General features: G+C 46.7%; 101 protein-coding genes and 1 pseudogene (2 of these 102 running past the window's edge). 70 read left to right on the forward strand and 32 right to left on the reverse strand.

Going from position 1 to position 115,343, the window contains the following annotated elements; translation table 11 throughout:
• The 6 genes from ELR70_RS03720 to ELR70_RS25285 all read left to right on the forward strand — a co-directional run.
• On the forward strand, positions 1-1,958 hold the 3' portion of the coding sequence (locus ELR70_RS03720) for a TonB-dependent receptor (protein ID WP_054013604.1). The gene continues 1,015 nt to the left of window position 1, outside the view; the window shows 1,958 of its 2,973 coding nt (coding positions 1,016-2,973); its start codon lies beyond the left edge, outside the window; its stop codon occupies positions 1,956-1,958.
• Between the two features lie 575 nt (positions 1,959-2,533).
• The gene (locus ELR70_RS03725; protein WP_347232114.1) at positions 2,534-3,613 is read left to right on the forward strand and encodes an MFS transporter; all 1,080 of its coding nucleotides are present in this window, start codon (positions 2,534-2,536) and stop codon (positions 3,611-3,613) included.
• A 177-nt stretch (positions 3,614-3,790) separates the two neighbouring features.
• Complete coding sequence (locus tag ELR70_RS03730; protein ID WP_054013602.1) at positions 3,791-4,666, forward strand: ROK family protein; 876 nt, start codon at positions 3,791-3,793, stop codon at positions 4,664-4,666.
• A complete protein-coding gene (locus ELR70_RS25275) occupies positions 4,663-5,505 on the forward strand; it encodes a carbohydate-binding domain-containing protein (RefSeq protein ID WP_241566273.1) in 843 nt (280 codons plus the stop codon). Before ELR70_RS03730 ends, ELR70_RS25275 begins: the two co-directional genes overlap by 4 nt.
• Positions 5,475-6,605 carry a family 20 glycosylhydrolase gene (locus ELR70_RS25280; protein WP_277749856.1) on the forward strand — a complete coding sequence of 377 codons (1,131 nt, stop codon included), beginning with the start codon at positions 5,475-5,477 and terminating at the stop codon, positions 6,603-6,605. The genes ELR70_RS25275 and ELR70_RS25280 overlap by 31 nt, the downstream gene beginning before the upstream one ends.
• A gap of 23 nt (positions 6,606-6,628) precedes the next feature.
• Positions 6,629-7,240: a family 20 glycosylhydrolase gene (locus tag ELR70_RS25285; protein ID WP_277749857.1), complete on the forward strand. Its 612-nt coding sequence runs from the start codon at positions 6,629-6,631 to the stop codon at positions 7,238-7,240.
• Positions 7,241-7,270: 30 nt separating this feature from the next.
• On the opposite strand, the gene ELR70_RS03740 is transcribed toward ELR70_RS25285, so the two are convergent.
• Positions 7,271-9,007, reverse strand: coding sequence for an amidohydrolase (locus ELR70_RS03740; protein WP_054013600.1), 1,737 nt, complete (start codon positions 9,005-9,007; stop codon positions 7,271-7,273).
• A 71-nt stretch (positions 9,008-9,078) separates the two neighbouring features.
• Here ELR70_RS03740 and ELR70_RS03745 point away from each other — a divergent pair, with 71 nt between their 5' ends.
• Together ELR70_RS03745 and ELR70_RS03750 are read left to right on the forward strand one after the other, a co-directional pair.
• Entirely contained in the window at positions 9,079-9,759 is a 681-nt protein-coding gene (locus tag ELR70_RS03745) for a response regulator transcription factor (RefSeq protein ID WP_054013599.1), read from the forward strand.
• Positions 9,756-10,928 (forward strand): HAMP domain-containing histidine kinase, encoded by a 1,173-nt coding sequence (locus tag ELR70_RS03750; protein ID WP_054013598.1) that lies wholly within the window; start codon positions 9,756-9,758, stop codon positions 10,926-10,928. The genes ELR70_RS03745 and ELR70_RS03750 overlap by 4 nt, the downstream gene beginning before the upstream one ends.
• On the opposite strand, the gene ELR70_RS03755 is transcribed toward ELR70_RS03750, so the two are convergent.
• The gene (locus tag ELR70_RS03755; RefSeq protein WP_054013597.1) at positions 10,925-11,389 is read right to left on the reverse strand and encodes an OsmC family protein; all 465 of its coding nucleotides are present in this window, start codon (positions 11,387-11,389) and stop codon (positions 10,925-10,927) included. The two genes, ELR70_RS03750 and ELR70_RS03755, sit on opposite strands and share 4 nt — an antisense overlap.
• 99 nt (positions 11,390-11,488) lie before the next feature.
• On the opposite strand from ELR70_RS03755, the gene ELR70_RS03760 reads away from it, so the two are divergent.
• The 4 genes from ELR70_RS03760 (at position 11,489) to ELR70_RS03775 (ending at position 19,775) form a co-directional block, all read left to right on the forward strand.
• Positions 11,489-12,415 (forward strand): LysR substrate-binding domain-containing protein, encoded by a 927-nt coding sequence (locus ELR70_RS03760; RefSeq protein WP_054013596.1) that lies wholly within the window; start codon positions 11,489-11,491, stop codon positions 12,413-12,415.
• Positions 12,416-12,515: 100 nt separating this feature from the next.
• A complete protein-coding gene (locus ELR70_RS03765) occupies positions 12,516-16,679 on the forward strand; it encodes a response regulator (protein ID WP_054013595.1) in 4,164 nt (1,387 codons plus the stop codon).
• Positions 16,657-17,559, forward strand: coding sequence for a protein-glutamate O-methyltransferase CheR (locus ELR70_RS03770; RefSeq protein WP_054013594.1), 903 nt, complete (start codon positions 16,657-16,659; stop codon positions 17,557-17,559). The genes ELR70_RS03765 and ELR70_RS03770 overlap by 23 nt, the downstream gene beginning before the upstream one ends.
• Positions 17,560-17,642: 83 nt before the next feature.
• Positions 17,643-19,775, forward strand: a complete 2,133-nt coding sequence (locus tag ELR70_RS03775; protein WP_054013593.1) for an EAL domain-containing protein — start codon at positions 17,643-17,645, stop codon at positions 19,773-19,775.
• Here ELR70_RS03775 and ELR70_RS03780 read toward each other — a convergent pair.
• Positions 19,727-20,560, reverse strand: a complete 834-nt coding sequence (locus ELR70_RS03780) for a hypothetical protein (RefSeq protein WP_054013592.1) — start codon at positions 20,558-20,560, stop codon at positions 19,727-19,729. The genes ELR70_RS03775 and ELR70_RS03780 overlap by 49 nt on opposite strands.
• Positions 20,561-20,672: 112 nt before the next feature.
• Here ELR70_RS03780 and ELR70_RS03785 point away from each other — a divergent pair, with 112 nt between their 5' ends.
• On the forward strand, positions 20,673-21,599 hold the full coding sequence (locus tag ELR70_RS03785; RefSeq protein ID WP_054013591.1) for a hypothetical protein: 927 nt from the start codon (positions 20,673-20,675) through the stop codon (positions 21,597-21,599).
• A 163-nt stretch (positions 21,600-21,762) separates the two neighbouring features.
• Positions 21,763-23,790 carry a methyl-accepting chemotaxis protein gene (locus ELR70_RS03790; RefSeq protein ID WP_054013590.1) on the forward strand — a complete coding sequence of 676 codons (2,028 nt, stop codon included), beginning with the start codon at positions 21,763-21,765 and terminating at the stop codon, positions 23,788-23,790.
• 92 nt (positions 23,791-23,882) lie between these two features.
• Here the strand turns inward: ELR70_RS03790 and ELR70_RS03795 are convergent, their stop codons facing one another.
• Positions 23,883-24,164, reverse strand: coding sequence for a SelT/SelW/SelH family protein (locus ELR70_RS03795; protein ID WP_200908182.1), 282 nt, complete (start codon positions 24,162-24,164; stop codon positions 23,883-23,885).
• A complete protein-coding gene (nhaR, locus tag ELR70_RS03800) occupies positions 24,155-25,069 on the reverse strand; it encodes a transcriptional activator NhaR (protein WP_054013588.1) in 915 nt (304 codons plus the stop codon). The genes ELR70_RS03795 and nhaR overlap by 10 nt, the downstream gene beginning before the upstream one ends.
• A gap of 138 nt (positions 25,070-25,207) precedes the next feature.
• Between nhaR and ELR70_RS03805 the strand changes: the two genes are divergently transcribed.
• From ELR70_RS03805 to arfB, 5 genes are all read left to right on the forward strand, one after another.
• Positions 25,208-25,510: a hypothetical protein gene (locus tag ELR70_RS03805; RefSeq protein ID WP_054013587.1), complete on the forward strand. Its 303-nt coding sequence runs from the start codon at positions 25,208-25,210 to the stop codon at positions 25,508-25,510.
• Between the two features lie 357 nt (positions 25,511-25,867).
• Positions 25,868-27,136, forward strand: a complete 1,269-nt coding sequence (locus tag ELR70_RS03810; protein WP_054013586.1) for an HlyD family efflux transporter periplasmic adaptor subunit — start codon at positions 25,868-25,870, stop codon at positions 27,134-27,136.
• 90 nt (positions 27,137-27,226) lie between these two features.
• Positions 27,227-28,555 carry an ABC transporter permease gene (locus ELR70_RS03815; RefSeq protein WP_235577043.1) on the forward strand — a complete coding sequence of 443 codons (1,329 nt, stop codon included), beginning with the start codon at positions 27,227-27,229 and terminating at the stop codon, positions 28,553-28,555.
• A gap of 10 nt (positions 28,556-28,565) precedes the next feature.
• Positions 28,566-29,777: an FtsX-like permease family protein gene (locus ELR70_RS03820; protein ID WP_054013584.1), complete on the forward strand. Its 1,212-nt coding sequence runs from the start codon at positions 28,566-28,568 to the stop codon at positions 29,775-29,777.
• A gap of 56 nt (positions 29,778-29,833) precedes the next feature.
• Positions 29,834-30,247 carry an alternative ribosome rescue aminoacyl-tRNA hydrolase ArfB gene (arfB, locus tag ELR70_RS03825; RefSeq protein WP_054013583.1) on the forward strand — a complete coding sequence of 138 codons (414 nt, stop codon included), beginning with the start codon at positions 29,834-29,836 and terminating at the stop codon, positions 30,245-30,247.
• Positions 30,248-30,257: 10 nt separating this feature from the next.
• Here the strand turns inward: arfB and ELR70_RS03830 are convergent, their stop codons facing one another.
• From ELR70_RS03830 to ELR70_RS03845, 4 genes are read right to left on the reverse strand one after another with little or no spacing between them, the layout of a single operon-like run.
• Positions 30,258-31,508, reverse strand: a complete 1,251-nt coding sequence (locus ELR70_RS03830) for an ATP-binding protein (protein ID WP_054013582.1) — start codon at positions 31,506-31,508, stop codon at positions 30,258-30,260.
• A gap of 6 nt (positions 31,509-31,514) precedes the next feature.
• Positions 31,515-32,204, reverse strand: a complete 690-nt coding sequence (locus ELR70_RS03835) for a response regulator (protein WP_054013581.1) — start codon at positions 32,202-32,204, stop codon at positions 31,515-31,517.
• A complete protein-coding gene (locus ELR70_RS03840) occupies positions 32,204-32,602 on the reverse strand; it encodes a DUF3019 domain-containing protein (protein ID WP_054013580.1) in 399 nt (132 codons plus the stop codon). Before ELR70_RS03840 ends, ELR70_RS03835 begins: the two co-directional genes overlap by 1 nt.
• A complete protein-coding gene (locus ELR70_RS03845) occupies positions 32,592-33,575 on the reverse strand; it encodes a MipA/OmpV family protein (RefSeq protein WP_054013579.1) in 984 nt (327 codons plus the stop codon). The genes ELR70_RS03840 and ELR70_RS03845 overlap by 11 nt, the downstream gene beginning before the upstream one ends.
• 160 nt (positions 33,576-33,735) lie before the next feature.
• On the opposite strand from ELR70_RS03845, the gene ELR70_RS03850 reads away from it, so the two are divergent.
• A complete protein-coding gene (locus ELR70_RS03850) occupies positions 33,736-35,814 on the forward strand; it encodes a beta-propeller domain-containing protein (RefSeq protein WP_054013578.1) in 2,079 nt (692 codons plus the stop codon).
• Positions 35,815-35,869: 55 nt separating this feature from the next.
• Here ELR70_RS03850 and ELR70_RS03855 read toward each other — a convergent pair whose 3' ends face one another.
• From ELR70_RS03855 to ELR70_RS03870, 4 genes are all read right to left on the reverse strand, one after another.
• On the reverse strand, positions 35,870-36,391 hold the full coding sequence (locus ELR70_RS03855; protein WP_082353068.1) for a GNAT family N-acetyltransferase: 522 nt from the start codon (positions 36,389-36,391) through the stop codon (positions 35,870-35,872).
• A gap of 24 nt (positions 36,392-36,415) precedes the next feature.
• Positions 36,416-37,147, reverse strand: coding sequence for a 5-oxoprolinase subunit PxpA (locus tag ELR70_RS03860; protein ID WP_054013576.1), 732 nt, complete (start codon positions 37,145-37,147; stop codon positions 36,416-36,418).
• 95 nt (positions 37,148-37,242) lie between these two features.
• A complete protein-coding gene (locus ELR70_RS03865; protein ID WP_054013575.1) occupies positions 37,243-38,040 on the reverse strand; it encodes a DUF1445 domain-containing protein in 798 nt (265 codons plus the stop codon).
• A gap of 64 nt (positions 38,041-38,104) precedes the next feature.
• On the reverse strand, positions 38,105-39,889 hold the full coding sequence (locus ELR70_RS03870) for a glycoside hydrolase family 3 protein (protein WP_054013574.1): 1,785 nt from the start codon (positions 39,887-39,889) through the stop codon (positions 38,105-38,107).
• 182 nt (positions 39,890-40,071) lie between these two features.
• On the opposite strand from ELR70_RS03870, the gene ELR70_RS03875 reads away from it, so the two are divergent.
• Complete coding sequence (locus ELR70_RS03875) at positions 40,072-40,422, forward strand: VOC family protein (protein WP_054013573.1); 351 nt, start codon at positions 40,072-40,074, stop codon at positions 40,420-40,422.
• Positions 40,423-40,440: 18 nt separating this feature from the next.
• Here ELR70_RS03875 and ELR70_RS03880 read toward each other — a convergent pair whose 3' ends face one another.
• Positions 40,441-41,172, reverse strand: coding sequence for an MBL fold metallo-hydrolase (locus ELR70_RS03880; protein WP_054013572.1), 732 nt, complete (start codon positions 41,170-41,172; stop codon positions 40,441-40,443).
• A complete protein-coding gene (locus ELR70_RS03885) occupies positions 41,169-41,774 on the reverse strand; it encodes a hypothetical protein (RefSeq protein ID WP_054013719.1) in 606 nt (201 codons plus the stop codon). The genes ELR70_RS03880 and ELR70_RS03885 overlap by 4 nt, the downstream gene beginning before the upstream one ends.
• 216 nt (positions 41,775-41,990) lie before the next feature.
• Here ELR70_RS03885 and ELR70_RS03890 point away from each other — a divergent pair, with 216 nt between their 5' ends.
• The 12 genes from ELR70_RS03890 (at position 41,991) to ELR70_RS03945 (ending at position 53,646) form a co-directional block, all read left to right on the forward strand.
• Positions 41,991-44,225: an EAL domain-containing protein gene (locus tag ELR70_RS03890; RefSeq protein ID WP_128064474.1), complete on the forward strand. Its 2,235-nt coding sequence runs from the start codon at positions 41,991-41,993 to the stop codon at positions 44,223-44,225.
• A gap of 92 nt (positions 44,226-44,317) precedes the next feature.
• Complete coding sequence (locus ELR70_RS03895) at positions 44,318-44,992, forward strand: thermostable hemolysin (RefSeq protein ID WP_054013570.1); 675 nt, start codon at positions 44,318-44,320, stop codon at positions 44,990-44,992.
• The gene (locus ELR70_RS03900; protein ID WP_082353067.1) at positions 44,985-46,475 is read left to right on the forward strand and encodes an AMP-binding protein; all 1,491 of its coding nucleotides are present in this window, start codon (positions 44,985-44,987) and stop codon (positions 46,473-46,475) included. Before ELR70_RS03895 ends, ELR70_RS03900 begins: the two co-directional genes overlap by 8 nt.
• Positions 46,472-47,152, forward strand: a complete 681-nt coding sequence (locus ELR70_RS03905; protein ID WP_054013569.1) for an iron-containing redox enzyme family protein — start codon at positions 46,472-46,474, stop codon at positions 47,150-47,152. The genes ELR70_RS03900 and ELR70_RS03905 overlap by 4 nt, the downstream gene beginning before the upstream one ends.
• Positions 47,152-47,952 (forward strand): SDR family oxidoreductase, encoded by an 801-nt coding sequence (locus ELR70_RS03910; RefSeq protein WP_054013568.1) that lies wholly within the window; start codon positions 47,152-47,154, stop codon positions 47,950-47,952. Before ELR70_RS03905 ends, ELR70_RS03910 begins: the two co-directional genes overlap by 1 nt.
• A gap of 11 nt (positions 47,953-47,963) precedes the next feature.
• Positions 47,964-48,617: a hypothetical protein gene (locus ELR70_RS03915; protein WP_054013567.1), complete on the forward strand. Its 654-nt coding sequence runs from the start codon at positions 47,964-47,966 to the stop codon at positions 48,615-48,617.
• Positions 48,614-49,270 (forward strand): response regulator, encoded by a 657-nt coding sequence (locus tag ELR70_RS03920; protein WP_054013566.1) that lies wholly within the window; start codon positions 48,614-48,616, stop codon positions 49,268-49,270. Before ELR70_RS03915 ends, ELR70_RS03920 begins: the two co-directional genes overlap by 4 nt.
• 6 nt (positions 49,271-49,276) lie before the next feature.
• Positions 49,277-50,479, forward strand: coding sequence for an ATP-binding protein (locus ELR70_RS03925; RefSeq protein WP_241566274.1), 1,203 nt, complete (start codon positions 49,277-49,279; stop codon positions 50,477-50,479).
• 111 nt (positions 50,480-50,590) lie between these two features.
• Complete coding sequence (locus ELR70_RS03930) at positions 50,591-50,914, forward strand: cupredoxin domain-containing protein (RefSeq protein ID WP_054013718.1); 324 nt, start codon at positions 50,591-50,593, stop codon at positions 50,912-50,914.
• A complete protein-coding gene (locus ELR70_RS03935; protein ID WP_054013564.1) occupies positions 50,904-51,632 on the forward strand; it encodes a hypothetical protein in 729 nt (242 codons plus the stop codon). The genes ELR70_RS03930 and ELR70_RS03935 overlap by 11 nt, the downstream gene beginning before the upstream one ends.
• Positions 51,633-51,678: 46 nt before the next feature.
• Positions 51,679-52,341, forward strand: coding sequence for a hypothetical protein (locus ELR70_RS03940; protein WP_054013717.1), 663 nt, complete (start codon positions 51,679-51,681; stop codon positions 52,339-52,341).
• A gap of 78 nt (positions 52,342-52,419) precedes the next feature.
• Positions 52,420-53,646: an ATP-binding protein gene (locus ELR70_RS03945; RefSeq protein WP_054013563.1), complete on the forward strand. Its 1,227-nt coding sequence runs from the start codon at positions 52,420-52,422 to the stop codon at positions 53,644-53,646.
• Between the two features lie 19 nt (positions 53,647-53,665).
• On the opposite strand, the gene ELR70_RS03950 is transcribed toward ELR70_RS03945, so the two are convergent.
• The gene (locus ELR70_RS03950; protein WP_054013562.1) at positions 53,666-54,340 is read right to left on the reverse strand and encodes a hypothetical protein; all 675 of its coding nucleotides are present in this window, start codon (positions 54,338-54,340) and stop codon (positions 53,666-53,668) included.
• A gap of 468 nt (positions 54,341-54,808) precedes the next feature.
• On the opposite strand from ELR70_RS03950, the gene ELR70_RS03955 reads away from it, so the two are divergent.
• From ELR70_RS03955 to ELR70_RS04005, 12 genes are all read left to right on the forward strand, one after another.
• Entirely contained in the window at positions 54,809-55,018 is a 210-nt protein-coding gene (locus ELR70_RS03955) for a cold-shock protein (protein WP_010380108.1), read from the forward strand.
• A 135-nt stretch (positions 55,019-55,153) separates the two neighbouring features.
• Positions 55,154-55,657 (forward strand): DUF4240 domain-containing protein, encoded by a 504-nt coding sequence (locus tag ELR70_RS03960; protein ID WP_054013561.1) that lies wholly within the window; start codon positions 55,154-55,156, stop codon positions 55,655-55,657.
• 584 nt (positions 55,658-56,241) lie between these two features.
• The gene (locus tag ELR70_RS03965) at positions 56,242-59,073 is read left to right on the forward strand and encodes a M4 family metallopeptidase (RefSeq protein WP_054013560.1); all 2,832 of its coding nucleotides are present in this window, start codon (positions 56,242-56,244) and stop codon (positions 59,071-59,073) included.
• A 90-nt stretch (positions 59,074-59,163) separates the two neighbouring features.
• Positions 59,164-61,104, forward strand: a complete 1,941-nt coding sequence (locus ELR70_RS03970) for a Hint domain-containing protein (RefSeq protein WP_054013559.1) — start codon at positions 59,164-59,166, stop codon at positions 61,102-61,104.
• A gap of 53 nt (positions 61,105-61,157) precedes the next feature.
• Entirely contained in the window at positions 61,158-61,985 is an 828-nt protein-coding gene (locus ELR70_RS03975; RefSeq protein ID WP_241566275.1) for a hypothetical protein, read from the forward strand.
• Positions 61,973-62,404: a hypothetical protein gene (locus ELR70_RS25290; protein WP_241566276.1), complete on the forward strand. Its 432-nt coding sequence runs from the start codon at positions 61,973-61,975 to the stop codon at positions 62,402-62,404. The genes ELR70_RS03975 and ELR70_RS25290 overlap by 13 nt, the downstream gene beginning before the upstream one ends.
• Before the next feature lie 9 nt (positions 62,405-62,413).
• Complete coding sequence (locus ELR70_RS03980; RefSeq protein ID WP_054013557.1) at positions 62,414-63,283, forward strand: GEVED domain-containing protein; 870 nt, start codon at positions 62,414-62,416, stop codon at positions 63,281-63,283.
• Between the two features lie 10 nt (positions 63,284-63,293).
• Complete coding sequence (locus tag ELR70_RS03985) at positions 63,294-64,772, forward strand: hypothetical protein (RefSeq protein WP_054013556.1); 1,479 nt, start codon at positions 63,294-63,296, stop codon at positions 64,770-64,772.
• A gap of 243 nt (positions 64,773-65,015) precedes the next feature.
• Positions 65,016-65,678 carry a PKD domain-containing protein gene (locus ELR70_RS03990; RefSeq protein ID WP_054013555.1) on the forward strand — a complete coding sequence of 221 codons (663 nt, stop codon included), beginning with the start codon at positions 65,016-65,018 and terminating at the stop codon, positions 65,676-65,678.
• A gap of 553 nt (positions 65,679-66,231) precedes the next feature.
• Entirely contained in the window at positions 66,232-68,733 is a 2,502-nt protein-coding gene (locus ELR70_RS03995; RefSeq protein WP_128064476.1) for a hypothetical protein, read from the forward strand.
• A 15-nt stretch (positions 68,734-68,748) separates the two neighbouring features.
• Positions 68,749-72,492, forward strand: coding sequence for a DUF637 domain-containing protein (locus tag ELR70_RS04000; RefSeq protein ID WP_054013553.1), 3,744 nt, complete (start codon positions 68,749-68,751; stop codon positions 72,490-72,492).
• A 4-nt stretch (positions 72,493-72,496) separates the two neighbouring features.
• A complete protein-coding gene (locus ELR70_RS04005) occupies positions 72,497-73,006 on the forward strand; it encodes a hypothetical protein (protein WP_054013552.1) in 510 nt (169 codons plus the stop codon).
• A 321-nt stretch (positions 73,007-73,327) separates the two neighbouring features.
• Here ELR70_RS04005 and nfi read toward each other — a convergent pair whose 3' ends face one another.
• Both nfi and ELR70_RS04015 read right to left on the reverse strand, forming a co-directional pair.
• Complete coding sequence (gene nfi, locus ELR70_RS04010; RefSeq protein WP_054013551.1) at positions 73,328-74,002, reverse strand: deoxyribonuclease V; 675 nt, start codon at positions 74,000-74,002, stop codon at positions 73,328-73,330.
• Between the two features lie 53 nt (positions 74,003-74,055).
• Positions 74,056-74,586, reverse strand: a complete 531-nt coding sequence (locus ELR70_RS04015) for a transporter substrate-binding domain-containing protein (RefSeq protein WP_241566277.1) — start codon at positions 74,584-74,586, stop codon at positions 74,056-74,058.
• Between the two features lie 415 nt (positions 74,587-75,001).
• Between ELR70_RS04015 and ELR70_RS04020 the strand changes: the two genes are divergently transcribed.
• The 8 genes and pseudogenes from ELR70_RS04020 to ELR70_RS04055 all read left to right on the forward strand — a co-directional run bounded on the left by ELR70_RS04020 (position 75,002) and on the right by ELR70_RS04055 (position 83,555).
• Positions 75,002-75,673 carry a GntR family transcriptional regulator gene (locus ELR70_RS04020; RefSeq protein WP_054013549.1) on the forward strand — a complete coding sequence of 224 codons (672 nt, stop codon included), beginning with the start codon at positions 75,002-75,004 and terminating at the stop codon, positions 75,671-75,673.
• Between the two features lie 31 nt (positions 75,674-75,704).
• Positions 75,705-76,583: a methylisocitrate lyase gene (gene prpB / locus ELR70_RS04025; protein WP_054013716.1), complete on the forward strand. Its 879-nt coding sequence runs from the start codon at positions 75,705-75,707 to the stop codon at positions 76,581-76,583.
• Positions 76,584-76,671: 88 nt separating this feature from the next.
• Entirely contained in the window at positions 76,672-77,793 is a 1,122-nt protein-coding gene (gene prpC, locus ELR70_RS04030) for a 2-methylcitrate synthase (protein ID WP_054013548.1), read from the forward strand.
• A 97-nt stretch (positions 77,794-77,890) separates the two neighbouring features.
• A pseudogene (gene acnD / locus ELR70_RS04035) lies at positions 77,891-80,478 on the forward strand (Fe/S-dependent 2-methylisocitrate dehydratase AcnD).
• An 89-nt stretch (positions 80,479-80,567) separates the two neighbouring features.
• Positions 80,568-81,746, forward strand: coding sequence for a 2-methylaconitate cis-trans isomerase PrpF (prpF, locus tag ELR70_RS04040; RefSeq protein ID WP_054013546.1), 1,179 nt, complete (start codon positions 80,568-80,570; stop codon positions 81,744-81,746).
• Between the two features lie 54 nt (positions 81,747-81,800).
• On the forward strand, positions 81,801-82,406 hold the full coding sequence (locus ELR70_RS04045) for a LysE family translocator (RefSeq protein ID WP_054013545.1): 606 nt from the start codon (positions 81,801-81,803) through the stop codon (positions 82,404-82,406).
• Positions 82,407-82,413: 7 nt separating this feature from the next.
• Positions 82,414-82,791, forward strand: coding sequence for an STAS/SEC14 domain-containing protein (locus ELR70_RS04050; RefSeq protein WP_054013544.1), 378 nt, complete (start codon positions 82,414-82,416; stop codon positions 82,789-82,791).
• 71 nt (positions 82,792-82,862) lie between these two features.
• Positions 82,863-83,555, forward strand: a complete 693-nt coding sequence (locus ELR70_RS04055) for an SDR family oxidoreductase (protein WP_054013543.1) — start codon at positions 82,863-82,865, stop codon at positions 83,553-83,555.
• Positions 83,556-83,940: 385 nt separating this feature from the next.
• On the opposite strand, the gene ELR70_RS04060 is transcribed toward ELR70_RS04055, so the two are convergent.
• Together ELR70_RS04060 and ELR70_RS04065 are read right to left on the reverse strand one after the other, a co-directional pair.
• Entirely contained in the window at positions 83,941-85,275 is a 1,335-nt protein-coding gene (locus tag ELR70_RS04060) for an FAD-binding oxidoreductase (protein WP_054013542.1), read from the reverse strand.
• Positions 85,275-85,832 carry a GNAT family N-acetyltransferase gene (locus ELR70_RS04065; RefSeq protein WP_054013715.1) on the reverse strand — a complete coding sequence of 186 codons (558 nt, stop codon included), beginning with the start codon at positions 85,830-85,832 and terminating at the stop codon, positions 85,275-85,277. The genes ELR70_RS04060 and ELR70_RS04065 overlap by 1 nt, the downstream gene beginning before the upstream one ends.
• 300 nt (positions 85,833-86,132) lie before the next feature.
• Between ELR70_RS04065 and ELR70_RS04070 the strand changes: the two genes are divergently transcribed.
• Positions 86,133-87,575: a chitinase gene (locus ELR70_RS04070; protein WP_082353063.1), complete on the forward strand. Its 1,443-nt coding sequence runs from the start codon at positions 86,133-86,135 to the stop codon at positions 87,573-87,575.
• Positions 87,576-89,251: 1,676 nt separating this feature from the next.
• Here ELR70_RS04070 and ELR70_RS04075 read toward each other — a convergent pair.
• The 5 genes from ELR70_RS04075 to ELR70_RS04095 form a co-directional block, all read right to left on the reverse strand.
• On the reverse strand, positions 89,252-89,665 hold the full coding sequence (locus ELR70_RS04075) for a hypothetical protein (RefSeq protein WP_054013539.1): 414 nt from the start codon (positions 89,663-89,665) through the stop codon (positions 89,252-89,254).
• 148 nt (positions 89,666-89,813) lie between these two features.
• Positions 89,814-90,695 carry a bile acid:sodium symporter gene (locus tag ELR70_RS04080; protein WP_054013538.1) on the reverse strand — a complete coding sequence of 294 codons (882 nt, stop codon included), beginning with the start codon at positions 90,693-90,695 and terminating at the stop codon, positions 89,814-89,816.
• A 309-nt stretch (positions 90,696-91,004) separates the two neighbouring features.
• Positions 91,005-92,372 carry a hypothetical protein gene (locus ELR70_RS04085; RefSeq protein ID WP_054013537.1) on the reverse strand — a complete coding sequence of 456 codons (1,368 nt, stop codon included), beginning with the start codon at positions 92,370-92,372 and terminating at the stop codon, positions 91,005-91,007.
• Between the two features lie 394 nt (positions 92,373-92,766).
• A complete protein-coding gene (locus ELR70_RS04090) occupies positions 92,767-92,988 on the reverse strand; it encodes a hypothetical protein (protein WP_054013536.1) in 222 nt (73 codons plus the stop codon).
• A 174-nt stretch (positions 92,989-93,162) separates the two neighbouring features.
• On the reverse strand, positions 93,163-93,342 hold the full coding sequence (locus ELR70_RS04095) for a hypothetical protein (RefSeq protein WP_128064477.1): 180 nt from the start codon (positions 93,340-93,342) through the stop codon (positions 93,163-93,165).
• 251 nt (positions 93,343-93,593) lie between these two features.
• Between ELR70_RS04095 and ELR70_RS04100 the strand changes: the two genes are divergently transcribed.
• The 4 genes from ELR70_RS04100 to ELR70_RS04115 all read left to right on the forward strand — a co-directional run bounded on the left by ELR70_RS04100 (position 93,594) and on the right by ELR70_RS04115 (position 96,924).
• Positions 93,594-94,799: an RsmB/NOP family class I SAM-dependent RNA methyltransferase gene (locus ELR70_RS04100; protein ID WP_082353062.1), complete on the forward strand. Its 1,206-nt coding sequence runs from the start codon at positions 93,594-93,596 to the stop codon at positions 94,797-94,799.
• Positions 94,800-94,814: 15 nt separating this feature from the next.
• On the forward strand, positions 94,815-95,066 hold the full coding sequence (locus ELR70_RS04105) for a DUF2999 family protein (RefSeq protein ID WP_054013535.1): 252 nt from the start codon (positions 94,815-94,817) through the stop codon (positions 95,064-95,066).
• 149 nt (positions 95,067-95,215) lie between these two features.
• The gene (locus ELR70_RS04110; protein WP_054013534.1) at positions 95,216-96,010 is read left to right on the forward strand and encodes a glycoside hydrolase family 25 protein; all 795 of its coding nucleotides are present in this window, start codon (positions 95,216-95,218) and stop codon (positions 96,008-96,010) included.
• Positions 96,010-96,924 carry a hypothetical protein gene (locus ELR70_RS04115; protein WP_054013533.1) on the forward strand — a complete coding sequence of 305 codons (915 nt, stop codon included), beginning with the start codon at positions 96,010-96,012 and terminating at the stop codon, positions 96,922-96,924. The genes ELR70_RS04110 and ELR70_RS04115 overlap by 1 nt, the downstream gene beginning before the upstream one ends.
• A gap of 100 nt (positions 96,925-97,024) precedes the next feature.
• On the opposite strand, the gene ELR70_RS04120 is transcribed toward ELR70_RS04115, so the two are convergent.
• Both ELR70_RS04120 and udk read right to left on the reverse strand, forming a co-directional pair.
• Entirely contained in the window at positions 97,025-98,248 is a 1,224-nt protein-coding gene (locus ELR70_RS04120; protein WP_054013532.1) for a NupC/NupG family nucleoside CNT transporter, read from the reverse strand.
• A gap of 17 nt (positions 98,249-98,265) precedes the next feature.
• A complete protein-coding gene (gene udk / locus ELR70_RS04125; protein WP_049865267.1) occupies positions 98,266-98,895 on the reverse strand; it encodes a uridine kinase in 630 nt (209 codons plus the stop codon).
• Between the two features lie 316 nt (positions 98,896-99,211).
• Between udk and ELR70_RS04130 the strand changes: the two genes are divergently transcribed.
• The 5 genes from ELR70_RS04130 to ELR70_RS04150 all read left to right on the forward strand — a co-directional run bounded on the left by ELR70_RS04130 (position 99,212) and on the right by ELR70_RS04150 (position 103,099).
• Positions 99,212-100,426: a phosphopentomutase gene (locus ELR70_RS04130; protein ID WP_054013531.1), complete on the forward strand. Its 1,215-nt coding sequence runs from the start codon at positions 99,212-99,214 to the stop codon at positions 100,424-100,426.
• Positions 100,427-100,443: 17 nt separating this feature from the next.
• Positions 100,444-101,145, forward strand: coding sequence for a purine-nucleoside phosphorylase (gene deoD, locus ELR70_RS04135; protein ID WP_054013530.1), 702 nt, complete (start codon positions 100,444-100,446; stop codon positions 101,143-101,145).
• A 193-nt stretch (positions 101,146-101,338) separates the two neighbouring features.
• On the forward strand, positions 101,339-101,629 hold the full coding sequence (locus tag ELR70_RS04140) for a hypothetical protein (RefSeq protein ID WP_054013529.1): 291 nt from the start codon (positions 101,339-101,341) through the stop codon (positions 101,627-101,629).
• Positions 101,630-101,727: 98 nt separating this feature from the next.
• Positions 101,728-102,468 (forward strand): ferredoxin--NADP reductase, encoded by a 741-nt coding sequence (locus ELR70_RS04145; RefSeq protein ID WP_054013528.1) that lies wholly within the window; start codon positions 101,728-101,730, stop codon positions 102,466-102,468.
• Between the two features lie 127 nt (positions 102,469-102,595).
• Positions 102,596-103,099 (forward strand): nuclear transport factor 2 family protein, encoded by a 504-nt coding sequence (locus ELR70_RS04150; RefSeq protein ID WP_164881426.1) that lies wholly within the window; start codon positions 102,596-102,598, stop codon positions 103,097-103,099.
• A gap of 35 nt (positions 103,100-103,134) precedes the next feature.
• Here the strand turns inward: ELR70_RS04150 and ELR70_RS04155 are convergent, their stop codons facing one another.
• Positions 103,135-103,983, reverse strand: coding sequence for a tetratricopeptide repeat protein (locus ELR70_RS04155; protein WP_235577046.1), 849 nt, complete (start codon positions 103,981-103,983; stop codon positions 103,135-103,137).
• Between the two features lie 108 nt (positions 103,984-104,091).
• Between ELR70_RS04155 and ELR70_RS04160 the strand changes: the two genes are divergently transcribed.
• Together ELR70_RS04160 and ELR70_RS04165 are read left to right on the forward strand one after the other, a co-directional pair.
• Complete coding sequence (locus ELR70_RS04160) at positions 104,092-104,931, forward strand: transporter substrate-binding domain-containing protein (protein ID WP_241566278.1); 840 nt, start codon at positions 104,092-104,094, stop codon at positions 104,929-104,931.
• 125 nt (positions 104,932-105,056) lie between these two features.
• Positions 105,057-106,544: a hypothetical protein gene (locus ELR70_RS04165; RefSeq protein ID WP_054013526.1), complete on the forward strand. Its 1,488-nt coding sequence runs from the start codon at positions 105,057-105,059 to the stop codon at positions 106,542-106,544.
• Positions 106,545-106,593: 49 nt separating this feature from the next.
• On the opposite strand, the gene ELR70_RS04170 is transcribed toward ELR70_RS04165, so the two are convergent.
• The 3 genes from ELR70_RS04170 to ELR70_RS04180 all read right to left on the reverse strand — a co-directional run bounded on the left by ELR70_RS04170 (position 106,594) and on the right by ELR70_RS04180 (position 108,796).
• A complete protein-coding gene (locus ELR70_RS04170; protein WP_054013525.1) occupies positions 106,594-106,890 on the reverse strand; it encodes a hypothetical protein in 297 nt (98 codons plus the stop codon).
• Positions 106,891-107,043: 153 nt separating this feature from the next.
• Positions 107,044-107,679 (reverse strand): response regulator transcription factor, encoded by a 636-nt coding sequence (locus tag ELR70_RS04175; RefSeq protein ID WP_054013524.1) that lies wholly within the window; start codon positions 107,677-107,679, stop codon positions 107,044-107,046.
• Positions 107,672-108,796: a histidine kinase gene (locus tag ELR70_RS04180; protein WP_054013523.1), complete on the reverse strand. Its 1,125-nt coding sequence runs from the start codon at positions 108,794-108,796 to the stop codon at positions 107,672-107,674. The genes ELR70_RS04175 and ELR70_RS04180 overlap by 8 nt, the downstream gene beginning before the upstream one ends.
• A 158-nt stretch (positions 108,797-108,954) precedes the next feature.
• Here ELR70_RS04180 and ELR70_RS04185 point away from each other — a divergent pair, with 158 nt between their 5' ends.
• From ELR70_RS04185 to ELR70_RS04205, 5 genes are all read left to right on the forward strand, one after another.
• Positions 108,955-109,674 (forward strand): hypothetical protein, encoded by a 720-nt coding sequence (locus ELR70_RS04185; RefSeq protein ID WP_054013522.1) that lies wholly within the window; start codon positions 108,955-108,957, stop codon positions 109,672-109,674.
• A gap of 311 nt (positions 109,675-109,985) precedes the next feature.
• Positions 109,986-112,559 carry a reprolysin-like metallopeptidase gene (locus ELR70_RS04190; protein WP_164881427.1) on the forward strand — a complete coding sequence of 858 codons (2,574 nt, stop codon included), beginning with the start codon at positions 109,986-109,988 and terminating at the stop codon, positions 112,557-112,559.
• Positions 112,560-112,595: 36 nt separating this feature from the next.
• A complete protein-coding gene (locus ELR70_RS04195; RefSeq protein ID WP_054013520.1) occupies positions 112,596-112,949 on the forward strand; it encodes a hypothetical protein in 354 nt (117 codons plus the stop codon).
• A complete protein-coding gene (locus ELR70_RS04200; protein ID WP_054013519.1) occupies positions 112,950-113,648 on the forward strand; it encodes a response regulator in 699 nt (232 codons plus the stop codon).
• Complete coding sequence (locus ELR70_RS04205) at positions 113,638-114,957, forward strand: ATP-binding protein (RefSeq protein WP_054013518.1); 1,320 nt, start codon at positions 113,638-113,640, stop codon at positions 114,955-114,957. Before ELR70_RS04200 ends, ELR70_RS04205 begins: the two co-directional genes overlap by 11 nt.
• Here the strand turns inward: ELR70_RS04205 and ELR70_RS04210 are convergent.
• Positions 114,941-115,343 carry the 3' portion of a hypothetical protein gene (locus ELR70_RS04210; RefSeq protein ID WP_054013517.1) on the reverse strand. Its footprint extends 23 nt past the window's final position, so the window shows 403 of its 426 coding nt (coding positions 24-426); its start codon lies off the right edge, out of view; it ends in the stop codon at positions 114,941-114,943. The genes ELR70_RS04205 and ELR70_RS04210 overlap by 17 nt on opposite strands.

The raw sequence follows: 115,343 nt of genomic DNA on the forward strand, positions 1-115,343 counted from the left end.
ACGGTGGATACAATCTGTATACGGCCCAGGACATTACCCTGCATGCACCACGCGTGGTTGCGCATTCAGAAAGTCATACCAATGAGCGTGAATCTACCAACTACAATTTCGAGCTGACTTACAAAGGTGAAGGTAACTTTTCTGGTAAAATGCGTGTTATCACTGCTGATGCAGAGCGCATGCACACTGAAAACGTTGCTCAAGGCTATATGACCAGTGGTCTGGCGCATAACCTGCGTCGTAATGAAGGCAACGGCCCGATTGCCGTAAACCCGGGAGGTTATGGTCCGGGTACTGTACCTGTCAGGCTGAACTATCAGGGCGATCATCCGGTACTGGTTCCACCCAGTGAGCTGCAGGGGGAAGTATTTGGCTCTAATATGAATCGCTACTCTGTGGTATCGACTTACTCTGAAAACAATTTCAATGAAGATGCCAGTCTGGATATTGTTCGCCTGGATGGTGAGTACTTGTTCGATGATCTGGGTTCATTGACTAAAATGCGTTTCGGTGCTCGCTTGGGTAACCGGGATGTCACACGTGAGCAATATGTGCTACTGGCTCCATTCAGCAACCCTGTTGGTGAAGGCAGCGTAGATGTGATGTGGAAAGATCAGGGATTGGCGGCATTTGATACTGACGGTAGCGGTGGCGTACCAAGTGCATCTGATGGTGACCTGACCATGGGCTATGACACGCCGTACACGTTCGATAAACTGCCCGATGGCTGGATCCAGCAGGTTTCTGATTTTGGCCCAGTGAATGGTGGCAACTATTTCTTCATTGATCCCCGTCAGTTGGATGATCCGTTTGCATTTCAGAATCAACTTTATCCGGGTAACAAGAAAGGTGGCGTACCAGGGAGCACCTATGAAGTTGAAGAAGAGGCACAAACACTTTACTGGCGCGCGGATTTCTCCAGTGATCTTTATACCGCGAACGTGGGTTTCCAGTACATTAAAACGGATCTGGACATACTTCAAAACGTAATTGGAGACTCAATTTGTGTAAACTGTCCGGGCTCTGTGGCAGCAGATGCCGGTGATATTAATACCAGCAAGTCATTCAGCGACTTCCTGCCATCTTTAAACTTGGCGGTTAACTTGAGTGACGATGTGATCTTCCGCTCTGCCTGGGGCAAAACCATGACTCGCCTCGATCTAAGCGCAATTGCTGGTGGATTACAGGTTAGTCGCTCGCGTGCAGGTGATGATCTGGCTGCGCGTGAAGGCATCTCGCCAGATCTGCTGATTGCGACGAACGCGACCATGCAGGGTAACCCGGAGCTTGAACCCTGGCGTGCAACCAACACCGATGTGGCATTGGAGTGGTACTTCTCTCCAAGTGCTTTGGTAAGCGTTGGCATATTTAACATCCAACTGAAATCCTTCATTGAAACCAGCACCTGGACAATGCCACTGGCCGATGCGGATGGTGTGGTGCGTCGAGAAGTGAGTGTAACCGGTCAGGCGAATGGCCAGGGTGGTACGATGAATGGTGCTGAATTCACTTATCAGCAAGCATTTGACTTCCTGCCTGGATTCTGGAGCGGGTTCGGTGCGGCATTCAACTATACCTATTCTGACAGTGAAAGTGGCCGGGTGGATTTCTATGGTGAAGCATTACCATTAGAAGATAACTCTAAAGAATCGTCTAATGCGGTACTGTGGTATGAAAAAGATGGCTTCCAGTTCCGTTTAGCTGCTAACCATCGCTCCAAGCGTTTGGCTCAGGTCACCACCACAGGTGGTATGGGTGATACTGCCATCTGGACTGAGCCAACTACCTATATTGATGTTTCGGCCAGCTATGATGTGACTGATTATCTGACGGTTTACATGTCGGGCAGTAATCTGACAGAGGAATACGAATCCAACTATGCACAGTGGAAGGACAATCGTATTTCACAAAACGTCTACGAGCGTCGTCTGACACTAGGTGTACGCGGTCGCTGGTAATTCTCCCTCGGGCCTGAGTAGGTAGTTCAGGCCTTTTCTTTTTCTGGCTGTATAAATTCAACACGCTTCTACGGAGATACAGCTGTGATTTTTTCTCACTCAACATATTTTTAAAACTCAGAAACTTACCACACTCATTCGTTGTCCAATGAAAAAATAGCAAGTCTTGAACAGTATTAGTTATGGATTGGCGTCAATACTGCGTTTCACTCACATTAAAGAAATTTACGAATAGAATTTATTAACTTTTTCATACCGCAAGTTGAATAATATTTTAGTCTTTCTTTTCAATCTGACGAGTCGACACTGTTTGTCTGGTGAGGAAGCTAAGCTTACTGATAGTTATCCAGTTTTAGTATAATTGAAGGCCATCAACCGCACTAGAAAAGTATTAGCAATTGTTTGAATTGTGCCGCTATAGCGTTGGCAATGGCGGCACACTAGTCTTACCAACGAGTTAAGGCGGTGGCTATCCTTCACAGGATCCCCTTGGATCATTGAGTTTGTCTGCCCACAAACTGATTCCAAACTAGTCACCGCCTTTTTATCTCTTAGTTCATAACAAGGTAAGACACATGAAACCCAATTACGTCGTGGTTGCTCTGGTATTGGTGACCTTCTTTATGGTGTCCTTTTTCACCAATATTCTAGGCCCAATATTTCCCCAGCTGATAAGTAGCTTCAATATCGGCCTGACTTTGGCTGGTTTATTTCCCTTTGCTTTTTTCATTGCCTACGGAGTGATGTCCATTCCGGCAGGGTTACTGGTTCAGCGCTTTGGTGAAAAGCGCGTTATGCTTGGAGCATTTGTACTGGCAGGTTCCGGGGCGCTGTTGTTTGCTTTAGCGCCGATATTTTTGGTTGCTATGTTGGCGCTATTTCTGATTGGAACCGCGATGGCAATGTTGCAGGTTGCCATTAACCCTTTGCTCCGGCGCAGTGGTGGCAGCGCGCACTTTGCTGTGTTTTCTGTACTGGCCCAGTTGCTGTTTGGTGCCGCTGCGAGTTTGTCGCCTTGGGTGTACGTCACGCTCGCTACTCGAATACAGGCGTCTCCAGCTGACTTCAGTTGGATCCCAGCGGCCATGCCGTGGCTCAGTATGTACTGGTTGTTTGCATTGCTAAGTGTGGTGATGTTGATCTGGATTAGCCTGGTCAGATTGCAAGCGGTTGAAAGAGGTGATGATCAAAGGCTAAGTGTGAAGGCTTGTATGGTGTATTTCCGTGATCCTGTCGTGGTCCGGTTCTTTTTTGCCATTGTGGCGTATGTGGCATTGGAGCAGGGCATCGCCAATTCTATAGCGGTGTTTTTGCAAACCTATCATCAGATAGAGCCAGATCAGAGCGCGCAGGTGATCAGCCACTTCTGGATGATGTTGACGCTGGGATGTGTGCTGGGTTTACTGTTATTGAAACTACTTGACGCAAAATTAGTGCTTATGTTGTTCAGCCTGGGCGCCGCGATGAGTCTGATTGTGGCTTTGCTGGGTAGTGCGCAGACCGCGTTGCTCGCATTTCCGGTATCCGGGTTCTTTTTGTCTGTGATGTGGTCAGTGCTGTTCTCATTGGCATTAAACTCTGTGCCAAGTGGCCATGGTACTGTTTCGGGAGTGCTTTGCACGGGGATTGTGGAGGTGCACTGGCCTCGCCCTTGATTGGTATTCTGACTCAGTTGAGTGGCTCATTGCAGCTGGCATGCTTTGCCCTGTTATTGCCACTTGGATACATTGCCTGGATTGCATGGTGGGCGAAACCCATTGTGAAAACCACACCATTAAAACACTCTGGAAAAAGAAAGCCCTTTCAACCGAACAACAGGAAGTAACAAGCCAATGAGTACAATCGTCAGTGTTGATCTGGGAGGAACCAAAGCACAGGTTGCGCGGGTTGATGAGCAGGGAGTTTATGATGCTCGTCGCTATAGCGTGCCTGCTACCGCAACTAAGTCACAAGTTAATGAGTTTATAACAGGGATCGTTGCTGAGCAGCTAACTGAGCAATGTTGTGGTATAGCGATTGGTGTTCCCGGCATGGTTGATCTCAGTAGTGGTACTGTGCTGGAAACTGTCAATATACCGGCCTGGCAGGATGTCCCTCTGGCTGCTCAATTAAATGCATATTTTTCTCTCCCTGTAGTTGTTAACAATGATGTTAACTGTTTTACTATGGGTGAATATTGTTATGGTCATCATTATCTGTCGGGCACTGGCTTGCATACACCTGTTCCTAACCTGTTAGGCGTGTGCCTGGGAACCGGGCTGGGCGCCGGGCTAGTTTTTGATGGTCGCCTGTACAGCGGCAGACATTGCGCTGCAGGTGAGTTTGGCAGCTTTCCCTATCAAGACGGGATATTAGAGCATTATACCAGCGGGCAGTTTTTTCTGAAGCGCGGAACGAATGGCGCTGAACAGGCATTGCTGGCACAACAGGGGGATCGCTATGCGCAATCTCTGTTTGATGAATTTGGAAGCCACCTGGGCTATGCGATAGCGCAAACTTTGTTGGCCTTTGACCCAGATAAAATTGTACTGGGCGGCTCAGTTAGCCAGTCGTATGACTTATTTGAGCGAGCTATGTGGCAGAGCTTGGCCAGACAAACGCATCCGGCGCTGTTTAAACGTCTGGAAATAGCAGTCAGTAAATTAGAACACGCAGCGCTGCGTGGTGCATATAAGTTGTTTCAGCAACAGCTTTCGGAGGGAATATGAAGAAGTTTGCTTGCATGTTGATGGCGCTGTTGAGTGCCCCGGCGGCTCTGTCGATGACGCAAGGACAGTTGAATGAAATTGCGGATACACTCCAGGTCCGATACCACCTGATTGACTCTATACCAAAACACTGTCCGGAACCTGCTAAACAGTGTTATTTATCTGAGCTAAGATTGCGCTCACCGGTGCGTTATCCGGGGTCTGATTGGGCTATTTATTTCAGTCAGCTGATGCCCATCTACCAGGTTGAGTCTGCATCATTTAAGATTGAGCATTTAAATGGTGACTTACATCGTCTGACACCCACAGCAGCGTTTCGTGGATTTTCATCGGATGATGAGCACATAGTGCGTTTTTATACGCAAAACTCACAGATCACGCGCTCTGAGTTTATGCCCAACTATATTTTGGCGGGCCAATCGCACAATCTGACCCCCAGAGTGATTGCCAGTACGCGGCCGGTTCGTGATGAGCATACTTTGCTGGAACAGCAGCCTTACCTTGCGCCGTTCGACTCATATAATCAATTACGTGTGAGCGGTAAAGATCAGACTCCCTGGATGGGCGCGGCCTATCTTGCGCAGCACCAGTCGTCGCCTGAGTTCACCCATGCACCGCAGGGCGTCATCCCCATGCCCAGACAGCTGAAGGTGGTGTCTCAGGGGCGAATTATGCTAGACAAAGGCGTTCACTTTGAGCTGGCGGGTGTTAATCTGGCACAGCTGGAAATGGCCGGTAAACGACTTGCTCAACTGGGCGTTAAGCAGACCAAAGAGGGCTGCCGCTCAGAGTCACTGTCGATCCCTCATTGTCAATCGAACGAGAGGGATACCAACTGAACAGTTCCACTCACGCCATAGACATTAAGGCGTCCAGTGCCGCGGGAGCCTTCTACGGCGTGCAAACGTTAATAGGGTTAATGGATCTGAAAACACTGACTATCCCCAGTGTATCCATCGAGGATTCGCCCCGATATGCGTTTAGGGGGCTGCATATCGACAGCGCTCGTAATTTCCGCTCCAAGCAATTTATACTGGATACCATAGTGCAGATGGGTGCGTATAAACTGAATAAGCTGCACTTGCATCTGGCCGATGATGAGGGCTGGCGACTGGCTATTGCAGGCCTGCCTGAGTTGACAAAAGTTGGCGGATTACGGTGCCTTGAACTCAGTGAATCAAGTTGTTTGTTGCCACAGTTGGGCGCAGGAACGGGCACGGGGGCGCCGCGCAATGGGCATTACTCTCAGCAGGATTACAGCGATATTTTGCGCTTTGCACAGGCGCACCACATAGAGGTTATTCCTTCTTTGGATATGCCGGGCCATTCTCGGGCTGCCATCATTGCCATGGAAGCACGCTACCGCTCTCTGATGGCCAAGGGTAAAACGGAAGCGGCCAATAAATATCGTCTGGTGGAAGACGCCGATACCACGACGTACTCTTCTATCCAGCATTACCATGACAACACCCTAAATGTGTGTTTGCCTGCCACCTATCGATTTATTGACAAGGTACTGACAGAACTTCAGCGTATGCATGAGATGGCGGGAGTGCCGCTGAAAACCTACCATATCGGTGCCGACGAAACTGCCGGCGCCTGGCTGGACTCTCCAGCGTGCCAGACCTTGAACAAGCAACAAACCATTACCTCAATGAACGGCTATTTCATAGAGAAAATCGCAGCTATGGTGGCTGAAAAAGGGATCACAGTAGCAGGCTGGAGTGATGGTCTGAGCGATGTGGACCCCGAGAAGATGCCAAAGCGTGTGCAAAGTAATGTCTGGAGCACGCTTAGTGAGCAAGGCCACAAGGTTGCCCATCAGCAGGCTAACCTGGGTTGGGATGTTGTGTTGTCACTGCCGGATGTCACTTATTTTGATTTTCCATACCAGTCTCACCCCACGAGCGTGGCAATCATTGGGCGAGCCGAGCGTTAGATACTCGTAAAGTGTTTGAGTTTATGCCTGATAATTTGCCAATTCATGCAGAGTTCTGGCGTGACGTGCTCTTTCATACTTACAGCGCAGATGACACGGAGTCCGGCCTCGCAAAAGGCGCAAGGTATATTGGCATGCAAGGACATCTGTGGAGTGAGATGATCCGGGACGATTTACAGGCTGAATACATGTTGTACCCGCGCCTGCTGGCACTGGCCGAACGTGCCTGGCATAAGCCTGCCTGGGCCGTGCCTTATCAGGCTGGTCGGGTTTTTGATGATAAGAGTGGCTACTTCAAGGCTAAAAACCGGCAGTTGCGTGAACAGGACTGGCAACGTTTTGTGGCCTTGTTAGGCTATCGGGAACTCCCCAAGCTGACACGCCAGGGGCGCTTTTTCCGTATTCCTACCGTGGCTGCAAACCGGCGAGATGATGGCACACTTAACCTGTTCAGTGAAATACCGGGGTTTAAACTGGAGGCACTGATTAATGGCCGCTGGGTAAACTATCACCCGAAACTGGACTTTGATGCCGTAAATGCCGTGCGTGCGGTCTTGGCGGATGAGTCGCGAGCAGGCCGGGCATTGCCTTTACCAGCGCCCGTTGAGCCAACAGTTAGCCCTCTGGAAAATTAAAAAAGGGGCTAACTGTAGCCCCTCAATGACCTAACGCTGATAAACAATTTCGCCATCGAGTAGTGTCATGACTACCTGCGTATTGCGGATCTGTGTGGCACTGGCTTCAAATAAATCTCGGTCAATGACCACCAGATCTGCCAGTTTACCGGCTTCAATGCTACCAACACGTTGTTCCTGGCGCATGGCATAGGCGCTGTTGAGCGTGTAGGCTTCTATCGCCTGTGCCAGCGTAATAGCCTGCGGCTGGCGAGAAACTGCATTGCTTAATCCGATGAACGGATTAAACGGGCTGACATTCCAGTCGCTCGATAAGGTGAGCGTGGCTTTGTTGTCAACTAGGCTGCGAATAGGCACCAAATCCTGTGCCCGCTGTGCACCAATTAAGGGGATGGTGTCGGGCCAGTGTCTCGGATCTGTAAAGTCTCCGGCAACTTGTGCATCGGCAATCACCCCCAGCTTGTCAAAGCGTGGTAAATCTGCAGGGTCAATGACCTCCAGATGGGTAATTCTGTGGCGGGCTTGCCCATTTGAAGCTTTTTCGATGGCATTCAGTGCTTCATGAATGCCTCTGTCACCAATGCCGTGGATGTTAAAGTCAAAGCCAGTAGGCTCCAGTGCTTTGATGTACTTTTCAAGTCGTGCCTGAGAAAAGTAATTCAGCCCCCGGTTACCATCCAGTTCCAGCCAGTTTTCCAGATAGGGTTCATGCATTGCTGCTGTGGTATTGACTAAAATACCATCCATATAGAACTTGACCTGGTTAACCTGTAACAGCTCAGCCGGGTTACTCTGGTACAAAGATTTAAGTTTTGTCAGTTGGGTATTGTCGTTCATTTGTGGGTAAGCCCATAACCCCAGCGCGACACGCAGTGTCAATTTGTCTTCTTTCGCAACGCGCTGCCAGGTTTCCAAATGACCACGCTGCCAGTAGGTACGCGCATCACTGATGGAGGTGATGCCTGCTTTGTTGAGCTCAGGCATGGTGTATTCAATCAGGCCCAGGTAGTCACTCTGTGCAGCTTCCGGAAGTGACTGCATGGCCAGTTCCATGACCTGATTGCCCGCATTGTCGTACAAAATACCGTTGAGCGCCCCTTGCTCATCGCGCCCAAGCACCCCACCAATAGGGTCAATGCTTCTGGCTGACAGACCGGCAAGCGCCAGTGCTTTGCTGTTGACCCACATAGAATGAGAAGTTTGTTCCATAATGATCACCGGGCGATCAGGCACGGCTTCATCGAGTATTGCCAAAGGAGAATCAGACATCTCCAGCAATGTTGATATCTCATGGCCATAACCAATCAGCCAGGCAGCCGTGGGATGTTGGCTGGCTGCGTAAGCTATTGCGTCTACGTATTCTGAGGAAGTTGCTGCGGCTGGCACTGTAAACTGGGTCGCCTCCGAGGCTGACTCAAGCGGGTGCATATGCACATCATGGAAGCCGGGCAGCATCATCTTGCCCTGCAAGTCAATGTGCTGTGTGGTTTCGCCGATAAACTGCTGAGCTTGTTCATTGCTGCCAACCAGGACAATTTTGTTGTCTTGCAGCACCACGGCTTGTGCCCATGGTTGCTCAGTATTCACTGTGTATATTCGTCCATTGGTAAAGACCATAGTGGCGCTATTAATATCATTGGTTTGCGCTACATTCGGGGTGTTTGTCGGTGTCGTAGCTGGACTCGTTGTTTGATTGTCTGAGTTACAGCCACTGAGGGCTAAACCGGCTATCAGAAAACTGCTGGTGATCATCTTTGTTGCTCGCATTGTTGACTCCTCGTTGATGCCGATACACTATCAATAGCATGGTAACCACAAGGTAACAGTATAGAGGTTAAATGCTGATCTTATTGGTGGAAGACGACTCGGTTCTGGCTGCGCAAACCATCGACTTTCTTAACGCAGAAGGGATTGACGTGGATTATGCTGCAACGCTTGCCAGTGCAAAGGAGATTGCGGCCAAAAATGCCGCTTTTGATAAGTATGACGCCATTGTTCTGGACATGGCATTGCCTGATGGTAACGCATTGAGTTTGTTGCAACAAACACTGGCGGGGTTTGACGCTCCGGTATTATTCTGCACTGCCGCAACGGCACTAGATGATAAGCTGGCTGCATTTGAGGCTGGGGCACTCGATTACTTGACCAAACCTTTTGCGCTTCCGGAGCTGGCAGTGCGAGTCAAGTTACTTGCGGGTAAAGTAAGCAAACAAAATCAGGTGTTTGAGCTGGGTGATCTGCATATCGACTTTTCGGCAAAAATTGCCCGGCGAGGCAGTCGCACCATAGTGCTATCGCCTCAGCAATGGCAGTTGCTCGCTTTACTGGCTGAACAAGCCCCCGCTCCGGTCAGTAAAGTCCAGATCTTACGCCATATCTGGCCGGACAGTGAGGTCAACAACAATATGTATAAGTCATTGATAACCAGGCTGAGACATAATCTGAGCCAGAGGGATGAAGCGTCAGTGATACATACGCTCAAGGGACAGGGCGTAGCGTTGAGAGAAACCGCATCATGAAGCAAAAAACGCTCAGGTGGTATCTGGCCAGGCGATTGTTTTTGCTGTTTAGCATCTTTTCTTTGATCTGGGTTTGGGTAGCCAGTCAGGTTTATCACTATGCCTGGGATGGCACGTCAGAATATTATCTTTATCAGGATCTGGAGGTGGCGCTGTCGGGCCAGCTAAAATTACCTTATGAGGATACCGGCAAGTTCATGGGTCACTGGCAAGATCTGCCCACAGACTATCAGCGTACTTTTGCGCGTCATGGGCTGGGGCCTGACGAACAGACTCGGGAATTCACACAGTTGCTCACACTGGGTGAAGACTATGTGTATATTCTGCGCTATGCAGAGATGCCGCCCGAACCGCTGTACATTGTACATCGCATTGCCGGACAGGATTCGCCCAGTCTGCTGGTGGTGTTTATTGCGCTGACGCTGGCGCTGTTTGTGTTTGCCGCCCTGATATGGTGGCCCACTCATCAGCGTATTGTGCGCGAGTCTGAACAACTCACTGCGTCTTTGCAGTCACCGGATAGCGACCCAACACAGTTTGAAGAGTTTGCTTCTCAGTCTATTCTCGCCGCCACCGATGCCTATGCACAAGACTATGCTCAGCAGCAGGAGCGGCTGTATTCCGCCTTTTTAAGTCACGAACTTAATACGCCACTGGCACAGATCCAAAATACGCTGGCACGATTTGGGCAGCTGGATGAACTGCCTTTAGATGCTTTACCTTTATTAACTCAGCTTGAACAAGCCGGTCAGGATCTGGTTTCGCTGAGTGAGGCTATTTTGTTGCTGTGCAGAGCCGATCAGGCACGCCTGACAGTCACCGATTTGAATGGGGTTTTGATAAGCTGGCAACAGAGCTGGCAGCAACAAGGTCTGTGCATAGAGCTGAATCTGCCAACAGAGCCGGTCAGCCAGCCAGTGCAGCAGCGTCTGTTGACCTTACTCCTGACGCAGCTGGGCAAAAACGCGCTGCAACATGGTGAAGGCACATTCGTTGTAACACTGGATAATGGTGGCATGACCTTTTCCAATCGAGTTGGTACACAACAAGCACATCACGGTCAGGGGTTAGGCACCCAAATTGTTGCCCGTGTATGTGCGTGCTTTGGTTGGCGGGAACAGTATCACTCAGACCAGCAATTTACCTTGGTGATCCACTTTCCCAGCTAAATCGGTTGGACCAGTACCTCCGTTTTAACAGAGTTGGCAATAAAGCACAGCTCATGAGCTTGATGATGTAACGTGTTCAGGTTGATCTGTCCGTTGACATTATCTCCAGCCAGGATTACTTCGGGGCGAAGGGTAACTTGAGTCATGGCTTTTTTACCTAGACTGTCTTCACTGAGTATGCCGACCGCTTTGTCTTCGTAACTTTGTACCACAATGCCTGATTTTGCCGCCAGGTGGAGAAAAAATAGCATATGACAACTAGATAAAGAGGCAACAAACGCTTCTTCAGGATCTGCATATTCAGGAACTGAGTAAGGCTGCGGCACAATGTGTGGTGACGCAGAAGCAGCAAGCTTTGTTCCGCCACCCAATTGCCATTGGTGTACTCGGCTGTATTTTTGTTCAGTAAAACTTTCATTGTGGTTGAGCTGCCAACGAATAGTTGCATGGTATTGGGACATTTTATTACTCCAGATTGCGACGACTGGCATCAGTATGGAGTTGAATTGCTGTGAGCAAAAGCGATAATAACTCAATCTGTTGTTAATTATTTTCATATCATGATTGAGGCAAACATTTCGCTGACTGCACTGCAAAGCTTTGCTGTGGTTGCAGCTGAGCTGAGTTTCACCAAAGCTGGTCAGATCCTGCACAAAACCCCCAGCGCGATTAGCCATCAAATGAAACAACTGGAGCAGCAACTCAATGTACAGTTGTTTTACAGGAAGTCCAAAGGGGTATTACTGACACCCGCGGGCGAGTTGTTGAGGGCCGATGTCAATCACGGATTGGCACAAATCAACGCTGGGATCCGCCAGGCCAGACTTAAGGCGCAAACTGATAAGCAGACCCTCGTTCTTGCGGTGATCCCTTCATTACTGGAGCACTGGCTGTTACCCAGGCTCAGCCGCCTATACAAAGCGCTGCCTACAATTCAACTGGAGCTGATAGCAATGGACCAGCTGGCTGATTTCGCCAGCAATCGGGTTCATGGTCATCTGCACTTTGGTCGGGGAGCGTTTGCTGATTTGGACAGTCGTTGGCTGGCCGATGAGTATACGTATCCCGTGATATCACCGACGCTTCGCCAGCAATATCCTCATTTATCTTCGGTTAGCGACTGGATTGGGCATGTGCCTTTGCTGGCTTATCGCGGTGGGGTGGAGGATGCACCAGCAAATCTTGGTTGGGAGGCATGGTTGAGTCGCTTTGAACCATTGGGCGGTCAGGTGTCGCGTGTTAACACCTTCAGTCATGTGGGTCTGGCGATGGGGGCGGCCAAATATGGTCAGGGCATAGCCCTGGGTTGGCACCACATTGTGCAACATGCCCTGAATTGTCGAGAATTAGAGAAACTCCCGGTTGAACCACTTAGGTTGGCATTTTCTTACCATTTGGTGGCCCCCGAAAGTCACTGGCTACGACCTGAAATGGTGGCTTTATTCGAGTGGCTCAAATTAGAATTTTCTATCTCATCAATAGCGTGAATTTTAGGCAGAAAATTGCCCCAACTTTTGACTGCGTGACTATACTCTGAGTGGATATTTCCAGAATAAATGGACTGGCGCTTTACAGAGAGAAGGAATAATGGAGTTAAATACATTAAGCACGCGCATCAGTATGGGGTTTGTACTTGCCTTTTTGATCCCAGCTGCCATTGTCATTGCGGCGCTCTTTCAGTTAGCAGAGCTGGAGCGTCGCAGCACTCAGTTCAGCAGCAATGAACTGGCCAGTGTTAAGCATATGCAGGCACTGAGGTCCAACTTTGAGGATTCTAAACTCGAGCTAAAATCCTGGATGGCTGGAGGGGGGCAACAGCATTTGCAAGGGCGGCGTGAGGCTTGGCAAGGCATTGATGAGTCTCTTTTCAAGATCAAACGCTTGGCGTTGTCAGCACTGAGCCAAACACAAATCTCCAGACTTGAAAATAAGCTTAATGAAGCCAGGCTGATCCAGCAACAAATTGAAGAAATAGCACAATCTGAGAGCAATTTTCCGGGCTTGCAGGTTTTTTTCAATCAGGCCACGCCTCGTGCACAGCAAATTATCAGTGCCGTCACTTTAACAATTGAGTGGGAGAATGAACTGGCGGTGGAGCCATCGCGTAAGCAGTTACTTAAAAACCTGGCAGACTTTCGCGGCAGCTTTACCAGCGCACTGATGGCTGCTCAGGCATTTTTGCTCAGTAACCAGGAAGTATATTTCCTGGAATTTGAGCGGCATCGTTCCTGGCATGAAGATGCCTGGTTAAATGTGCAACAGCAGCAGGCTCTGCTAAGTCAGCAGCAAAATATTCAGATTCAGAAGGTGGCGCGATTAAGGCAAGAGTTCTGGCAATTATTACCGCAGATTTTTGAACTCAGGCGCAGCAATGCCTGGGATCAGGCTGAAAATAGCTGGCGCGAGCAATTAGGGCCGCTAACCAGAGCGCTTAAGAATCAGTTAGTAGAAATAGAGCTGGCTCAACAGGCGCTTGCAGATCAGAGCTTGGCGGCCGGTCAGGACGGCCTTGCTGATTTAACCGGTGTGGCATCGATTGCCCTATTTTTAGCGGCACTTATCACTATGTGTATTGCATATCTGCTCAACAGACAAATAGGCAGGTCGCTGAGCCAGTCTATTGCGGTGGCCGATCGGGTTGCTGGCGGGGACTTTAGTGCCAATGTGCAACTTCTGGGCATCACTGAGATCAGGCAGTTATCCAGATCGCTGGCAAAAATGACCCAAACACTGCGAGATATAACTCAGCACGCCAAGAAAATAGAAAAAGGGGATTACGCTCAGGACTTCACACCAAAAGGTGAAAAAGATTTACTCGGGATAGCATTGAACGCCATGACCAAAAACTTGCGTAAAGCCCACCAGCTATCGCAAGAGCAAACTTGGTTAAAGGCTGGGCAGGCAGATATCGCTGAGCGCCTCACAGGTACACGAACTGCGGGGCAAATTTATCAAATTGCGTGTGATTTTTGTAGCAGCTATCTGGGCGCTGAGGTGGGGGCGTTGTACGCACTGGAAGGCGAACAATATCAGTTACAAGCCAGTTATGCCTATAAATGTCGTAATACACAAAGTACGCAGTTCAAGCTGGGGGAAGGTCTGATTGGGCAAGCGGCATTAGAAGGCAAGTTGTTGTATTTTAGTGACTTGCCTGAAGAGCATGTGTCTATGTCGGTGGATTCAGGCCTTGGTCACTCATTTGCGCGACATATTGTGGCAGTACCTGTGAAAGACAAACAGCAAGGTGGTGCGGTGTTAGCGGTATTAGTGATAGCCAGTGTAAACTCGTTTTCTGGAGTCGGTATCGAGTTGTTGGAATTGTGTGCCGATAGCATTGCACAGGCGCTTGCATCGGCTCTGTCTCGGGAGCGATTGCAGGAGTTGCTTGAAGAGTCGCAACAACAAGCAGAAGAACTTGAATCACAGCAGCAAGACCTTAAAGCCGCCAATGAAGAGCTGGAGCAGCAAACGCAGGAGCTCAAGCGTTCGGAAGAAGAGCTCAGAGAGCAAAGAAGCCAGCTAACCCAAACCAATACTGAGCTTACAGAACGCACAGACACCTTGCAAAAGCAAAAAATTGAAATTGAAAACGCCCGAATTGAGTTGCAACATCGTGCCGAGCAACTGGCCGTATCAAGCAAATACAAATCTGAGTTTCTGGCCAACATGTCTCACGAATTGAGAACGCCGCTTAATAGCTTACTATTACTGTCACAGTCTTTAGCCCGCAATTCCGAAGGCAATTTAACCGAAGATCAGCTTGAAGACATAGAAGTGATTTACAACGGTGGCCAGTCTTTACTGACCTTAATTAATGAGATCCTGGATCTGTCGAAAGTTGAGGCGGGTAAACTTAAATTGATTTCGGACCGAGTTGATTTACACAGTTTTGTTGCCCGATTAAAAAGGCAGTTTGACCCGGTTGCAAAAGAAAAAAATCTTGAGTTTAAAATCACGGTCTCTGCGTTGGCGCCTAAGGATATAGAAACAGACGAGCTGAGACTGGAACAGGTACTTCGAAACCTACTCTCCAATGCCTTCAAGTTTACGGAACAAGGATATGTAGAACTATGTATAGAACCCGTTGCGGGCGACGTTCAGTTTAGCAATTCAACATTGACCCCGGATAACAGTTTGAGCTTTGTGGTGAGAGACACGGGCATTGGCATTGAGCAAGACATGCAAAAAGCGATTTTTGAAGCGTTCCAGCAAGCGGATGGGTCAACCAGTCGGGCTTTTGGAGGTACAGGTTTAGGGTTGACCATTTCGAGAGAGTTTAGCCTGTTAATGGGCGGAGAGATCCAATTGGTCAGCGAGGTGAATAAGGGCAGTACCTTTTCTTTGTATATTCCGCGCCACAAGCAAGCAGATAATGAAAAGCAGGATGAGCCACCGTCTCTGCCTGATGTGCAACCAAAGCAGGCGTTGCCGAAAAGTGACTTCGTCAAAGTGCATGGTGATGCTTTACTGGCTGAGCCGCAAGCTGACAAAGAAGCTGGCAACAACGCCATTGTTACAACAGACCCCTCGGAAAATTCGGCAGCAGGGCTTAGCAGCACGATTCTAATCGTTGAAGATGACAGCCAGTTTGCCAGCATTTTATCTGATATTGCCCGCAAGCATCAGTTTGATCCTGTAGTGTGTTCGCAAGCTAAACAGGCACTGAACATGGTTCAGCAAGCACACCCCAGCGCGGTGATATTGGATATTGGGCTGCCTGATATGGATGGTATGATGTTATTAGATACCTTAAAGTCGCAGCCTAAAACGCGCCAAATCCCGGTGCATATTGTTTCGGGCAAAAATAAAGATCCAAAAGCATTGCAAAAAGGCGCCATCGACTTTTTAACCAAGCCCGTGTCTTTAGAGCAAATGGAACAGGTTTTTGCAAAGTTCGAGGTCTTGCTGCAAAAACACATTAAGCATTTGCTCTTGGTAGAAGATGATAATGATGCCTGTAAAGTGATTAAGCAGGTTTTACAGCAAAAAGGATTAGAGCTACATGTTGCCAATGATGGTGGCACAGCCATGCAGGTGCTGAAACAACACCAGATAGACTGCTGTATTGTAGATTTGAATCTGCCGGATATATCGGGTTTTGAATTGCTTGAAAGAATGGATACCGAACCAGGTCTAACACTGCCGCCAATTATTGTTTATACCGCACAGGACTTAAGCCGGGATGAATACCATCAACTGTTGCGTTTTACCGATAAAATTGTACTGAAAACCGATCACGCTCCGGTGCGCTTGCAAGATGAAGTCGAGCTCTTTTTACACTCAGTAGAGCAGCAGTTACCACCGAGTGTGATGGCTGCTAAGCAAAGTGACATTATCAGCCAGCCCATTGACTTATCGGGCTTTCATGTACTCCTGGTTGATGATGATTTGCGGAACACCTATGCCTTATCTAAGTTGTTGAAAGAGCAAGGCCTGGCCGTGACTATGGCAGATAATGGTCAGCTGGCTCTGGAAAAACTGCAGCAAAGTGAGCAATTCGATTTGGTCCTGATGGATATTATGATGCCTGTAATGGATGGCTTTGAAGCCATGCGGCACATTCGTGCAGATATTTCCCAGAGCCTCCCTATTATCGCATTAACCGCCAAGGCGATGAGCGAGGATAAACAGAAATGCCTTGAGGCCGGAGCCAGTGATTACCTTGCTAAGCCGGTTGATATCAATGTTTTGATTTCTATGATGAAAATATGGCTATACGAAACACAAAATGCAACTGACAGACTCCATTAATCTAACCCAGGGCAAAGACCCTGAGAGAAAGCTAAGCCCTGAGCAAATGCTGGAGGTCGACATTTTACTGGATGTATTGTTTCAGCGCAGTGGTTATGATTTTTCACAGTATGCTCGCAGTACGCTGGTCCGGCGTTTGCAAAATTGTATGCTCATGGACGATCTGCCCCACTTTTCTCACTTGATCCCCAAAGTGTTATATGAAAAAGGGTACATGCACAAACTGATTCAGGAGCTGTCAGTCAGTGTGACGGAGTTTTTTCGAGACCCCGCCTTTTTTCAGTCTTTGGAGCAACACGTACTTCCTGTATTAGAGACTTTCCCCTACTTTAAAATTTGGCATGCTGGCTGTGCCACGGGGGAAGAGGTGTATTCTCTTGCCATATTGCTAAAGGCACATGGCTTATATGACAGGGCAAAAATCTATGCGACAGACTTTAATGATCGTATTTTAGAAAAAGCCAAAGTAGGTATTTTCACTGAAGAAACCATGCATCAGGGAGAGCAAAACTATAATCGGCTGACCATATCACACGATACCCCATTTCATGAGTACTTTTCGACTCAATATCACAGCAGCAAGGTTCGAATGGAACTGGCTCAAAATATCGTGTTTGCCAATCATAATCTGGTCTGTGATGGCGTGTTCGGCGAAATGCAACTGGTACTTTGCCGTAATGTGATGATTTATTTTGATAATAATTTAAAAAAGCGGGTTGTTGATTTGTTTGATCAAAGCCTGCATCACAGTGGCTTTTTAGGGCTGGGCAGGCTGGAAAATCTCGATTATCTGGACACCAGCGCTCGATGGCAGTTACTGGACAATGCTGCAACGCTTTATCGCAAAGTTCCGGGCCCAAAACTAGGACTAAAGACTTAGATGGGTTTCTTCAGTTCGGGCTGGAAGATGCGATTTTTGTACTAAGCTTGAAGGAGCTGGAAAGAAACAGACCAGGATGACTTATGGAAGCACTGAAGCGAAATCAGGTGCATGAAGACGATTGCACCAAACCAACGATTTTAATTGTTGATGATAGGCCCGAAAACCATCGAGTGGTCAAAAAGATCCTTGCAGATATGCGTGCCAATTTTCACTCTGCTGAGTCGGGTCATGAAGTATTGTCGCTGGTGTTACGGCACAAGTATGCGGTTATTCTACTGGATGTGATGATGCCAGGCATCGATGGCTTTGAGACGGCCTCTTTGCTGCGGATGAATGATGAAACTAAGCATACGCCAATCATTTTTATCACTGCCGCAGATCATACCGAAGCACTGGAATTTAAAGGATATGAGGTGGGTGCCGTCGATTACTTGTTCAAACCCATTAATGCGCACACGCTATACAGTAAAGTGCAGGTTTTTCTTGAGCTGGAACAGCAAAGAACGAAACTTTTGCAATCTTTTCATGATATTAAGGAGCTTGAAAACAAGAACCGCCTATTATTGAAGTCGATTGGTGAGGGGATCTTAGGAGTCGATACACAGGGTCGCATCACTTATACCAATCCGGCGACCGAGAAAATACTGGGCTTGAATGAAAATGTGTTGGTGGGCGCTGATATTTCGGAGTTCATTTGTTTGTCTACGTCGCTTGCGGGTATTGCAAATTGGCAAAACTGCAAAATATTTGAGCACTGTACAAAGGGGTATACCTATCGGGATTCATACGGGTTATTCAAGGATAACGAAAAACGCATGTTTCCTGCTGAGTTTATTGCCACGCCCATCTATGAAAACAGTACTTTGTTTGGGGTTGTTATCGCCTTTCAGGATATAAGTCAAAAGCGCAGCATTGAAGAGCAACTGAGTCGTTTATCTCAGTTTGATACTCTGACAGGACTGGTAAATCGCAGCACTTTCGAGAAGCACTTGCAGCAGGCGATTAAACGTAGCCTCAGGCATGGCCGAGAGTTTTCGCTCCTGCATCTCGATTTAGACCATTTCAAGCAGATCAATGACCAGTTTGGTCATGAGGTGGGTGATATTCTACTTCAGGAAGTCGGTCACCGGATTGTAAAAACGGTCAGTGATGGTGACATTGTTGCACGGATCGGCGGCGATGAGTTTGTGATATTGCTGGAGAATTTTATTGAGCAGCATGTCCGAAATGAGGCTGTGCTTGCTGAGCATTTGCTCAGTCACCTGTCGGGTGCTTATCATATTCGGGGAAACGAAATTTACATCGGCCCCAGTATTGGTATAGCACGTTTCCCTGGCGCAGGTGAAGACAGCGTCAGTGTATTAAGGGCCGTTGAACTGGCGATGTATCGGGCCAAAAAACAGGGGGGACAGAACTTTCAGTTTTTCACCGAAGAACTGCATTTGCAAGCTTTGGAATCTCTGGAGCTGGAACAAAAGCTGAGGGCGGCCATCGAACATCAGGAGTTTGAGCTGCACTATCAACCGCAGTGGGATGTCGCAAATAATAAAGTCAACAAGGTAGAAGCCCTGTTACGCTGGTTTCCTGCCGACGGCAGCAGAGTCGGCCCGGATATTTTTATTCCTAAACTGGAGGAAATCGGGCTGATCAATAAAGTGGGTGAGTGGGTTGTTGAACAGGCCTGCGTACAGGCAAAAAAATGGCGAGCGGAAATGTCTTGTGCGCCCTGCATAGCCGTTAATTTATCGATGGAGCAATTGCAGCGTGAGGAGTTGCCCGAAATGGTGTTTTATTTGCTGCAAAAGTATCAATTACCGGCTGATGCCATCGAAGTAGAGGTAACTGAAGGGATGATGATACAAAACCCCCAACAGGCAATTGAGATTCTTAATGCCTTTCAACGTTTAGGGATTGCCGTAGCGATAGATGATTTTGGCACGGGGTATTCATCATTTAGTTATCTGGTACACCTGCCGATCGACACACTTAAAATAGACCGTGAGTTTGTTCGCAAGCTGGGAGAAGATGAAAAGTGTGAAATGGTGGTTCGGGCCATTATCAGCCTGGCTCACAATATGCGCTTAAAAGTGGTGGCAGAAGGAGTCGAAACAGAGCAGCAGCTGGCCTTTCTTTTGGAGCAAAAATGTGACTATATTCAGGGTTATTATTTTGCAAAACCCGCATCTGCTGCGCAGGTACGGCTTGAACTGTGAGTTTGCGCCAGTGCAATGGTGGGCAAATGGATAACGATAGCCTGTGAAGTGATATAAAGTACCCAGTTAATTGCTCTGATCTGGGGGTAATAACCTTGCCCTTCGTTGCCAAAAATCCAAAATTGTCCGATGAGTGCGTCGGCCAAGGTGGCGAGTATCATGCCAAACGCCAGGATGAATCTGGGTACTTTTGGCAGGTTGGAACGGATTAACAGGCAAAAACCCAGCAGCGCAGCCTGAGCAATAAACACGGCGTAGCCGCCGGTTAGGAATGTAACGTACCAGCCACTGCCAGGCAGGTACATAGACAGGAAGCTGTACAAAGCCAATAGTGCGGTGAGTAGTACGGCAAGCATAAAGTAAATCACCTGAACACCTGAGTAGTTTAACAAACGCCAGCAAGCCAAAAATAAAAACATATACCCAGGCATAAAAAACCACACTGAATCCGCCAGATAATCGTGCTTTACTACTGTGCCGTGTTGAAAGTAACTTTGCGTCAGGTTGAAATTAACCAGGTCGCCGGCCAGACAAAACAAAATGGATAAAACGGCCATATTTGCAAATAGCCGACAACGGTGAGCGTATTGATGTTGATAGATTGATTGTCTTATTATGACGCTGTTGGACAGTAGCAAGGTCAAAGTCAGTGCTTCGAAACTCAAAACCCAGACGCGTGTCTCTCCTTCCACAGACCAAACGCCAAGCAGGGTCAAAAGCAAGTCGAGCATTGCCAATGAGATGATTAAGATACTTGTGTTGATCGTGTTCCAGCGGGCTACCATCCTGAATCCTTGTTACTTTGCAGACCTGTTTTGTGGAGGTACAACTTTTAACAGTATTCTCGATGCAAAAGCAATGCTTTTTGTGTAGATTGCCAGGCTTGAGAGGAAATATATGTCACAATTAAAAACCACACTGTCGTTTACTTTTTCAATCAGTGCGCTGTGTATCGCGCTCTACAGTCATTTTACTCAACCGCCAGAGCGAGATCTTACACACCTGACCTTATCAGCAGACCGGGAACACCTTGCGTCGCAAAGTGAGCGGTTTACAGTTAATCAAACGGAAGAGTCTGTGGAAGGTCAACAGCACATTCAGCAGTTAAAAGAACAAGTACGCTATTTGCAGGAGCGTGTACTAGAGCTGGAAAATCGCGCCTTTTCGGCGCCTGGGGCCGCTCAATCTCTTGAAGAGTCGGTATTAGCGATCCTGGAAGAAAAAGAACAACGAGAGAGAGCTGAACATCGCGAAAGCAATCCTGTATATGGTTTTTACGAAGATCTGCCTGATGATTATGAAATGCGCCTGAAGACCGACCCAGAGTATGCGGATAAGCTTTCTAAGCAGTTACAACAAAAGGTACTGGACGAGAGTTTGCCTGTGATTGATCGCCTGTCAGCGATGGGGCAGTTACAGATGAATATGTATGTTCTCAATCGTACCCAAATGGACACTATGAACTATGATACCGTAGACGCAGTTATCAAAATCAGTCGTGGCCAATACGATGATAAATTGCGCGTCCAGGCATTGGATGTGGTAGCCCAAACACCAGTCGTAGATGGGCGTATAGCGCGCTCTTTACTTGATATTGTCGAAAAGGAAAGTAACGATTACATGCGAGCTACGGCCGCGGAAGGCCTGATGGCGCAATACTATCAGGCTAATGATGAACAGTATCCGGGTTTGAAGCGGCAACTGGCCAGCGATATATTGAAGCTCTACAACAATGATATCGATAGTCAGGTATACAATCTGATGCAACGTATGATCGGCGATGAAGACTTGCTTGAGCAAATACGTAAAGATGCCAATAAGTAATCAGGTAACGCGAATTGCTGCTATTTTGCAATGAAAATCAGTTATTTTGTTTCTAAATACAACAATTTTGCCTATGTTTGTGTTATATATTTTATTAAACAACTCGATTATTTAGCGCTGCCGCCAGGTAATTTCTGAGACGGTAGCAGAGGAAGGTATAGCCATGTTGCCGTTGCGGCTTTCCATTAAACACAAAATTACTCTGGGCTTTGGTGGTATCGGTATGTTGCTGGTTATTGCCAGTGGACTTGCTTACTGGGCACTGCTGGAAATCCAACATGCCAATCACAAAGTAACTGACACCGCCCAGCCTATCTTGCGTGTTGCTGAACAATTTCAGCAACAACAGCTTCGAATTCGCAATCTGGTTTCAAAAACATACAGTGCTGACGATGAAAGCCGTGTCAGGCAAATAAAGCTGGCGTATAGCCAAGCGGAAGAGCGAGCTCAATCATTGCTGGCTGATTTAGAGGCACGTTCTAAAGATCACCAGCGAGTGGTGCAACCTTTACGTGAAGTAAATCGTATCCGCTCAGAATTACAGCAATTGTCAGGTGCTCTGTTTGCCGCTCGATTAAGCCAGTTTCAGGCAACAACTCATATTCAGCAAGGCGTTGCTGGTTTTTTTGAACAAAGAAACACTGCTGGCTCGGCAATGTTGGATATTGAACTGATAGAGACGGCCAACAGTCGTCTGAGAGATGAAGTGGCAGGAACAGGTATCAGGATAGATGACCTGTTGTTTACATTGGAGAATAATGTGCAGTCGCTTGCACAGGTTGGGCCTGACGGTTTTGCTACTCATCGAGAGGATGTTGGCTTTATAGTCGATAACATCAGTGACAATTTTACTTATCTAAAACGCCAGTCTGCCGGGTTGCCCGTAGAGCCTCTGTTACAGCAGTTTGAGCCTGCATGGGAGAAAATAACTCAGCAGCTAAAAGCACCGGGGACTTTGTATCAGGCACTGGCTCGTCGTCATGACGGACAGAAAATGGCTACACAGAGCTATCAGCAAGCAGAGCAAGCTTATCAGGCTCTCTTTTCCCAGATTGACACCATTCAAAGCCATGCGCAAAGCCAGTTTGATCTTTATCAGCAGGAGTCTGATCTGATTATTGAACAGGCTAAAAACGCAGCCTTATTGTTAGTACTGGTATTCGCGGTACTTGCAATCGGGATCGCGCTGTCTACCAGCCGCGCTATGTTGCTCCCGCTGGCTGCTGTAAACAAGATGCTTAAATACATTGCTAGTGGCGACTTTTCACAACAAATAGTTAAGCGTCAGGATGATGAGTTTGGTACGCTGACTGACAACATCAATCAGGTAAAACAAAATCTGAGTGGCTTACTAGAAGAGATTGACACCCAAGTATACGAATTAAAGAGTCTCGCTGGTACCTCACTGGAACGCAGCCAAACGCTCACCAGCCGAGCGACAGTTCAGGTAGAGCGCACCGACAACGCGCTTAGCATTGCATCGAATATTGCTCGCAGCGCAGTTGATGTGTCTGAACAGTCTGATCACGGAGTGGCCGGGCTCAAGCGCGCTCAGTCGTTGAACCATGAGACAGCGCAAAGTGTGATGCAAAATAAGCAGAAGATCATGTCGCTGAACGGTAGGATGGCTGAATCGGTCAGTGCGATGGACGGACTAAGAAGCCACAGTGAAAGCATTGGCCAAATCCTTGATACCATTGTCGCTATCGCAGAGCAAACGAATCTATTGGCACTCAATGCTGCCATCGAGGCCGCACGTGCCGGTGAGCAGGGCAGGGGGTTTGCGGTGGTGGCAGACGAAGTGAGACAGTTGGCCATTCGAACACAAAATGCGACGCAAGAGATCAACAAAATGATAGCAGCCTTGCAAGCAGATACCCATTCGACAGCGACTTTAATTCAAAGTGGTCAACAAGATGTGCAGGAATGCGCAGAGCAAAGTGAAATTCTGGCAAAGAATATGGCACAAGTCAGTGAGGCGATTGAACAGGCGACAGCATTGAGTGAGCAGATCCTGGGGGCTGCAAATCATCAGGCCGAACACTGTGAGAGTATCGCCGGGCTGATGAAAGAAGTGCAGGAAACAGCCTCTCGTAACTCGCAGGAAATGGAATTTATGGCCAAAGACAGCGAGTCACTGAGTGGATTTGCAGCCAAGTTAACTCAATTGGTTGAACGCTTTAAGCTTTAATATCAATCGGCATTGAAACATGACTACTCCATGAAATTAAATCTGCCTGTATCTGGGGAATTATCCGGTCAATTTGTCATGGATAGAGGGAGTTAAGTGTCAATGTGGCCCATTGAACGCTCAGGGTCAAGCTGATCTCGTACCCGGCGTTTTAGTATTTTCGCCTCGGGAAAGCCTCCATCGCGCTCGCGACACCAGATTAAGGTGTCATTGTAATAGATTTTAAAAACTCCCTTGCTGGCTGGAACCAGTGCGACTTCAGCCAGCTCGTCAGAGAAAGTAGACAACAACTCCTGAGCAAGCCAGCCACTGCGCAGTAACCACTGACACAGGACACAATATTGAATCGCTATTTTAGGTTTATTCACATTAATTCCTTGCTGTCATCAATCTCTCGGGCATGCTGAACAAACTCAGAGTAAATAGAATCTTTGATTAGCCTGTCCGGGGTAAAAGCATAATAGTTCTGGTAGACGTTGGCGATTGCACCGATAAAACTAACATCATAGTGACGCTCAATTTCGTCACGTACAGATAAAGGAGCAGGGAATACACCAAACCCTTGTTGACCAAGCGCCTTCATCAATGCACTGTCATCGACATGACCCGCGACCGAAATCTCGATTTTTTGTTCGTTAAGCCAGTACTGGATAGCACTTGTCACCGGGCTGTTCTTCGCTGGTAAAATAATCGGCGTTTCAGCGAGCGCGGCTGGAAAGTTATCGCTGGTTATGGCCTGAGAGTGTTTTGCGCCATAAAAACCGATCTGACTTTTCCCAATCTCATGGCAAAAGAGTTTAAACGGTGTATCACCGTCTAAAGGTTTGTCTGCCAACACAAGATCCAGCTTATGTGTGGCCATTTGCGCCAGTAATTCGGCTTGTTGCCCATCAATACAGTGGAGATTTGAAATGCGCTCATTATCAATCAAAGGGGCAAGCCACTTTGATACCAGTGACTTTGGCAAAGCGTCTGAAATGCCGACTTTGAGCGTGCGATTAATCGATGCGAGATCACCTTTGGTCGTTTCCAGCCACTCCTCGGCTATGGCGAACATGTCATCTGCATATTGTTGTGTCAGTTGTCCGTATTCGGTTAGTCTTAGTCCTCTTCCTTCTCTTAAAAACAGTTGTTTGCCAAGACGCTGCTCCAGACTGGTGATCTGAGCACTGATGGTCTGAGGTGTCAGGTGCAGTATCTTACTTGCTGCTGCAATACTACCGTGGCGGCTTACCTGCCAGAAGTAGTACAGGTGGTTATAATTTATGTTCGTAATCATTCGTAATATTCGACGTTTTGCTAAGAATTTATCAGCTTTTTTCTTTTTAAATACATTAGTAGATTAACCTCAACGACGCAACAATATGAGTTCAACTCCATTTTGTTGACTGGCTTTGTTCAAGAGGTTGATAGCATTATGAAACTGAATTTCAGAGCAACGGGAAAGCGCATTGCGGAGGCGACGAAGTCGCAACTCTCCAGATTAGCAACTAACAAATTTATGCGTTATGCGGCCCATATCCGCAAAGTGCGGATAGATGTGGATGAGCAGCCCTGTCAGCGCCACGGTATGTTGACGATCTGTAAGATTGAAGTTTTGTTGCCCGGGTTACCGAGTGTCTCAGTTCGGGCCAAGGGTAAGAACATGATGCAGGTGATCAAACGTGCCTTACGCGACAGTGAACTACTGTTGGCACGCCAGTTCAACAGAGCCGCATAGGGCTGAACAATATTTTTAACAAAGTAGATAAATTATTTGACCCTAACTGAGCAAAATAGGAGGTGGCGTCCAGGTTAGATTACGATTATGCAGTATTTACAGTTATTCCCAAGCACTTGCGGCGGCATGGAGGCCGCGCTTTATCCCCTTCTCTTAAGCTCTCAGCTAACACACCAAGCCTTTCGTTCCGACTCCTGGGATATAAATTAACCATATAAGGTAAATAATGTTCCCAAAACAATTTTATGCACCAGTGAAATATTAATAAAATGTTTATTGTTGGTGACATTTAGTTTGAATTTTGCTATTTTCAGACTCGGTATTGATCAACACTTTTTATTTTCAAGGACGTAGTAGATGCAGTATATCGATGATACCAGTGCTCAGGACAGCCAATTAGAGAAAAAACATAACTATAAACGCTATTTCCTGATCATCGCTGGTGTAATTATTTCATTATATTTTGTTGTTCCTCAAATGCTTGCGTGGGCAAGTGGTGAGAGCGCCGTCAGAATGGACAATATTCATGTTGCACAAGTGCGCCGTGGTGAATTTGTCAGAGATATTTCAGTCCAGGGGCGGGTCATTGCGGCGCGCAGGCCAACTCTATACAGCCCCGCCGAAGGGACAGTGACTTATCTTGTGACTGCCGGAGATTCTGTCGAAATTAACCAGCCACTGGCTCAGATAGACAGTCCTGAACTTAAGAGCTTGTTGGCACAAGAACAGGCTGAATTAACACGTTTGGGCACTCAGTTAGAGCGGGAAAAAATTCAGGCGAAGAAGCAAGACCTGGCACAAGAAAATTACCTGGGGAAAGCCATGGTGGCGTTAAACGCAGCAAAGCGAGAAATGCGCCGTAATGAAGAAGGTAAAAAGAACCAAGTTGTCAGCGACATTGACTATCAAAAAGCCAAAGATGAGCTGGAGAATGCGCAGCGAGAACACCGCCTTGCAGTCAAAGAAGTGGCTCTGTTAAAAGAAAGCCAGAAGTTTGAGATCCAGACGCGTGCCATTGAATTACAAGCGCAGCAGGTGCTTGTTGATGAGTTGCAGCGACGTGTTGCATCGTTGGAAATTCGCTCTCCGGTAAATGGTATTGTTGGTAACCTGAGTGTCGATCAGAAGAATTCGGTTGCGAAAAACCAGCCACTACTGAGCGTGGTGGATTTGTCTCACTATGAGGTTGAGGTCAATATTCCGGAAAACTATGCGGATGACTTAGCGCTGGGCATGCCAGCACAAATTACACTAAATGGCCGAGCATATGCTGGTGAATTGACTGCCATATCACCTGAAATCGTACGTGGACAGGTCGAAGGTAAGATACGCTTTAAAGAAACAGACATTACCGGACTCAGGCAAAACCAGCGTCTGACCAGTCGTATTGTCCTGGAAGAAAAGTCTGGTGTGACCTATTTACCCCGTGGCCAGTTTGTCGATGCGTACAGTGGCAAGTATGCCTATGTACTTGATGATGGTAGTGCCGTTAAAAAATCTATCAGCCTTGGCTCAAAAAGTCTGGGGCAGGTGGAGGTACTGTCCGGGTTGACGGTCGGTGAAACAGTCATTATCTCTGACACTCGCATGTTTAATAGTGCGGAGCGTGTGAGGGTCGTTCAGTAAAAACTTTATGGAACAGCGCGCGAACGAAACAGAGTTCGCGCCAGTCCTACGCGATTAATAAACGCAACAATATGTGGAGGAAGCATGCTGATGAGATACTATTTCAAACTGGCCTGGATAAGCTTCAAACAAACTCCACTATTAAGTTCCTTAATCGTGGTCACGATTGCGGTCGGGATTGCTGCAACCATGATAACTTACACTATCAGCTACATGATGAACAAAGAGCCAGTACCAGGTAAAGCTGACTCTCTTTATCTGGTTCAGCTAAATAGTTGGGACCCTCAAAAAGCCTATTACAGTCAGGGAGAAGATGAACGGGTTCCTCCCTATCTTACCTATCAGGACATGCAAAACTTATGGCGTGCGGATCAGGCAAGGCGCCATGTCCCCATCAGTGGTTACAGAGATCAACTTAAGTTGCCACAGCAGGCTGACTCTGATGCAAAAACAGCATTGGTACGTTCGACCAGTCGGGATTTTTTCAGTGCATTTAATGCTCCAATTCGGTTTGGCAGTCCCTGGTCAGTTGAAGCAGACAGGCAGGGGGAGTTAGTCGCAGTGATCAGTGCTGATGTAAATCAGCGACTATTTAATGGACAAAACTCAGTTGGACAATCTATTCGATTGGGAGCACTTGAGTACCGAATCGTTGCTGTTTTGGATAACTGGCCTATCCTGCCACGGTTTTACGGCGAGGCGATGCGTGCATTTCGCAAGCCCAGAGATGTATTTATTCCCTTTGAAACACAAGTACGTAACGAGCTATGGTCGTCTAATTTACAAGCTTTTGAGTGCTGGCGTGATCCGGAAGATAGTTCATTCGAAGCGTTCTTGTCTTCGGAGTGTGTCTGGGTTTACTTCTGGGTAGAGCTCAATGGGCCCTCTGAGCGCCTTGAATATGAAGAGTTTCTGTATTCCTATGTTCAGGAGCAGCGAGCGTCAGGGCGATTTCAACGTAAAATCATCAATAAGCTAAGCACCCCTGTGGAATACCTGACTCAGCGTGAAGCCATCTCGCAGGATAACCATATGGCACTGGGGCTGTCATTATGCTTTTTGATACTTTGCCTGCTCAATAGCACGAACCTGATGATGGCTAAGTTTCACACTAAGACCCTCGAAGTCAGCTTGCGGCGCGCCGTCGGGGCCAGCAAACGACAGGTATTTCACCAGTTCTGTATTGAAACTCTGTTGCTTGGCACATTTGGCGGGGCACTTGGGCTAATATTAGCGCTGCTGGGACTCAAGGTGTGCAGTCAGGTTTATCAGCACCTGAGTAGCGATCTGATGCAAATGGATATGTTTATTGTGGTGTTAACCCCCTTAATTGCGATATCTGCCAGTGTATTATTTGGCTTATTGCCCGTTATTCGTGCCAGTCGTATTGAGCCCGCCAGTCAGCTTAACAGTGTATAAAGGGGTGAGCATGAGAGACTTGATACCAATCCTTAAAGCGTTGAATTACAGCCGCACCGCTCCTTTGTTATTCGTGCTGCAAATAGCGTTGACCTTTATGATATTAGTGAATGCCGCCTACATGGCATTGCACAAGCACAGTTTATTATCGCGTCCAAGTGGGTTGGATGAACAACATACCTTTTACGTACTCACTAACTTGCCCTCAGAAGCTACTGCAAGAGGTGCGGATATTGACCAAGATTTGCAAGCAATAAGTAACTTGTCAGGCGTCACTTCTGCGTCAGTTACATCTGGGATACCTCTGACTGGTTGGGGGCGCTTTCTGGAAGTCGCGACTCAGGCTGATAGTGAGTATGATACTTTCAGTGGTTATTATGGAGGTGATAACTCGCTACTTGAAACTATGGGGTTAGAGTTGATTGCGGGGGAAGGCTTTTCACAGACACCGCTGTTTGCAGAAACAGATGGGTTTCGTATTGCAACAGAGATCATCATCACACAAGCGCTCGCACAAGCACTTTATCCCGACGACTGGCGCCAGGTTGTAGGACAGACTATTTATATTAACAAGCGACCACAACAGGTTCGGGGGGTCGTGAAAACCTTGCAGGCTGCCTGGAGCTTTTGGGCCGTAGTGGAACATAGTGTGCTTGCGCCGGTAATAGAGACCAGTGAGTACGTTTACTACTTGGTACGCACAGAGCCAGGCCAACAGGCAGAGGTTATGGCGCAAACGATTGACTATCTGATGCGTCGTCATGGAAGAAAAGTTGAAGAGTTGCAAACATTTGAACAAGTAAAGCAGCAGAGCTATCAGGCTGAATATTCGGCCAGTATGACACTGCTGTGGGTTGTAGTGTGTTTGTCTTTGGTTACGGCGTTAGGCGTGTTTGGTCAGGCGCGTTTTGCCGTTACCCGGCGTCGCAGGCAGATAGGGATCCGGCGAGCTCTGGGGGCGCAAAAAGAGCATATAGTTGGGTACTTTATGCTTGAGAATGCACTTTTGACGGTGCTGGGCATTGGTCTGGGATGCATTGCGGCTATGCTACTGAATGTGCAATTCAGTAATTGGTTTGAGCTCGCCGTTGTGCCTGTGGAATTCCTGGTTATCGGAGGAGCGTGTATGCTGCTGCTTGGTCAGGCTGCAACTTTGGCCCCCGCTTTTCGTGCCGCCAGCGTATCACCAGCCATTACGACTCGTCTTGGGGAGCTTAGATAGACTCATCTATACGTAACTTGTTATGATAGCGGCTATAGAAGTGAATCGTGGTAACTATGTTAAAGCTATCAAATAATGTTGAACTGGCTGCTTGGGAAATTGAATTGACAGCGATCCGAGCGCAGGGGGCCGGTGGGCAAAATGTTAACAAGGTGTCCTCTGCGATTCACTTGAGGTTTGATATCAAACGGTCAACCTTACCTGCTTTCTACAAAGAGCGATTACTGGCCTTGCAAGATAGCAGGATCAGTAAAGAGGGCGTGGTTGTCATTAAAGCACAGAATTTTCGCACTCAGGAACAGAATCGCGAAGATGCATTGGAGCGGTTAAAGACATTGATACTCGCGGCCATAAAAGTAGAAAAGAAGCGCAGGGCTACTAAACCAACGCGCAGTTCTCAGCGCAAGCGTTTGGACAGTAAAAGCAAACGTGCCCAGACTAAAGCGATGCGCGGGTCGGTTAAATTCTAATATCAATGAGCTAGTCACTCATCAGGGGCAACGCCAATCTAAACTTGGCTCCGCCGAGATCAGACTCCCCCACCTGACAAGTGGTGTCATGCCAGGACAGGATTTTACTGACAATGGCCAGCCCAAGGCCAAATCCGCCGGTTTCTTTACTTCGGCTTTTGTCTAGTCTGGAAAATGGCTGAAAAACTTGTTCTCGTTTGGACTCAGGAATGCCTGGGCCATCATCTTCCACTGTGAATTGAGCCATATTCTGTTGTATTGTCAGTGTGACTTTGATTGTACTGTGGCCATATTTGTCAGCATTTTGCAGCAGGTTTTGTACTACTCTGGATAACTGGTGTGGATCGCATTTTACTGGAATATCTGACTTGATATTGAGGACAAGGTGCTTGTCCGTTGTGCGTCTGAGCTTGTCAAGTTGATCCAGGATGAGAGGTGCCAGATCGCACCGTTGCATATGTAGTTGTTGATTTGCAAACTCCAGCCGCGCATAACTGAGCATCTCGTCAATCAGCACTTCCATTTCTGTTACATCCTCTTCCATGGCTGCGACTTGCTCAGGGTCCTTTGGGGCGAGCATGGCAAGCGCAAACTTTAACCTTGCAAGAGGCGTTCTGAGTTCGTGAGAGACAGCATTAACAAGCTGTTTTTGGTTACTCATCAGGCTGGCGGTTTTCAGCGCCATTTTTTCAATTTGCTGGGTCAAAGTATAAATAGCAGAGAACCGTGAGCGTGTTGGAGTGAGTTCAAGAGAGCCTGATGCAAGTTTTTCGGATGTGCGCTTTAGTTGCACCAGGTCTACCCACAGTGGTCTGAGCCAAAGCACCAATAGCAGTGCTAATAGGGAAAATGAGAGAAATTTAATTGTATATTGTTTTATCGTCGCGGATTGCGCTGGCGCAAAAGGACCAAGTTGTACAACCGATGTACCATTGATCACGAATAGGATCAGGGCGTTTCCAGTGTCATCAAATGAGGTGATAATTTCCCCGTTTTTGAGTGCTGCCAGTTGCTCAGGCAACCAGGCAACATCTTCGTACGGAAACACAGTTAGTTGTGTTTGGGTACTTAAAAACGACGCAAAATCTGCTTCGTTTAAATGCGTTAATGCCTGTTGGTAGTGTCTTGCCACAGCAGTGGCGTGACGTAAGTCGTCAGGTGCCTGCTCAACCCAATTGCGCCACACAGCCTCACTGCCCTGATTTATAGCAATAATACTGGCAAATACCACAATATATAGGCTAACAAGCAACCGCAACACAGTACATTATTCCCAGGCAGACTTTGAGCACAGGTAACCTTTGCCCCAAACGGTAATCAGCCGGTAGGGTTGTTCCAGGTTGTCGTTGAGCTTTTTGCGTAATCTGGAGATCCGCACATCGACACTTCGGTCTAAGCCATCGTATGGTCTGCCAACCACTTCAGTGTATATATGTTCGCGACTTAAGGTTTCTCCTGCGTGTCTGGCAAGCTCCCACAGAAGATCAAACTCATAGCTGGTCAGTTCGATCTCTTGCTCGCTCAGATAGGTTTTTCTTGCCGCTTTATCTATGTGAAGCTGTCCTAAGGTCAGTGTATCAGTGTTATCTGTTTGTTTGCCCTGGCGACGCAATAGCGCGTTCAGTCGAGCCAGCAGTACATATGGCTCAACGGGCTTGATTACATAGTCATCAGCACCAATTTCCAGGCCTCGAACATGGTCGAAGTCGCTGTCCTTTGCTGTTAAAAATAATACTGGTCCCGGGTAATCTGGTCGTACCCTGCGGCATATCTCAAAGCCATCCAGATTGGGCAGCATAATGTCGAGAATCACTATGTCAGGTTGTTCCTGAATGATTTTCTCCGGAGCCAGGGCGCCATCATGGATCAGGGTGACATCGTAATTATTACTTTGTAAAAACTGCCCGGTAAGTTGAGCGAGTCTTTCATCATCTTCTACCAGAATGACTTTGGTCATTAGAATAAACTCCAATCGGTTTTCAGTTTTCTGCGGTACTTAGTGCTAACCACTGCATTGACTTTCACGGTCTTCTTGGCAAGAGTATGCTGTTTGGTATCTCTCAGGCTAAACTCCATATTTTGTGCAAGTTTGACTGCTAGTTTGGCTGTTCCCTGGTTGCTGCTTTCCCAGCAGTGCAATTGCTTATTTTCCTGATACAGGCATAGGTTTTCTGGCACAGCGTGGTGCCAGTTTACCCGGATGGTCATTTGGCAGGTTTGTCCTTGTGTCTTGACCATACATACCAATGGCTTAATCTCAAATAACGGTGGTGGTTCTGTACTGGCCTGTAAAGAGCCTGAGCACCATAAAAGCACTCCGGCAGACAGGCCGTACGGAGGGCGGCTAGAACGCATAAAGGCCTCCGATGAAGACTGATGTGGTATAGCCTTCCTCTATAATTGGACTGTTTGCGATACTCGAACCAAGCCATTGATGTTTTGCCGTGAATTTAAACTGCCAGCTTTTTGTTAGTTTATGATTATAAGCAATACCGACATAGGGATTAACGGTACTATCTACCTGATAGTGGAAATGTGTGAGATCGGTATCTCTGTCTGTGATGCCATAGTAATAGCTACCTAATTTTGCATCTTTGTAATCTATACCTAGTTTAAACTGCAACTGTGCATATTTAGGCTGACCAAAAGGCAGTGTGTAACTATAGCCAAGAGAGCTATGAAACCCTTTATAAATCCCCCGAACGTCGTGCAGCAATCTTATTGTTAGTTTGTGTTGTTCAGAGATGTACCAGTGTGCCAGTATGCCACTGTCTATTGCCCACTTTCTCTTAGCCAGATCTTCAAAGGTTAAGGACGGTGGTTTTGTCTGTACTGGAGTTCGGTCATTGTTTATGACAGGAACGTAGCCACTGATTCCTTTTGGCTGGCTGATGTTTCCCTCGTTATCGGGAGTTGCGCCACCATTACTGGAAGGGATTTGGGGCTCAGGAAAGTCTACCCGTTCACTTATGTCTGGAGAAAGCGTGTTTGATCGTAACAGAGTACCGGGCCGGGAGCGGGAAAAAAATGCCTGCTCTGAGTTGAGTTCTGCAATCCAGCTGACGTCGAATGACTGCTGGTTGACAAATGTGTAACCGATCGCCGTGTTATCAAGAAAGAAACGATCACCATAATAACTGATATAAGGTAATACGATCAGTGGGGAGTGTTCCCCATCTTTCAGAGGGTTGGTTGCAACACCTGCTCCCACGGCCACTGAAACTTCCCATTGTGACACCTCAATACAGTTTTCTGGCTGTGTGTCACAGTTAGCAAAAGCCATACTACTCAACAACATTGAGCCAATCACACCTGACAGACGTTTCACTTTTCCACTGCTCCCTATTTTGCACAGTGGTACTTTACCAATTAAATTACCAATTACCAGAAAGAGTTACATTAAATAACATTTACTGTGACTGGAGTAACAGCAACTCTTTTGCAAACAGGTATGGTTATGCACATACTTAATCCCAAGGAGACAACCAATGTTAAATTCTAATCATTTAAAAGTCACAGCAGCTGCGCTGTCGTTGGCGTTGCTCAGTGCATGTGGTTCAGGGAGTGATGGTAATTCCGCAGGCCAGGGCCCTGGTAATGGGGGGGTCCAAACTCCACCTGATAAAGTGCCTGACTTATCTACTGGTGAGGCCAGCGCGAAAAAGCTACGCAAAGCCAGTGCAGAGGACTTTGCGACTTACCTTAAAAATGGTGTTTATCTGTCTCAGCACAGAACGTCAGACGTAGCAGACGGCTCCGAAGCAGGCACGTCTCCAACTTCTGGTGAACCTCCCGCTTTTTCCACCACCAATGTACAGGAATCAGCAGTAGATGAGAGTGACCGGATAAAGTATGACGGTGACTACTTATATATTGCAAACACGACGGATTTTCAGGCGGCAGAAGGGGAGCATCAGCAGTCTGTGCGCATTCTGAAACGTGGAGAAGCGGGAGAGCTTACGCCACTTTCCAGTTTGATAGCCAGTAGGGGTTACTATTCGAAACAACGTCTTTACCTGAAGGAGGATAACCTCGCCGTCGTACTCAGTAATGAGGGGGGCATATTCGGGATAGAGCCCGCCATTGATGGAGTCTTTTCCACCACAGTGGTACCTGAGCCGGTTGCTCAGGATTTTACGCTGGCACGTGTTGATATTCAAGATCCCGCACAGAGCAATATTACGCATCAGTTACGCTTTGATGGTGAGCTGGTGGACTCACGTGTTATAGGTGACTCGCTTTATTTGGTTAGTGAATTTACAGCGCGTTTTGATGGTTTTGAGCAACAAGGAGAAGATCTCAACCTGACTAACTACCAGAAAATATTGGCGACGGATATCTCCGAGTTGTTACCCAAAGTGACCGATATCAAGACCGGAACACAAAAACTAATGGTAGACCCCGCTACTTGCTATGTACCGGAACAAGCATCGGAGCTTAATGGTTATCATCAAATTACCTCAGTCACGCGTGTGTCACTAAGCGATCCCGACTCTCTGACTTCCACCTGTATTGCAAATCGAACGCGGGGGATCTATATGTCACAGAAAAACCTCTACCTCTACGGCTATTATTACGATCCAGAGGACGTGACTTTTGAGGACACAACCCAGACAGTTATGCACCAATTCAGTCTGACCGAAAATGCGGCGACTTACAGCGCATCCGGCAGAGTTGCCGGCCGATTAGGCAGTGGAAATACCAACCTTCGCTTTAGCGAACACAATGATTTGCTGCGTGTAGTAACGTCACGCTTCACCGAGGTAAATGGTATGGTGCACAAACTGTATATACTGGAGAAGCAAGGCGATAATCTGGCACTGCTCAGCCAGTTGCCCAACGATACTCGACCCACGCCAATCGGAAAAGTTTCTGACAATGGTTTGGTGGAGGAAGATATCTATGCGGTGCGTTTTTTTGGTGATAAAGCTTATATCGTGACATTCCGCCAGATTGATCCTCTGTATGTGCTCGATCTCAGCGAGCGAAATGACCCTAAAATAACCGGTGCATTGGAAATACCCGGGTACTCAGCATATCTTCACCCGGTTTCAGACACTTTGTTAGTAGGGATTGGTCAGAATGTGCAGGATTGGTTTATCGACCCTGTTGCGCAGAGTGATGACCAGATAGGCGCAAAGGTAAGCCTTTTTGATGTCAGCAACATAGGCGCGCCAACCTTACTGCAGGAAAAAGTATTTCCCGGCGGATATAGCCCAGTAGAGTTTGACTATCATGCATTTAGCTATATAAAGCACAGTGAAGAGGTATTCAGAATGACGTTACCTATAGAAAGCTGGCTCACTCAGGATGAGAGCGACAATAGTGTGACCTGGTATCGACGCAGTGAATTAGCTGCATTCGAAGTGCACAGTGGTGAAACGCCAAAGCTACAGTATATGGGCAGTAGTGTTATTGAACCGCAATCGGACTCAGAGCTTCAGGGTTATGTTTGGTCAGGAGATGATCGTAGCGTGATACATGACGATCATATCTACTACGTACATGGCAACTTTGTCTGGTCAAGCCTATGGCAAACACCCCAGAATACTACAGGACCATTCTGATGTGATTCAGCTCAACGACGCAACCGGGTTCTTGTTCCGGCTGCGTCATTGGTGTTTAATTTGGCGTGATCAAGCCAAGCTTCTGGTCATGACACCATTTACCACCGAGCTGGTAGTTGTCTTTAAGTGTACCCTCGTGCTCAAAGCCTAACTTGGTCAGTAAGTTAAAAGAGGGCTCATTGCCCTCGGTTACGGTTGCCGTTAGTTTGTGATAACCACACTCGTTGAAAGCAAAGTCAATCACCGCTTTAGTTGACTCTTTGGCGTACCCTTTGCCCTGATGTGAGGGATCAAGCATAAACCCGAGCTCTGCCTGTTGGAAGGGCACCCAGTTGCACAAAAAGCCATGCAATCCAACTGGAGCACCTGATTGGCGGTCTTCAATAAGCAATGTTAGCCAGTGGTTTTGCTGTTTTCGCCAGCGAGGCAGGCGGCGATTAAATTGACCACGAATAAAGTCATGGTCAGGCAGGTCTTTAATAAACCGCATCACCTGAGGCTGCTGGTGCAGGTAGAGGAAAAATGACCAGTCTTCATTGGTCAAAGGCCTGAGTAAGAGTCTTGGGGTTTCTATCACAACATTTTCCTTATGAGTTATTGTTTAGGTTTGAAAAAGTAGTGCTTTGATGGCGACAATTTGCGCAATGCTGTCTGGGTTATCACCGTGAACACACAGTGTATCTGCTTTGAGCGGCAGTAAACGCCCGCTGGAAGTCGTAACTGTGCCTTGGGTGACCAGCTGTTTAACCTGCGCCAGGAGTTGAGCTTCGTTATGTACTGCGTTGGGCTGCGCGCGAGGGCTTAGGAGTCCTTCGTCTGTGTATAGCCTGTCTGCAAAGGCCTCAAACAGCAATTCTACACCAAATTGTGACGCAAGACGTGCGTGATGGTCTTGCTTGGCCGTTGCCAGGATCATCAGTTTAAGCTGCGCAGGGTACAATGACATTGCTTTGAGTACCTGAACCAGTATACCTTCGTCGCGCATCATGTCATTGTACAGTGCGCCGTGTGGTTTAACGTACTGCAACGTCATTTCATGTACGCGTGCCATTCCCTCCAGTGCAGCTATTTGATAATGCAAAATATTGATAAGCTCACTTTCACTGAGGGTCATAGAGCGACGTCCAAACCCTTGCAGATCAGGGTAACTGGGGTGAGCGCCAATCCCGACCTTATGCGTTTTGGCAAGTGTCAAAGTAGATGCCATAACATTGGGGTCGCCTGCATGAAACCCGCACGCTATGTTGGCCAGATCAATATGGGGCATAACCTGATCGTCCAGGCCCATTTTCCAGGCGCCATAGCTTTCGCCTAAATCGCAATTTAACAGCATGAGTTGCTCTTTTGTTTGGTTTTTATTGAACCTTAACACGGATCATCGTTGAACGTTAGAGCATCAGCAGACAGAACAGAGACCTCTGGCTTAACTCAGCTGATCACAAGACTGAGATCTGCTTTATCCGTCACCAGCAGATGTTGTGGGCTGTTAATAATACACCACTCGGGTGCTGCCCGGGTGATGGCAAGATGCGCAGTTAAGCTGGTGGTCCAGAAGACGGGTATATCACCCGAATTAATACAAAGCGGCTCGCCAAAGTTTGGTTTACTCAGGTTGGTAATTCCTATTTCGCCCGAGTCACCGAAATGAACAGGGATGCCATGAGGTACCCGACTCACTGAACCGGCCTGAATTGCTCGGATCAATGTCAGCTTATTCATAGGGCGCATGCATACCACCTTTGGCCCACCAAACGGCTCGACCTGATGGCTTTCGATATTGCTGATATACATTGGTAAAGAGTGAGTCGGATTAGCAAGTGGACTGGCAATGCCAAAAGAGTGTAAAACAGTGTCAAATGCCAGATGACTGGCCAGTGCAAAAGCGACGAAATCATCCCGCCATAGATGCGAAATATCAGAGACTTCTTCGGTCAGCTGGCCTTGTTTAAGTATACGATAGCGTGGAATATCTGTGCGTATATCAATATCCTGACCCAGTTGATCCAGGTGATAATTGCCTGGCGAAATACTGCTTGCCAACAACGGGCAGCAGTCAGCATTGTGCTGACAGTAGGTCTGGAATTCAAACGCATTGGCTTCTGGTAAGATTAAGATATTGCATTGGGCAAAACCGGGTACAAAGCCATTGGTTGGACCGGAGTAATCTCCGGCCCGGATCATGGCGCGAATAGCGTTAGGTGCAGTGAGTGATGCCTTGGGGTCCATACTTGTCCTCATCAGATAACAGGCTGATTTAACAACATCTCCCCAATATTATAGGCCGATACGATTAATCTGCCTGTTTGTCTATGCTGACGGGGAGCGTACCATTGGCTTTGGCCTTACCCATTATCACTTGTGCAAGGGCGGTGTACGCAGGGCCGCTCACCTGGTGCTCGGTTTCAACATCTACGTTATACGCGTAGCTTGCCAGTACAGCATGGCTGTATGGCGCAAAGCGAGTAATTTCATATGGTGCGCGTAAACTGATGAAAACCGTAGGGGTATTCTGCGCTTGGGCGAATATCATTAACTCTTGTAGGGCCTCTGGCTGGGCTTTTGTGTTTACTGCAAATTTGGCTAATGTGGCCAGGTCGTCCATTCCTCCAATTTCAGCGGCACTTTGAGCTGGGGAAGCGTGACCGGCAATCACCCAATCAGCACGCTGGATATCTGACTTTGCTTGCTGTGGATTAAACCCCTGAAGACTAGACATTGTCACGGTGAGTGGATGCGCTGAGTTGGCCAGCAACGCCTGTTTAAGGGCCGTGGCTTTTTGTTTATCTGGCATGATCAGGTGAATGTGTTGATCAGCGCGAATTGTCAGTGGCAACAGATTATCATTTTTCACCTCGGTAATGGCCGCCAGAGCAAGTTCGGCCTCTACTTTACGATGTTGGGGACTACCCAGTACTGATTCAGCGATGGCGGTTGATAGGTGGCGTTTTTCGGGTAAAAAACGTGCTTTAAGCTCGCTAATTCTTTTGGCTGAAAGTTTGAGCTCAGAGACCTCTAGCTGAGTGGTGGCTGTTTGGTAAAGCTTGTCCATAAATTGCCTGAATTTACTGATATCTTCCGTGCTACGTATCGCAAAAGGCATAAGAGCAATATCTACGCCGGCTGCAAAGGTTTCTATGACAGCCTGCTCAGGAGCAAAGAAGTCACTGATCCCAGCCATGTCGAGCGCATCTGTGATAGTGACACCCTGATACCCTAGTTGACCCCGTAATAAGTCGTGCATTATCTTGCGTGACATGGTGGCTGGACGTAGCATTTTCTCACCATGTTTGTTGAGGATTTGCGTATCATCCAAAGCCGGATATTGAATATGTGCTGTCATCAGCATACCCGGAGCGTGGTGCTTGATGATGGTCGCAAATGGTGCGATGTCCTGTTGGTAAATTTGATCAGGAGAGTGATTGACCCGAGGTAATCCTGTGTGGCTGTCTACATTGGTATCACCATGGCCTGGGAAATGTTTAACGGCTGAAATAACCCCTTGTTGCTCAAATGCCTTAACTTGCGCGGCTCCGAGCTTTGCGACCATGTCGGGGCTCTCACCAAATGAACGTACATTGATGACTGGGTTGTCTGGATTGGCATTGACGTCCACAGTGGGGGCGAAGTTAACATTGATCCCAAGCGCTGCCAGCTCTTTTCCTATCACAGAGGCGACTTCATGCGCGTAGTGGGTGCCATGTTTTGCATAGCTTGCACCAATACTCATATTGCCAGTAAATGAGGTTGCCTCGGCACGATTGATTCTGGCGACCCTGCCACCCTCCTGATCGATGGCGATAAATGGGGGAACCTCAGTTGCCTGATACAGTTGGCTTGTTAGTGCGACGATCTGGTCAATTTCCTGTACGTTTTCGGCAAACAGAATTACCCCGCCGATATGATACTCCCGGAGGATGTCTTTTAGCTGCGGTGGCAGAGACGTCATAGGCGCTCTGCACTGAGTCCCCTTGCCTTGTTCACAAAAGTATCTCAAATCAAGCATCAGTTTTTGGCCAATCAGAGGGCGTAATTCAGGTGCAACTGTGGCACTGTGGCTTTGGGCTGTCAGGGTCATGAGCAAACCTATTAGAAGTATGCGAAACAAAGTATTCATCGTTAATGTGCTATTTTTCTGGCACTCTATCATGCCATGGCGCTAAGATGGAGCAAATTAAGGTCGGTACACTATCTTAAACCGGTGTTAGTGAACGAGTTTTGAATATCAAGGTGCAAATAAGAAATTAAGAGGGAAGGACCATGACACACCATACATTGAACTATGTAGAGTTTGCAGCGTCGGACTTGACAGCGACGCAGGTATTTTTTGAATCGGTATTTGGCTGGCAATTTCAGTCATATGGTCCGGACTATGTCGCTTTCAGTGAGTCTGGGCTGGAAGGTGGCTTTTTTCAAAGTGAAGTGTCTGCAAGCCAGGCCCTGGGGGCGCCATTACTGGTGCTCTACAGTCAGGACCTTGAGCAGACACAGCAAGCTATAGAGCAAGCTGGAGCCACAATCAACAAAGCCATTTTCAGCTTTCCGGGCGGCAGACGTTTTCATTTCATTGAACCAAGTGGTAACGAGTTGGCGGTGTGGAGCGACAAATAACGTGAAACCGGTATTGAGTTAACTCGCAATTCCGACATCCAGTTTGGCAAACCACTCAAGGAACTCGGTGACGGCTTCTCCTTTGAACAAGCGGCCATGTTGTGGTGCCATTATACTGATATCCAGCTCTTTAACGCGGGCTATCCAGTTTGACTTGGCTCGGTTAGAGGGCATCCAGCGGCGGTGAAAATACTCCATGTGTTTCACATGAGTGCCAAAATCTTCGACAAAAATGGGCGCATCCGTTTTTTCCAGTGCTGCGCCTACATCACCGCTCATCAGAATTTTTGCTTGTGGATCGTAGACATGGAAATTCCCGGATGAGTGCAGGTAATGTGCCGGTACTAGCTTGAGGCTAATGTCATTCAGACGTATCTCGCCGCCTTCATCCTTGATCCCCTGATATCTGATGTTGTTCATGCCAAAGTGACGAATGAACCCTTCCCATAGCCAGGGAGCGTGCAGGGTTGCGTTTGGCAGGGCTTTATCCCACAGCCCAAGTGATGAAATGATGTCGGGATCCTGATGGGACGCGAATAACGTTGTGAGTTCTTCGAGTTCAATGTGCTGTAATATTGCGGCTAACATAGGTGAAAAAAGTTCAGTACCGCCCGGGTCGAGCAGCACAGCCTGACCTTTTCCTTTCACCAAATATTGGTTGGTATCTATGATTTTTTCTGGTTTCCCTTCATCCCGACCAAACATCAACCAGGTGTGGCTGGGAGCCTGAAACAGTTGTGTCGCTTTCAATGCAAGGTGCCTCTTAGTGTATGAATTTCATTTAAGTTTACGGTGACAGATTGCTTGATTGTTTTGGCTGCACAGGCAATAAAGTCGGAGACGGATTGCAAGCTGTCGCTAAACTCTCCAGCATTCGATGCTTCAACTCTACTGGTCACAGCTATGTATTCAGCACTGCGCATCTGTTTGTTTATTTCTTCAAAAAAACTCTCAAGCTCTAGCAGGGCGACTTCGAGTTTCTTCGTCTGTTGCTGTCGTTCAAATTTCGCTTTGTGCTGTAGAGCTGCGAGTTGTACTGTGGATGCCAATGTCGCTGCTTGGCCGACCTGTAAATCAAACTGTGTACTGCGAACTGCTTCAAGCGCGATTTTGAACAGCTGGTTGGATAATGTTGAGATGTGTGTCGTAGTTTTAATGGTTTGCTCTGAAAACTCATCAATAAAATTAGTGATGGGCTTAAAACCAGACGCAGAGTCTCCTGCTCGAAGTGCGACAACTCGTGCATTTTTAGCAGTTAATGATAAGTTTTTAGCTTCAGCCAGAATGGCATCAAGGTTGGCAATAATACGCGCAACGCGAATAAAGCTGTCTACTATATTTTTATCGCTCAATGCGAAACTCCACTGGCTACGGGCTGCTTTCAAGACACTAGGATAAAATTCGCTGAAATTCCAGAAATCGGCATAATTGCACACTGAGTGAAAATGTTCTCAACAAGCTTAAACTCTTTCATTAACAAAGGCTTCAAAAGTGCACTGAAGTATTACCAAAGTAACGAGATTGCGACTAAGCTTGTCAGGTGCGCCTTATAAAAGAGCGGAGCCTGAGTGAAACCCACTGCGTTGCAATCAATAGTTTGTCTGTGTTTGTCTGTCATGACATGGCTGGCAAGTGCAGCGACTCAATCACCAGCTATTTTACTTGCCAACCCTATGGTGTTTGCGCTGGCCACAGGGGGCGTATTTGCTCTGATGGCAGGTTTGGTGGTGTGGGGGCTAAATCGTAAACGGGGCGTTACCAGTAGCAATGAACATCATGAAGCCCATCATTTTTATCTAGAGGCGTTTCAGGCTAATCCCGGGTATCAGTTCGTGTTTAGCTCAGATGCCAGCTTAGTCAGTATGAGTGATGGTTTGACCAAAGCGCTGAATAAGAGCCATGCTGCTCTGTTTGCTTATAACCTGCATGAACTGCTTGAGCCAGATAGCTGGGCAAGGCTTGCAGCGTGGCTGGAGCAGCCAAAAAATGGTCAGGTAGTTAAATTGACTTTGGTTAGTGCGCACAGTGAGCGTGTGACGGGATTATTTGAGCTGCAGAGCTCTGAACACTGCAATCTTCATCTTGCGCGCTATCTGCATCTTTCTCCTCACCTAGGTCAGGCAGATACGGACAGCGAACTGTTAGCCGTGACATTGAGCTCTATTGGCGACGGTGTAATATGCTGCGATGTAGATAGCCGTGTGATCTTTATGAACCCTGTCGCTGAGGCCGTTTTAGCCCTGCTGACCGAGGAAGTGAAAGGATTACCTATCACCGAGGTGATGCCGCTGTATCATGAGGGAAGTGACAGGCCAATTGAAAACCAGATGGCGGTTTGTATGCGAAACCAGCAAACGGTTAGCTTGCCTGATTCTACTTGTTTTAGAAATCATCTCGGACTGGAATTTGCCATTGATGATTCCTGCTCTCCGGTATACAACAATGCAGGCAAAGTGATTGGGGCCGTGATGATTTTTCAGGATGTGACCGAGTCGCGGGCGCTCAAACGCAAGATGAATCACCTGGCCCATCATGATGCATTGACCGGTTTGCCGAATCGTTTATTGCTGCAAGACAGGCTGATTCAGGCCTGTAAACGAGCACTGCGTAATCGCCACCAGTTTGCTGTTGTGTTCATGGATCTGAATAAGTTTAAAAAAATCAATGACTCATTAGGGCATGACTTTGGCGATTTGTTATTAAAGCAGATTGCGCACCGACTGACCGACGCAATCCGGGCATGTGATACCGTTTCTCGCATGGGAGGCGACGAGTTCGTGCTGTTGCTCGATGCCATTGAGGATAAACGACATGTTGGCAGTGTCATCAAAAAAGTGCTTGATAAAGTGTGTGGTCAATACGAAATTAAAGGCGTTGAAGTGCAGGCTACTTTGAGTGCTGGTGTCGCTTTATATCCAGATGACGGTGATAACGCTGAAGTATTAATGAAACATGCCGACAGTGCTATGTATCGGGCGAAGAAATCTGGCAAAGGCGGTATGCAGTTTTACTACTCGCAACTGGATGACGAAGCCGAGCAAAATCAGGTTCTGGAACAAGCCATTTTTGAGGCGATATTTCAGGATAAGTTTGAGCCTCATTTTCAGCCCGTTGTGAATGCCGCGGATGGCCGGGTTGTTCAGCTGGAAATGTTAGCTCGCTGGCATAAAGAAGGTACCCTGGTTGAAGCGAGTCATTTTATCGGCGAGATAACAGACGTGGGTGCCCTGATGACTTTGCAGGCAAGACTTTGGGAGCAGGCGTTGAGCCACTTTACGCAATGGCAGGCACAACACCCTAAGCTCAGGTTAAGTATCAATCTGGCGGTAAAAACACTGCAACAAGATGATGCATTGCAAACACTAAAGCGCAGCTTATCTGCACATGGGTTACAGCCTCAGCATATAGAAATCGAGATCGCTGAAAAGCAGCTATCGTTATTGGGAGCTGAGCTTAACACTGTGGTTAGTGCATGGCGCCAGGCCGGCTTTACTCTGGCGATTGATGACTTTGACGCCAGTCATACCAGCATTGGTGAACTTCATGCGTTCAACTTTGATGTCCTTAAACTAGACCCTGGGCTTTTAGATGGGTTAACAGAAGGTGAGGCCACGGGTGTGGTAAGCTCGATACTCACTCTCGCTAATAACCTTGGTGTTGTTTGCTGCGCTGAAGGAGTCGAAACATCTGAACAGGCCAGGTTACTCACCCAAATGGGCTGCCCGCTTCTGCAGGGGTACCATCTGGGCGAGCCACTCAGCGCAGACGATATTGCAGTCTACCTCGCCTTGAAACACACTTAATAGACCTCAAATACACACTCATTTTGGAATCTTAAGGTTTTCTTAATTTTCCAGTTTTACTCTGCACCTAAGTTAACATTACGGAGCAGCGTATGACCGCCCTTATTCAAACTCATGAAACCGCGACCTCTACACGGCAGCTAAGCTGGGCAGCTCATCACGGTGTTTTGCGCGCCACACTGGAGCATGATATTCGCAGTGGGTTTCGTAAAGCATTTGATGCCGAGATCAAGCACTTTTATCCGTTACTGAGTACGCTGAAGTTGACTTGTGGTCAGTGTAGCCTGGGGCTACGACTTGCTGGCAAACACGAGTTGTTTGTTGAACAGTACCTGCAACACAGTATTGAGTTGACCATCGGCGCACATCAAATTGGTCGCAGTACATTAGGCCAACATGCACGTTTTGAAATTGCCGAGCTGGGAAATCTGGTATCGACGCATCGTAAAGCCAGTTTGCTGCATTTTGTGATAGTGACTCAGGCACTGACCGCTTACGGTATTCGCTATCTGACCTTTGCTGCAACCAGCCAGGTAAGAGCATTGTTGTCTTTGTTACAGGTTCCGGTGCATATCCTTGCTGACGCAACTGATGATATTAAGGGCGCTGCTGACTATGGCTCTTACTACCAGCAACAGCCCAAAGTGTGTGTAGTAGAGTTAGCAGATGCGAATCAGGTGATCCGAAAAACGGCGCTATTTCGGCGGTATGTGGAGCAATATCGCAACGAAACGGAATATTTGCTGGAGGGACTGCGCTATGCATGACTTTTTGAATAGTACATCACATCACAGTCAAGAGATTGTCGTTGCAGATGAGTATCAAAGCTGGACCAAGCATGACTTTCAGCAGCAATGTGAGGTCTTGGTGGAGCATCTGAGCACACTTGATGGAGCGTGTGTTGCTTTTCATATGGATAATTCACCTGCCTGGATTGCGCTTGACCTTGCATTGTCAGAGTGCAATAAAATTGCGCTGCCCCTGCCTTTGTTTTTCACTCAAGCACAGTGCGAGCACGCATTATCTGAGTCAGGTGCTAGCTGGTTAATTAGTGAAGCGGTGCTCCAGCTCTATCCGCATAGTAAAACCATCTCCGTATGTGGGCGTCAACTCCATGTTTACCGGCTTAATGGTAAAGCAACAGGCTATTTTGCAGGTACACGCAAGATCACTTTTACTTCAGGCTCGACCGGCTCTCCCAAAGGTGTGTGTTTGTCGCAAGCCACTATGATGCAAGTGGCACATAGTCTTAGTCAGCGCTTGGACCTGGAAAAGCCCAGACATCTGTGTTTGTTGCCTCTGGCTGTCTTGCTTGAAAATATCGCAGGAGTGTATGCCCCGTTATTGAGCTGCGGTCAGATTTTTGCACCTTCTTTGCATAGCCTGGGGTATCAGGGCAGTCAGTTACAAGCCCCCGACAAACTATTGGCCTGTATCAGTGATTTCGAGCCTAATACGCTGATCCTGGTCCCGGAGCTATTGCAGCTGTTGGTGCATGCCTGCTCACAGGGCTGGCAACCACCTAGCAGTTTACGTTTTATCGCCGTTGGTGGCGCCCGGGTTGATAGCTATCTACTTGCTCAAGCCATCGCGTTTGGATTGCCCGTTTATCAGGGCTATGGGCTATCGGAAGCCGGCTCCGTGGTGGCACTGAACACAGCTGACGGAAAGCTCACAGGTGTCGGAGAGGTGTTACCTCATCTGGAGTACAAAATTGAACATGGACAGCTTTACCTTCGCGGGCCACTTTATCTTGGCTATCTTAATGGAGCGCAGCACAACCCTGAGAGTTGGCTGGCAACCGAAGATTTAGCGAAGCAAGACACCACGGGTCTGGTGATCCATGGAAGGCATAAAAACCAACTGATCCTGAGCAATGGGCGTAATGTGTCGCCAGAGTGGCCTGAAGCTTTATTACTCAGCCATTGTGGTGTTTTACAGGCTATTGTCTTTGGGGAAGCCAGAGCACATCTGGTTGCGTTAATCTATGCCTCTTCGCAACTCAGTGACAGTCAGCTAACCAAGCTTGTCACTCAGACCAACAGCCTGTTACCAGATTACGCCAGAGTTGATTCCTGGCATCGGCTGGAACATCCCTTGTCGGTACAAGCCGAATTACTAACATCAAACGGTCGGCCCAGGCGTGATGCCATTGCCCGCCACTATCAAACTGAATTAACTGCCCTCTATCAAACTTACACCGAGGAGCAGGCTTTGCAGCCGCAAATACGATTGGAGAAAAGCATATGAATAATTTTTATGAGAGATTACAGGATGCGACTCATGCTGAGCGAGAGTACCTATTAAGTGCGCCTATCTTCAAGGCAGTATTTGAAGAGGAGATCTGCCTTGAACAGTATGTGGGGTTTTTAACTCAGGCTTTTCATCATGTTAAGCACACGGTTCCACTATTGATGGCATGTGGCAGCCAATTGAACGAAGAAAAAGAATGGCTACGTGAGGCGATTGCACATTACATTGAAGAGGAACTAGGGCATCAGGAATGGATCCTCAATGATATAGCTGCGTGCGGTTTCGATAAAGAAACGGTACGTCACAGCCAGCCGGGCTTTGCGACAGAAATGATGGTCAGCTATGCCTATGACAGCATTCAACGTGTGTCACCCTTGAGTTTCTTTGGCATGGTGAATGTGCTGGAGGGCACGTCAATTATGCTGGCAGATAAAGCTGCAACGACCATCCGTACCAAGCTGGATTTACCAAAAAACGCTTTCAGCTATCTGACATCTCACGGGGCGCTGGACCTTGAGCATATTGACTTCTTTGCCGGGTTAATGAATCGCATTGAAGATGCACAAGAGCAGCAGATCATCATTCACGCTGCCAGACGCTTTTATCGTCTCTATGGGGCCATTTTTCATGATATGGATGTTCAACTGGGGTCATTTACACGGGAGGCAAGCTAATGAGTGCACAAAAATTAGCAGTGCTGACTGGGGCAACTGGCGGACTTGGCCGAGTGTTCGCACACCGCTTGCTTAAAGATGGTTGGCGCTTACTCCTGGTGGCGCGTCAACGAAACGCTTTACAAGCAATGGTGGCGCAATTAGGTCCTGAGCATCAGGCTATTGCGGTTGATTTATGTGATGATAAAGCACCCGTACAGGTTGCGCATCAGGCCGCGATGATGGGAGGTGCGAGTCTGCTTGTTAATAATGCTGGGGTCAATCGCATGGTCGCGTTTGAAGATATGACGCAGGCGGAATTAACACAGCAACTACAGGTCAATCTTGTCTCACCGACTTGTTTAACCTATGCCATGTTAGATCAGCTAGAGGCCAACCAGGGAACGATTGTTAATATTGGCTCTGCGCTCGGGGCCATCGGATTTCCTTACCAAAGTGTTTATTGCGCCAGTAAGTTTGGCTTACGTGGCTTCAGTGAAGCCTTATCCCGAGAGTTGGATGGACGGGTTTCAGTGAAATACCTCGCCCCCAGGGCTGCTGATACAGCCATAAATGACGAGTCAGTCCGCCTGCTTAACAAAAAGCTTGGAAATACAATGGATTGCCCGCAGGTTGTGGCTGATGAATTTATGGCTTTGCTTAAGAGCAAAGCCAAACGCAAGGGACTTGGGTTCCCCGAGAAATTTTTTGCCCGACTTAATGGCGCTCTGCCAGAGCTTGTTGATGGCAGCATTATTAAGCAGTTGTCGACCATACGAGCGCATTTCGCAGCACAATCTGCAAAACTTTCTTCACGATAGGAGGACTCATTATGAAATCCATATTTATTGCACTGGGTGCATCTTTTGGTCTGTTATGTAGTGGAATGAGCTATGCTGCGTTGGTAGACGACATAAGCTTATTGCAACAATCCTGGGCCAAGGTTAACTATGAACTGAAAGATGAAGCACAGGAAAAAGCATTTAAAGCATTGATAAAAGATAGCCAAAGGGTCGTGGAACGTTATCCGGAAAAGGCTGAGAGCCATATCTGGCATGGCATTATCCAGTCAAGTTATGCGGGAGCGAAAGGCGGATTGGGTGCTTTGGGCCTGGCCAAACTGGCGAAAACGGAGTTTGAACAAGCGCTTGCCATCGACCGAGAGGCGCTTAATGGCTCAGCATTAACCAGCTTGGGCACTCTATATAGTAAGGTGCCAGGGTGGCCCATTGGTTTTGGCAGCGATACAAAAGCGCGAGAGTTGTTCGAGCAGTCATTGGCCATTAACCCGCGAGGGTTGGATATCAATTACTTTTATGCGCAATTCCTATATGATGAGCGCGAATACAGTAAAGCTTTGATACACTTAAAGCAGGCACAAGCTGCACCCAAGCGTTCTGGCCGAGAAAAAGCGGATCAATACCGTCAGGCCGAGGTTACAGAGTTGTTAGCTCGGGTTGAGAAAAAACTTAAGCGCAAGAAATGAGATTATTATTAGTAGAAGATGATGCCCTGCTTGCGCAGGGCCTCATCCAGTCGTTAAAGAGAGAAGGGTATGCAGTTGAGCATGCTGACACTTGTGCCAAGGCATTGGCTGCCATCGAGGCAATGATCCCTGAGATGGTAGTGCTGGATCTGGGGTTGCCTGATGGTGATGGATTGACTGTGCTAAAAGCGCTTAAACGGGAAAAAGCGCAGGTCGGTGTGTTGATTCTGACTGCTCGCGATGAGCTGGATGACAAGATCTCAGGATTAGACCATGGCGCTGATGATTACCTGGCAAAGCCATTTGAACCGCTTGAGCTGTTTGCCCGTTTGCGGGTTGTTGCCCGGCGCTTTGGCAAGCAGCAAGATAGTCGCCTGAGCTGTGAACAGGTTGTTCTGGATCTTGCCAGTCATCAAGTGGAAATTGAGCAAAGCACCCTACAGTTACCGCGAAAAGAGTACATGCTACTCAAGGCTTTGATGGAGAATAAAGGGCGGGTTTTGTCTAAAAATCAGCTTGAAGATAAATTATATCACTGGGGTGAAGAATTAGGCTCCAATGCCATTGAAGTCCATATTCATCACCTGCGTAAAAAGTTACCTGATGGGTTTATCAAAACTCTGCGCGGTATAGGCTATGTGGTAGGTAGTTGATAGTCGATGCATCCCGTCCAACGTTCTGTTTCTATTAACCGTAAGCTAACACTGATCCTGGTTTCGTGCCTTATATTGTCAACTTTCTGGGCATTGCTAAATGGTTATCAGGCCAGTATGGCTAAGGCGGAGCAGCAGCTAGACGAACAGCTAAAGGAAATGGCGGGGCTGCTGATGAAAACACAGCTTACGCAAACATTTCCGACCCATGAGTTATATTTCCAGATTTGGCAAGATGGCGTCATGGTGGCGGCCAGTGAGCGACTGAGTAATGCGGGTACGCAAGTAGATCTAACCCCTGGTTGGCGGACGCAAAATGTTGCTGCAATGCGACTACGCACTTATACCAATAAACACGATACCCGATTGGTGTTAGTGGCTGAGCCGGTTAACAAACGCTTTGCACTTGCTGAGAGTTTGGTGCTATCAGCCATGCTGCCTTTGGTGATTGTTCTGCCTTTGCTTGCGACATTCATAACCTGGTATATCTATCGCGCACTGCGGCCACTGACTCAGCTAAGTGCGGAGTTAAAAGTACGCCGGGCAGACGATTTTACTGCATTGACAACGCACAGTCAGGACCTGGAAGTCGCTCCTGTGATTGCCATGATGAATGCACTGTTTGCAAAAGTTGAAGCAGCCTACTTGCGTGAACGTTATTTTGCCTCAGATGCAGCACATGAACTAAAAACCCCTATTGCGGCGCTGAAAATCCACTTGCATAACCTCAAGTCAAGCCCCTCTAAAAGCAGTATTTTGGGCATAGAACAAAGTGTAGAGCAGCTGAATCACATCGTAGAACAAATGCTGACGCTGGCTCGAACAGAGCCTCAGGTATGGCGTAAGCAGTTTAGCACTCTGGAAGTTGAAGCGGTTACCCAACAGCTAGTGGGACAGATGTACAGTAGAATTGCTGATAAAGAGCAGCAGATAAGCTTGCATTGTGAGCCTTTTTCAATAATGGGGTGCAAGTTCTCGCTCATGACCTTGTTAGGTAATCTGTTGAGTAATGCCATAAAATATACGCCTGTCCAAGGTGAGATCCGTATTGATATCTGGCGTGACTCAGAGCATGTCTTATGGCAAATACAGGACTCAGGCTCTGGGATGACACAGGCACAAATCGACCGAGTGTTTGACCGTTTTTACCGAGTTGGTGGCGACTCCCATCCCAGCGGGGAAAAAGGGGCAGGACTGGCATGGCGATAGTTCGCCAGATCTGCGACATTTATGACGCTAGGTTAACCTTATCACGTGCAGAGCTGGGAGGGTTGAAAGTATGCGTGGCATTCAAAGGAGTGCAGGATGAATAAATGCCGTATGATTTTAACATTGAGCTTGTTATGTGCACCCGCTTTTGCACTGGAAACGCGAAGTATTGTACTAAAAAACCACTTGTTTCATCCTCAGTCAATAGAAGTGCCTGCCGGGCAAAAAATTCGTCTGGTAATTGAAAATCAGGATCCCGGCGCAGAAGAGTTTGACAGCTTCGATTTAAATCGCGAGAAGGTGTTATTTCCCGGTCGAAAAAGTGTCATTTATATTGGCCCGCTTGAGCCGGGTGAGTATAGTTTTTTTGGCGAGTTTTCTCCCAACACGGCAAGAGGCGTGGTTATTGCCAAGGAGCAGCAGCATGCTCCTTAATTCGGTGGTGATCACACTTAACCAATGTTTACCTGTGGCGGTTGTATGGGTCTTGTTATCAGCAACTGGCAAAACAGTGATGACCACTCAACAGGCACTGCACGGTATTATATTGGGTGCATTAGGTTGTTTGACTTTACTGATGACAGCAGCAGATATTTCTGTCTGGTGGGGTTATCGAGGTCTGGAATTGTGCCAGATTATGCTCTTAATAGCCTTGTTTGTTGGCATATCCGGCCATTACATTCATGGCAGTGAGTTGGCGCGGGTGTTTAGTGTGGCAGCAGCATTGACGCTCTATTTGAGCAGCTTTTTTACTTATTTCAATAGTTACTGGCAGGCTGATGCCGTATTTTCGTTGGCTTTGGGGGCTGGCCTGGGTATCAGTATTTGTGCCAGCTTTGCAATACTACTCTATTTTTCACTGCTCTGGGCGACCAGAAATATCATGGCTTTGGTGAGCATATTTGTTGCTTTGCATAGTGCCAGTAAACTGGTATTTGCCTGTGATTTGGCTGCGCAAATAGACATTATTCCTGCTTATCCCGCGCTTTTTGATCTACGAAATTGGGTAAGTGAAGACAGTGTAGGTGGTCGTATCCTGAAAGTATTGTTTGGTTATGAAGCGACACCGGGCATATGGTCTATCCTGGCGTTGACAGCAGGCGCAGGGATTTTTTGGATTGCTAACAACTGGAGGTGCAGGCGTGCGGCATAACTTAGTATTGAACACAGTGTTGACAGGGTGTCTGGCCTGGCTACTGATGATGTCACCGACTGCCTCGGCAGATGGTATGGTGGTCGACAAAGTATATCATCCCTATGTGCTGCCGTTGGAGCGCGAGGTAGAGTGGCGATTACTATCAAGACAAAGTGATCAAGGCAATATTCTGGCACAGCGGCTTGGACTGGGGTGGAGCCTGACCGAAACCATGACCATAGAAGGCTACGCCATTGGTGAGCGTGATCAGGATGATAATTTTGATATGGCTGCCTATGAAGCCGAGGTACGCTGGCAGTTAGTCGAGCAAGGTCGATACTGGGCAGACTGGGGTTTGTTGTTTGAATATGAAAAGCGCCATAAAGAATCGGCTTACGAGGCGACGGTTGGTTTGTTGTTCGAAAAAGAGTTTGGTCGTAACAGTCTGACGTTGAATGCCTTTATAGTCAGAGAATGGGGACAGATGATCAGTAATGAGTGGGAGTCTGAATTCCGAGCTCAGTATCGTTATCGCTGGATGAGTGCTTTTCAGCCTGCAATTGAAATCTACAGTGGAGAGGACTATTTAGGTGTAGGCCCCGCTGTGATTGGGTTGCACCGCTTCCAGGGGCAGAAACAGCTGAAGTGGGAAATTGGTTTTGTTACTGAACTGAGCCAGGTAAGTAAAGACCACAGCTTCAGGCTTGCACTGGAGTTTGAATTTTAAATTGGCGGGTTCAGGCTATACTCAAAGAGCAAGCCTGCAAGGTATGTTATCAGAAAAGGGCTTGCCAGGAGCTGGCACGTGAACACCAACACTATATCAGACGAACTGGTTGTACAATGGAATGAGCTCTTAACTCGGGTGGCTGAGTTGCTGGAGGTGCCTGTTGCATTGATCATGAAGCTCAATGGTTCCCACCTGAGCGTGTTTAATAAAAGCCTCAACAGTAAAAACCCTTACGAGATTGGTGACAGTGAATGCTGGGACCAGTCAGGGCTTTATTGTGAAACAGTGATAAAAACACAGCATGAGTTATTTGTACCCAACGCCCTCAAAGATCCAATCTGGGATCATAACCCAGATATCAAACTAGGCATGATAGCTTATCTTGGTTTGCCAATTAAGAATGTTGATGACTCTGTTTTTGGCACAGTATGTGTGCTAGATGACAAAGAAAACACCTTTGATGGCAAAACCAGAGCCATGCTCAGCTCACTGAAACATTTGTTTGAATTGCAATTGAGAATGCTGGCGGAGCAAAAGGAGCAAGATCATAAAGAGGCATTCAAAGAGCAGACATTAATGACCATGGGACTGGCCCATGAACTCAATACACCACTGGGTGTGAGTGTGACGTCTGCATCTATGTTGGTCGAGTCGGCCGGTAAGCTTTTACAAGCATTAGATGACGGGCCTGAGTCTGTGGATGAAGTCCGCAAACAGGCGGATTGCATTGGTCAGGCTGCAGCCATACTGGCACGCAATCTTTATCAGATTGACGATAAAATTGACCGGCTTAAACAGTCTATTGTGCAGTGTCACAATGGGGTTTCGACAGTATGCCGTATTGCAGACGTTTTTAATTCGCTGGCAGAAGTATGGGCACCCTCTCTGGCAGAGAAAGAAATCACCCTGAAAATTGATATCGACTCAAGCGCAGACGTATTATTACATCTCAAGCCCGCAAGTTTAATCGAAGCGCTCAACCATCTGATTACCAACGCAATTGAACATGCATTTGATGGCGTTGAGGAACCAAAGATCAGAATTGGCGCCAAGGTTAAAAATCAGGAGCTCAAGCTCAGAGTCAGTGATAATGGCGCTGGCGTAAACCTGATACACCCGGAAGATATTTTTGCACCATTTTATTCAACTAAGAAGCAGGTTGCAGGGTCAGGTTTAGGTTTGGCACATGTTAAGCGTATTGCTCTGAATGATCTGGCTGGGACAGTGTACGTCAGTCGTTATCAAAATGGCTTAAGCATAGTACTACGATTTCCTGTTTCCGGGCCGATAGCGCAACCTTGATCTGACAGTCAAATAGGGGCTATAAGCCCTTTTGTGCCTTGACGGTTGCAATAGCCAAAGATATTTCTGCCGCCACTGATGCATGCTTTTTATGCAGGACATGATAGGCTTTTGAGCTAAACAAGTGATGCACATTTAAATGAGCAAGCGAGTCGGGTAGCGGCCACTGAGTTGATACCACAAAGATTGCATAATCGAAACGATGCAGATTGAGCAGCTCGGGTAACTTGCCTAAGTTATTAATCTGATAAAACTGATTTCTTTGTGCTTGAGGATACTTGGTGAGCAGCACACGCTTTGATTGATCGGTAGCGACTATCGTACTTGGTGTTGCCACCAACACAGAGTTGTCGCAAGGTACACTTGTGACGCACAAGAGGACAAAGTCAACCTCGGTCAATGCCGGACCCACAGAGATAACATCTTTGAAAGGTGCGAATATCTCCTGTGCCAGAATGACGTCGCCATCGGTATGCTCTGCCGTAATTTCGTGCAACACACGGTGCGCGGGCATGGCAATAAAGTTGGCTTTGATACCTGCCTGAGCATACGCTGCCCGAATTAATGGCAAGGCCTGATCGCGGACGCTGGGATGTTGCAGGTAAGATATGGTTAATGGTGTAGCCCCAACTGATGCACTGGAAGCGCATAACACAACAACCCAGATTATTAACAAAAAAATTTCTTTGAGCATAAAACGCGCCTTAGTGGATCTGCGCAGAATTATACCCAGTTTAGTTGCAAAGCATAGTCTCCAAAGGTGTTATATCCGGTTAAATTAACCACAATTTGCCCTCGATCATAGTCCTGTCAAATAGCTAAGATAAAAAAGGTACACCCTTGTCTCCTCTGCCTTCAAAGCGACTTGTTTGTGTCATCAAGAATTAACAAATATGATTAAAAATTAGTTGACTTAGAGGGGCAGCCCGATAAGATGAACGTAGACAGAATTTGGGTCAGTGTTTATAAATCTCCATTACGTTGTTGTATAAGTTTTTGCTTGTAGTAGTACCGTCCTGAAGTTTTATCACCGGCAAAATTTAGGTCTATGCGCCCACATGGGCATAGGTTTGCCAGTTTTTTGTATAGAAGGATCCTTTGCAACAGGGCAGAGGTTAGCTTTTAGGGATTGGCATCATTTTAATATTCAGGATTTACTATTATGTCTAATACTTTAACAGGTACCGTAAAGTGGTTTAACGAATCAAAAGGTTTTGGTTTCATCGCTCAGGAAAATGGCCCAGATGTATTCGCACACTTCAGTGCAATCAAAGGTGACGGTTTCCGCACCCTTGCTGAAGGCGAGCGTGTTGAGTTTAAACTGACTCAAGGCCAGAAAGGTCCTCAGGCAGAAGAAATCGTTAAGCTGTAATTAAAAGCTTAATACCCTGAGAGAAAAAGCAGGCTAAGGCTTGCTTTTTTGTACCTGTTATCCACTTAGCATACCTTTCAATTAACAGCCTGTGATAAGATCGCATCATTAATAATTCCTGATGTGTTTTATTCCATGGATCTGACCCAATTCTGGCAGCTCATTGCCATTGACAACCAAAGCAAAGATAAAACGGCGCAACTAAAAACCAGGCTGGAAACACTGTCTGATACAGACATTGCCGATTTTGACACACACTACAGCAAGCAACTCAGACGCTTATGGCACTGGGATATCTGGGGTGCAGCCTATGTGACCTGCGGCTGCAATAGTGAATATGATTTCCTGGATTTCTGCAACTGGTTGCTAACCCAGGGAGAAGCCGTGGTAGAACAAGTGCTGACCCAGCCAGATACACTGGCAAGCATTGAAGACATTCCCCTGCGCGATAACCTGCCTTACCCTTACTGCGACGAACTGGACCTGACAGCAGGCTTGCTCTACGAGCAAAAAACGGAGCAGGAGCTGCCCTATCACAATACTGTGAACTATGCGCCACAGGGCAAACAGTTTAAAAATAAACCCAAAGTGTTAAAGCAAACCTACCCACACTTATTTGCTAAGTATTGGCAGGGGTGAAATTCGCCAAAACCGCCGAGAGCCTGACTGTGCCTGATTCGTTTTCGGTGATATACCGCAGAGCTTAAGTTACAAAATGCAGGCACAAAATGCGCCTCCCTCACATATAGACAGCCACGGTCAAAGAGGCGCAAGGCCAAATTAGACTTTGTACACCCGGTGCATATTTTTGTATGGTGCTTAAGTACAACAAAAGAAAATAGCTTTCTATTAAAGTCATGGTGGACTATTCTTAGCCAACTGAAATATCTACTAACTTATTTACTTGTAGAGTCTTGTCATTTCAATAACAGCAGCAATCTCCCCTGAGTGTGTAAAATACCATTTTAAATAGTGCTTAAGTACCGTTTTGTTTACTTCAGCCGATCGCGTTCCAAGTACAGAAGTGAACATGAAATTTTAACAGGTTGTTTGTTTTTTGTTTCATTGTGAGTGTTTGTACATTACGCTTTTATGACGTAACGAAATAGGCTTGAATACTCAATTACAAGTCGCAATGACCTCATGATGATAGCGACAGCCCGTTTCAAGCTTAAAAGGAAAACATCTAGTATATAAACAGTACGTATTCAGGGAGAGAGTGAATGCCTATTATTAAAGCCTTTTTGGCGGCCTTTCTGTGTTGGTTCAGTTGTGTTAACTACGCTGAGATGCAGTGGATCGATACACACTCATTATTGAATCAGCAACACTTGTGGCATGAAATTGAACATGAACTGCACAAGCAGACTCGAACCTTTGCCCTTTCAACGAATGCGGACAAAGCGGAAAAAGGATTAAGTTATCAACGTATAAAAACGATAGGAAGTACCAAACGCTTTGAGCATTATCAGGTTTTTTATCGTGACATACCGGTGATAGGAGCTCAGTTTGTCCTCGTCAAAGACGGCACTGATAAAGTCGTGCAGGGTCTGGGTGTGACCTTGAGAGCACAAGAGGTGATGAGTGCCACCGATGGGCGTTACTTCCACATGCCTCTGACAGATATAGACCAGAAGCTGGTATCAGGAGCAGGCATAGCTTCCGGGACGAAATTACAACATCTCAAGCGTGCGTATTTGACTTGGCAAGGCCGTTTAGTTGGTGTGTTTCAGGTTACCGCCACTTCGAAAGAGGGCGTACGTATACTTACCATCGACGCGGACACTCTGAATGTACTTAAATCTGAGTTGGGGACCGTTCACGTTTCTAGTAATGAGCGAGACGTTAAAAAGCTTTCCAGTGACGAACAATATGTTGCTGCCGGAGGTATCGGCGGAAACGAGAAAATGGGGGCTATTTGCTATTCACCACAACCTTCAACAATGGAGGCTTGCCTCAGGTATCAATATGATGAAACGACCGGCGCTTCAACTGAGTTGCTATTCAATGATATCAGCGACACGGGTCGCCCGCTCATTTTTGCAGATTTCGAGGGTTACCCGTTTGTTGTCAGAAAAGAGGGGAGACGTTGTTTTTTAGAAAACCCGTATGTGCAGACGATTGACTATTCTTCGCACCATACTAATTCTTTTATGTACGGTTGTGATGGGTATTACGAGTATTTTAATGGTGCCGATGTCGATACAGACTATTTTGACTATTTTAGTTACGGTCCATTAAATGACGCTCATTTTTACGGTGGGCTCACCATGCAGTTTTTCCATAAACATCTGAATGAACTATTTCCAAATCAAGAATCCGATTGCCCCATTAATGGTTATTGTCTCCAGACACTCAAACAAAGAGTAAGAAACAACACCTTTGGTATGAACAGGGCTTATTGGGACGGTGCCTATGTCAATTATGGAACTGGATACTATGGCTATAGCCATTATTCGCTTACTACGGCTAGTATAGTTGCTCATGAGGCTGCACACGCACTGACACACTGGAATAGTCAGCTGGAAAATAGCGGGGAAGCAGGTGCTTTTAATGAAGCGTTTTCTGATATTAACAGTGTTGCGGTTTTGGATTACTTGCAACGTAAAGCAACGGGTAGTTTTAGTACTTCAGAATCATTTCTAACTCAAGTACTGGATGGTACAGCGCACCCGCAAGCCGACAAAAAGTGGTGGATGGGTTGGGATGTGCGAGTCCAGGATGTAGGAGAGCGCTACTTCGCTCTGCCGTCTCTTGATGGCAGCAGCATTGACCACCTGAGTGCTTATCGTGCCAACATGTCTCGCTATGACGTGGGGGGGATTTTCAGAAAAGCATTTTATGAATTAGTAAAAACTTATGGTTGGACGATAGAAGAGGCATTTAAACTATTTTTAACCGCCAATATTGCATGTTTGCCCGCCAACGCCAGTTTAGATGATACTGCAACTTGCCTGATGTTGGTTGCTCACTCAAGCAATGTGAGTATGTTAGCAGAGGAAGTACAGAAGAATGTTGATGGGGCGTTGCATCTGGTGGGGCTGGTGGCACAATCGTCAGAAATATCTAGTCTACCGGTTACTGCTGTGCCGCAGTATGACGAGTTCAGATATTTAATTGAGACGCTACCTATTAGTGAAATAGAACGCATCGTTGTGGACTGGGGGGATGGGACTACAGAACGTTGGGAGCGCAACGCAGGTCATGCAATTTATCCTTTCTTACATAGGGGGCATAACGTTGCGCCAGATCAGCTTCTGCGTTTTAAGCTCAAAGTTGTGCACAGCAATGGAGAGGAGTTGCTTGCCTATAGGGATTATTATTCACATCCTTTAGGTGTGGTTTGTTCGCCGAGGATAGGGAATGAAAAAACTGAGCTGATGGATATCGTGACTATTAATCAACAGAGCTTGTCACTGCAACCACAAAGCTACCAGGAGATTCTGGACCAGCCTCTGAATATGTACCTTGAGCAAGAGAACTCGATCGAGTTAGGTCCCAGAACTGTAGGTCAAAAAGTGACGGTATTGATCGATACAAACCACAATGGTGCCTACGAAGAACAAGAAGTTTATGTAGAAGAATGGGCTAAGGGCAATGAACGTATTATTTTGAATTTGCCTGATGGTGCCTTACCGGGCCAAATGATGATGCGAGTGTCTGTTGGAGATAGTTACAGCCATATATATAGCTGCGGTGGTATTGGTGAGGGGCAAATCTTTGATATAAAAGTCGACTTTTCAAATGCAGGCGAGTGGTCGCCTACTAACTTTAGCTTCGAAACTGACGGCAGCAACAAAGTTAAATTCCTCAACAGTTTTGTGCAAAGCAAGGCGCAACCCTCGGATGACTTTGACCAACCTGTACTAGCAAATGATTCAGCGTATATTTCCGGTTCAAGTGGTATTCCCTATCCTCTAAGTTTTCAGACTTGCTTTGAATTGGTATCTGAACAAAGTTCTCAACGCTATACATATAGTGAATTATTCAACTTATTTGCCTGTCAAACAAAAAAAGCCATACCTCGAACCTACAACATGTTCCATCCGACTTAATTGAATGAATTGTTGTAGGGTTTCGCCAGCATATCGTTGGCGAGACCTGAGCACTTGCTCAAATAACTCTCCATATTAAGGGAATAAAATATGAAACCTCTGTATTTATCCATTGCTCTGGCATTGGGGACGGTCTCCGTCATGCCTGACACTTTTGCTGGCTCATTACAAGCAGTCAGTAATGCAGCTTACCAGCAAGACATGCAGATCAAAAATGAGCGTTTAAAAGCGCGACTGGCACGGCACGGTCTGAGCAGAAAAAATCGACCTCAGTTGTTTTCGCTGATTGAGCAAAGGCTGGAGCAAGACACGTTGGTAACAGAAAATCCTCGACTGAGCTCATTACAAAATTGCTTGAGTGGCAGACCGGAACTGTGCTCTTTTTTTAAGCACATGGGGGTTGACGTAGTAAACAATGCTAGTGGTGAGCCATTTGTTTTGCTATCTGCGCTAAACAGTAAAACGGTTTCGACCGATTATACACTGATAGATCTGCATCTGACCAATGAGAAAGGCGAGCAGCTCACTCAGCTGTCATACAATGAATACTTTGGCGACGGGCAGGAGGCAAAACGCAAATCCGTATACTCCTACGCGAAAGTACAAGATATTCTGTCTAAGCTTGCCGCTTCAGAGCGTATTCTTGCTGATGGCTGGGTAACCTCAATATATAAGGGAGCCGACAATAAGCAAATTGTTGAAGACAGAAATATTGTGGTTGAGTATTCGAAGGATACTTTGCTGGCAAAGTTAGGCTACTTTATTCAACCGAGATCAGGTGCTGAGGGCGCCTCACTACTTCCTTTAGCGGGGCGAGATGGTTTTGAAACAGCCATTAAAAAGCCCATTGATAACCGCTCTGAAGGCGGTGCGGATGTGCCTGATGGTAAGATCATTATTTGTCTCAATCGAAATTATGGCGATTGTGATTATGAAAATATATACCCAAGAGATACACCTACTAGCCAAACCAAACTTAAGGTGCCGTTTCAAGGGAGCTTTGATGTGATGGGCAAAGTAACACGCATTTACCTGCCAGATTTTACAACACTGGAAGTTCAGGAGGAAAACGGCGTAATAACCATAGTTGAGAGCCCAGCAATTAATAAGCCTGCTTTCATGAATCACGGAACTAATATCTTTATTCAGACGAAGGAAGGTGGTGGGGCCGTGGCAATTGGTGATTCTGATTATCAGGATATTAGCGACCTCTTCGCAAAGAAATTAAACCTGCGCTACGATAAGTGGAAGGGGATGGATCGGACAATCATATCTTGGGATATCCCGCAAGATGAGGGGGTGTTTGGAGACGCCACATTATTTGGCAGGTATCAGGATACCCACTGGATAATGCACTTTGCGCTTGATCATGTGATACGTCCAGGTAGACCCCCACTAACGGCTTCTTTTGTCATTGGCTCTACAGAAATGGACAGTGGCTGGGGTGAAACAGGCCATCCTCAGATGCAAATTGTTTACAGTTGTCTGGCAGAAGGTACCTTAATCACTCTGCCAAATGGCAAGCAACTTCCCATCGAGCAACTTAAAGTGGGAGATAAAGTGCTTGGTGCTAGCGAGTTCTCTCCTGCCCATCATTTAGCTCTGACGATAGAAGATATTTCTGTTGGTGTTGAAACTATTCCCATGGTCCAGCTGAAAACCAAGTCGGGTAAAACGCTGCTATTAACAGAATCTCACCCTGTTGTAATGCAATCAGGTAAGGCTGTGTGGGCCAGTAAAATTGAGCAAGGCGCAAAGATTTTGACCGAAAGCGGGTTGGAAATGGTCACTCAGATGGAAGAGATTGAGTTCACCGACAAGGTGTATAACCTTCGTCTGGGCCGTGATCACGAAGACCCCAATTACCAGCAAGGCGAGTCTTTCAGCATGTTTGCCAATGGCCTGCAAGTGGGGGATTTGGCAATGCAAAGCGAGCATGAGTTTAGCAATGAGGTGGAAACAACAGAAGATGTGCTTAATCGTTTGCCTCAGGTCTGGCATCAGGACTATCTGAACAGCCTGAAGCAGTAGTCATGGATTGACAAAGACTAAGGCTCGGCAGAGCCTTTCATGGAGATATGATAATGAAAATACGTAATGTGGTTTCGATTATGTTGTTATTGGGAGCAGTCTTGTTTTTGATGCAGGCACATGCTCACACTATAGCTGTCCATGAAGTAGAAGAACGAACGACCATTGGTCAGAACAATGACCTTGTGCCACTTGGCACGGCTTATCAGAGCAAAGGAAAGCAGTTTTTGGGGTTGCAATCTGTGCTTGGCAGGCAAGTCGATCACCTGGGTAACACGCATATAGATTTTAGAGTAGGTGTTGACCTGAGCTATCAGCAAGCACTTAAACTCGTTGATGGCAAGGTAGACGCGGGTTTTGAATTGCCAGCGGTGAGAGTAGATGCCGGCTCAAATTATGCTAAGGATATCAGCGCGGACAGGTATACAGGTACTTATACCGTCTATTCCTCAATAAAGCCCAAATCAAGAATATTGATTCCCAGCGATGACACAGGCTACCAACCGACAGTAGCCGCGAAGGAATTAGCAACAGCATATCCCGGAAACAGGGCAAGCAACTTGGGTGACGGATTTGCTCAGGGGTTTGCTTACGGCTCGAATGTTGTCATTAACATGAAAGTTGAGTATCGAAATGAGGCTGATAAGCGCACAATTGGTGGATATCTTAGTGTTGACTGGATAGGTAAAGTAAAAGTCGAGGGAGATCTGCAGAAAATCGCCGAAGATAAACGAAAATCAGTCAAAATTACGATAAGTGGTATTCAAAGTGGGGGAGACCCAAACAGATTATTACAAGTAATACCTAACGGTATTATGCACTGCACTTTGTTAAACCCGAGCCCTGCTTTAATCTGTTTGAAACAGCGGTGCAGTACCTGAAAACGGACTATATCAATCAGTTTAATGTACTGGATGATTACAATATTACCGACACTTATACAGCAGGATATTTGGATTCTGGTGCCGGCCTTCAACAACTCATCCCTGATAGCGGCTATATACCAGCTAACTACCTGACTAGGCTCATCATCAAAGAGTTGACGACTCGTTGGATAGATGAGCAGCTGGTGTATCGCCGAGCAAAAAATCTGCAGCGCTACTATGCCGCACAGTTTTCTGCAGAGCAATTGATACAGTTACAGGATATTGAGACTAAAAGCCGTGCCAACGCCAACTTGTTTGCTGATTTAGTGGATTACTGCGAACGCAACCCAGAAGGTAATCACTGTATTAATTACGAGGCCGATAATCTCGTGTATGTGCGTGATTATAGCGCCATCAGCGACGTACTAAGATAAGGATATCTCATGAATATACTCAGATTTTTGTTAGTGTTACTGGTACTGATTGTGGCTTTTGGTGGTCCAGCCTTCGCTTCGGCATTAGAGCAACACAATGATACACACCAACAAGCCAGATACAGTGAATTAGGAGATTTACTTACGGTTGAACAGGCCAAAGGCCGGTTTGCGTGGCTGAGCAAGTGCTATGACGGGCTGCTGGTTGAACTATGGGAGCAGATGTATGAATCGACCACAATAGTCCCAAAAGAGGAAAAGCTTCGCCAGCTTAAGGAGCTGTGGCTCTCTGACGCAGCTTTGGCAGCAGGTAAGGCGCAATACGTGACGTTTGCAAATACTGATTTTACAAACCCCTATCAGTGGTATGCGGGCACCAGTGCTGAAGCTGCGTGTTCTCTTATGCCGCTAGAGTATGAACCTGTGGCGCTTAAAACCACGGTGCTGCCGAGGGTGTACTGTGATAACCGCAGTTATGTTCATGAATGGGAATGGATCTCCGAAGTAACCGTGGATGAGCTTACCCATCAGTCGGAAAAACACGGATATAGTCAGGTTTCGGGTAAAGTACTTGTATTGCGAGCCAACCATGCTTCTAAAGTCACCATTAAGCCCGGACACAAAGATCCGGAATTTCCATCTTATGTCGCAGTCAGGGTATGGCTGGACTGGGATCACAACGGTCAATTTGAACCATCGGAACTTGTTTATCGGTCCGCATCAACAGGCGTGTTCAAGTTTTCGCTAGACATACCTGCACAAGTGCCCGAAGGTTTGACACTTATGCGTGTTGCCACTGATGCCGGCGGAGGGTCTGATAACGCATGTACGCGTGTACATTACGGTGAAGTGGAAGACTATTTGGTAACGATTCGTTAAGGAAGATGATATGAATCCAATTTACTCTACATTGCTGGTAATGCAGCTGGCCGCAGTGAGTAGTTATTCACTGAGTGCAGATACTCAAATGGCGAATAATGCTTTGACGGGCTCGGTCATTTCAGGTCTCATAAATGATCACATCGAAGTTGGTACAGCATACGACAGCCAGAAGAAGCGTTTTTTAAATGTACGGCCAGTCAGTGGTGTTGTTGATGAGAGTTTTGGTAATACTGAACTACAGTTCAAAACTGGCATCGATATGGGCTATGACGACATGCTGAGTATTCTCAATGGCAGTGTTGACACCAATGTGAACTTTCCTGCGGTACGCGTTTCGGCGGGAGCTTCGCTTGCTAAAGAAATGGCATCCAGTACTTACTCGAGTTCTTATACATTCAGTGCGTCCAGCACGCCAAAAAAACGTTTGTTTTTGCCTGTGAACCAGAATACGGGATATACCCTCTCACAAGTAGGGGAGAGCATTGCCAATAACTACCAGGCCAAATTGCAAACTTTGGTAGGTGATGAATTTGTCACTGCTGTTGAATATGGCGCAAACGTGCTGGTTAACTTAAAGATCGATTATGGAAGTAATAAAGACAAATCAGACATAGGCGGCTATCTGGATGTTGACTTGTATGGAGGTGTATTCAATGTCGGTGGGCAGCTCAGATATTTGCAGAATGACAGAAAATCGACGGTAAAAATAACGGTAAGAGCGGTACAGCAAGGAGGCGACCCAAAACAACTGCTTACCGTCATACCTAACAATATCATTACCTGTTCTTTGGATAATCCTCAGCCTTGTTTTGATATGTTTTATGAGGCGGTTAAATATGCAAAATCTGGATTTACTAGCCAACTGACCTCTCTCGGCGATTACAATGTCGTTCGTTATTATACAACTCGTTACGACAAATCATCACTTGCATTACGCGCATTGGTGCCTGAGTACCAGATAGTCAGAAATGCAACTAAATGGCTGACCACTGAGCTTGAGGACGACTTCAAGCAAGCCATTTTGGATGAGCAAAGAGCAACTAACCTGCTCAACAGCTATTATGCTTATTTACCTGAAGCACAACGCTTGGCCGTGGAGCGTATCAAAATACTTGCCTATGACAATGCCTGGTTTTCTTTCCATGCGGCTAAATATTGCCGGGATAACCCTTTCGGTTATGCCTGTGAAAACAAGGTTCAGGAAATGAAGCAGGCTTGCGTTCAACGAGGCAAGCCCTGTCCCGCAAACTACGATATAACAGATTTACAGCTACCGACTGATGAAGGCCAGGATTGGAAGCAGTGTGAGCTTGCCCGGCAAGAGGCTGTTCGCGCAGGCATTGTTTCTGGAGAGGATAGTGTAAGGTATCGAAATATGAGGTGGGCACCCACCTTTATAGATGCAAGCGCACCAGAGCGAGGGATTTTGAACTGGCGACAGTGTGAAGCTGCTTTGAGTACCTATAGTGTGACATTTCAGCAGTAGGACAAAAGCGTATGCCTGATTATAGGCATACGCTTGATTGCAAAGTTTTCATCTGGCACTGAACTTATACCTAATACAAGTGAATACATTTACACAGTTAAAGTAGTACTATTGGATGTATTAGTTAGCGTATTATATTTTATTTTTTAACGATTATGTTACAATGAACGCCGCCATACACTGGTTTCATCGAAGAAGCGTTAGTAGTCAGGTATGGTTCAATATCACTATCAGGGAGTGACTATGTACAAATTAATGATTGGCCTTTTATTTTTAATAACTTGCACTGTATCTGCGAGTGATGTGCAGTACTTCTGGCGGTTTGGTGATGGTTCGGTATCTCACGAGGCAGAGCCGGAACATGAGTACGCACAACCCGGTATTTATACTGTGACCCGAGAAGTGTATCAGAACGGAAAGTTACTGGAATCTTCCCAAAAGCAGGTTGACCTTATTTCTCCAAAAATAATAGGTCTGGTTATTTTGCAACCTGATACAATCGTGCTAGGTCAGAACACAGAATTTCTGGCAAATCTAACATCCAGTGAGCCGCTTGACATACATTATCAATGGTATGTTGCTGGTGAACCGATAACATCAAAAGCGGATACTGGAAAGTTAACAACTCAGTTTGCAGAGCTGGGTAATGTGGAGCTATCAGTTGATGCGATGTGGCAGGAAACTACGGTTTCCCGTGCAAGTGTTCAGTTGCAAGTTGTTGAAGCAGATGACAATAGTGAAAAACCTGGTACCGGCGATGGTAATAGCGATAATGGCAGTAAATTACCTGGTACTGATAATGGCAATACTCAAGGCGGCGACTCTGGTGGCAGCCTGAGTTTCTTGATTTGCTTGATGGCTGGTACGTTCTTACGGCGCACACTTTTTGGCAATAAGGTGAGCTGAACGTTTTCAACCGCCGTAGTTTACATTATGCATGGCAGCGAAGGCTGCCTGTAAATTCACCGAGTACATATATTATCCTGGCCCTCCTAACATCCAACCGCATTAATACATATCCAACTGAAGGAACTAAACCTGGCGATAGCTGTGCTAATAACTCTTGTTTAAAATAACTACACCTCAACTCATTAGCTCGCCTATTTTAGCCTCGCTAATATAGATGTTGGTGTCTTGCTTGTAGCTGGATATGTAAGTGGTGTTATTGTCTGGATTTCTTCACTTCAAGGTTATCTACTCGCGACTGCATAAGGATTGTTATTACAGGTAGCTGCCAGGGCCGTTAAAAGCTTAGTATACATGCTGTTCGGTACCCAGTTCCACTTCAACGCCTTTTCGATTAGCCACTCTATCTGATTTTTATTGTTGATAAACTATACGGGTCGCTGTAAAATTGCGCACTTTGTACCTATTGTGGTTAAAATATTTCGTTGGTTGTAAATCAAGGGTGAGAATGAACGTCAGGACATTGGTTTTTTATGTTTTTATTTTTGGGGTAATGTGTGCAACACTCGCCTCTCAGGTGGCCTATGCGGCTGGGTATTCTTACAATCCAAGTGCGGGCTTTTCAGTTGCGACGTATCCAAACGCAAACAGTGATTTTCTGGTTATTGATGGCACACAAAAGCTGGAACAGCTGAACTTCTCTCAGTTTAGTCAAAGTGGGAAGCCTCTGACTATCAGAGTCGCAGAGGATAGCCCACTTGAAACTTTGGTGATTACTTCACCAGATATGCTGCTAAACAGTAAAACAACGGTCGTGGGAAAGATGATTGATGTGGTGTTTGCAACCACCTCACCCGCTTTGACCTGTAGTAACTGTAGTTTTGAAAATATGGGCAGGGTTACGCTGCTAAATGGTACTTTTTCGGGTACCCACCTTGACTCCAGAAGTACCGGTAAGATCGATATTAACAACCTTTTTGCGCCAGGTATCCAATCTCTTGAATTGGTCGCAAAAAATATTGTTACTGCAGGTGTGATTGATACTAATCTAAGAGCTGAGCACCATCCTATGGGCGGGTTTTCGATATCACCAGAAGGAAACTACATTGTTGGCGCAGGTGGCATCAATCTCTATCCGGGCCAGTTTAGTATTAAGTATAGTAATCTTGATATTTTGTCGGCTACTACAACCACAACCCAATACAACCCCGGCGGTATATTCAAAGCTGCGAGTATAGGTATTGTAGCTGCGGGCACAGTCATAATTGGTCCGCAAACAGAGTTAAATACGCTTTCAGATGCACTGGCAACCAGTACCAGAATGAACGATTTCTATGCACCAAGTGAAGGAATATTCATTCAAATAGCCAAGAATGAAAAAAGTAGTATTGGCCTATCTGGAAAGTTATATTCCGACAACATAGTAACAGTGAAAAACCAAAGTAGGGTTACCGTATATAGCTCTGCCCACATTATGAGCAGTACATTTAAGGCGCTAACTGATGGGATTGTATACAACTATGGTCAAATTGACAGCGGCAGTATTGAATTTAAAGGGGCAAAGGTCATTAATCGTGGTCGCCTGACGGCTCAGAACATTGAAATTGACAGTGTGAGTGACGTGTACAATAGCTTTGGTGGTGTAATGCAAGCTGGCAACATTACGGCCACCTTGGCTAACGGTATCTTTACTAATGGCTCTCGAACTCCGAGTTTAAACATGCCTGCTCAGTTGCGTATGATGCCTCCAACAATTGACGTCACCAGTGCAGATCATGGTTTGTTCCAGAACATAACCAATAGTGGTGCCCACGAACCAAATCTCAGAGCCTATATCCACGCCAACTCTTTGTCTATCAGTGCAAAAGCGATAGAGAATATTAACCCTTATTCACTCGAAAAAGGGGCAAGTGAAAGCTGGGATTCTGGCATAAAAGTAAATACAAAGCAGGCTAACCAGGTCAGGATGTCTGCAGAGCACACATTGGAACTTAAAGCGACACACTACATTCGTAACGCCTCTGCGATTATGGCGCTTAATCAGGCGGGTAACTTTGACGTGAACACGCCCAAGTTTTACAACGAACGCTATCGCTTGGAAGCGACTACTTTTCTGGTATCACAAATTGCTTACGATGCGACTAAGAATGCAATATATAACGAGGTGCATGTTGGCACTGAATCTAAAATCACGGCGTACTCGCCACCTGGGCGTGTAATTAGCTACGGTAAGCTAAAAGTAAGTGATGGTAATAACACGGACTCCGATGAACAACTCGTTAATGCGTTTTCATACTTTGAAGTATTTGGGCAGAGCCATTTTCATCAACTTGAGTTGAAGTCAATCGGTCTTGAACTTACCAGAGATATTGCCACCTCTACTGTCAATAATATGCGCCGTTGTATGCTGGGATGGCGTTGTAGCACTGATTCTGTAACCACTTATGCAGAAGCTGAAACCTTACTGTCATTACAGGGGAGCGTATATGGCCTGAATGAGCAGCTGCTGTCAGAGACCGACTATACGCAAGAAAACATCAATGTTCAGAACCAGGTCAGAAGAGATGCCATTGATAAGTATAAGGCACAGTTTATCTGGGATAAATCTGCAACTCACTATTCTCGCATCACCAGTATTAAAGCGGAGGGGGATTGGCTCTCAGGCACCTATAAAGTGTGTATTGGGACGAAATACATTCCTTATGTTGGGTTTGATGTACCTAATTGTAGCAGCGATTCTTTCAGAACCAGAATATCAGAGCTAGTAGAAGAAGCCGTGAAAGATAATTTGGTAGGAACAACGGGTAAAACACATGCACAAATAAAACAAGCCGCCACTAATTTTATGGAGACGCTTCCTAAAAAGAACCCTTCAGTGTTTGCAGGCGTGGAAGGCAGAATATATCTGGCGTACGCCCTTAGCCATGGCGACACTATGGTGACTATTTCCTATGTTGAGCATGGAATACTGTACCGGCCTGGTTCTACAAATGAGAACTATAGTGAGCGATATAGCGAAACCATATCGTTTTCAACATTGATGACGCATCTGTAAGGGACTTTGAATAGTATGAAAAAGAACAACTTCAATCCTGAAAAGCCCGTATCATTATGGCAAAAGTGTGTTGGTTATCTGAATATTGCACTGCTGGTAGGTCAGTTGGGCTTGCCAACGCTTGCGCAAGCGTTTACCGCGTTTGATGCACACCAGGCTGCTGTAGAGCTTAATGCAGACCCCGCGTTTACTAAAGTGAGCAACTCAGACAGTCAATTTGTTAAATCAGAGTATGTGGTTGAGTCCTCTCAAGCGCGCTCAGCGCAAACCATTGAAGCATTCCATGCCAAGTTGGTTAAACATAAAAAAAGTGGCTTGAATCCGCCTATTTATATTCCAATCGTCAATAGTCGGGTTAACGTTATTTTTCCGCACTATAAGTTGCCCAAGAGAGTGGGTGACAGGTTTGTGCAATCGCGCATGGTGCGCTCGCAAATCTATAACCAGCTTAATCGTACTTTGATCAGTAGTTCGTATACCAATGAAACGCAGCAAATTAATGATCTGTATAACAATGCATATGAATTTGCGGGCTCTACAGCAACAAAGTTTGGTGACAAAGTTACAGCAAGTAACCTTAAGAGTTTTAATAAAAACTTTATCTGGCCAGAACTTCAGATCATCAACGGCGAGCAGGTGTTGGTTCCTGTTGTACACCTCACTCAAAGTACGATTGATAATCAAAGGGTTGATGGTCATGTGGCCGAATTTGGTGGCTCGCGGGCCGAATTCAGAAGTATTACTATTAAAAGTGGTACGCTCACAACTCAACATGATACCTTCGTCAGAACGGCCAAAGATCTCACCGTTATGCCCAAAGCCGAGATCCGAGCGGATGGTGACTTAAATCTGTTTGTAGGTGGCACGTTACAGAACCTCTCAGGTCGCCTCTCTGCGACACAGAACGTTGATATTGTGGCGGGTCAATACGTACAAAAAACAGTATTACACCGTTATAACACCGCTTATGGACAGGGCACCCGCCTTGGACAAATTGCCTCGGTTGATGGGCACAATATTCGTATTCACAGCTACGGCGATCTGATTGTCCAGGGAGGAGAGATTACCGGGAATACAATTGGTCTGCGCGCCGACGGTAACATTCGTCTGATCTCACAGCAAACCACTTATTCAAGTAATAAAGAATATAAAGGCTTTAAAGAAAGCGCTTCAGAGATAGAGCACTTAACCACCAAGCTCTCTGCCAAAGACAGTATTTACCTGATGGCATCGGGTGCGATTGAGCTTAAAGCCGCAGAGCTACATGCTGACCAAGGGGTTATCGAACTGCTTGCAGGGCAAGGGATCTTTATTGGTAACGAGTTCAATAAGATTGAAAAGACGACAAACAAAAAATGGGGTAAGACGACCGAGCAGGAGCAGGTACTCCAGACGGCAGCAATTCGCTCAGCACTCCACGCTGGTAAGGGGATATTGATAGCGTCGGATTATGGTGATGTAACGCTACAGGCAACCAAGCTTACCTCCGGCAGTGGCACAGAGATCAATGCTTACAATGGTCGTGTTAATCTTTTACTTGCCAAAGAGCAGGATCACTATTTTTACAATAAAGTGAAAAAAGGTACCTGGAAGATTAAAACCGAAACCAAACAGGACCAGGTCGATACTGCTGTCTACAATGAGGTGATCGGTGGGGTTAAAGTCCATGCTTCCCACGGTATTACGCTCGAGTTAGGTCAGTATGATGGAGAGCTTGTTGAAGATGTCATCTCAGAGTTCAGAGGGAAAGAAAATCTTGAGTGGATGGCTGATCTTTATGACGAAAACCGGTTTAAAAACAATCTGAAAATCGTTTCAACCGAGTTACTGAAAATTCATGAGCATAAAAAAACCAGTAATTTGAGCCCCGCAGCCATGGCTGTCATTGCTATTGCGGTTTCCGTTGCCATGGGCCCCGCTGGCACAGGGTGGATTGGCAGTGGTGCAAATGCCATTGGTCCAGCTTTCAATGGGCTAGTATCTGGGTCTGCAATGCAGGCCGGTGCTATTACTCTGGCAACTCAAGCCGCGACAGGCCTAGCAAGTGGTAAAGGGATAGACGGCACTATCAAGTCAATGCTTGAGTCTGACAACCTTCGTGCGCTTGCAACGTCTATGGTCACTGCGGGTGTCCTTAATAGTGAAACGTTCAAAAGCCTGGAGTTTTTCAATAGCGCTAATTTAACCAATGTTGCTGAGCAGAGCCAGACTGCAATTAGCATTGCAAATCAGGCTTCTCAGGCCCTGTTAAATGCCACAGCGAGCGCCGCGATTTCTACCATTATCGATGGTGGCGATTTAGGTGATTTCAAAGGCCAGATCCTCGGTAACCTGACCTCTTATGCAATTGCAGAGTTGGGCAAACAACTTGCGTCAGAGATTGGTGATGCTGTTCATTCGGATCCACCAAAAATTAACCAGGTTACGCGTTATCTGGCACATGCCGGAGTCGGGTGCTTAACGGGTACGCTTACCGCAGCAGCCAGCAACAGCGACAAAGGGCTAGGTTGTAGCAGCGGCGCTGGTGGTGCCGTAGTGGGTGAATTGGTTGCTGATGCACACAAAGAAATCAGTGGTTACTCCGACTTAGAAAAAGAGCTAAAAGACAAAGATAAAAAACTCCAGCAGTTATTGGGTGTGGAGGGGATTGAGGATATAAACAACCTGACTCCTGCGCAAATGCAGACGCTGGAAGATAACCTGATGGTCTTGGGGAACCTCGACTACAGTAAAGCCAAGTTGATGCAGTTACAGTCAGAAGGAGTTGATATTGCTAAGCTGGGCGCTGGGCTGGCAGCTTTCATTGCTGGCGGTGAAGTCAATATCGCTGCTAATGCAGGGGCGAATGCGGCCGAAAACAATGGTTTCTGGTTTGTTTTGCAAGGTGCTTACCTGTTATGGAAAGCCTATGACGCGATAGAAGCTGCCAGAAAAGTGATTGCCATTGGTAAGCGGTTAAATAAAGTTAAGAACTTACCTGCTGGGCAACAGGCAGCTGCTCGCAATGAGCTGATCATGGAGTTAGGCTTTACCCTGCTCGGTGATGTGGTGCTTGGGCAAGCGCCAGAGCAGGTGTTTAAGGCAATTAAGAAGCTGGCAAATAAGACCAAAATTGGTGCTGAGTTATCACTGCAATTGGATCAAGTGATTGACTCAATTGAACGTAAGGTTGAGTTTAAAGTTGCAGGCTATGCACCGGCAAACTACAACAACCCGGATCAAACGGCTCCTGGTGGTTTCAGTGATAAGGGAATTAAAGGACATGACACCCTTAAGAAAAGTGTCATACCAAAAGATAAATACACGCCTGCTGAGTGGAGCCTACTTAAGCACAATGCTAAAGCACACACGGTTGAAAGGCATGGTCCTCATGTTACCGATGAGCACCTGAAGCACAGAGCGAGCACGGGAGTCACACCAGATGGTAAAGATATGGGCAATCCGCCGCCACTGTCTTCAAAGTTTGGTTCTGACGCAGCACTGAAAGAGTCTCTACAAAAGGCGGCGCCTACAGGTGATTTATTTCAGCAAGCGTTGGCACTTGATAATGGTATTGAAGCTTCAAAGGGATCAATTAAGATTTCATTTGATGCAGGCAAGAGCATGGGCCATGGCTATAAAAAGGTAAATGGCCAAATGAAAAAGGTCAGTAACCTGACTAAAGTGGTTGTCCATTACAGACAAGACAACAATGGTGTATGGTACATTAATACCATGTATCCAAGTAATAAAGGCGTCAGCCCAGTTGATAAAGGTTAAATAAATGTTTGATTCTAAAAAGTTGGAGATTATTTATTGGGTTATATTAGCATTCAGGGATTATTATGTGCCTGGTGAATGCGAGGAAACCCCAATGGGCATGATGCAGGAGGGCATCGACGATTATCTTCAGGGATTTGATATTCAGGGAGGCCGATTTCGAATCGCAGATTTAAAGGAGGTATTGCTTTGTGCTTATCAGTCAGATATTGAACTGTGGTGGCGTTTTAATTGTTGTAATTTCAATGCGAAGCCTCCACTTCATGAAGCTCAAGAAGAAGATGATCAAGGCGTGCAGCGTGCCTGTGTTTTTTTCTGGGTTGAATATTTTGGATTGGGTAAGGAATTTATGGACCGTGAAAAGCTTGCTGAGTACAGGGACAAGTACCATCCTGAGATGCTCAAGTTGCTGGTCAAGTGCTGTGTCTGGGATGTCTTATTCCCGGGAGAAACCTTGCCCGGTTATACCGTGCCTACATCCGCAGATACATCGTCATTTGACTACACTGCTTAAATAGCTATTTAGCGATTCGAAAGCCAGCTTACTAGCTGGCTTTTTTGTTATTGGGCTGTGTGTATAAATACTCCAAACTGTCGTACCGAATGTATGCCGTCTACCGTTAGCTAATACTCAATGAATTGAGGACAACAGACTATGATGATTAATTATGGAACGTATATCCAAGGGCTTTGAGCTGTACGGATTATACGATAGGCGTTTGGAGCTTATGCTCTCTTTACAGGTAATGTTGGCAGAGCTTGTGTCATCAGGCTCTGCTATTTTCAAAGCACCTAATCCACGCCCTGCCAATCCTAATTGTGCAGGGCGTATTTGTCAGCCTTGTGCTTGTAGTGCTTTAAGCGCCCGATTCACTTGTTGATCGGCCTGACGGGTTGTTTCTGGCAGGCGATATTTCGGGGTGAGTTTGAGGATCCACTCTTTGGCAGTGCTTAGGCTAACTTTATGGCCGACAGAGACATACACTGGTTTAATGTTGTCCTGAGTCCGTAAAACCTCACCGATTACTTGTTCATCGTCTATCAGCGGCGCGCTGGCACCACGAGTTTCAAGTGGCGTTTCATGTGTGCCTGTGAGTCGTGTTTTACCACACCCTATGGTGGGAATATCCAGGACTACACCAAGATGACAGGCCAGACCAAAGCGCCTTGGGTGAGCCAGGCCCTGACCATCACACACTATCATGTCTGGTTTGTGGGTGAGTCGTTCAAACGCGGACAGCAATGGCGGCAATTCTCTGAATGAGAACAATCCAGGAATGTATGGAAAACGCACACTTTCGGTGACCACCTGAGTTTCAATGATCTCCAGTGTACTGGCATTTAACACCACAATGGCACCAACCAGTTGGTTTGTCGTGTCGTCATAGGCCACGTCCGTCCCTGCAATGGTGCTGATGGAGTCAAATTGATCTTCACTGATAACCTGAGCCGCGAGTGTTTCCTGCAGTGCTCGAGCTTCTGTTTCAGAGCTGGGGTGCTCTATTTGCATGCTAACCGCCTTATTCTTTGTATTGCTTCGCGATTTTATCGTATCTAAGCGACTTACTCAAAAAGCGCCTTACGATATAAGGGTGTATCAATCAGTTGCTGGTAGGCGGCGCGCAGCTGAGCAACCAGCTCCGGATCTGTGGCTAAGCTGGCTGCCAGGTAGCCTTTGATACTGAGTGGTTCAATATCCAGCACATAGCGAAACTGATCGTCGGGTAACTTCATTGCCTGCGCCATGGCGCTGATATAGCGCGGGTCGTCCACCACCAGGTCCACTTTGTGAGCCGCCAGTAAGTGGTAGGATTGTTGAATATCAGCGGTCTCAATAAATTCAAACCCCAGCTTATGCAATACCTGGGCAGCCACATCCTCTCTTTGTACGGCAAGTCGATATTGCTTGGCGTCTTCCAGTGTTTCAATTTGGATTTTTTGGGGCGATTGGTTTGTTACAAAACCGAGGTGAAACAGCGCTACGGGGCCAATCCAGTGAAACGATGTCTCTCGTTGTGGGGTTTTTGCCATGCTATAGATGAGCATATTGGGTTTGCTTTTGGCACTGTTCAGCGCGCGTGCCCAGGGATACATATAAAACTCCCCTCAAGTGCAGCTGTCTCCAGAATGGCTTTTACCAGTTCGGTGCTTACTCCGGCGACCTGGTCGTTGAGCCAGGTTTGATTGGGCGGGGATAACTCAGTGACTACGGTGAATTTAGCCCAACAGTGAAAACTACTCAGTAGAGTGACTAGCATCAGGGTAACGACTGTTTTTACCATCAAAAACATACCTTTTAATCAACATACGGATAAAAGTGTAGCAGGGTCCGGTTATCTTGCCCTTATTATTCAAGGTGCAAGCCAGTGTGTCGGTAAACAACCATAAATTTCATGAATACCGTCTATATTGTAAATTGTCGACAATCTGGTCCGGATCAGGTTGACGTATACGTAAAGCAGCACTATATTGTCTACAACTTTTAACAAGACCGGAAGGCAAATACATAATGAGCTTTATGCAAGAAAGTGCTGTAACTGCTTCTGATAAAGTATTTTTCCGGCTTAGGAAAGAGATTGTTGAAGGTGATATTCCGGCTGGCTCCAAGCTGAGTGAAATGGAATTGTCGACAAAGTATGAGGTAAGCCGAGCGGTTGTTCGGGAGGCGATAAACCGCCTGGAAGCTTGTCATTTGGTTGAGCGTCGTCCTAATGTGGGGGCCAGAGTGGTCTCGCTGAGCGAAGAAGGCCTGATGGAGCTATATCAGGTGCGTGAAGCTCTCGAAGGCATGGCTGCACGTCTGGCAGCGCAATTCATGTCAGATGAAGAAATTGCCAAACTCAATAGCTTGTTGAACGAGCAGTTCGACGAAGTCAAAGGCGGCGAATCTTATTATCAGGAAGCAGGCGATCTGGACTTTCATTATCGCATTATTGTCGGCAGCCAAAATCAGCAGCTTATTGCCATGCTGAGCAATGGTATTTATCACCTGGCGCGAATGTATCGTGTGCAACTCGGCATGGCCGGACCACGCGTTACAACAGCCTACGACGAACACAAGCACATAGTGCGTGCCATCGCAAATCGGGATGCCGAGTTGGCAGAAATGCTGATGCGCCGCCATATTCAATATTCTAAAAATAATATTGCCACCAAGTTAACCAAACAGCATCAGTCATAATCGGGGAGACACACTTATGAGTACAGGGATCATCAGCGCAGGTAAAAGATTCCGCGACGCGCTAAAAGCCAATCAGCCACTACAGATCGTGGGCACCATTAATGCCTACAGCGCCATCATGGCGAAAAAAATCGGTCACCAGGCTATCTACCTGTCTGGCGGCGGCGTTGCGAATGCCTCTTATGGTCTGCCGGACTTAGGCATTACCTCTCTAAACGATGTGATTGCGGATGTTCAGCGTATTACGTCAGCCTGTGATTTGCCTCTGATGGTCGATATCGACACGGGCTGGGGCGGTGCATTTAACATTGCTAAAACCATTCAGGAAATGCAAAAAGCGGGTGCCGCTGCTGTGCATATGGAAGATCAGGTAGCGCAAAAGCGCTGCGGTCACCGTCCTAATAAAGAGATAGTGTCGACAGACGAAATGGTCGACCGTATCAAAGCGGCGGTAGATGCGCGTACCGATCCAGACTTCTTCATCATGGCGCGTACCGACGCGTTCGCACAGGAAGGTCTTGCAGCGGCTATTGAGCGTGCTAAAGCCTATGTTGCAGCTGGTGCAGACGGTATTTTCGCAGAAGCTGTGCAGACAGAAGAGCATTATCGTGCATTTGCCGAAGCGCTGGATGTGCCTATTCTGGCGAATATCACCGAGTTCGGTAAAACAGAGCTGTGGAATAAAAAAGAGCTGGGTGAGTGGGGCGTCGACATGGTGCTTTACCCACTGAGTGCGTTCCGCGCAATGAACAAAGCCGCAGAGATGGTGTATCAATCAATTTTAGAAAACGGCGATCAGAAAGCCGTCATCGACAGCATGCAAACTCGTATGGACTTGTATGATTATCTTGGCTATCACGAGTACGAGCAAAAACTCGACGCATTGTTTGCGCAAGGTAAGAACAAATAAAAAGTTTAAAGGATAAAGATAAAGCCGCGTTCCTGCGGCTTTTATCACAATGAAATTAACCAGCAGGTAAAATTCAGGAGACAACAAAATGGCTAAAGTATTAAGCGGTGCAGGCCTTCGCGGTCAGGTTGCGGGTAAAACAGCACTTTCAACAGTGGGTAAATCAGGCTCAGGCCTGACTTATCGTGGCTACGACGTAAAAGACCTGGCTGAACACTGTCAGTTTGAGGAAGTCGCATATCTGATCCTAAAAGGTAAGTTGCCTAACCAGCAGGAGCTGGACAGCTACAAGGCACTACTAAAATCTCAGCGCGGCCTGCCACAGGCACTAAAAGAAGTGTTGGAGCGCATTCCGGCCGACGCACACCCAATGGACGTACTGCGCACCGGTTGTTCTATGCTGGGTAACCTGGAAGGTGAGCACGACTTTGAACAACAGCAGGCCATCACAGATCGTATGCTGGCATGTTTCCCAAGCATCATCTGTTACTGGTATCGCTTTAGCCATGATGGTGTGCGTGTTGATGTTGAAACAGACGATGACTCAATCGGCGCACACTTCCTGCATATGTTGCATGGCGAAAAGCCAAGCGAGTTGCATGAGCGTGTAATGCACGTTTCACTTATTCTGTATGCAGAGCATGAGTTCAATGCCTCTACCTTTACTGCACGTGTGTGTGCTTCTACGCTGTCTGACATGCACTCTTGCATCACAGGTGCTATCGGCTCGCTGCGTGGTCCTCTGCACGGTGGTGCGAACGAAGCGGCAATGGAAATGATTGAACGTTTTGAGTCGGCAGATCACGCCGAGCAGGAAATGATGGGTATGCTGGAGCGTAAAGAAAAGATCATGGGCTTTGGTCACGCTATCTACTCTGAGTCTGATCCGCGTAACGAAATCATCAAAGGCTGGTCTGAAAAGCTGGCTGCTGATGTGGGTGATACCGTGCTTTATCCGGTTTCTGTACGTTGTGAAGCGGTTATGTGGCGCGAGAAGAAGCTGTTCTGTAATGCGGATTTCTTCCACGCGTCGGCTTATCACTTTATGAAAATCCCAACTAAGCTGTTCACGCCTATCTTTGTAATGTCGCGTTTGACAGGTTGGGCAGGTCACGTGATGGAACAAAGAGCAGACAACCGTATCATCCGTCCGTCAGCGGAATATACTGGTGAGGAACTGCGTCCGGTTCCAGCTATGTCTGAGCGTTAATCCTCAAACTTAACATTCGTTACTGTATGGCACAGATCACCGACAATAATCATAAAGATCTGTGCCGTTGAGCCAATGAGCAATCCTGGAAGTAGTTATGAACAGCCAATTTCGCAAAAAATTACCTGATTCTTCGCTGTGTTATTACGACACGCGCGAAGCAGTCGAAGCCATCAAGCCTGGTGCGTATGATGGCTTGCCTTATACCTCTAAAGTCTTAGCAGAAAACCTGGTACGCCGCGCCGAGCCTGAAAAAATCAACGATTATCTGAGCCAAATTATCGAGCGTCGTCGTGACTTGGATTTCCCCTGGTTTCCGGCACGTGTGGTCTGTCATGATATTTTAGGTCAGACGGCGCTGGTAGACCTTGCCGGTCTGCGTGATGCCATTGCTGAAAAAGGCGGCGATCCTGCCAAAGTAAACCCGGTGGTGCCAACTCAGTTGATCGTTGATCACAGCCTGGCTGTTGAGCACGCAGGCTATGAAGAAAACGCCTTTGAGAAAAACCGGGCGATTGAAGACCGCCGTAACGACGACCGCTTCCACTTTATTAACTGGACCAAAACAGCGTTTAAAAACGTTGATGTAATCCCGCCGGGCAATGGTATTTTGCACCAGATCAATCTGGAGAAAATGTCGCCGGTTATCCAGGCGCGTGATGGCGTGGCATTCCCCGATACCCTGGTTGGTACCGACAGCCATACCCGCATGTGGATGCGTTGGGTGTAATTGCCGTGGGTGTTGGTGGTCTTGAAGCTGAGAGCGTGATGCTGGGTCGAGCTTCTTATATGCGCCTGCCGGATATCGTGGGTGTAGAGCTGGTCGGCAAACGTCAGCCGGGGATCACTGCCACAGACATCGTGCTGGCCATCACGGAGTTTTTACGTCAGGAGCGTGTGGTTTCTTCGTACCTTGAGTTCTTCGGCGAAGGCTGCGAGGGCTTGTCTTTGGGTGACCGGGCAACCATTTCGAACATGACACCTGAGTATGGCGCCACTGCTGCCATGTTCTATATTGACCAGCAAACTATTGATTATCTGCGCCTGACCGGTCGTGATGATGAGCAAATTAAGTTGGTTGAGCAATATGCCAAGCACACTGGCTTGTGGGCCGATGCCATGGCAGGTGCGCAGTACGAGCGTGTGCTGAAATTCGATTTATCTTCGGTTGGCCGTAACTTGGCCGGTCCGTCAAATCCACATCGCCGTGTTGCAACGGCAGACTTGGCCAAACAAGGTATTGTGGCTGATTATGAGCAGCGTGATGGAGAAATGCCAGACGGTGCGGTGATCATCGCAGCCATTACCAGCTGTACCAACACCAGTAACCCGCGCAACGTAGTGGCAGCCGGTTTGCTGGCACGTAATGCCAACAAACTGGGCCTGAGCCGCAAGCCGTGGGTAAAAACCTCATTTGCACCGGGTTCCAAAGCCGTGCGTTCTTACATGGAAGAAGCACAGTTGTTGCCTGAGCTTGAGCAACTGGGCTTTGGTATCGTGGCATTTGCCTGTACCACCTGTAACGGTATGAGTGGGGCACTGGATCCAAAAATTCAGCAAGAAGTGATCGACCGCGACCTCTATGCCACTGCCGTGCTATCGGGCAACCGCAACTTTGATGGTCGTATCCACCCATATGCTAAGCAGGCTTTCCTGGCATCACCGCCTTTGGTTGTGGCGTATGCCATTGCCGGATCAGTGCGTTTTGATATCGAAAATGGCGTGCTGGGTCATGACCAGGCTGGCAACCCGGTTACGTTAAAAGACATCTGGCCAAGCGATGAAGAGATTGACGCAGTCATTGCGCAGAGCGTGAAACCGGAGCAATTCCGTGCCGTTTACGAACCTATGTTCGACCTGAGCGTTGACTATGGTGAAGACAACGACCCGCTGTATCAGTGGCGTGAGATGAGTACCTACATCCGCCGTCCGCCATACTGGGAAGGTGCCTTAGCAGGTGAGCGCACCATGAAAGGTATGCGACCATTGGCGATTTTGGGTGACAACATCACCACAGATCACTTGTCTCCATCGAATGCGATTCTTGCATCCAGTGCCGCTGGTGAATACCTGGCGAAAATGGGCTTGCCTGAAGAAGACTTTAACTCGTATGCAACCCACCGTGGCGACCACTTAACGGCGCAACGTGCTACCTTTGCCAACCCCAAGCTACTGAATGAAATGGTGTTGGAAAACGGTGAAGTGAAGCAGGGCTCGCTGGCGCGTCTTGAGCCAGAAGGCAAAGTTACTCGCATGTGGGAAGCCATCGAAACCTACATGGAGCGCAAACAACCGCTGATCATCGTTGCCGGTGCTGATTATGGCCAGGGCTCGTCTCGCGACTGGGCTGCCAAAGGCGTGCGTTTAGCGGGTGTAGAAGTCATTGTGGCTGAAGGCTTTGAGCGTATTCACCGTACCAATCTAATCGGAATGGGCGTGTTACCGCTGGAGTTCCAAAATGGTACAACGCGTAAAACGCTGGAGCTCGATGGTACCGAAACCTACGATGTCGAAGGGACACGAACTCCAGGTGCTACACTGAACCTGATCATTCATCGCAGCAATGGCGTTCAGCTTGAAGTGCCTGTGCTGTGTCGTCTGGACACAGAAGAAGAAGTGTCTATTTACGAAGCCGGTGGCGTGCTGCAGCGCTTTGCCAAAGATTTTCTGGAAGCAAACGCTTAATTCCGTTCTTGCTCCGCACTAACTGTGGAGCCTGTCTGAGCAGAGTGCACCTGCAAAGGGTGCTCACTCTGCTATTTAGGATGAAAATTATGACTTTCAAACCTCAACTACGTGTGCCGGCGACCTATATGCGCGGTGGCACCTCCAAAGGCGTGTTTTTTAATCTCAGCTCCCTGCCCGAGGCGGCGCAAGTGCCGGGTGAAGCGCGCGACAGACTGCTGCTGCGAGTGATTGGCAGCCCGGACCCTTATGCCAAGCAAACCGATGGTATGGGTGGCGCGACTTCCAGCACCAGCAAAACCGTGATCCTGTCGAAAAGTGATAAAGCGGACCATGATGTCGACTATCTATTTGGTCAGGTTGCGATAGACAAGCCCTTTATCGACTGGAGTGGCAATTGTGGCAATCTGACCGCGGCGGTGGGTGCCTTTGCCATTAGTAACGGCCTGGTAGATGCCAGCAGAATACCCGAAAACGGCATTGCTGTAGTACGGATCTGGCAGGCAAACATTGAAAAAACCATTATTGCTCATGTGCCTATGGCTAATGGCGAAGTGCAGGAAAGTGGCGACTTTGAGCTTGATGGCGTGACTTTTCCCGCCGCTGAAGTGGTGGTGGAATTTATAGACCCGGCCGACGGCGATGCAGATATGTTCCCAAGTGGCAACCTGGTCGACCAACTGGAAGTGCCGGGGATTGGCACGTTTGATGTGACTATGATCAATGCTGGGATCCCGACCTTGTTTTTCCGCGCCGAGGACTTAGGTTACACCGGTGTGGAACTGCAAGAAGCGATCAATGGTGACGACGCGGCGTTGGCGCGATTTGAGCAGATCCGCGCTTACGGTGCCGTAAAAATGGGCCTGATTGAGCACATTGACGAAGCCAGGGTGCGTCAGCACACCCCTAAAATTGCCTTTGTATGCGGTGCTAAGGCGTATACCGCCTCCAGTGGCAAAGCCATTTCGCAGCAGGACATTGACCTGTCTGTTCGGGCTTTGTCTATGGGTAAGTTACACCACGCCATGATGGGCACAGCCGCAGTAGCGATTGCGACGGCAGCTGCTATCCCCGGTACATTGGTCAACCTGGCGGCAGGCGGTGGTGAGCGCAACAGCGTTACTTTTGGCCATCCTTCGGGCACTTTGAAAGTGGGCGCAGAAGCTGAACTGGCAAATGGCCGCTGGCTGGCAAAAAAAGCGGTGATGAGCCGCAGCGCCCGAGTGGTGATGGAGGGACATGTTCGAGTCCCGCAAGAGCAAATTTAATGATGAAAGTTGGCCCGGTTAATCCGGGCCTTGTTTTTTTAAGGAACGAAAAAGATGTATGAAGCGTTATTTTCTATTGCCCTGACCACTGCGCTGTTGCTTGGCTCCCCGGGCCCTGCACCCTTAGCATTGGCCGCTGTTGGTGCCAGCTCAGGTGTGCGCCGTGGGGTGCCTTTTTTATCCGGTATTTTGCTCGGGTTATTAGTGGCAATAGTGGCAGCTGCAACAGGACTGGGTGCATTACTGTTAAGCTACCCCAGCCTAAGCGCCGTATGCCAGATTGTAGCCATCGCCTATTTGTTTTATGTCGCTTATAAAATTGCAACCAATCGCAGTGGACTATCTCAGGCAGAAGGCGGTGAGGTTGGGTTTCGGGATGGCTTTATTTTGAACCTGCTTAACCCCAAAGCTTATGCAGCTTGTATTGCCATATTTGCTAATAACAGTGTGCCCGACACCAGTCCGTTTATCGGCGTCTTACTTGCAGCAGCAACTTGCTTTGCCATTGCTGTTCTGGTGGATAGTCTATGGCTGGTACTTGGTGGTGTGCTACATCGATTCATAAAAACCCCAGAACAGCTGCGTATTTTACGTTTGTTTTTTGCCTTTTTGTTAACCTCTCTGCTAATTTGGATCAGTACGACGCAAATTCTTAGCTGAGGAAGTCATGGCGTGCTTTCATTCAATCTCTGTTGATACTGAGCGAGTAAATGGCGATCTGCTCATGAGCTTTACGGCGCTGGGCAGGGTAAACCATGCTGATTATATGGCCATTAAGGCAGTAATAGACAGTGCGTTAAGGGCGGCAGCAGGGCAAAAGATCAGAGTGCTGGTTGATGTGACTGAATTCGAAGGATGGGAGCTGCATGCTGCCTGGGACGATGTGGCATTGGCTCAGCGCCATAGTCATGATTTTTATAAGATTGCGGTGCTTGGCAACAGCCGTTGGCAAAAGCTTGCAGCCATGGTTGGTAATTGGTTTGTAGAAGGAGAATCCCGGTATTTTGAGGAAAAAGGGCAAGCCTTATCCTGGCTGCTAGATTGAGTGGGCTGCGCTGCTAAGTAAAACGTATATAATGAAACATAAAGTGGTAATGTTAAGGCTGACATAAAATTATGAATACACTTTTCATCACAGGTGCAAATCGTGGTATTGGGCTGGCGCTCGTCAAATTGTATCTCGAACAAGGGTGGCGGGTGCTGGCGACCTGCAGAGCCCCACAAGCTGCCGAAGCATTGTGGCAGCTGGAGCAGCAGTTTAGCCACTTACAAATACTTGCTCTGGATATAACCAACTACGCACAGATGGCTAAGTTGTCTGGTACATTGCATGACGTACGGATAGACTTGGTGATTAACAATGCTGGCATTTATGGGCCCAAAGGCTATGCGTTTGGCGAGTGTGATGTCGAGCAGTGGCAACGTGTGATGGAAGTAAACGTGATAGCACCACTGAAATTAGCCGAGGCATTCATACCACAGCTAAGACTGGGTAAGTTAAAGACCTTTGCTGTGCTCTCATCCAAGGTGGGTAGTATGACCAACAACACCAAAGGGGGCGGATACATATACCGCAGCTCAAAAGCGGCATTAAACTCGGTGATCAAGAGCCTTTCAAATGATCTGTTATCTGAAGGAATAAAAACCGTGGCGCTGCATCCTGGTTGGGTTAAAACCGACATGGGCGGGCCCAATGCGCTCATTTCAGCTGAGGAGTCAGCACAAGGGCTTAAACATGTTCTTGATGAATTACATGAAGCGCAAAGTGGTGGCTTTTACGACTATCAGGGGTTGGCGATACCTTGGTAGTAAGTATCTCTGGTTTAATACATAGTCACTGAGTTGGAGTAATGCGGCGAAGTTTGAGCAGGCTTGGTAGATGGACCTTGGTGTGATGTGAATTTAAAGTAGCTGGGCTTTATGTGCGCCAGCTACCGACACTAGATAATATTACTCAAATTTATCCTGACACGGGCGTGAGCCGGGGCAAGTCCAGCTTGTTGTGCCTGTACCACCTGCAACATGTGGCGTGTTCTTTTCTGCATGTTGTAGTTGTTTATGAGATAAGCTCTTTAGTGGTTTTTTGTTTAGTTTTAACATGGTTATGTCATCTCCAAATGGTTTTTTGTGTTTTCCTTAGCGAAAAAATTTCGCAATTAACGATAACCTTATGTTGACGTTTGGTCAATAACTGTTACGAAAAATGGTCTTGTAATTGCGCCAGGTGATAGTAACCCAACTGGCCAAAGCGGCGAAGTTGTGGAAAAGGGATCCTGGGCAGAGGCCGTTGATACAAGGGTAAGTCGGGCACAGTGTCATCCATTGCTAGTTGCGCTAGTCTGTACGCTGCCTGTGAGCTAAACGATACGCCTGAGCCACAGTACCCCAAGATATAGCCAACATTATCCTCAAAAAAGACATGCGGCATATCGTCCAGCGCTGCTGCAATATAACCGTGCCAGTAGTAGTCGTGATCAATTCCCGATAAACAGGGAAAGCATGCTGAAAGTGCGCTTTTCAGATGGTTCAGGTATTTGGCTTTGTTCTGGTCTTTTGCAAATACTGCACCCCTGCCGCCAAAGAGCAGGCGGTTATCTGGTAGCAGCCTGTAATAGTATTTCAACCTGCGCGTATCCATGACTACCTGATGTGTTTTAAGACCACTTTGCATCAGCTCTTGTTCGTTAAGAGGGCGAGTTACAAAAATGCTGCTGAGAATGGGTAAATAGCGGTTATCAATAAGCGGATGACTGTGTTTATTGTTGTAGGCATTGCCTGTATATAGCAGTTTATCAGCACTAATTGTTTGGTCATTGACACTTAGCTGGTGACGCTGGCCATGCTTAACGGTGTTGACCAAACTGTGTTCAAATAAAGTGACGCCAGCCTGAATTGCCATCTCGCGATAGCCAATCAGAAGCTTAAGTGGATGCAGGCCAAATCCATTTTCATAGCGTATGGCACCATGAGCGTGTTGATTAAGCATAAACTCCGCTTCAAGTTCATCACGGTGCAACAGGCGGCTATCGTCGGTGCCAAAATTTGTTGAAATGAATTGCGCTGCAGCTTGCAAATTAGCGTAAGCCTGAGCGTTATGCGCGACTTTCAGATAACCTGAGGGTTGCGCATCACAGGCAATATTATGCTCTGTTATTAGAGATCGTACCCGGTTAACGCCACCCTGGAATTCATCATAAATCCCACGGCTGACCGCCATACCCCAGCGCTTGGCATAATCTGGGTAGCCAAGACGTCCTGAGCCGGGCAGTGCAAATCCTGCATTTCGCGCACTGGCGCCAAAGCCAACCTGATTGGCTTCCAGTACACATACTTTTTGCTGATAGTTTGTGGCCAGATAGTAAGCACTTAATAACCCACTGAATCCACCACCAATGATGGCCACATCAAAATGTTCAGATGTGTCGGGGGCAGGGTTTGCTGTTGGCAGGAGCTGTGTTGCGGCCCAATAACTTGGCGCGAAATCCTGACCCTGACAATGGGCTGCACTTAGGGGATCGAAAGTTTGCATCAGAACTCCAGTACCATTTCAGCGGCCTGGCAATGGCATTCAGTGTCACAAAGCGTGCAGCGATACCCCTCATATAAAGTCAGATCTAACCAGCGATCATCGTGAACCTTAATGAGCTTTCCACCCGCTTTAGTGAAGTATTTCACGGCTCCGTTGCCCGGGCTTTGCATCCACAGATGGGAGACTCCAGCTTGTGCGCCTTGTTGTTTCAATACCTCGACAGATGCGTTGAGTAACTTAGGTCCAATCCCCTGTCCCTGCGCATCAGGGTGAATGGCAATACACTTAAAGTATGCCATGTGCGCCTCATCAACTGGCCACAGCGCAGGTGAGCACCACTTGTCGATAGGCCACTGGCCTGCGCTATAGGAAGTTCTGAACCCAACCACCTGTTGCGACTCGTCGAGTGCCACAAATGAGGCATTCAAATCCTTTTTGGTACCCCGTTGGTGCATCATTTTTATACCCGCCATATCGAGGTAATTGTCCCCGTGGACCAGATTGCCGAGGTCGATGACTGCCTGATAATGGGAGGTATCGAGAGGAAGGATAGAAATCATGCGCTACTGCCTAGTGTCATTTACTGAGTTGTCATTTTGCAGCATTTATTAATTGAAAACAAAGGCGTTCAAAAAAAACTGTACAAAATAGGTACGAAAATAGTGTGTTTTATGTTCATTCACCGTTGACAGCGATGTCATCTTGGTAATAATTGTGACAATAGTGTGTCTGAATGATGGTTGCGTACGCTGCAATTATTTGTGATGACGTACTGTTAAACAGAACGATAACAATTTAATTCAGGGCGCGATATGACAGTTGCAACCTGAATCACAACAACATGTAAAGGATGTCCTATGAAAAAACTTAACTCCGTTTGCCTGGCGGTCATGGCGTGTATCAGCGCGCCTGCACTGGCACTCAATGTTCAGCCAGATCCGAACAGCTCTGGTGCCTATTTACTGGATCGGGCCGGGCTTCAGGCAGCCGAAGCTACCCTGACCTCAAACCCAATGTATAGCGTGTGGGCACAGGCACTAAAAACCCGCAGCAATACCGTGGTTGACGCCATTGTACCTGGCGCCGCCTCTAACCCCGAAAACGTAAAGCGCGTAGAGCGGGTATTTGGCCAGAGTGAGTGGGATTTTCTGACCCAAATGGCAGCACCGGAATACACTTATACGCGCTTTTTGCGTGCTATAGGCAAGTTTCCGGCGTTTTGTGGTGACTATACGGATGGTCGCAATGCGGACGCCATTTGTAAAAAGTCGATTGTCACCGCGTTTGCACATTTTGCACAGGAAACAGGGGGCCACATTGCCAAAGACAATGTTTCTGATAACCCACTGCGACTGGAAGAGTGGCAGCAAGCCCTGGTGCATGTGAGAGAAATGGGCTGGTCTGAAGGGCAGCCAGGTTATACTACTGGGTGCGGTCAGAATGATTGGCAAAACCGACGCTGGCCTTGTGCAGACGGGCAAGGGTATTTTGGTCGCGGCGCCAAACAGCTGTCTTACCACTTTAACTATGGCATGTTCTCTGAAGCCATGTTTGACGGTGATGCGACCGTGTTGTTGAATAATCCGGCCCTGGTTGCCGATTCCTGGCTCAACCTGGCCTCTGCAATTTGGTTTTTCCTGACCCCTCAGGCACCGAAACCGGCGATGCTACATGTGATTGATCGTACCTGGGTGCCATCTCAGACTGAGCTGAATGCCGGTATTGGCTACGGCTTTGGCACCACAATCAACGTCATTAATGGCGGTATCGAATGTGGTGAACACAATAAAAACAAAGGCCAGCCGGTCAATCGTATTCGCTACTGGGAAGGATTGTCGCATTACTACAATATTCCGGTTGAAAGCGATGAAGAAAATACCTGCTGGCAGCAAACACCCTTTGGCAGTTTGAATCTGGATGGTGCCGGTGAAGTGCTTTACACCAACTGGGAAGCAAACTGGGAATACTATGCTGACCGTCCGGGAGGGTTCTCGTTTGAATGCAAGCTGGTGGGCTATCAGACCGCTTATTCCGCACTCGTTGAAGGCGATTATGAAAAATGCGTGACCAACTTCTATGGGTCACATACAGGATGGCCGGTTGTCACAGTTGTTGATAACTTGCCGCCGCCAGATGACAAACCTCCGGTTGATAATGTTGCTGCATGGGAAGCGAATAAGGTTTACCTAAAAGGTGATAAAGCCAGCTTCAACGGCAAAGTGTATGTTGCGAAGTGGTGGACCCGTGGTGATGAGCCAAACGGGACTGGACCTTGGGAGCTGGCACCGGCAGCACAATAAGTTACTCCTGGTTTTTCCTGTTAAGAGTCAACCTAGCCCATTTACCGTAAGTGGCCTTTGTATCTAGCAAAGGCCACTTTTATTAATAGCGCAGTCTGCTTAACTGGTTCATTACTTCCTTGGTTTCATGAGGTGCCATATAGTTCTCAGGTGCTGAATACCTTACTATCATCGTGCTAATTAGCGAGGGGTATTATTCGAACAGCTTCCGTCTGAGTATCTACTTTTGAAAGTGGGTAATGTATAGTTGAACACGTTTCATCAGTTTACAAGCAATGCCCTAGAGTGCTGATCGGCGGCGTTTACACACAAGAATAGAAAATGGGGAGCACATCTTTGGTTAGAGAAAACTACTTCAATAAAAGAGCTTCCGTGCATTGCTTTGTAATTGCTGTAATTTACCTGATTTTAGATATTCAATTATTGCTCTATGGAGAGAGTCAAACCCTGAGCTTTGAATTTTTGTTCAATGTTAAGGTGTTCATGTGTTTTCTGTACTTGCTATGCTCAGAGAAGATAACAGGATACTTTGAGCAAGAGGATAACCTGTCGTTAGACTTTACGCTTCACATGGCTACGTTTTTATTTATGCTTTGGCTTATGGTCGTGCCCGGAATTTTTGGCATCGCTTTTTCAAAATATTTTGGGTGTGTCCTGATAATACTGTTGATAGGGTCAGTCCCCATGGTGTTTGAGGTTATAAAATGCAGAGAAGTTAACCACGTTAGCTTAGGTCTCGTGTGCGTGGAATTGATAATTAAAGCAGCCTTTGTCTTCTGTGTTATCGTTATTTTGATGTATTTCGTATCTAGCAATTGGTCATGGGAAATCAGGCCGATCCACACACTGATTAAAAATCACTATTTATGACTTAAAATCAAGGTGGTAGAGAAGTTTTATCACAGCACTTATCTTACAGGAGTGTGGTGATAACAATGTTTGGAATCATATTGACGCTCAAGATGGTGGTAAGGTCTCCCTCTACATGAGCAACTTTAAACCTTATGAAATAAACGTCATTTCCACAGTTAATGGTCAGGTATTAGATAGGTTTAAAACAGTGATAGGGTGCTCGTATTATAGGGTATTTGAATTGCCTGAAGAGTATTCTGGAATAACCGTAAATGGAGTTCCGGTCGGTGGTCAGAAAGTGAATTGAATGGTAAAATCCACTTAAACAACAGCTTAAGGCTATCAGAAAAATGAATAGAGGTCTTGGGTTCACTTTGAGAGCCTTGTGCTTAACCTATAGTGCCGTAATTGGGAAAGTGCTATATGGGTGTTATTTGACTGGTGAAATAAAGACAAAATATAAAGCTTTGAGTTTTGAACATGATGGAATGGAATTCGTTCTGGCCGTTTCTTTCCAAGCTGCCATATTTCTATTTTTAGTCGTGGTGGCTTGTAAGCCTGATCTAATAGTGAAAGATAAAGTTTAACGAGACAATTAAAGTAATGCGGGTGAGCGGCATTTTTATGAAACCGCGTGTGTCAGCGAGCTTTTTCTAATAAATTAAAGCAGCTTTAAGGTTCTGTATAGCAGTAACCAAGTGCTTATGGTTGTGCTTAGGTTATTGAAGAAAAGCCTGATTTACTGCCAGAGCACAGTGCACCGCAAAGTGCATCAATCTTACAGTTAAATGAGCAACCATTAAACTTAGATATAAGTCCGCACTCTACATAAACAACTCTTTAAACTGATCCCACAAGCCTAGCGACTCATTGGCAAAAATATCTATACCTAACCAGGATTTAAGCAGATAAAGAACAACGAGTATAATACCCAACAAGATCATGGCAACAACGAATAAGGTAATCAAAAACATAACCGCTGCTGTGACTCTTTCAGTATGGCTAAGGCGACGTTTGTTCACCCCGCCCAGAAAGACAAAATAAAAGCTCCAGGGTAAAAATGGCAACGCCAGAGTGGGTCTGAAATCTATTTTATGATTGTTCCAGTCCCGGGTATTGATTGCTTTTTGCAGTGCTTTGCGTTGTTTATAAGTAAAGCTTTCTGCAACTTCAGGGTCCATTTTGCCAAGGAGCTGCTTAACATGAGCATGTCGTTGGTCGGATTTATTCACCGTCATACAGCCTCCTTAGCCATTGAGTCATGTCAGTATTGAGACGGCAACAGGTTTGACGTGCGTACTCACCTCAAATGATTTACCGATTATTCTATGAGTTTAGCTCGACATATCATGCTATCAATAACAGCAAGCAATCTAATTCATTTAATCACCCTGCTGTCAGTGTTGGGGCTTTCCTATGTTGTTTAATTGCCCAGGCAGTGAACAACCCGGCACTGATAAACATAAACAAGCTATAGATGCTTGGTGCAATAGACATCACTTCATTGCCCAACAGCCCGGTTGTTACCAAAAGGGCGAGAGTGCCATTTTGCAGACCTACCTCAAGGGTAATGGTGCGGGTCTGTGTATCGCAGCGCAATAAAGTACGCGCCACCAAAAATCCACTAACCATAGAAATAAGGTTTAAGGTGATGACAGAGGGGCCAGCCATGATCAGGTAATCAACCAACTTATCACCCAGTTTAATACAAATACTGAGTATCACCAGGAGTAAGACTGCGACTGAGAACCAGCTGATATAGGGACTGGCTGATTTAGCAAAGTGAGGCCACCTGGCATTAATCCCCATACCGACCAGGACTGGTAAAACACCGACCACAATAAGCTGTAACCAGGCTTTTAAAATAGGGAACTCGATCATGGTATCGTTTTGGCCATAATATCCGATTGCCCATGCAGCCAGAAATGGCAAACTAAATGGGGTGATAAACCCTATCACGGCAGTTAAAGATACCGACAGACCGACATCCCCTTTGGCCAGATAAGAATAGAGGTTCGAGGTTGTCCCGCCCGGGCATAAAGCCAGAATAAATAAGCCAATTGCCAGCTCCCCGGTAAGCCCTGTAAATGCAATAACAGCAATAGCAAGCAAGGGGAGTAAAATAAGCTGACACAGTACCCCAATGAAAAAGCTTTTGGGTTGCAAAAACACGCGCTGAAAGTCTGCCATTTTCAGGCTAAGGCCCACGCCAGCCATAATAAATATGAGTGCGACAGGTAAGCCGATTTCGATCAATGCAGATGGCATTTCTTGGTCCTTGTTGTGCCCGGTTCAGTTAATTTTAGCAAGCGTAACAGCACATCGTCACATTCGTTTTTTAATCAATGGCGTCAGGGTACATTGCTATGTCAACAAGGTAGCATGTCTTTTTTACTGTGATGTGAAGCGCTAAGCCGTTTTAATGGGCTTTGTCAGAAGCGGCTGGAGCAGATAAATAAAACGGCCAGTCTTTGTACGATCTGGCCGTCTTTATCCGGTCATTGGTTTGTAGTGCTAATCTATTCAGCAACTCCAATGGTGTTGGGAAATGTCATGTATTTCGGTGTCGTTAGACGATTATTCAGATACTTCAATCTCAAAACTATAAACGGCTGCACCTTTTAAGAGCGAGGTATCTGTGTATACGTTACCAGCGTCCCCTTTTTGAAATTCCCGTCTGAGGGCGTCAAATTCACCCGAAAAATTCAGAGCGGCGACATCCAGGTTGATCTCAATCCCCTCAACTGAAGTGACATTGGTATTCACACTGGTACCAAATTCGAAATCGGGAATGGTCGCCTGAGGTTTACTCATGACTTCCCATCGGACTTTACCATTGGCAGTGTCTTCCCACAGCAATGTAATGGCGACCATATTAACTCGCGGGTCCACACCCGAAAAATCATAGTCGAACAAATTAGCGCTGTTTGGGTCCGCCATGGACTGTGCAAATTGTTCAAACGCATTTTGAAAAGCGCTATTGAAAAGTAAAGGCGTGGTGCTAGCAGGCTGGCCATCATCAGCAATGGTGTTTACGGTCGCCGATGAGGTGTACATATCAAAGCCCGGTAAAACGGCGTGCTCAGTAATAGCGTTGTATGCATAGCTGGTAGTTGCAAGGTCCGGGAAAATAAACTTGTTGCGCGGATTAGCGCCCAGAATGATATGGTTGCTGAGCTGTTCTTTGTCATTAAATGAACTCAGAAACACGCGTGATTCAGGGTACTCAGCCTTAGAGAAGGGTAAAGCGGCAATATTTACTCTCACACCCGGGCTGGAAAAGTCGTTATCGGTCAACTCAAGCGGGCCGTCTCCTTCGAGATTAAACAGGCCACCACGCACATCACTGTAGTCTTCATTGCTGATATGCAGGATGGTATGTTTACTCTCTTCACAAAAATAGGCAGCATCTGGAACCGGAGCCTTCAATGGGACATCGTCGCCAATAAAGCCGCTGATATAGTAGTCTGGCTGACTTGCAGAAAGGGCACTCAGATCCAGACTTTTTCTCGGGCAGTCACAGCTTGGTTTCTGATCAAACTCGATTATGCCGTAGTCCGTGTTGGTAATATCCAGCAGGGTATAGAGCTGAGTGTGCAGTGTCTGGCCACCAATACTCTTGGCAACCAAAGAGACGTGGTGTGTGTTCTCTGGTAGCGCCTGCGCGAGTTTGCCGTCTGCACCCGTTTTAGCACTGGCAATGACCTGACCGCTGGCATTGTGGAAGATGACATCTGCAACAGTGGGGTTGGGCACTGCGCTGCAATCATTGATGAGTGTTGCTTCGACTGAAAACACTGGGGTCGGTTTATTAGGATCCGGTTTAGAGGCATTGGCTTTTGTTTGTTGTTCGTTACCCACAACAGTCTTATCGCCGGATGAACCACCGCAAGCAGAGAGCGTAATGGCAGCACTGATAGCTAGAAAAAGTCCTTTAAACTTCATTTTTTCTCCAATTTATAAATCGTTATATCCATACACTTTAAAACTAAATCGCATTTTAACAGATGTTGTATGTTCTTGTATTATGGACAAAGGCTTTATTTGTATTCATAGTTGGCTGATTTGTTTTTAGATGTAAATGAGAGCCGAGTATGAGAAATAATAATAATTGATTTGAATAGCTAAAAGACGCCGCCTCTGGTGCCGTTTGAGCCATTCAGAACTTAAAACTCGTCGCAGGGACACGAGGTCACGCAAGCCATACCTTACTCAGGTTCTGTTACACAGTCCACTGAGGAGATTAAGAAAGGCATTAGGTGTTCACTCTGCTGAGGGGGGATGCCAGGAAAGGCTCTGGCAATGCAACCTCTTTAGCAGAAGTTGCATTGTCCGGCGGTTAGTTGAAGTCAGTACACGGACCTGTGACTACACAATACTGACCAGGACCAGGACTTGTCGCAATGGTATCTGTGTCAGTTGGTGGCGGACAGTTACGGTAACTTGGGTAGCTGCTATCAGGTTCAACGTTGCCGCCTGCAATGTTAGGCGTTTGCGCCAGATTCAACTGCTGAGACTGAGATAGCGCTTTTAATTTGGTTTTTTTGACTTGTAATTTCATGAATTATTCCTTAATTATTCATTTTAGAAGAGACCTACGATTTTCCTGCTGTAGGTACATTTAATGTGCATGATGTGTTTTTTGTTGTCAAACTATTTCTTTGGTGTTTCTTTTTTGTATTTTTAAGCGGTAGGTTGAAAGCCCGTAAAACGGGCTTTGCAGTATGCTGAAAGTTTAGTTACAGACACCTGTTATCACGCAGGGGCTGCCAGATGCACATTCTGCTGTGAGTGGAATACAATCCCGGTTCCACCAGGAAAATTCTCCTCCGGCAATCTGAGGTGTTTGAGCCGGAGTCAGCTTTTTTGCCTCTGAAAGGGACTTCAGGTGCGATTTTTTCATTGTTAGTTTCATTTTTTATCCTTTGTAATGTTCGTTATTCTTCCTTTACTGCAAACGTCAAAGGGGCGTTTTTAATTTGTCGCATCATTGCCTATGTTGTCAAACAGTTTTAATTAGAGTAAATAAGTGACTATCATGGTTGGCATTTGCAGTTGGTCTGGGCCCTCGATAACGTGGCATTGTTTGTCAGTGAACCAGATATGGTCTGAGCTCGCTAAAAGCGCTACAATTCATCTTCAATATTTGCAGGCAGAGAACATCGCGTGACCGTTGATCGTCAACTTATCAGTACTTTACATACCGCATTTAACAGTATTACCCAGCAATCTTTATATGCCGATAAAGTTATTCAGCACCATATACATGATAATCCGCAATGGCGTCGTGAAGACAAAGGCTATTTTGTTACGACTCTTTATGACTTAGTGCGTTATGTACGCAAGCTGGCATATCTCAGTGACGTTAGTGAGCAAGAGTTCTGGCCCATCTGGCAGGCGTATCAGTTGCTCAATGGTGAGCACATCCCTGACTGGCCAGAAATGCGCAACTTGTCAAAGTCTGATCTGCAAGAGCGACTTGAGAACGCATCACAGGCAATCCAGCTTAGTTACCCTGACTGGCTGGATACACTGGGGGATTCTCAACTAGGACATCTGTGGCCTGTTGTGGCTGAAGCCTTAAATCGTGCACCTGGTTATTACCTTAGAGCCAACACATTAAAAAGCTCAGCCCAGTCACTTGTCAGTAAGCTAGCTAAGGAGCAGATCTCCAGCGAGCCGGTTTCCCCAGAATTGCCGGATGCGTTGTCTATTCAGGCAGTTGATAAGCTATTTAAATCAACTGCGTTTCAGTCAGGCGAATGCGAAATGCAGGATGCAGGTTCTCAGCAGATAGCCCCTTTACTGGATGTTGCGCCCGGCATGAAGGTCGTTGATGCCTGTGCTGGAGCGGGGGGAAAGAGCTTACACCTTGCTGCTTTGATGAAAAACAAAGGTCGCTTACTTTCTATGGACATTCATCAGCACAAGCTTGATAACCTGAAAAAGCGAGCAAAGCGTGCCGGTTGCCATATGATTGAAACGCGGCTTATTAAAAATAACAAGACCATCAAACGCCTTAAAGATAAATTTGATCGGGTTTTGCTTGATGTCCCCTGCTCGGGAACGGGGGTTTTACGGCGCAACCCAGACAGTAAATGGCATCTCACAGAGCGAAATGTCGATGAACTTATTGCACTTCAAGCGGATCTGCTGCAAAGATACAGCCAGATGTGCCGCCCAGGTGGTAAGCTGGTATATGCAACCTGTTCAGTATTACCGGTTGAAAATCAACAGCAAGTCGCTCAGTTTTTGGATGTAAATCCTGGCTGGACTCTGCAACAAGAGCTGAGTCTGTTGCCTGGTGTTAACTCAGAATTTGACGGATTTTATGGCGCTGTTTTGTGCCGTAACCAATCACCTAAAGATTAAACTAGGATAAAACACATGAATCCCATTATTGCTTTGCTTAAAGAGCACAACATCAGTGACGAAAAAATCAATGAAGTATTCAAGGCGTTGACCGAAAACCCGCTAATGGCTATGGCTGTCGTTCAGCAGTTGAATATTCCTGCGGATAAGCTTCAACAGCTGATGGCCCTCGTAATGCAAAACCCGGCACTGATCAAAGAAGCGGTGCAGGAGCTCGGCCTTGATTACGATAAAGTAGAACAAGCAAAAGCACAGCTTAAACAATAAGTAATCACAATAGTACGAACAGGCTGGAGATCCTATCCGGTCTGTTCGACGCCCGACTTTTTCAGACTTTTCATCAGACAAACCCGTTTCCTTTGACTAAACTAGATGCTAACCGCGTGGTAGCACTATTTTAATAATAAGGATACACAATGCTCTCCAGCAAGACCCTTGAACACGACTCCCCCATGGTGTTTGTGTTATTTATGGCAGTTGCCTGTTTTTTTTATTTTTTTCGGCCTGGGTTTATGTCGCCAGAGCCACAAACTGATAAACCTAGCCTGGTCATGTTTCCAAAGAACTTGCAGCACTATCTCAGTAACCCAAATGCAGAGACTGTTTTGGGGATCGATGTATCGCATTATCAGGGGGTCGTCGATTGGCAGCAGGTTGCCAGGGCTGGAGTGCAATTTGTTTATATCAAGGCTACTGATGGTATTACCTATCGGGATCCTGAATTCTATTCCCACCTAAAAGGAGCGCAGGCCGCAGGTTTGCAGACTGGGGCGTACCATTTCTTTGAACCAGACGATGATCCCATTAAGCAGGCAGGCAACTTTGTGACGACCGTACAGGGGCTTGAGCTGACACTCATGCCTATGTTGGATGTGGAGATCACCAGTAATCGTTCTGCGCAGTTGATCAGTAGCGGTGTTGCCAAATTCATAGCGGAGGTGGAGCAGCGCACAGGGTGTCAGACGATCCTCTATAGTTATGGCGATTATTGGCAACAGAATTTATCAGCTCAATTTTCCAGTCAGCCTTTTTGGTTAGCTGACTACGCCGACAGTCCCAGTGTGCCAGAACAGGCGCAGGCTTGGTGGCTGTGGCAATATTCAGATTCTGCGCGAGTTGCAGGGGTGAAGACCCAAGTTGATATTGATGTGGTGATAGCAGGTGAGTCAGGGTTAGATGCAATGAAGTGCACAAGTAAAGGAGCAAAATAATGAACTTTGCGAAACAACTTTGGCAACATGAGCACACAGTTATGAGGGCACTTTTATTATTGGTTGTGGTGAGTTTTTTAACTTTGGTCGTGCTCCACTACCATGACTGGCAGCATCGCCCGGATGCTTTATACCTGAGCAATCAGGCGTATCTGCATCATGTGGAGGTGCAGGCATTAGACGATTTGTTTTATCTGGCTGAGATCAATGGTCTGCTTAAAGTCGTGGAAAGCAGTCAGGTTGGGGTGTCGTTTATTGCTGAGTTTAAAGTGGATGTTGGCAATATGATTGCGACGGTTACACACTATCTGCAACAAGGCATCAACCTGAACCTTGCGTCACTGGTTGCCGTGGAGATCCTATCCTTACTCAGCGAAGCGGCCCATGTCATCGTTATGCCGCTATTGGTGATCACTTTGAGTGGTGCGACAATATGGCTGTGTGCTGAGCTATTTGGTTTGCCTGTAGTTATGTGTGCGGTGCTTAAGCGGGTGTGTGAGGGTTTATTACTCTCTTTTGTACTACTACACTTGATGCTGCCTTATGCCATTCACATCAGCGGAGCTATAAGTCACTCCGTCAGCGCCAGCTACAAAACCACAGGTCGCACTGCACTACTGCAATATCATCAGGATGTCACTCGTGGGCAAAACAAAGCGTCGTTAAAAGATAAAGCAGAGTCGAGTATCCATGAGCTGGAGAAAGTATCGCCTAAGCATGTCAGATATCAGCAAAATGCTTTGTCACACTATTTGGTAAGTACGCTGGCGGTGAATCTGTTTGACCTGATCTTAATGCCATTGCTACTTATCTGGGGGTTCTATCGTATTGTGAAGGGGCTGTACCTGCATGCTCAGGAAACCTATCGGATAGCTAAAAGAAGTGATAGTGCAGAAACGATAAAAGGGCCATAAAGGCCCTTTGGTGAAGTATCGTTCAAGTTAGTTTGGTTACTCTAACCCCTTAAAGCAACCAACCAATTGTTTTGCAACTGAGGCTTATCTCATTAAGTTTCTAAGCTAGCGAGAGGAAAAACCCTGCAATTGCTGCGCTCATTAGGTTAGCCATAGACCCTGCTAAAACCGCCCTGAGCCCTAAGCGTGCGATATCCTTTCGTCGACTTGGCGCCATACCGCCCAGTCCGCCTAGTAAGATGGCTATCGATGACAAGTTAGCAAATCCACATAACGCGAATGTGACAATCGCTTGTGTGTGTTCACTTAACGTGTCGCGATAATTCATAAAGTCCAGGTAAGCAACAAACTCATTCACAACCAATTTCTGGCCGATAAAGCTGCCCGCCTGAGTGGCTTCTGCCCAAGGTACACCCAACATCCAGGCAACCGGAGCAAATACATAGCCTAAAATCTCTTGTAATGTCAGTGTTGGATGATCAAAGAAACCACCAATACCACCTAACAAACCGTTCAAGAGTGCAATCAGTGCTACAAATGCTAATAGCATTGCACCTACATTCAGCGCCAAATGCATACCACTTGAAGCACCTGCTGCTGCTGCATCGATCACATTAACCGGCTTGTCGTCGCCGCTATCAACCTCGGCAAGGTTTTCTTTCGGCTTTTCGGTTTCCGGCACAATCATCTTGGCCATCAGGAAACCACCTGGTGCAGCCATAAAGCTGGCCGCGATCAGATATTTTAGCTCGACACCAATAGCAACATAGCCAGCCATAACTGACCCTGCTACCGTTGCCAGACCACCTACCATAACGGCAAAGAGCTCTGACTGGGTCATCTTAGGAATAAAAGGTTTTACAATTAAAGGTGCTTCAGTTTGTCCAACAAAAATGTTTGCCGTTGCTGACAAAGATTCAGGTCTGGACGTTTTCAGCAGCTTTTGTAGACCTCCCCCTAAGATTTTGATGATCCACTCCATAATGCCGATGTGGTATAACACACCCACTAATGCGGAGAAGAATACGATCACCGGTAATACCTGGATCGCAAAAATAAACCCTATGTTGTCTGCACCCGCTAACGGGCCAAACAGGAAACTGATCCCGTCGTTGGCGTAACCAATGACAGATGAAACCGCTTTCGACATAGCCGCAAGCGCGTTTTTACCGGCTTCTACAAAAAGTACAAAGCCACCAATGAGTATTTGCATGATAAATGCGATACCCACGGTTCGATAATTAATGGCACTACGCTTGGTGGAAGCTGCGTAGGCGATGGCCAGTAGCATTAACATGCCGACTAAGCTCATTATTGTTGTCATGCCAGATTGTTCCCGTATTATTCTTGCAGTAAATATTTTATTTTACTTTTAATAATATCAATCGCAACGCGATTCATACCGCCACGGGTAACGACCAAGTCGGCATTGTGCTTTGAAGGCTCAATAAACTGGTAAAACATGGGTCTTACCGTTGCCTGATATTGCTCAACCACCGAAGAGATACTTCTACCGCGAGTTTCTATGTCTCGTTGCATTCTTCGCAGCAGACAGATATCAAGCGGCGTATCAATAAATACCTTGATATCAAATTCTTCGATTAATGCTGGATCGCTTAACAGTAAGATCCCTTCAACGACTAATATCTTTGCCGGGTTTACCGTGCGTGTCTCACTACTGCGTGTATGTTGAGCATAGTCGTAAGTCGGTACTTGTACAGACTTACCTTGACGCAGTTGCGTCAGGTGCTCTTTCATTAACGCATGTTCAAACGCATCCGGATGGTCATAGTTCGTTTGAGTTCTGTGTTCAAACGGCAAATGCGATTGATCTTTATAATAGGCGTCTTCTTCTATAACGGCGATGGCACCCGATTCAAGTTCGTTTACTAATTCGTTATAAATAGTTTGACTAAAAAGAGACTTACCGGACGCAGATGCGCCGGCGATGGCTATAATTGTTCGTGTCACTAAAGTTCACACCCAGCAGTTGTTAATGTTGGAAGATCACAATAGCAAAAAAGACACGATTAATCTCTTTTGCCTCGCTTAAGGATCAAATTTAATTGTTTTGGTTATAACAAAACAGGACTTATGTCCGCTGGTCCAATTAGTGACGGGATTTAATTAATATAGGTACAAATGGTTTTTTGTTATGCTTTTATGACAGCGGACTTATGTCCTGTACGTTAATTTTGGCTACAAATAAAGTAACACCCTCTGACGAGTATCGATGACAGAAAAACAAAATCGCAGCGCGTCAGAATAAACAGATAAGAGGTAGATTATGGCAAGAGCAATCATATTAATGGCGGACAGCTTAGGAATAGGGGCTGCACCTGATGCCGATAAATTTGGAGATGCTGGTGCCAATACCTTAGCTCATCTGTTAGCAGCTTATAAGAAAGAGAAAGGCGAGGCTCTATCTCTACCCAATTTAAGTAAGTTGGGGCTTATTGCAGCGTGTGAAGCTGCAGGCAAAGAAACGTGTGAAGTTGCTGAGCGTATAGAGCCGCAGGCAGCCTGGGGCTACGCAAAAGAGTTATCCAGCGGTAAAGACACGCCGTCTGGGCACTGGGAAATGGCAGGCGTACCTGTGTTATTTGAGTGGGGATATTTCCCAAATACACAGCCTTGTTTCCCGCAAGAATTTATTGATGAGTTGTGCAAGCGTGCAGAAATCCCGGGTATTTTGGGCAACTGTTATGCATCAGGCACGACTATATTAGAGCAACTGGGTGAAGAGCACGTCAAAACTGGCATGCCTATTTGCTACACCTCAGTTGACAGTGTGTTTCAAATAGCCGCACATGAGCAGTCATTCGGCCTTGACAAACTTTATCAGGTATGTGAAATCGCACGGGCACTGCTTGATGAAATGAATATAGGACGAGTGATTGCGCGGCCATTTATAGGCACTTCGAGTGCCGACTTTATTCGTACTGGTAATCGTCGCGATTACTCAGTGTTGCCACCGTCGCCTACAGTATTAGATAAGCTGGCGAATGATGGTGGTGAAGTAATTAGTATAGGTAAAATTGCTGATATCTACGCACATCAAGGCATTACGCAAAAGCATAAAGCACCTGGGTTGATGAATCTGCTGGAAAAAACCAGCGAAGTCATCGACAGTGCGCCGGACCATAGCCTGATCTTCACCAATTTGGTGGATTTCGACGAAAAGTTTGGTCACCGCCGCAATGCGGTAGGGTATGCTGAAGCGTTGGCACAATTTGATGCCTATTTACCGACTATACTCGACCAGTTAAAAGACGATGATCTGCTGCTTATTACGGCTGATCACGGTTGTGATCCGACCGCACCGGGCACAGACCACACCCGCGAATATGTGCCAGTATTGGCGTATCGCAACGGAATGAACAATACTCCGTTAGGTGAAAGAAACAGCTTCGCAGATATGGGCCAGACACTGGCTCAATGGTTTAACTTATCTGCTTGTGATTATGGTGACGGCTTTGCAGCCAAACTCGCTAAGGCTTGATTTAAAGGAAACATGTTATGAGTACTCCGCATATTAATGCTAACCCAGGTGATTTTGCAGAAACGGTGCTAATGCCAGGGGACCCACTGCGTGCCAAGTACATTGCTGAAAACTTTTTGCAAGACGCACGTCAGGTAACGGACGTACGCAACATGTTTGGTTTTACCGGCACATACAATGGTAAGCCAGTTAGTATTATGGGCTCTGGCATGGGTATTCCATCTATGTCTATTTACGCTCGCGAGCTGATTGTCAGCTTTGGTGTTAAAAACCTAATTCGTATCGGTACCTGTGGTGGTATCAATCAGGATACCAAAATCCGTGATGTGATCTTCGCACAAGGTGCCAGTACAGATTCCAACGTAAACCGCGCTCGTGTGCGTGGTTATGATTTTGCAGCGCTTGCTGACTTTGGCCTGCTTGAGAACGGTGTTAACGCGGCACGTCGCCTTGGTATTGAAGCGAAAGTGGGTAATGTATACACCACAGACACTTTCTATCAGGCTGACAGCAGCTTTTACCCTGAGCTTGATAAGTTGGGCGTACTGGCTGTTGATATGGAAACTGCGGGTCTGTATGGCGTTGCAGCTGAATACGGTGCAAAGGCAATGGCATTATTCACAGTAAGTGACCACGTGATCACTGGCGAAGCAACGCCGCCTGAAGAGCGTCAAAGCACGTTCAATGAAATGGTTAAAATTGCACTAGAATCAATTTAAAGAATTTGGTCCTTTAACAGGGCCTCCCTGTTCCTTGGTAACGTAATCGCAGAGTTTTGGAGACACGCCTAAAACAACGCGAATCACACCCAAAAAGCCGCACCTGGTGCGGCTTTTTTTTGTCTGAAATTTGTTGCTCTAATATCTCTACTATAAACTCAGGGTAATGTATCTAATATCAGGTCCAGATATAATGGCTTTTCCGTTGAGTACGTTTGCACCCGATTTAATCTCAGACCATGGATTGCGCTTTATTCAGTGGCTGGACACTTTCCGGTCATATAGTTCTGTTAAAAACCTGAGTAAGATGCAGCAGCAAAAGTTGCAGCAAACAGAGGCTATTGCAGCTGATTACCTCGAATTTGTCGCATTGCTGTCGTCGCGCTACGGCCTGAATCAGGGGGTGGCGCAACGTATTTTAAAAAGAAGTCACGATTTACCTTTATCAGGCACGCTTGCCAGGCACTGGTGTGCGTCGATGTAGAGACATAGCGTTTTGACGGTTTTAACTTAAAAATTTGTTTTTACCCCACTTTATGCCAGATTTAAGAGGCTGACATAATAAAATAAGCGGGAGCATGTATGGCTAACTGGGTAAATGGTAAAGTGGTTGAAAAGCTGTGGTGGACACCCAGCCTGTTTAGTATCAAGGTAGCGGCTGATATGGACCCTTTTACTGCAGGTCAGTTTACCAAACTGGCGTTACCCGTTGAGGATAAAAAAATCTCGCGGGCATATTCTTTCGTAAACGCCCCTCAGGACCCTCTCCTTGAATTCTTTCTGATTGAAGTCCCGAATGGTCAATTATCTTCCCCACTGGCCTCGCTAGATATTGGTGATGATATTTTGGTAGCAGGAAAACCCAGCGGATTCTTTACACTCGATGAAGTACCCGACGCCAGTGTACTGTGGATGTTAAGTACCGGTACTGCAATCGGTCCGTTTTTGTCTATGATTGGGGATGGTAAGCTCTGGAAGCGATTTGATAAAGTCGTGCTGGTCAACGGCGTGCGTCATGCGCAGGACTTGTGTTATCAGGATATGTTGCTCGATACCGAAAAAATATTTAAGCAATTTAAATATGTGCCCTTGGTGAGCCGCGAGCCAGTAGAAAACATGTTGTCCGGACGGGTCACAAGCTTACTGGAAAGTGGTGAGTTGTGTCGTCATTGTGGGTTTGATCAGCTACCCGAGGACAGTCAGTTTATGTTATGCGGTAATCCGGAGATGGTGAAAGACACCGCGGCATTATTGCAGGGCTTAGGCTTTACGCGTAATCGTCGCGCACAGCCCGGGCACATTACGGTAGAGCAATACTGGTGAGCGCAGCAATGTATCGGGATATTGACACACGCTTTTGTGAATATTGCACCCTTTAGACGCTGAACCTGTATTCTGTTGGCCGAATTTGCTATCTTTCAGCCCAACTTGTCCCATCAAAAGGTAATTTATGAAATACCTACTTGCCCTGATCTTGTTTACCTACTCCGTTATGGGGAACGCCAACCCCGCACTCGATGATCAGGCCAGTAAATACCAGTTAGCAAAGACAGAACAGGAGCTTGCTGCTGAGGTGGTCGTCGATAAACTCATACAGGCATATAATGCACAAAATATACGACAATTTCTTGAATTATATGCAGAAGATGTTGAGTTTTATATGTATCCTCAGACGTTGATGTTTACTGGAAAAGAAAAGCTAATTGAGCGTTACGGGTTGATGTTTAAGAAAATGCACTGTCTCAAAGCGACGTCCATAAAGCGGGTTACCCATGGCTCAATCGTCATAGATCACGAAACCTCAGAGATTTGTAGTAAAGAGCCGGGAGTGGTGGATAAACGCTCCGAGTTCGTAACCAGCTATCAGGTAGAAGACGGTAAAATCAAAAAAAGTAGTGTTCTTCCGTTAGCCTTAGAGTGCGCATCCGCTGACTATCTGAGTAGTCAGTCTTGATGCGCTGAACAGGTGTTGGCCACTGATTCGCTTTCTTACCAGTGCTCTACCAGCTCCTTAAAGCTTGGGTTGCTTTCCAGCACCTGAAATGACGGCTCGTGTGTTAGTTCGTTTTTCAGGTTTGGTGAGTAAGCCAGGGCCATTTTAATGTCGGCTATGGCATCTGCTTGTTGCTCCAGCATGGCATAAGCACAGGCGCGTTGCCAGTAGGCATAGCCATAGTCGCTGTCGATTTCCAGTGCCTGATTACACAGGTTAATTGCCGGGCCGGTTTGCTCCAGTTCCAACAGTGCATCGGCTTTGTAAACTAGCGCCTCAACGTCATCCGGGTGGCGTTTTAGTATCTCGTCGTACATCTCAATTTTACCCTGCATATCACTTTCAAGATTGGCTCGCATCCATAGCGAGTGGATCTCATTCGTAATTGTGATTTTCCGCTGGTTATTTAATATCTCTTCGGAGCGCTCTTTGAGCTTTTCTTCCAGGGTGCCTAGCCTTTGTTCATACTCTGCCGTGATATCACCTACTCGGTCATTCACCGTTTCTTCTACTTTATTTTTGATATCACGGAGTGAGTTCCACCCGGCCAGTACTAAAAGCGATGCGGTGGCGGTAATAATAAACAGCACGTTGTTAATGGTGTCGGTGGTATAGGTTAGTGCTCGGTCAGCTGCATCTAGCTGTTTGTGAGTAAGCTGTAAGGTGACATCTTCACGTAATTTTTGCTGATCCTGCCGTAAGGATTTTAATTCATCGAGAACATAGCGTTCCATCAACGGCCGGTACATTGGCTCTTTCAGCTGTTGTAATGCTTGTTCTTGCTGCTGTTCAGTCAGGGTTGTTGTGGGTTGTGAGGTGTTTGCTGTAAGCGTCCCGCAAAACATTAAAGAGACGAAAAGAAGGATATTTTTAATCATAGCAGTGATCTGTTTGAGAGTTTGGTCTAGCATGGTGCATGAGAGGCTTAGAAATTGCAAAGCTGGCAGGCATGTTTGAGCAAAATCTGGTCGAGACAACAGGCACTGAGGTTAAGTAGATTGCATGACGAATTGCACAGTATTTCGGGAGCATTTTTCACCTTACTGGCATCTATAGTGTGTTTCAGTCACTTGGCCGTTGCAGGTACTGAGCCTCGGCCTATTCTTGCGCCCGACTCTGAACCTGATATTCAACTACATGTTGTCACAGAGCAGTGGGTGCCATATAACTTTATCAACCAGCACGGTGAAGTGGACGGGCGTGCCACTCAGAAAGTGCGGGAAGTGCTAGATACCGCCGGGATCAGTTATGAAATATTGGTGTTTCCCTGGACTAGGGCAATGAAAATAGCACAAACTCAGCCTAATACTATGATTTACTCTATTTTTCGTACCTCTGATCGAGAGGCCAAATTTGAGTGGGCTTGTCCATTGTTAAGACCAGTTAAGGAGCACCTCTTCCGCCTTACATCTCGAGAAGATATTCAGCTTGATTCACTGGATGATGCTAAACGTTATATTACCGCACTGGTTAGGGGCAGTGTGGTACATGAATACTTACTCAGTAAAGGCTTTAAGGGCGGTGTTAACCTGGACGTGTCAGCAGATCCCAGCTCTTTGATTAAAAAACTGCTGGCAGGGCGTGTTGATTTTCTGATCACAACAGAATATACCATCTTTGAGTCTTTAAGATTGCTTGGTAAACCCTATGAGGTAGTTACCTCTGCGCTGGAAGTACGTGAGCGTACCGGAGAAAGAGCCTGTATGGCATTTCATCCCCACACTGATAGCGACATTATCAATAAAGTACGTCGCGCACTGGCCGAACACAATCGGCACTATATCGGACCTTAAGTACTGGTTTACATTCTCAGTCACAATAACAGTTTAATTCTTGAACAATACTTGTTGCTCTGTCACAGTGATAAAGCAACGAGAACTGTTGCCGTTATATAAAAATATAATCAAGGAGTTAGAGAATGAATAAAATGAGAATGGTATTTCCGTTGCTGGCATGTCTGCTAGCTGCTATTGCCTTTAAAAGCATGGCAATGAGTTTGTCCGAATTACACAATATTAAAAAGGGGAAATTTTTTCTTACTGGTAATGGGTTAGTTGAACCAGTGGCGTATTTAGTCTTAAACAAGCACGAAGTGGGTCAATATGAAGGTAATATCGCAAGCCCGATTGAATGGCGTAAGACCGCAAATGGGCTTCAGATAAGGCTGCTATCTCCCGAAATGCTTGGTGAGTACACTGAGCAGGGGGTCGTATTTCGTGCTGAAGTTTATCAATGGAGTATTCGTCCCTCAGAAAATAGCCAGGGCGTTGAGTATGTCCAGCATACGCGGATAGTTCGCACAGATACAATGGACGCTGTGGATACAGCGGAACAAAGCTTTGATGGGACTTTGTTGCCAGAGCGCGAAATGGGTGAGTGGGAGATTGACCTGACGCAGGGAACCTGGTCACTTCCGGACGTAGATTACGTTTTTTACGACGCTTTTAATATGTCTGCATTTGGTGCCGTTGAAGCGCGCTTTTTCGAAAATGGGCGTGGCCAAATGGTGCATTATGATAAGCGGGTGAGTCGCTTTAAGTGGCGCGTAAAAAGAAATCGACTGATGCTAAAATATTGGCAGGATGGTCAGAAGAGAAAACTCACGTTCAGAATCGTAGATACTTTGGCAGACTCTGGATTACGTATTGTTATGCATGTCAAAAACCAGGCTGATACAGCGCCATTGGTTCGTACCGGGCTGATGCTCAAAGATCAAGGTACGAAGTTTAGTTATGAGAATGCTGTAGGAACCTGGTTGAATGACAGTGTGCGCTATGACTATTACGACGATCATGTATATATTCCAAATGTGGCTTTTCCGGCGGCAACCTGGGCGTTCAATCAGGCGGGCGAAATAGAGCGACAGAAAATAGTCCATCCTGAACTGGGTCCAGTTCCGGTGTGTCCGGATGATACATGCTATGTGTCATGCACTTTTACACTGAATCTATTGGCACGAGACGAAGAGGCTATGTATGTCTCAATACAGACTGACTCAGAGTTAGTCGATGGTGGCCCACATTTCTTTATGGGTAAAGCGGTTGCAAAGTTCCAAGTCAAACCACATCAGAGCGTATCGGCGTTTGATTATAGTTGGCTTGGCCTGACGACCATCACATTCAAATCGAACAATGATTCGACGCCCTACTTCTTTGCAATGATGCCCTCAGCAACTGGCTCCTGGGATTATATGTATTCAAAGGGGGCGCCCGAAAATGTTCAGGGGCAATTCTCAGTTGTGGATGGTAAGTTACACCTTGAAACGTCACAGGGCATACAAATCCTGGAAATTGTCCATTCGACTCGGGATTCATTAGAGGTATGCCGCTACGATCAAAATGGTACCTGTGAAGAAGGAGACAACCTTATACTGGCGTTCCATAATGGCACTCACTTGCTTGACTAGATACGGATAAAGCCAAACTTGCTTGATGAGGCCTGCCTGCGGGCTGGCCTCATACCGGTGTACTTGCCAGTAATTGGTATAGTACAACAACCAGAAGAAGCGACACACAAACAATTAGATAAAGTGTTGAAGTAGAGCGCTCATTGGGCTCTGCGACCAGGTGCTTGTGATATAGCTGGCGGCCATAACCTGCGTTGATATCAGTATGTACTTGCTTGCTTCGTGGAAAGATCAGTAGTCCCAAAGTGACAAGCAGGCCAGAATTGACCCATTGACCTTTTAGAAGAGTGAGTACAGCTAAAGTGAGCAAGGCAATGCTCGCGATCCATCTTAATAAATACGTCATAGTGCGTCCGATGCAGTAAAAGAGTCAGGCTGTACTCTAGAGCTTGGATTCTAATCTTGCAAGTCAATTGTCCCCAAAATGAAAAAATTACAGGTTTAACCTATTTTTCTCACTAACTGAGTAGGTTATGTCTCACATTTTGTTGCACCGACGTTACCCACTTTGTTGCACCAGACCCAGCTCGACTGCTTTGAGCGTGGCTTGTGTTCGATCCCTGACGTGCAACTTACTAAGTAAATTGGATACATGATTTCGGATCGTGCCCTCTGCTTTGAAGAGTTGGGCCGCGATCTCTTTGTTAGAGTGACCTTGTGCAATGAGCACCAGTATTTGCTTTTCCCGCTCTGTCAGGTCGTCAAGAATGGTTGCTGCACGAGAGAACACATTGCTCAGAGCGTTTTGGATCACGAGTTTACCTGAGTTTACACAATGGATAGCTGAGTGCAGCTCTTCCAGCTCTGCGTCCTTTAACATGCAGCCATTTGCCCCAAGTGCAAGGGCTTGCTGAAGTTTGGTTGTGTCATCAAAGGTGGTCAGAATAAGTACCTTAGGGGCATTTTGTGTTTGCTTCAGCTGCTCAAGCACGCCCAGTCCATCCAGTTCTGGCATACGCATGTCCAGTAGTACTACATCGACTTCAATCTGGCCGGCTTGATAATCGTTTATAAACTCCAGGCCATGGGCAGAGCTACCACAACACTGGATATCTTCACAAAGCTCCAGCAGTGCTTGCATCCCCTGCCTTACTAATGCCTGATCATCAACGATATGGACTTTTACTTTAATCATGGTGCCGGATTTCCTTAAAATGAACTTGTACTTCAAAACCTTTACAAGTGCTCTGCCAATCAAACTCGCCGCCTAACGCCGTCACACGTTCTTGCAGACCAAGCAAGCCATTACCAGGTTGGCAAGCTTGAACTGCATTGCCGTTGTCAGTAATTCTCATACTCCACTGTTTACTGTCAGAGTCACTAAATTCAATGCTCATGTGTGTTGCATTACTGTGTTTGAGTGTATTGGTGATGCTCTCCTGACAAACTCGTAAAATGCAGTGGGCATGGCTTAAGCTCTGCAAAAGCGGGTGCGAGCGAAATTGCAAAGAGACGTTAACTCTGGGTACATGGCCAATCAACTCAGTGAGAACAGCCTCCAGATCAAGTGGTTGTTCAGTGCGTTTATCACTTACCAGGGTCCGGATTTTCTCTAACGTTTCTCGTGCCAGAGTATAGCTCTGCTGCAATTGAGATTTCTGCGGTTCTTCTGCTGTTCGTCTGGCAACGTCGAGGTTGACTATCAGGCTGGTTAACTGATGCCCAACATCATCGTGCAGTTCTCTGGCTAAATGTAGCCGCTCTTGTCGAGAAACAGATTGACTGAGCAAAGACTGAGTGGCCAATAGCTGGCTGTTGGCGAGCTGAGCTTGCTCTTTGGCTGCGCGCTCTTGTCGCATTCGGTGGCTAACTACAAAGGAAAAGAGGTGAAATGATGCAAATAGCCCCGCTTCTGTCCAAGGCCAGGGCTGATCCCAAAATAGAGTTTGAGTGAGCAAATACGCTGAGCTTGCCAGCAGGATATAGCAATATGATAGCGCGGGTACGAGATAAAAGGTCAGGATGGCAATAAGCATCACGCTGTATATCAGGTAAACAGAGCTGGGCAATAAGAAACCAGCACTGTGAATTAAAAGCGCCATTACAGCGAGCAGCCAATACCTGATTTTGTAACCATAACTGTATTGTGATTCATTGGTAACCAATAGAATTAATGGCAACAGTAACAAGTGTGGTAGCCAGGTCCAGGCTGGCATAGCAGATAAGGCGAGTAGGCTTGGAATAGCCACAGCGCACCAGGTGACGAGTGCCGTCACTAGCATAGACGGTTGATATTTAAAGTAAGACTGCACGATAAGTTCATATTTTGTATTGAGACTCTGTACTTATATCAGATCCTGACATGAAAAAAAGCATGACGAATGTCACTGATGTTTCATGACATTAGTGACATGAATAAAACGGCGCATTTTCATAGTCTGAATGCACATCAATTTGAGGGCTATAAATCATGCAATATCTTCATCAGTTTTCTCTCGTTCTCCACATCATTGTGGGCAGCTGTGCGTTAATTTTATTCTGGGTCCCTGTGCTGGCTAAAAAGGGCTCAAAGATCCACAATCAGGCTGGTAGAGCTTATACCTACAGTATGCAAATGGTCGCATTATCGGGCATTTTGTGTTGCTTTTTGGTTTTACTCGACCCGATTGTGATATACCAGGCTAGCTATTCACAGGCCCTGAATAAGGCACTGTTTATTGATACAGCTCGTGAGCGAGCCAGTTTCCTGCTCATGCTTTCTTTCCTTGTTCTAACTTCGGTCATGCATGGGGTCCGTGCGCTTCGGGATAAAGCATCTCGTCAATCGTTGATGCGGGCGGATATGGTAGTCAATTATATCGCGTTATGCTGCAGTGCACTCTATGTTGGATATCTGGGGAGCCGAGGCGGTCATATCTTGTACATGGTATTTAGTGTTCTCAGTCTTGTCATTGTTATCAGGATGATGCGTTACTCATTTGCTAACACAGTCAAGCCCGGACAGTGGGTGGTTGAACATCTCAGTGCGATGATAGGCTCGGGCATTGCTGCATACACCGCTTTTAGTGCGGTTGGTGGACGCTACCTGCTCGCTGAGCTACTCGGTGAACAGGCGATATTAATGGCCTGGCTGGCTCCTACAATTATTGGAACTATTGGGTTAATAATAACTAAGCGCAGATATCGTTAGGCCATCTACCTTTGACAAAGCTGGTGAGAGCGCAAAACTTTGTATAAATAAAGGACCTCTGGCGAGGTTAATAAAGACAGCTGCGAGATACATGTCAACTGTGCAGGATAGTGCAATTTACAGTAACGTGGCTGTCATTAAATAAGGTACGGCACCTTAGTCGGTTTCTCTATTATTATCAAGTTTGCAATTGATTTAGGTACATTTATCAATCCTGATACAAAGCGCCTACAAATGGTTACTTACAGTCTATGCTTGTAGTTGTATGGTTGAATTATGACCGCAATGACAACAATCCGACGGGGCTTACCATGAATAAACTCTCACTGATGTGCCTGTTTTTGATTTTAACCTGCCAAAGTGCAATCGCGGTCCATTCTATAGGGCAGACTCACTGGACCTTGCTTGAGCAAAACCCGCAAATCAATCTAAAAAGCACAGAGCAAATTCTGACACTAGATGAGTCCAGCGTTCAGGCATTGCTAGCAACCTCCGACTTTGTTGATATGGCACTTCCTTTGCCTTCTGGCCAATTCGTCACTTATCGACTTAAGCCTAGTCAGGTTATGGCTCCGGAACTTGCCCGCAAGTATCCGCAGATAATGACGTTTCACGGGTCTCAGATAGATAGGCCTGACAACCTTGGCTCTTTTGACCTATCACAAAAAGGGTTCTTTGGGATGTTTGAGCACGATGGAAAAACAGTGTACATAGACCCAGTAAAAGGAACGAAGCAGTACCGTAGTTACTATTTTACGCATGCTATGAAGCAGGCCAACTCGGTTAAGATTAAGCGTCATCCACCGATACGCTTTGCTGAGTTATCAGAAGCTTTAGAAAAAAGACCTGGTGATTTAATGCAAACCAGCCAGATTAGTGAGCGGATTGTTTATAGGCTGGCAGTTACGGCGACGGGTGAATATACCGCCTATCATGGGGGGACTCGCGCGCTTGCACTGGCGGCGCTCGTCACTATGGTCAATCGGGTCAACCAGGTATATGCGCGAGATTTGGGAATTACATTCCAACTAGTGGCCAACAATGATCAACTGATATTTATTGATGCGGCGACTGATCCCTTTACGAACTCAGATCAGGATATTGATGGTGACACTATCACAGATGCCATAGAGGCGGTTATCAGCGCTTCTGATTATGATATCGGGCATTTAGTGGTGACTGAAGGCGGAGGGGTTGCAGGTTTAGGGGTGGTGTGCACCTCTCAAAAAGCAGCGGGCCTGACTGGTAGTCCCGTACCTGAATCAGATGCATTTTATATCGATTATGTAGCCCACGAAATTGGCCATCAACTTGGCGCTGAGCACACTTTCAACGGCTTAGTGGGTGCCTGTCAGGGAAATCGCTCCGGATTATCTGCGTTTGAGCCGGCCAGTGGATCCACCATTATGGGATACACAGGTATATGTGGTACCCAGGATTTACAAAAAAACTCAGATCCCTTTTTTCATTTGCACTCTATCGACCAGATGGTTGAAGTCACCCGTCAGGGCGTCGGAAATACCTGTGGTAGCCGAACAGGTTTGACAAACCAAAGTCCCGTGGTTGATGCCGGTAGTGACTATTTCATTCCGGCACGAACACCGTTTACTCTGACTGGCAGCGCAACAGATCCAGATTCAGACACGCTTACTTTCAGTTGGCAGCAATTCGATTTGGGAACGGCTACTAGTAGTCCTGATCAGGACGCCATTGACAGGGGGACTGGCCCTTTATTTCGGGTGTTTGACCCAACTTCTGAACCCGTAAGAACCTTTCCGAGGTTAATAGATATTCTGACCAACAGTACTGTACTTGGTGAGACTTATGCGACGACAAACAGAACGCTTAGTTTTCGTCTTGCTGTCAGAGATGGTCAGGGACATGTTGCAAGCGATGCGATGCAGGTAACCGTTGTGAACTCAACCAACGGATTCAGGGTGACACAGCCTGACAGCAGCAGTCAGTGGGACTCTGCAACGCATTCAGTTATCTGGGATACAGCAAATACCCAAAACGCACCAGTGTCTTGCAGCAGAGTCAGTATTAGCCTCTCAACAGATGGTGGAGCGAGTTTTCCGACCTCTTTGGCAAACGGAGTGGATAACGATGGACAACAGGATGTGCTGATCACGTCAGCCATAAGCACCAATCAAGCCAGAGTAAAAGTACATTGCCCAGACAACATATTTTTTGCGATCAATTCAGGAAACTTTACTATCAATTTTGATGGACCGGCGGAGCCCATCATTCCTGTCTATCAGTCTCAGGATCCGCTTTCAGTCAATGAAGATGAGCGGTTAATGGTAAAAAAAGAGGACTTAACCTTTGCCTTTGACTTAGCTATCGACTCTATTACATTGATGGCAGGTGACAATTATACCCTTGACGGTACCACGGTGATCCCGGATGAGCACTTTAATGGATCATTGGTTGTGCCTGCCACCGCGACCAAAGACAATCAAATCAGTGAGCAGTTCAACATAACAATCACAGTGGTTGCGGTGAATGATGAGCCGACAGTGCTAAACGACAGAGTCGAAGTTGCGTTTCAGGCCAGTCAGGTTGTGTTGCCTGTGCTCAGTAATGACAGTGATGTTGATGGCGATATATTGAGCATATCAAGTGTGGATTATCAGGGAGATGGAACAGTAACGATTGCGTCTGCCAGTTTAGTATATACCGCAGGCAGCACATTTTCAGGCACAGAGACCTTTAGCTACACGGTAAGTGACGGCAATGGTGGTAGTGCAAGCGGCGAGGTTGAAGTGACAGTAGCAGCCCCTGTAGAGCCAGACCCTGAGCCTAACCCGCTCCCCGAGCCACCGGTACAATCGCTCAATGATGGGGGTCAGGAGGCACATTATTTGCTGTGCTGTGGGTTTTGATAATATGCTGCGGTATCAGATTGGGAGTAAAAAAGTATGGCAGGTAAACTTGCTATGGCGATGGCCTTGTTCGCTATAGGTATAACTACGGGGTGTCAGGGCATGAGCAAGCAAGCCTCAAATGCAGACAGCAAATTAGATCAGGCAGTGTCTCAGGCTTTGGCCATGGAAGATTTCCGACTTTATTACACGACGGGAAGAAGGCCCGTTGTACCTGGTTTTGAGCAGTTGGCATTTAAAGAGCTGGAGGCTCAGTGTGGTGTTAAAGCTATGCCCGGGACAGGAGATACGCTGCGTAGTGAAGCTGATAAAAAAGCGCGCTCAGAGGCTTATCGATACGCCAGGGAGTTTAATATCAAAATGTACGAAGCGTGTTTGAACAGGCGATAAATGACAACAGAACAAAAAATATTACTGATAGATGATGATACAGAACTGACCCAATTGATGTCGCTATTTCTTGAAAAAAATGGCTACTGTGTTTCATGTTATGCCCAGGGGAGCGGCGCAGTGGAGCGTGTAAGAGAATTTGCCCCTGATTTACTGGTACTTGACCTTATGTTGCCTGGCCAAGATGGGTTGAGTATTTGTCGTCAGATCAGGGGAAGTTTCAGTGGGCCAATTATCATGTTGACAGCTCTGGTAGACGACATAGACGAAGTCACCGGCCTGGAAGTCGGCGCCGATGACTACTTGTGTAAGCCAGTTAAACCCCGGGTACTGCTTGCACATATTCGGGCCCAGCTCAGGCGTCATGATATGCTCTTGGCGCAAAGCAGTCAGCATGTCAGAACCATCCATGAAGGTGAGATATGCGTGGATCTGACCAAACGTAAGGCAACCTGTGGTGATAAAGAAATTCTTCTGTCCAGTGCTGAATTTGAACTTCTGTGGTTACTTGCCAGCTCACCCGGGCGAATTCTATCGCGGGATGAGCTGTATCGAACGCTCTTTAAATTGGAATTTGACGGCATGGATCGTTCGATTGATTTACGTATTTCCAGGTTGCGTAAAAAGCTTGGCGACGATCCTAAGGAACCTAAAATAATTAAAACTGTAAGAAACAAGGGATATTTGATTGCAAGTTAACACTTTACGGGTGTTCGCCTTTATTGCTGTGGCAATTGTGCTTAATAGTGTGGTGGCTTTTACGGTACGCAACACCTTACTTATCGACATAGAAACTCGGTATATCGAACAACAGAATCAATTTTTGGATAATGTGAAAGCGCAGATATCTGAAGTGCTTAGAGACCCTGAGCGTTTGTCTTTATCGGGTATCCAAGTGCAGCTGGAAGCGCAATATGACACGCAAGCGCTGCTGATACCGCGTGATGCTGAGTACTTCTCACAGGAATTACTAGCCGAGTTAGCCTTATCTCAAAATCAGCATGGACTGGTGGATTACGTAAACGCAACCGTCTATTTTGTGTTAAACGATAAAGACGTGCTCGAGGTTGGGCCACTGGTCGAACAGAATATGTATTATTTTCTGGTCGACTGGTTTGACTGGTTGGTATCAGCTTGCCTTAACCTGTTACTACTCTTGATATTTTGGTATGTGATAAATAAAGAGCGTCAGGCTTTAGTGGCACGATTGAACACGATGCCTGTACCTTTGAGTCAACCACAGGATCTGAACACCAGCCTGCAACAGCTTTCGCAGCTTGTTGATGCTCAGCTCAGTGAAGGAGAGGCCAGGATCACTTTGCAGCGAGATCTGCTTCATGGCGTGGCACATGAATTCCGCAGTCCAATGGCGCGGATGCAGTTTGCACTGGATATGCTGGAGGAAGCCGGTGAAGATGAACGAGGTGAGCTTCATACCAGCCTGAGTCAGTCACTCAAGGATTTGGAAAGTCTGGTCAGTGAGTTGTTGTATTATGCCAGAGTCAAAGACAACTCAGTCAAACCAAATCTGACCGCGCTGAATATGGATATTGTATTGCAGGAAACGCTGGACAAAGTCGTGCCTTTTTACCCCCATATCGGTTTTGAACTGGATAGCGTCGATATACACTGGCGTGGGGATGAGGCACAGGTGAAACGTCTGTTCACCAACCTGATGCGCAATGCGGGTCGATTTGCTCGATCTCGAGTGCGTATAGAGTCTGACATTCAAGGGGGCGAAGTCGTTGTTCGCATAGCTGACGATGGCATAGGCATTCCACCTGGAAAACAGGCGCGCATTTTTGAGCCATTTACCCGGCTGGATCCTAGTCGCTCCAGAGATTCAGGTGGATGTGGGCTGGGTTTAGCAATCGTTCAGTCCATCGCTATCAAGCATCATGGCACTGTTCGGGTCAGTGACGAAAACGCTGAACTGGGCGGTGCGTGTTTCGAGGTCAGGCTCCCCCTGATAAACGAATCGGCCAGTCAAATCACTCCAGATCATTGAGTAATAGTTTGATTTCACTACGAACGCTATCTATATCGTTGACAACAAGATCAACAGCTTGTGTGCTGGCGTAAATATTTTGCCAGTTTTCGTTCCAGGTCGTTTTCAGTGTTCTGGCACTTTGTTGTAGATCGCCATTTGTAAGGTAACTGAAGTCATTGATTAACCCGACACTGATCCACCCTTTTCGCGGGCTACCCTCTGTTCTATTTTGATCGTAATGGGCGATATAAATCAGTTGCTCTAACTGCGCGAGCTCCTTTAGCATCTCGAAGCAAGCGGTACGTATATTGTTATTTTGCTCCGAGACTTCCAGACGCCAGGCATTATAGGCAAAACCGACAAAGGCAAATAACATACTGGCGATAAGACTGAGCTGATAAAGG

It is taken from the genome of Pseudoalteromonas sp. R3 (assembly GCF_004014715.1).
GTDB lineage: Bacteria > Pseudomonadota > Gammaproteobacteria > Enterobacterales > Alteromonadaceae > Pseudoalteromonas.

Coding starts and splice junctions, on each gene's coding strand:
- ELR70_RS03725 (WP_347232114.1), top strand. CDS start 2,534: ATGAAACCCAATTACGTCGTGGTTGCTCTGGTATTGGTGACCTTCTTT.
- ELR70_RS03730 (WP_054013602.1), top strand. CDS start 3,791: ATGAGTACAATCGTCAGTGTTGATCTGGGAGGAACCAAAGCACAGGTT.
- ELR70_RS25275 (WP_241566273.1), top strand. CDS start 4,663: ATGAAGAAGTTTGCTTGCATGTTGATGGCGCTGTTGAGTGCCCCGGCG.
- ELR70_RS25285 (WP_277749857.1), top strand. CDS start 6,629: ATGCCTGATAATTTGCCAATTCATGCAGAGTTCTGGCGTGACGTGCTC.
- ELR70_RS03740 (WP_054013600.1), bottom strand. CDS start 9,007: ATGCGAGCAACAAAGATGATCACCAGCAGTTTTCTGATAGCCGGTTTA.
- ELR70_RS03745 (WP_054013599.1), top strand. CDS start 9,079: ATGCTGATCTTATTGGTGGAAGACGACTCGGTTCTGGCTGCGCAAACC.
- ELR70_RS03750 (WP_054013598.1), top strand. CDS start 9,756: ATGAAGCAAAAAACGCTCAGGTGGTATCTGGCCAGGCGATTGTTTTTG.
- ELR70_RS03755 (WP_054013597.1), bottom strand. CDS start 11,389: ATGTCCCAATACCATGCAACTATTCGTTGGCAGCTCAACCACAATGAA.
- ELR70_RS03760 (WP_054013596.1), top strand. CDS start 11,489: ATGATTGAGGCAAACATTTCGCTGACTGCACTGCAAAGCTTTGCTGTG.
- ELR70_RS03765 (WP_054013595.1), top strand. CDS start 12,516: ATGGAGTTAAATACATTAAGCACGCGCATCAGTATGGGGTTTGTACTT.
- ELR70_RS03770 (WP_054013594.1), top strand. CDS start 16,657: ATGCAACTGACAGACTCCATTAATCTAACCCAGGGCAAAGACCCTGAG.
- ELR70_RS03775 (WP_054013593.1), top strand. CDS start 17,643: ATGGAAGCACTGAAGCGAAATCAGGTGCATGAAGACGATTGCACCAAA.
- ELR70_RS03780 (WP_054013592.1), bottom strand. CDS start 20,560: ATGGTAGCCCGCTGGAACACGATCAACACAAGTATCTTAATCATCTCA.
- ELR70_RS03785 (WP_054013591.1), top strand. CDS start 20,673: ATGTCACAATTAAAAACCACACTGTCGTTTACTTTTTCAATCAGTGCG.
- ELR70_RS03790 (WP_054013590.1), top strand. CDS start 21,763: ATGTTGCCGTTGCGGCTTTCCATTAAACACAAAATTACTCTGGGCTTT.
- nhaR (WP_054013588.1), bottom strand. CDS start 25,069: ATGATTACGAACATAAATTATAACCACCTGTACTACTTCTGGCAGGTA.
- ELR70_RS03805 (WP_054013587.1), top strand. CDS start 25,208: ATGAAACTGAATTTCAGAGCAACGGGAAAGCGCATTGCGGAGGCGACG.
- ELR70_RS03810 (WP_054013586.1), top strand. CDS start 25,868: ATGCAGTATATCGATGATACCAGTGCTCAGGACAGCCAATTAGAGAAA.
- ELR70_RS03815 (WP_235577043.1), top strand. CDS start 27,227: ATGAGATACTATTTCAAACTGGCCTGGATAAGCTTCAAACAAACTCCA.
- ELR70_RS03820 (WP_054013584.1), top strand. CDS start 28,566: ATGAGAGACTTGATACCAATCCTTAAAGCGTTGAATTACAGCCGCACC.
- arfB (WP_054013583.1), top strand. CDS start 29,834: ATGTTAAAGCTATCAAATAATGTTGAACTGGCTGCTTGGGAAATTGAA.
- ELR70_RS03835 (WP_054013581.1), bottom strand. CDS start 32,204: ATGACCAAAGTCATTCTGGTAGAAGATGATGAAAGACTCGCTCAACTT.
- ELR70_RS03840 (WP_054013580.1), bottom strand. CDS start 32,602: ATGCGTTCTAGCCGCCCTCCGTACGGCCTGTCTGCCGGAGTGCTTTTA.
- ELR70_RS03850 (WP_054013578.1), top strand. CDS start 33,736: ATGTTAAATTCTAATCATTTAAAAGTCACAGCAGCTGCGCTGTCGTTG.
- ELR70_RS03860 (WP_054013576.1), bottom strand. CDS start 37,147: ATGCTGTTAAATTGCGATTTAGGCGAAAGCTATGGCGCCTGGAAAATG.
- ELR70_RS03865 (WP_054013575.1), bottom strand. CDS start 38,040: ATGGACCCCAAGGCATCACTCACTGCACCTAACGCTATTCGCGCCATG.
- ELR70_RS03870 (WP_054013574.1), bottom strand. CDS start 39,889: ATGACCCTGACAGCCCAAAGCCACAGTGCCACAGTTGCACCTGAATTA.
- ELR70_RS03875 (WP_054013573.1), top strand. CDS start 40,072: ATGACACACCATACATTGAACTATGTAGAGTTTGCAGCGTCGGACTTG.
- ELR70_RS03895 (WP_054013570.1), top strand. CDS start 44,318: ATGACCGCCCTTATTCAAACTCATGAAACCGCGACCTCTACACGGCAG.
- ELR70_RS03900 (WP_082353067.1), top strand. CDS start 44,985: ATGCATGACTTTTTGAATAGTACATCACATCACAGTCAAGAGATTGTC.
- ELR70_RS03905 (WP_054013569.1), top strand. CDS start 46,472: ATGAATAATTTTTATGAGAGATTACAGGATGCGACTCATGCTGAGCGA.
- ELR70_RS03910 (WP_054013568.1), top strand. CDS start 47,152: ATGAGTGCACAAAAATTAGCAGTGCTGACTGGGGCAACTGGCGGACTT.
- ELR70_RS03915 (WP_054013567.1), top strand. CDS start 47,964: ATGAAATCCATATTTATTGCACTGGGTGCATCTTTTGGTCTGTTATGT.
- ELR70_RS03920 (WP_054013566.1), top strand. CDS start 48,614: ATGAGATTATTATTAGTAGAAGATGATGCCCTGCTTGCGCAGGGCCTC.
- ELR70_RS03925 (WP_241566274.1), top strand. CDS start 49,277: ATGCATCCCGTCCAACGTTCTGTTTCTATTAACCGTAAGCTAACACTG.
- ELR70_RS03930 (WP_054013718.1), top strand. CDS start 50,591: ATGATTTTAACATTGAGCTTGTTATGTGCACCCGCTTTTGCACTGGAA.
- ELR70_RS03935 (WP_054013564.1), top strand. CDS start 50,904: ATGCTCCTTAATTCGGTGGTGATCACACTTAACCAATGTTTACCTGTG.
- ELR70_RS03940 (WP_054013717.1), top strand. CDS start 51,679: ATGATGTCACCGACTGCCTCGGCAGATGGTATGGTGGTCGACAAAGTA.
- ELR70_RS03950 (WP_054013562.1), bottom strand. CDS start 54,340: ATGCTCAAAGAAATTTTTTTGTTAATAATCTGGGTTGTTGTGTTATGC.
- ELR70_RS03955 (WP_010380108.1), top strand. CDS start 54,809: ATGTCTAATACTTTAACAGGTACCGTAAAGTGGTTTAACGAATCAAAA.
- ELR70_RS03960 (WP_054013561.1), top strand. CDS start 55,154: ATGGATCTGACCCAATTCTGGCAGCTCATTGCCATTGACAACCAAAGC.
- ELR70_RS03965 (WP_054013560.1), top strand. CDS start 56,242: ATGCCTATTATTAAAGCCTTTTTGGCGGCCTTTCTGTGTTGGTTCAGT.
- ELR70_RS03970 (WP_054013559.1), top strand. CDS start 59,164: ATGAAACCTCTGTATTTATCCATTGCTCTGGCATTGGGGACGGTCTCC.
- ELR70_RS03975 (WP_241566275.1), top strand. CDS start 61,158: ATGAAAATACGTAATGTGGTTTCGATTATGTTGTTATTGGGAGCAGTC.
- ELR70_RS03980 (WP_054013557.1), top strand. CDS start 62,414: ATGAATATACTCAGATTTTTGTTAGTGTTACTGGTACTGATTGTGGCT.
- ELR70_RS03985 (WP_054013556.1), top strand. CDS start 63,294: ATGAATCCAATTTACTCTACATTGCTGGTAATGCAGCTGGCCGCAGTG.
- ELR70_RS03990 (WP_054013555.1), top strand. CDS start 65,016: ATGTACAAATTAATGATTGGCCTTTTATTTTTAATAACTTGCACTGTA.
- ELR70_RS03995 (WP_128064476.1), top strand. CDS start 66,232: ATGTGTGCAACACTCGCCTCTCAGGTGGCCTATGCGGCTGGGTATTCT.
- ELR70_RS04000 (WP_054013553.1), top strand. CDS start 68,749: ATGAAAAAGAACAACTTCAATCCTGAAAAGCCCGTATCATTATGGCAA.
- ELR70_RS04005 (WP_054013552.1), top strand. CDS start 72,497: ATGTTTGATTCTAAAAAGTTGGAGATTATTTATTGGGTTATATTAGCA.
- nfi (WP_054013551.1), bottom strand. CDS start 74,002: ATGCAAATAGAGCACCCCAGCTCTGAAACAGAAGCTCGAGCACTGCAG.
- ELR70_RS04015 (WP_241566277.1), bottom strand. CDS start 74,586: ATGTATCCCTGGGCACGCGCGCTGAACAGTGCCAAAAGCAAACCCAAT.
- ELR70_RS04020 (WP_054013549.1), top strand. CDS start 75,002: ATGAGCTTTATGCAAGAAAGTGCTGTAACTGCTTCTGATAAAGTATTT.
- prpC (WP_054013548.1), top strand. CDS start 76,672: ATGGCTAAAGTATTAAGCGGTGCAGGCCTTCGCGGTCAGGTTGCGGGT.
- prpF (WP_054013546.1), top strand. CDS start 80,568: ATGACTTTCAAACCTCAACTACGTGTGCCGGCGACCTATATGCGCGGT.
- ELR70_RS04045 (WP_054013545.1), top strand. CDS start 81,801: ATGTATGAAGCGTTATTTTCTATTGCCCTGACCACTGCGCTGTTGCTT.
- ELR70_RS04050 (WP_054013544.1), top strand. CDS start 82,414: ATGGCGTGCTTTCATTCAATCTCTGTTGATACTGAGCGAGTAAATGGC.
- ELR70_RS04055 (WP_054013543.1), top strand. CDS start 82,863: ATGAATACACTTTTCATCACAGGTGCAAATCGTGGTATTGGGCTGGCG.
- ELR70_RS04060 (WP_054013542.1), bottom strand. CDS start 85,275: ATGCAAACTTTCGATCCCCTAAGTGCAGCCCATTGTCAGGGTCAGGAT.
- ELR70_RS04070 (WP_082353063.1), top strand. CDS start 86,133: ATGAAAAAACTTAACTCCGTTTGCCTGGCGGTCATGGCGTGTATCAGC.
- ELR70_RS04075 (WP_054013539.1), bottom strand. CDS start 89,665: ATGACGGTGAATAAATCCGACCAACGACATGCTCATGTTAAGCAGCTC.
- ELR70_RS04080 (WP_054013538.1), bottom strand. CDS start 90,695: ATGCCATCTGCATTGATCGAAATCGGCTTACCTGTCGCACTCATATTT.
- ELR70_RS04085 (WP_054013537.1), bottom strand. CDS start 92,372: ATGAAGTTTAAAGGACTTTTTCTAGCTATCAGTGCTGCCATTACGCTC.
- ELR70_RS04090 (WP_054013536.1), bottom strand. CDS start 92,988: ATGAAATTACAAGTCAAAAAAACCAAATTAAAAGCGCTATCTCAGTCT.
- ELR70_RS04095 (WP_128064477.1), bottom strand. CDS start 93,342: ATGAAACTAACAATGAAAAAATCGCACCTGAAGTCCCTTTCAGAGGCA.
- ELR70_RS04105 (WP_054013535.1), top strand. CDS start 94,815: ATGAATCCCATTATTGCTTTGCTTAAAGAGCACAACATCAGTGACGAA.
- ELR70_RS04110 (WP_054013534.1), top strand. CDS start 95,216: ATGCTCTCCAGCAAGACCCTTGAACACGACTCCCCCATGGTGTTTGTG.
- ELR70_RS04115 (WP_054013533.1), top strand. CDS start 96,010: ATGAACTTTGCGAAACAACTTTGGCAACATGAGCACACAGTTATGAGG.
- ELR70_RS04120 (WP_054013532.1), bottom strand. CDS start 98,248: ATGACAACAATAATGAGCTTAGTCGGCATGTTAATGCTACTGGCCATC.
- ELR70_RS04130 (WP_054013531.1), top strand. CDS start 99,212: ATGGCAAGAGCAATCATATTAATGGCGGACAGCTTAGGAATAGGGGCT.
- deoD (WP_054013530.1), top strand. CDS start 100,444: ATGAGTACTCCGCATATTAATGCTAACCCAGGTGATTTTGCAGAAACG.
- ELR70_RS04140 (WP_054013529.1), top strand. CDS start 101,339: ATGGCTTTTCCGTTGAGTACGTTTGCACCCGATTTAATCTCAGACCAT.
- ELR70_RS04145 (WP_054013528.1), top strand. CDS start 101,728: ATGGCTAACTGGGTAAATGGTAAAGTGGTTGAAAAGCTGTGGTGGACA.
- ELR70_RS04150 (WP_164881426.1), top strand. CDS start 102,596: ATGAAATACCTACTTGCCCTGATCTTGTTTACCTACTCCGTTATGGGG.
- ELR70_RS04155 (WP_235577046.1), bottom strand. CDS start 103,983: ATGTTTTGCGGGACGCTTACAGCAAACACCTCACAACCCACAACAACC.
- ELR70_RS04165 (WP_054013526.1), top strand. CDS start 105,057: ATGAATAAAATGAGAATGGTATTTCCGTTGCTGGCATGTCTGCTAGCT.
- ELR70_RS04170 (WP_054013525.1), bottom strand. CDS start 106,890: ATGACGTATTTATTAAGATGGATCGCGAGCATTGCCTTGCTCACTTTA.
- ELR70_RS04175 (WP_054013524.1), bottom strand. CDS start 107,679: ATGATTAAAGTAAAAGTCCATATCGTTGATGATCAGGCATTAGTAAGG.
- ELR70_RS04185 (WP_054013522.1), top strand. CDS start 108,955: ATGCAATATCTTCATCAGTTTTCTCTCGTTCTCCACATCATTGTGGGC.
- ELR70_RS04190 (WP_164881427.1), top strand. CDS start 109,986: ATGAATAAACTCTCACTGATGTGCCTGTTTTTGATTTTAACCTGCCAA.
- ELR70_RS04195 (WP_054013520.1), top strand. CDS start 112,596: ATGGCAGGTAAACTTGCTATGGCGATGGCCTTGTTCGCTATAGGTATA.
- ELR70_RS04200 (WP_054013519.1), top strand. CDS start 112,950: ATGACAACAGAACAAAAAATATTACTGATAGATGATGATACAGAACTG.